The sequence below is a fragment of the Lentzea sp. NPDC006480 genome, assembly GCF_040611995.1.
In the GTDB taxonomy this organism is placed as follows: Bacteria; Actinomycetota; Actinomycetes; order Mycobacteriales; family Pseudonocardiaceae; genus Lentzea.
Window position 1 is genome coordinate 1 of record NZ_JBEXPJ010000020.1, and the last position, 80,957, is coordinate 80,957.

Here is an 80,957-nt window from a genome sequence, read left to right on the forward strand (position 1 = left end):
GTCGCGTTCCTGGAGGTCAACCCGCGGCTGCAGGTCGAGCACACCGTCACCGAGATGGTGTCCGGTGTGGACCTCGTGCGCGGACCCTGGGGGCGTTCGTCTTAGGGGTGCTGATTACTCAGCAGCACCAGCCTTCTTGCGGCGCACGACGAACAGGGCGCCGATACCGGCACCGACGAGCGCCAGACCACCGACGAGCGGCCACAGGATCGACGCACCGGTCGACGCGAGGTCGTCAGTGCTGCCACCCGGAGCCGGGGCGGCCGGCGTCGTCGTGGTGGTGGTCGGAGTCGTGGTCTCCGGCGTGGAGGACGGCGTCGACGGAGTCGTCGTCTGCTCGGCCTTGGTCCAGTCGGCCTTGGCGTTCTTGTCGAGCTTGATCTTCGTGTTCTGCGCGATGACCAGCGACTGGGTCCGGTAGCTGGAGTCCTGGGCGACGAACAGGCGGCCCTTCTCCAGGGTGACCTCAGCGGCGACCTTCAGCTTCGCCTCGCCCTTGTCGGCGTTCTCCGGAACCTTGACGTAGAACTCGGAGATCTTGTCGTCCTGGTCCGTGGCCTTCTGCTCGTCGCCCGACTTCTCGGTCGTGAGCGGGGTGCCGTTCTTGTCGGTGATCGTGACACCGTCGGGCAGCTGCGCGGTCAGCTCGAGCTTGGTCGCGGTCGTGGTGACCTTGAACGGGCCGATCTTCTCGCCCGCCTTGCCGGACTTCGAGGCCGGGTCGATCTCCAGCTTCGGCGTCTCGTTCGGAGTCTGCTTGAGGTCCTTGGCCTGCTCGATCAGCGCCTTGTAGAGCTTGACGACGTCAGCGTCGGCTTCCTTCTTGCCGGAGGTCGCGCCCGTGAGGTCGACACCGTCGCTGAAGTGCCAGATCGCGGCCTGCGTGGCGGCGATCGCTTCTTCCTCGTCGTAGTCGCCCTTGTACAGGTCGTCGAGGTCGTTCGTGGTCTTCGTCGGGAAGGAGTTGTTCAGGATCCAGAAGACCTTGCCGGCGTTCTCGTCCTTGAACTTGGTGTTCGGGTTGGGGTGCTTGTTCCAGTCGACTTCCTTCAGACCCTTGTTCTTGTCCAGGTCAGTCGGCAGCTCGACGCAGTACGCGAAGACCACGTCCGCCTTGCCGTTCTCGGTCAGCGTGAGCGGGATGAGCTTGGTGCCCCACTCGGGCTCGGCTTCCGTGCCCGTCGGCAGGTGCTCGAGAGTGACCGAGTAGCCGTACTTCTTGTACGTGTCGGGGTGAACGGGCTTGACGATGACGTCAGCGGACGCCGCCAGCGTCGACATGGACAGAAGGGCGGTGGCGCCCAGCAGCGCCGCGCCGATCCTCAACCGGGAAGCCATGGGTCTCCTTGTTCGCTGAAGTTCGCCCGATCGCGTGGGAAGTCATTCGCCCGCCGGGACGGTCGGCACGTCGAGATCGACACTGAACCGACAGGAAGCGTCGGCGACACTAGCCGATCGAGTTACACCCGATGGAGTGAGGTATGAGGGACACTACAAACCGCCTGTGACCAGCAGAAAGCTACCCAGGGTGTCCACAGTGGATAGGTCTGCGATGCATTAATTTTGTCAGGTGACGTTAGATTCGTTGCCGAACAGTTATCAATTGAGACGTTTCGCTACGGATGACCTGCACCGACGGTTCAGGCTTCACGCCACCAATTCGGTAACTTCCACCGGGCGAATGTCGCCGGGACGCAGCGAAGTGCCGCGCAGGCACATCTCGCGAGGCTCCGGTCGGCGCCCGGTCAGAATCCAGCGGGTGAGGCCCGCCAACTGGTAGGCGATGAGCGGCGGAACGGCGTCGCCGACGTGCCGGTACGCGTTCCCGAGAATCGACACGTCGAACCGGAACTGACGGGGAAAGCCCTGCAAGAGGGCCATCTCGCGGACCGTGCAGAGCCGGTGCTGCTCGGGGTGGGCATAACGGCCGTTGCCGACGTGTCCGCATTCCCGCTTGATCGTTCGGGCCGGTTCGTCCCACCACATCCGGCCGTAGACGTCCGGGTGCGAACCCCAGTTCTGCTCTTCGACGATCCTGCGTTGTGCAGGATTCAACAACTCCGCGGTCTCCGGTGACCTGAGCAGATCCGCCCACGAGCCGCCGTTCGCGGGAATTGCACGCATTCTTTCCAGACTGCGGTCCTGAGAAAACGTCGGCGACACGTGAATGGGGTCTTCCGCATCCGCGAGCCCCGCCTCGATCCGCGGCAGCTTGCCGATCGCCCGCCGGACCGTGATGGCGGACGGGCGGATCACCCGGCCCGCCCACAGGTCGTCCAAGGTCAGCAGCGGCAGACCGGCGTCGACAGCCACCATCAACGTCCGCTCGCGCAGTTGTGGCAGGCCGAACTTGGACAGCATGTGCGTGCCGCCCGCGACCGAGTAGCCGATCTTCGTCAGCTCCTCCGCGAGGCTGTCGAAGTGGTGGCGCTGCTTGCCTTTGACGAGCTCGCGGGCGTTCTCGACGAGCACGACCTTCGGGCGCAGCTCCTCCGCGTAGACGGCGATGCGGCCCACGAGGGAGTTGCGCGGGTCGTCGCGCAGGTGGTTCTGGGCGGTGATCCGGGAGAAGCCCGAGCACGGCGGGCACGCCAGCAGCACGTCGAGCTGGCCGCGGCGCAGGCCCCAGACCTCGCGCAACGCCGACGGCGACACCTTCGAGAGGTCGACCTCCAGCGGGTCGACGCCGATGTTCGCGCGGTACGTGTCGTTGCAGCGCAACGAACCCAAGCGGGACGACGGCTTGCCGATCTGCGCGTCAGCGGCACCGACGACCCGGAAGTCGCGGTGGGCGTGGAAGCCGAAGCTCATGCCGCCCGCACCCGAGAAGATGTCGGCCACCGAGAAGGACACCACGAGATCGTACGGGCGAGGCTCCGAGGACCCTTCCCTGACATCCCGTACCTTTCCGCCCTATGGAGCTGCCGCGTGCGTGGCAACGGCCGGACCCGTTGCGTGGCCTCGACCTGGCTCCGCCTAACGGGCCGCGAAATCACCTACGGCCGCCACGCCCAACGCCCCGAGGCCGCGACATGACCCCCAAACAGAACTTGGAGCCCCTCCAAGCCCTCCACCAGGAAACCGCCGACCCAGGCCCGCTGTCCCACCCGCCAACCGCTCCTCCCATCACGGACGTGTCGGCCGCCGCGTCGGCTCCGCTTCCAGTTGCCCAGCCACCACCGACGTCGTGGTGTGCGGCGCCGGCCCAGGTCCGGGTCGCCTGCACCGATGGCTTGCGCCCCACCGCTCCTGGCACGCCGCGTGTTGCTCCCAGCCCTGGAGGCTGTGACATGACTGCCGCCGTCATCTCGCATGTGGAGAACTTGGAGCCGCTCCAACTTTCTTGGTCAGAGGCGGGTGGCTCGGATCCGCTGGACCTGTTGTTCGCCGCCGGAGGCACTGCCGTGGCCGCGGTGCCAGCTCATTTCTGGGCCGGCCGCACCAATGGTGTGCGCTCCACGGTTCCTGGCGAAGGCGCGCGTATCGCTCCCAGTCCCCGGAGGCTGTGACATGACTGCCGCCGTCATCTCGCACGTTGAGAACTTGGAGGCGCTCCAAGTTCTCTGCCAGAAGCTGCGTGGTTCGGATCCGCTGGACCTGTTGTTCGCCGCCCGTGGCTCTGCCGACGCCGTGGCGACGGTGCCAGCTCACGTCCGAGTCGACGGCACCAATGACCTGCGCCTCACCGCGATCACCTCTCCAGGCGTGGGCACCTGCTGCTCTGAACCCCCCGGAGGCCGTCACATGACCGCCGCTGTTGCCTTTCCGACGACAACCTGGGAGGCGCTCCAAGGTCTCGGCCAAGAGCTCGGCAGTCCGGGCCCGGCGGACCTGTTGTTCGCCGATTCCACCAACGTCCCGATCGCCGCGCCGACCCAACGTCCTCCTCTGCCGCACCAAGAGTCTGCGTCGCATCAGCTTCTCCGACGAGGGCACCCGTCCCGAGGTGACGACATGACTGCCGGCGTCGTCTCCTACGAGGAGATGTTGGAGTCGCTCCAAGGTCTCTGGCATGAGGGGTGCGGCCCAGACCCGGCGGATCTGCTGTTCGCCGGACCCGACGCCACCGATGTCATGGTCGCCGCGCCTGCCTGCGCACGCCTCCACGGCATCACGACCCTGCCCCGCACCACCTTCCCCGACGAGGGCACCCGCAGCCCCGAGTCCCCGGAGGCGACGACATGACCGCCGCGCTGATCGACCGCGTCCGCCATCGACTGGCCGGCGCGGACATGGAGATGACCGCCGCGGTCGTCGCCCACGCGGTCCGTTCCGAAGCGGGCGGTGTGCTGGCCGACTCGGATGTCTTGGAGGCCCTCCAAGTTCTCCGCCAGGAGTTCAGCGGCACCGGTCCGCTCGACCCGCTGCTCGCCGACCCCGGCACCACCGACGTCCTCGTCACCGCACCGGACCAGGTGTGGGTCGACGGCACCAATGGCCTGCGCCGCAGCAACATCGCCTTCCCCGACGAGGAGTCGGTCCGCCGGCTCGCCCAACGCCTGGCGGTTGCGGCGGGCCGACGGCTCGACGACGCCTCGCCGTGCGTCGACGGGTGGTTGCCGGGCAGCGGAGTCCGGCTGCACGCGGTGCTCCCACCGATCGCGGACAGCACCTGCCTCTCACTCCGCGTGCTGAGGCCCGCGACGCACGATCTGAAGGCGCTCCAGGAGCTGGGCACGTTCGACGCCGAGATCGCCGAAGCGCTCAGGACGATCGTCCGCACGCGCAAGGCGTTCCTGGTGATCGGTGGCACCGGGTCCGGCAAGACGTCGCTGCTGTCGGCACTTCTGGGGTGCGTCCCGGAAGCCGAACGCGTCGTGTGCGTGGAGGACGCGGGCGAGCTCCGCCCGGACCACCCGCAGTTCGTGCGGCTGGTGGCGCGGCCGCCGAACGTCGAAGGCGCCGGCGAGATCACCGTGCGGTCGCTGGTGCGGGAGGCGTTGCGCATGCGGCCCGACCGGATCGTCGTCGGTGAGGTCAGAGGCGCCGAGGTCAGGGAACTCCTCAGTTCGCTCAACACCGGCCACGAAGGCGGCGCCGGCACGCTGCACGCCAACTCGCCGGCCGAGGTCCCGGCGAGGCTCGAGGCACTCGGCGCGCTTGCGGGGCTGGATCAACAAGCCCTGCACAGCCAGGTGGTCGCAGCGGTCCAGCTCGTCCTGCACATGCGCCGAGCGGACAACGGCGCGCGGCACCTCAACGAGATCGGGCGGTTCACGCGCACCGAAAGCGGGCTTGAGGTCCGTCCAATCTGGACCAGAGAGCAAGGCTGGCACGACAAGGGGGCGCTGTGCTGAGCCTTCTGCTCCTGGCGGCAGCTCTGCTGGTGTGGCCGCAGCTCAAACCGATCCGCAGGCTCAGACCAAAGGGAAAGCGAGAAATCGTTGTCCCGCAATGGCTGTGGCCAGCAGCTGCAGCAGCGATCACCTACCTCGTGGCCGGCGTCGGCGGACTCGTTGCCGGAGCGGTCCTCGCCGCGGTGATCTACCGGATCATCAAGCAGGGCAGGCGAAGCCAGGCACTCAGAGCGGCGACGGAAGCGCTCAGCAACGGACTCGGCGGTGTGGTCGACGAGCTGCGAGCGGGCGCGCACCCCGCCAGCGCGGCAGAAGGTGCCGCGCAGGACACCCCGGCCCCGGCCGATGAAGTGCTCAGAGCCGCTGCAGCCACCGCACGACTGGGCGGCGACGTCGAGCGAACTCTGAGAGACCTGAGACAGCCGCTCCTCACCACCGCGACAGATCAGCTCGCCAAGGCGTGGCACGTGTCGGCGAAACACGGCGTGGCGCTGGCGGATGTCCTGGACGCGACCAGGCGCGATCTCGACCAGCGGGCCGCGTTCGCCAGACAGGTGCACGCGCGCATGGCCGGGCCGAGGGCGAGTGCGGCGGTGCTCGCGGCGCTGCCGGTGTTCGGAGTGCTGCTCGGCGAACTGAGCGGCGCACGACCGCTCCACACGTTGATCGAAACCACAGCAGGACAGCTCTTGCTCGTACTGGGCGCGCTGTTCCTCGCCGCAGGACTGTGGTGGACAAGAAGGATCACCGAGGTCGAGCCGTGATCCTCGTGCTGATAGCGCTGGCGATCCTCGTCGCACCAACACCAAGACGGGCGATCGACCGGTTGAGACCGCAAACGCACGATCCGCCGCCAACGAAGCACGCGAAAGAGGGTCCGTTCGAAAGAGCCGCGGCGCTGGACCTCCTCGCCGCCTGCCTGAGGGCCGGGCTGCCGGTACCAACCGCCATCAAGGCTGCCGGCATCGCGGAACTGGGCCAGGTCGCCGAACTGCTCGCACTCGGTGCGGACCCGGACACCGCCTGGGCCCAAGCCCTGGCCAACCCGACGACAGCCGCGCTCGCGAGAGCCGCCAGGAGGACCGCGCGGTCAGGAGCTGCGTTCGCCGGCCAAGCCGCCGACCTCGCCGAACGCACCAGAGCCGAGGCGAAGGACCGCGCCGAGGCCGAGGCACAACGAGCGGCAGTGGCCGTCGCGGCACCGCTGGCCTTGTGTTTCCTGCCGGCGTTCCTGTGCCTCGGCGTCGTGCCGGTGGTGCTGGGCCTGGCCGATCAATTCCTCAACTGAGACCGCAAAGGAGAACGAAGTGGAACTGCTGAAGGACGACAGCGGCATGAGCACGGTCGAATACGCGATCGGGACGCTCGCGGTGGCCGCGCTCGCCGGGGTGCTGTACGCGATCGCCACCAGCGACTGGATGCAGAACATGTTGCAGGGGCTGATACAGCGTGCGCTGTCGGCGGTCTGATGACAGCGGCATGGCCACGGTCGAGGCGGCGATTGCCGTTTGCGCGCTCCTGACGGTCATGGGAGTGGCAGCCGCGGGACTCACCGCCGTCGTCGAGCAGATGCGATGCACCGACGCCGCGAGAGAGGCGGCGCGGTTGGCGGCGCGCGGTGAACGGCAGCGCGGTGAGGAAGCGGTCGGCCAGATCGCACCCGGAGCCAACACCGCGTTCCAGACCAACGGAGACGCCATAACAGTCGTCGTCACTAAACGCGGACCGCTGGGCGTGCCGCTCAGCGCGTCGGCGTTCGCCGCAGTGGAGCCGCGATGAACGGTGAAGTGCCAGGTGATGAGAGCGGCTCGGCTGCGGTGAGCGGTGTCGTGGCGATGTTGTTGCTGATCATCGTGACGCTCACCGGCGCGCAGATCGGGGCGGCGGTCGTCGTGCGGCACCGGGTGACCGGTGCGGCTGATCTGGCGGCGCTCGCCGGTGCGGTGGGTTTGCCCTACGGCGAAGAAATTGCTTGTGAGCAGGCAAAACTCGTGGCGGAACGCAACGGGGCGCGGCTCGAGAGCTGTGAGGTGAGCGGTTGGGAGGTGGTTGTGCGGGCGTCGGCCGCTACGCCGTTCGGCCCGGCGAGCGCGCGGTCGAGAGCAGGTCCGGCCGAAGATCGAAGCGTTTGGAGCGCGACGAGCGGTCGTCTCCCGGCGGTGAGCGGACTCACACCGGCGCCGGGACATGCTGAACGGTGATCGAACTAAACGCGCGGAGTTCAGTGGCTCGTTCTCGCAAGGGGCGTTCGCCGTCTCGTAGCTACCAGTTGTCGCGGCGGGGGTTACCAAGCCCAGGGCCGGTGTCGTTAGTTGTAGTAGCGGCACCGACGCGGTGTCCCGAGAACACCGGCACCACGGCGATGTCGAGACAGACCTTAGGAAGAAGGCGACGGAAGATGGATTGGTCGGATAGCTGGCGCGGGGCCTTCCGCATCGAACTGCGTGCCGAGGCCGTCAGCCTCGCGTACCGCGGTTGGCCCGTACTGCCCGGCACCTATCCGGCCGGTACCGAGAACGGCGTGACGCAGTGGGCGGGCCGCAGCGGGCTCGAACTCCACGGCCCCATCCCGGTGCACCGCGACTGGGTGGACCGCATCGGCACCCGTCCCGACCAGGTCGCCACGTGGTGGACCGGTCGTTCCTACAGCCTGCTCGTCGCGACCGGCCACGTGGTGGACGCGATCGAGGTCGGCACCGACCTCGGCCGCCGCGCGGCCGTCGCACTGCGCTCGATCGGTGTTCCCGTGCCGATCGCCGCGACCCCGTCCGGCCGGTGGATGTTCCTGGTGAAGTCCGGCTCGAAGCTCAACGCCGAGCTGGCCAACAACGCGGACGTCCACCTGTACGGCAAGGGCGAGTACATCCCGCTGCCGCCCACCCCGATGGCGCACGGCGTCGTGCACTGGAGGGTCAAGCCGTCGATCTGCGGCTGGAACCTCCCTGAAGCGCACGTCGTGCAGGACGCACTGGTCGAGGCGCTGCACGCCCCGGCCGGCTTCCAGCTCGAAGCCGTCTGACACAACTAAAAGAAGAGCCCGGCCGTGCTGGGTGTCGTCGTGGACTCTCCCCGACAACCCCGAAGACGATGCCCTGCACGGCCGTTCCACCCCAGCCCGATCCGAAGATCGGCCTCTCTACCCCGCACTTGAGGGGCCGCGGAGGAACGGGCGAAAAGCCGAACACGCACCCCGAAGGACAGCCTCCCGCACTAGTGACCGGACCGAGGAACGTTAGTGGCAGGGCAACCCGCTCTGCCGCGGTCGGTGAAGCCGGCTCCTCCCCGGAGTTCGTCCCGATGACAGTCGACACCGTCGCCTCCCGCGTGTCCTGTCAGAGACGAACAACCAGATTCCACCGATGTTCCAAGGGATCCGGTCGCGAAGCGGTAGCAGGCGGGAAAACAGTGTTCGGCACGTGGAGAGCGCGGCGGGGGTACCCGTGAGCCCCCGCCGCGCCCACGAAACAACTAGAGAAGCTCGCAGTAGGCCGCGAAAGCCCGCGTCTGCTCCATGCTTCCCGGACGCGGGGCAGCGTCGGCGTCCCAGCCGAGGTCCCGGTCCCTGATGACCTGCTCGATCAGCGGGTGCCACCGCTGATCGAGCATTTTCAACCCCCACTCCAGAGCTCCGCGCTTGGAAGTCACCTCAGCGGTGTGCAGCGTGTAGAGCGTCCGGCAGTACTGCGCGACGAGGTAGCGCTGAGTCCACGCGACGTCCATCGGTGCCCACGACTTGATGCCCTCCCACAGGATCGGCAAGTCCGCTCGCATGGTTGAGCGCAGAACAGCTGGCGGCACCTCGTCGACCAGCGAGGTGATCGGCGGGCCGTCCAGCACGATGCCGTGGTTGCGCAGGATCCATCGGGCGTGCGGCGAGTTGCAGTGGGTGTCCCAGATCAACGTGCGGTGGCCGTGGTCGTTGAACAGCCAAGGAACCCCGAGACCGTCCACCGAGCGCAGCGACTCGACATCGGCGTAGGAGCCTTCGATCTCCGTCGACCAGTGGCCCGGCCGCAACGGAATCTCGTCGTGCAACGCCCGAAGCCCAGCCTCGGCAGAGCCGGACGGCAGCTCCGTGCACGCGACGATGAAGTCGCAGTCGCTGTGGATGTCACCTGCGCCGAGGGCGAACGAGCCCTGGACGTACGTGCCCACGTAGGTGGGGCCGAGGATCTCGCGAACCGACGAGACCAGGTCGGCGAGCAGTGCGTTCAGATCAGCGAAGGGCGTGAACAAGGCAAACTCCCAAGAACCCGTGGCCAGAAGGCAGGACGGGCGCGGCGGAGCGTCGGACTCAGCCGCGCCTAGGCGCGACGGGTCCGGTCAGTTGCGTTGCAGCTGCATGCGGTCACCCAGCCACCGTAGCCGGGCGAACCCGGACAGGTCAGGCGATTTTGCCCAGCACGACGTCGAGCACCAGCACGGCACCGGCCTTGTCCAGCGGCTCGTTGCCGTTGCCGCACTTCGGCGACTGCACGCACGACGGGCACCCCATCGGGCACGAGCACGAGCTGATCGCCGAACGGGTCGCCGACAGCCACGCCCGCAGCGCCGAGTGCCCTCGATCCGCGAAGCCCGCGCCGCCCGGATGGCCGTCGTGCACGAAGACCGTCGGCATTCCCGTGTCCGGGTGCACCGCGGTCGACACGCCGCCGATGTCCCACCTGTCGCACGTCGCGAACAACGGCAGCAGGCCGATCGCCGCGTGTTCGGCGGCGTGCAGCGCGCCGGGGATCCGTTTGCCCTCAACACCTGCGGCGGCCAGCAGCGACTCGTCGACCGTGTACCAGACGGCACGGGTCTGCAGCGTCTGCTCGGGGAGATCCAGCGGAATCTGGTCGAGCACCACACCGGACGGCAGCCGCCGCAGGTAGCCGACGACCTGCGTGGTCACCTCCACCTCGCCCAGCGACACAGTCACGCCGTCGAACGAAGCGCGTTCGACCTCGCGCACCACCGTGATGTCGACGCAGTCACGCGGCTGCGTCGTCCACTCCGGGTCTTCGCGGTGCACCATCGCGAGGCCGCTCTCCAGGTCGAGCTCGTCGACCACATAAGCGCGGCCCTGATGCAGGTAGAGGGCACCGGGATGCACCTGCCAGCAGGCGGATCCCGGGTCGACCGTGCCGAGCATCCGACCAGAGTCCGACTCCACGACCGCGACCTGGTCACCGCCGGAGCCGCGGATGTCCACCCCGGCGTGCGGCCTGTCGTGCGACGCCCAGTACCAGCCCGCGGGCCTGCGGCGCAGCAGCTTCTCCGCCACCAGCTCTGCCAGCACGGACTCGGCCAGCGGACCGCCGAAGTCGTCCAGGCAGGCCGGGGTCAACGGCAGCTCGGACGCGGCGCACGCCAGCTGAGGCCCTAATACATAGGGGTTCAACGGATCCAGCACCGTCGCCTCGACCGGCCGGTCCAGCACGGCGGCCGGGTTGTGCACCAGGTAGGTGTCCAACGGGTCGTCGCGCGCCACGAACACCACCAGAGCACTGTCGCCGGACCGCCCGGCGCGACCCGCCTGCTGCCAGAACGACGCCAGCGTCCCCGGGAAACCGGCCACCACCACGGCGTCGAGCCCGGCGATGTCGACGCCCAGCTCCAGCGCGTTCGTCGTGGCCACGCCCAGCAGATCGCCGGTGGACAGGGACTTCTCCAGCGCCCGCCGCTCCTCGGGCAGGAACCCGCCCCGGTACGCGGCCACGCGGGCAGGCAGCTCACTGTCCACTTCGGACAGAATTCGCTGGGTGCCGAGAGCCGTCAGCTCCGCACCACGACGCGATCGCACGAAGGCGAGCGACCGCGCGCCCTCGACGACGAGATCGGCGAGGATCCGCGACGTCTCCGCGCCCGCTGACCGCCGGATCGGAGCGCCGTTCTCACCCTCCAGAGAGGTCAGCGGCGGCTCCCACAGCGCGACCGTTCGCGACGCACGTGGCGAGAAGTCGTCCACGACAGCGGAAACCGGCACCCCGAGCAGACGCTGCGCCGAAGCAGCAGGATCAGCCACGGTGGCCGATGCCAGCACGAAGATCGGATCCGCGCCGTATTTCCGCGCGACGCGACGAAGTCTTCGCATCAACAACGCCACGTGCGACCCGAAAACGCCGCGGTAGGAATGGCACTCGTCGATCACCACGTACTTCAGCCGGCGGAAGAACCGCAGCCATTTCGGGTGCTGCGGCAGGATTCCGCGGTGCAGCATGTCCGGGTTGGTGAAGACCCAGTTGGCGTGCGCCTTGACCCAGTCGCGCTCGGCCATCGGGGTGTCGCCGTCGTAGGCCGCCGCGCGCACGCCCTTGATGCCGAGCTCGTCGAGCGAGCGGAGCTGGTCCGCCCCAAGGGCTTTGGTCGGTGACAGGTACAGAGCGGTGGCCTTCGTGTCCGCCAAAAGAGTGGAAAGCACGGGCAATTGGTAGGCAAGCGACTTGCCGGACGCGGTGCCCGTCGCGAGCACTACATGTGATCCGCGCCACGCAAGGGAAGCCGCCTCGACCTGATGCCGCCACGGCTCCCGCACACCGGTCTCGGTGAAGGCGGCCACCACCGCCGGCGCGGCCCACGAGGGCCATTCGACGTGATCAGCCTGCCGCAACGGCAAATCGCGTGCGTGTGTGAGAGGCGACTCGCCGGCGGGTACTCCCGCCAACACGCGGTCGAGCAACCGCCGTCCCTGATCCACCACGAGGCGAGCTTTGCATACACCACCGACAGTCCTGACTGGGCCGTACTCGACTTCCTGCGCAGATAACGGTGTGTGCACGGATCGGGACACTTCGTTGCCCCGTTGCAAGTACCCCCTAGACTCCCCGCTCATCGCATCCAATGAGGGATGCGTCACGTCGCGCTGGGCGGCTGGTCTGCCTTGGCGCTGCACATGGCAACTCACCAGGAGGACGGATGTCCCGGCAATTCCTCGCGGAGAGCCTCGAGCTCTCCGGGGGTGATCGCGGCGTCGTAGCCGTGGTCGCCGTGGTCGCCCTGGCTGCTCTCGCCGTCGGGTACGTGCTGCTCAGGGAGGTGCTGGCCGCGGGCCAGGGCACCCCGAAGATGCAGGACATCGCCAAGGCGGTTCAGGAGGGCGCAGCGGCCTACCTCAACCGGCAGTTCCGCACGCTCGGCATTTTTGTCGTGATCGTGTTCGTACTGCTGTTCGCGCTACCGGCCGACGATCTCGCCGAACGAATCGGCAGGTCGTTGTTCTTCATCGTCGGTGCCGCGTTCTCGGCGACGATCGGCTACCTGGGCATGTGGTTGTCCACGCGCGCCAACGTGCGTGTTGCCGCCGCCGCGAACGAAGGCGAAGGCGGTCGCGAAAAGGCGATGCGCATCGCTTTCCGCACCGGTGGTGTGGTCGGTATGACGACGGTCGGCCTCGGTCTCTTCGGCGCCGCGCTCGTCGTGCTCGTGTACGCCGGTCAGGCCCCGAAGGTCCTGGAGGGCTTCGGTTTCGGTGCCGCACTGCTCGCGATGTTCATGCGTGTCGGTGGCGGCATCTTCACCAAGGCCGCCGACGTCGGCGCCGACCTGGTCGGCAAGGTCGAGCAGGGCATCCCGGAGGACGACCCCCGCAACGCCGCCACCATCGCGGACAACGTGGGCGACAACGTCGGTGACTGTGCCGGTATGGCCGCGGACCTCTTCGAGTCCTACGCCGTCACGCTGGTCGCGTCGCTGATCCTCGGCACCGCCGCGTTCGGTGCGCAGGGCCTGCTGTTCCCGCTGATCGTTCCCGCGATCGGCGTGCTGACCGCGGTCATCGGCGTCTACACGACCAGCGCGAAGACGGGCGAGAGCGGCCTCACGGCCATCAACCGCTCCTTCTACATCTCCGCGGTCATCTCCGCGGTGCTGTGCACGATCGCGGCGTTCGCGTTCCTGCCGAGCTCCTTCGCGGACCTCAACGGCATCAGCGACGCGGTGAAGTCCACCAGCGGCAACCCGGCGCTGATCGCGTCCGTCGCGGTGATCATCGGCATCGTGCTGGCCGGCGTCATCCTCTGGCTGACCGGCTACTACACCGGCACCGAGCACAAGCCGGTGCAGGAGGTCGGCAAGACCTCGCTGACCGGTGCGGCCACGGTGATCCTGTCCGGTATCTCGGTCGGTTTCGAATCGGCCGTGTACACCGCGCTCGTCATCGGTGCGGCCGTCTACGGCGCGTTCCTGCTCTCCGGTTCGGTCGTCGTCGCGCTGTTCGCGATCGCGCTCGCCGGTTGTGGTCTGCTCACGACCGTCGGCGTCATCGTCGCGATGGACACCTTCGGCCCGGTCTCCGACAACGCGCAGGGCATCGCCGAGATGTCCGGTGACGTGCACGGCGAGGGCGCGCAGATCCTCACCGAGCTCGACGCGGTCGGCAACACCACCAAGGCCATCACCAAGGGCATCGCGATCGCGACCGCCGTGCTCGCCGCGACGGCGCTGTTCGGCTCCTACAAGGACGCGATCGACCAGGCCATCATCAAGGTCGGCAACATCCCCGGCGATCTGCCGATCTCGTTCACCAACGTGGTGTTCAGCCCGAACGTCCTCGTCGGTGTCGCGATCGGTGCGGCCGTCGTGTTCATGTTCTCGGGCCTCGCGGTCAACGCCGTGACGCGCGCCGCCGGTGCCATCGTGTTCGAGGTGCGCCGTCAGTTCCGCGAGAACCCCGGCATCATGGACTACTCGGTGAAGCCGGAGTACGGCAAGGTCGTCGACATCTGCACCAAGGACTCGCTGCGTGAGCTGGCGACTCCCGGTCTGATGGCCGTGCTCGCCCCGATCGCCGTCGGCTTCGGTCTCGGCGTCGGCCCGCTGGCCGGTTACCTGGCCGGTGCGATCGCGACCGGCACGCTCATGGCGGTCTTCCTGGCCAACTCCGGTGGTGCCTGGGACAACGCCAAGAAGCTGGTCGAGGACGGCAACCACGGTGGCAAGGGCTCCGACGCCCACGCCGCGACGGTCATCGGCGACACGGTCGGCGACCCGTTCAAGGACACGGCCGGCCCGGCCATCAACCCGCTGATCAAGGTCATGAACCTGGTCTCGGTGCTGATCGCCCCGGCCATCGTCACCTTCTCCATCGGTGACAGCGCGTCCGACCCGATCCGCATCGCGATCGCCGTGGTCGCGGCACTGATCATCGTCGGTGCGGTGGTCGTGTCGAAGCGTCGCGGTACCGCGATCGCGGACGCTCCCGCGGAGACCGTGAGCAACGGCGCCGCGTAGTTCTGCCCTGGGTCGGGGTACGTTCGGGTCTCCCCCGACGTACCCCGACCTAGGAGTTACGACATGAGGCTCCGCCTCGTCGCCACTGCTGCCGTCGCCGCCTGTGCGCTGGCCGGGTGCACCATTGGTGGCAACTCCAGCACTTCTTCCACGCCTTCCAGCGGTGCGGCCAGCCCCCAGGCCGTCGCCTACATGGACAAGGTGTGCGGCGCCGCGTCCGAGTTCGCCAAGATCGACAAGACGACCCCGAAGCTCGACGCCGGCGACCCCGCCAAGCTCAAGGCCGAGATGGCCGCGTACATGGGCCAGCTCGCCACCGCCTTCACCAAGTCGGCTGAGGGCCTCAAGAACGTCGGCCCGTCGCCCGTCGCGGGTGGCGAGGAGGCCGTCACCAAGATGGCCGAGACGTTCACCTCTTTGGGCACGGTCTTCACCGAGGCCAAGACCAAGATCGAGCAGGCCGACGCGAACGACGCCACCGGAGGCCTCCAGGCCGCCGGAGAGGCCATCGGCAAGCTCTCCGAGCTCGCCGACCCGCTGCGGGACCTCAAGGCCGTTCCCGAGCTGCAGAAGGCCACCCAGACCGCGCCGAAGTGCCAGGAGATGCAGCGCCTCAACGTCACACCGACGAGCTGAGCGAGGCCGTTCGGAGTAGCTTCCGGCCCATGCGCCTGCGTCACACCGCCCTCGCCCTGCTGACGAGCCTGCTCGCGCTCACCGCGTGCAGCAGCGGAGGTTCGTCCACGTCCCCGACGACAGCCACCCCGAACGAGGCCGACGTCGTGGCGTGGATGGACAAGGTCTGCGGTGCCGTCGACGGCACCGTGAAGGCCATGTCGGACGAGCCGAGCATCGACATGAACGACCCGTCCAAGCTCAAGACGGGCCTGTCGGACTGGCTCGGCACCAAGGTCGCCGCGGTCGACAAGTCGATCGCGGACCTCAAGGCGCTGGAGAACGGCCCGCACCCGAAGTCGAAGGAGCTGGTCACGACGGCCGAGGACGGCATGGGTCAGATCAAGACCCTGCTCGCCGACACCAAGTCGAAGCTCGACTCCTCGACCGACGCCACCCAGGTCGTCACCGCGTTCACCGAGATGATCGGCAAGGCGGCCACGCTGGAGAAGACGGGTGCCGACGTGCAGAAGAAGTTCGACGAGACGGGTCTCGGCTCGGCTGCGGAGAAGGCGCCGAACTGCAAGGGCCTGCAGATCGCACCTTCCGCCACGCCGACGTCCTGACAGGTCGAGGCAACGAACCAGATCGCCAGGCCGGGTACCGCGCTCGCCGAGCACATGCTCGGAAAGCTGATCGGGCGGGACCTGGAAGATGGTGTGGTGAACACACGCCTGATCGTCGCTGTGCTGGTCGGCACCGCCGTGCTGACCAGCGCCTGCGGTTCCGCCGACGACACGCCGCTCACCGACGCCCAGGGCCAGTGGGTCGACGCCTTCTGCAACGGGGTCCTTCCGGGCATGGAGGCGGGCTTTGAGCTGCGCAAACAGGACGCGGCGAACCCGGCTGCGGTGAAGACGGCGTACCTGAAGCTCGTGACGGCCAACGCGACCGCGTTCGGTGCGGCGGAGAAGAAGCTGACCGAGCTCGGCGCGCCCGAGGACGGCCTCAAATCCGTCCACGAACGGCTGGTCAAGTTCGTCCAGCAGTCGGCCAAGTCGTACCAGGACGCCCAAGCCCCGGTCGAGAAGCTCGAACCGAACGGCCAGTTCTGGGACGAGGCCGAGAAGATCCTGGCCGAGAAGAACCAGGTGAGCAGTCCGGAAGATCTCCGCGCGACCTTCCAGGACCTGCAGAAACGCCCGAAGTACGCCGACGCGCTGAACAAGTCGGCACCGTGCGTGGAGATCAAGTCGAAGGGCCAGGACCTGCTCACGAATCAGTAGCTCGACCGGCGCATTCACACCCGCCCCACTGGTCACAGTCGAACGCCTGTTCTACTCTGTGGGCCGTGGTTGGGCAGCTGTCCTTCTTCTCGGCCGAGGCGCGCACGCCGGCCAAGGCGGACCTCGCCGGCTTCCTCTGCGGGCCGGGACAGGCCGTCAGCTTCGCGCGCGGCACGGCGGCCCGCGTGTACGTCGAGCTCAAGGACGAGTGGCGGCACAGGCCCCTCAAGCAGGCCTGCGCCGAGCGCGACGTCACCACTGAGCTGTGCGTCAACGAGGAGGGCACGCGGTTCGTCCGCACGCCGTTCCGCACCGATCTCACCCCTCTGGCCGCCCGCTGGCTGGACGGATCCACGAAGAAGGTGCCCGAGGACTTCGAGCTGAACGGAGCAGTGCTGCGGGTCTGGGCGCTGGCCGCGGGCAGCTGGATGGAGTCGGCGTACCTGCTCGGTTTGGACCCCAACGCACCGCAGACACACCTGCCGTTGCAAAATGCCCTGCTCGCATCCGGACTTCCGTGCACCCTGGTAGGGGCTCCGGCGTTGCGGGTAACCGGCCGACGAAGGCTGGCACGGCTCGCTGAGCTGGTCGGAAGCCCTCCGCACGGGGTGGCGTGCAGCACCTGGCCGGCGGCCTGAGCGGGCGGTCCGGCAAGGTTGTGTCACTCTGTCTCGTCGTACAGGCGTCGCAGAGACACGGCGGATGGTGTGCTTTTCGGCCGACGCTGGGCAACACTGGCGGGCCTGGGAACCGGGTTTGGAAGAGAGCGGGACGGCGAGTGGCTGGATCGACACGGACGAGAAAGAGCAGCGGAGGAGCGGGCAACACCCGACGACTTGTGATCGTCGAGTCGCCCACGAAGGCGCGCAAGATCGCCTCCTACCTCGGCGCCAACTTCGTCGTGGAGTCCTCCAGGGGACACATCCGGGACCTGCCGCGCGGTGCCGCCGACGTTCCCGCGAAGTTCAAGGGCCAGGCGTGGGCGAGGCTCGGCGTGGACGTCGACCACGACTTCGAGCCCCTCTACGTGATCTCCGCGGACAAGAAGTCGCTGGTCACCGAGCTCAAGGAAGCGTTGAAGGACGTCGACGAGCTCTACCTCGCGACAGACGGTGACCGCGAGGGTGAAGCCATCGCGTGGCACCTGCTGGAGACGCTCAAGCCGAAGGTCCCGGTTCGCCGGATGGTGTTCCACGAGATCACCGAGTCCGCGATCCAGGCGGCCGCGGCCAACCCGCGTGACCTCGACCAGGACCTGGTCGACGCGCAGGAGACCCGGCGCATCCTCGACCGCCTCTACGGCTACGAGGTCAGCCCGGTCCTGTGGAAGAAGGTCATGCCGAAGCTCTCGGCCGGCCGCGTGCAGTCCGTGGCGACGCGTCTGGTCGTGGAGCGCGAACGCGAACGCATGAAGTTCGTGAGCGCGAGCTACTGGGACATCTCGGCGCAGATGGACGCCGGTGCCGAGGCCACGCCGCGTCAGTTCGGCGCGCGTCTCGTGGCCGTCGACGGCACTCGTCTCGCCACCGGTCGTGACTTCGGCTCGGACGGCAAGCTCACCGGCAAGGCCGACGTGGTCGTGCTGGACGAGCAGCAGGCCCGCGCGATTTCTGCCGGGCTGCAGAACGCGCCGGTCAAGGTCTCGTCCGTCGAGGAGAAGCCGTACAGCCGCAAGCCGTACGCGCCGTTCATGACCTCGACGCTGCAGCAGGAGGCGGGCCGCAAGCTGCGGTTCTCCGCCGACCGCACGATGCGCACGGCGCAGAAGCTGTACGAGAACGGCTACATCACCTACATGCGTACCGACAGCACGACTCTGTCGGAGACCGCGATCAACGCGGCGCGCACGCAGGCCACGGACCTCTACGGCGCGCAGTACGTCGCCAAGGAGCCGCGCCAGTACACGCGCAAGGTCAAGAACGCGCAGGAGGCCCACGAGGCGATCAGGCCGGCGGGAGAGGTCTTCCGCACGCCTGGCCAGGTGGCCGCCGAGCTGGACGCCGACGAGTTCAAGCTCTACGAGATGGTCTGGCAGCGCACGATCGCCTCCCAGATGGCCGACGCGCGGGGCAACACGACCAGCATCCGCATCCAGGGGCGTGCCGCGACGGGCCAGGAGGTCACGTTCGCCGCGTCCGGCCGCACGATCACGTTCGCCGGCTTCCTCAAGGCCTACGTCGAGACCGTCGACGCCGAGGCCGGTGGCGAGTCGGACGACGCGGAGTCGCGCCTGCCGCAGCTGGTCAAGGACCAGGACCTGACGATCGCGGAGCTGTCCGCGGACGGCCACACCACCTCGCCACCCTCGCGCTTCACCGAGCCGTCGCTGATCAAGACGATGGAGGAGCTCGGCATCGGCCGTCCCTCCACCTACTCGTCGATCATCAGCACCATCCAGGACCGCGGCTACGTCTGGAAGAAGGGCGCCGCGCTGGTCCCGTCGTGGGTGGCGTTCGCCGTGGTCGGCCTGCTGGAGGGCCACTTCGGCCGCCTGGTCGACTACGACTTCACGGCGGCGCTGGAAGACGAGCTGGACGGCATCGCCGCTGGTCGTCAGCAGCGCACGACGTGGCTGTCCGGCTTCTACTTCGGTGGCAGCATCGGCCCGGACGGCTCGATCGGCCGCTCCGGTGGCCTGAAGAAGCTGGTCGGCACGGGTGTCGAGGACATCGACCCGCGCGAGGTCAACTCGATCCCGCTGTTCAGCGACTCCGAGGGCCGCACGGTCGTCGTGCGCGTCGGCCGGTTCGGCCCGTACCTGGAGCGTGAGGTCGACGGAGCCGCGCAGCGCGCGAACCTGCCGGACGACCTGGCGCCGGACGAGCTGACCAACGAGATCGCCGAGAAGCTGTTCTCGACGCCGCAGGAAGGCCGATCGCTCGGCACCGACCCGGTCTCGGGCAACGAGATCGTGGCCAAGGAGGGCCGCTTCGGTCCGTACGTGACCGAGGTCCTGCCGGAGCCCGCCGAGAACGGCACGGCTCCCAAGAAGGCCCCGAAGCCGCGCACCGGCTCGTTGTTCAAGTCGATGTCGCTGGACACGGTGACGCTGGACGACGCGCTGAAGCTGCTCTCGCTGCCGCGCGTGGTGGGCAAGGACCCGGAGACGGGCGCCGAGATCACCGCGCAGAACGGCCGCTACGGCCCGTACCTGAAGAAGGGCACGGACTCGCGGTCGCTGGTGGACGAGGCCCAGATCTTCACGGTCACGCTGGAAGAGGCGCAGAAGATCTACGCGGAGCCGAAGAAGCGCGGGCGTGCCGCCGCCGCGCCGCCGTTGCGCGAGCTGGGCAACGACCCGGTGTCCGGCAAGCCGATGGTGATCAAGGAAGGCCGCTTCGGGCCGTACGTCACCGACGGTGAGGCGAACGCGTCGCTGCGCAAGACGGACAGCGTCGAGTCGATCACCGACGAGCGCGCGGCGGAGCTGCTGGCCGAGAAGCGCGCCAAGGGGCCGGTCAAGAAGAAGGCTCCGGCGAAGAAGCCCGCGGCCGCGAAGAAGCCGGCCGCGGCCAAGAAGGCTCCGGCCAAGTCCAAGAGCTAGCTGCCAGGAGGTGGCGGTGCCGATCAACGAGTTCGGTCCGGACGGGACTCAGGCCCCGCCGCCTCCCCGGCTTTTCCCCGATCCGCTGGCCGGGCTGGTGACGGCTGACCAGTGGATCGCTCCTCAGTGGACCACCGCGTACTCCACGTCACGTGTGTCGGTGCCTACACCGCCAGTGCCGACGGAGGAGATGCGGCAGGCCATCTGGCAGGCGATGGAGCAGGAGCACCGGCGTCCACGTGGCCGTCAGCGTCCGCCAGGGAACGTGCCTCAGCAGGTGGGCTTGCAGGCATTCGCGCCCGCGCCGCAAATGCCTGGGGTGCAACAACAACAGCCCACCAAGCAGTCCAACGGGGTGGCCGCGTTCATCGGCTGCCTGATCGTGATCGGCTTCTTCGTGCTGGTCGTCGTCAACATTCTTGGGGCGATCTTCAGCGGCTGAGGCCGAGAGTCGGGCGTTGGCGCGTGCTTGCTCCGGTTACCCTGATCTCACGTGTTGGGCCGATTAGGGGTGACTCAGATTCAGGACGCGGACACAGGAGTGACCGAGGCAGGCCTCGTGGGGCCGGCCCAGTCCAGCGTGTCCACGGTCCACCGGCTGCGTTCGGTGCTCGCGATCCGGCCGTTCCGGAGGCTGTGGCTCGTCACCTACCTGTGCAGCGTCGGTGACTGGCTGTCGCTGCTCGCCCTGACCGGCCTGGTCTCCGAGATGATGCACAGCTACCAGTGGCAGTCGTTCGCGTTGTCGCTGGTCGTGCTCACGCAGCTGCTGCCGGGCATCCTGTTCGCGCCGATCGGTGGCGTGCTCGCGGACAAGTTCGACCGCCGCAAGGTGATGGTGGTCTGCGACGTCCTGCGCGGCTCGCTGTTCATCTCGATCGCGCTGATCGGCTCACCGATCTGGCTCTTCGTCGCGAACTTCCTGGTCGGCTGCTGCGCGATGCTGTGGATCCCGGCCAAGGAGTCGGCGGTCCCGAACCTGCTGCGCCGCCCCGACCAGGTGGAGTCGGCGAACCAGCTCGGCCTGGTGATGACCTACGGCATCTCCACGATCAGCGGTTTCGGTCTGTACTCGCTGATCGCGGGCATCCCGGGCTACCTGAACCTGCAGGGCGGGAACCTCGAGTTCCGCATCGCGACCATCGCCGTGATCATCAACGGCCTGCTGTACTTCACCTCCGCGATCCTGATCGCGACCCGCCTGCCCGAGCTCTCCGGACGCGCCTCAACCAGGAAGAAGGAGGTCGAGGCCGACAAGCCGGGCTTCGTCGCGATGTTCCGCGACGGCATCCGCTTCGCCGCCGCGACGCCGCTGGTCCGCGGCCTCGTGATCGGCATGATCGGCGCGTTCGCCGCGGCCGGTGTCGTCATCGCGACCGCGAAGCTCTACGCCGAGTCGCTGCTGGGCGGCGCCTCGACGTTCGGCCTGCTGTTCGTGGCCGTGTTCGTCGGTCTCGCGCTGGGCATGGCCACCGCGCCCCGGCTGGCCCGCCGCCTCGCCTACAACCGCCTGTTCGGCGTGACGATCGTGGGCGCGGGCATCACGCTGGTGCTGGTCGCGCTGGCCCCGCACCTGTGGATCGCGCTGCTGATGGTGGCGCTGGTCGGTGCGTGTGCGGGCGTGGCGTTCCTGACCGGTCTGACGATCGTCGGCTCGCAGGTCGAGGACGAGATGCGCGGCCGCACGGTCGCGTTGATCCAGTCCTTGCTCAAGATCGTGCTGTTCGGCGCCTCCGCCGGTGCCCCGCTCGTGGTGGCATTGCTGCAGAAGCGCCAGGTCAGCGTCTTCGGCCACGCGATGGAGGTCGACGCGACCCGTCCGGTGATGCTCGCCGGCGCGGCGATCGCGATCGTGCTCGGGCTCGTCGCGTACCGGCAGATGGACGACCGGCGCGAGGAGCCGGTGCTGTCGTCGCTGTTCGCGGCCATTCGCGGGCGCCGGCAGACCAAGGGCCTGCTGATCGCGGTCGAGGGCGACACCCGTGAGGACACCTCGGTGCAGGCCCGCCGGTTGGCTGCGGCGTTGCGTGCCGAGGGGCTCGAGGTGTTGCTGGCCGCCGATCCTGAGCACGACGAACGCCGTCTGCGCACCATGTTGTCGTCCGCGGAGCTGGCCGGTGTGCGGGCTCAGGCTCTGGTGGCCGCTGCCGTGCGTGCCGATGTCGTCGAACGGCAGGTGCGCCCCGCTCTGGACGAGGGTTCCGTCGTCGTGATGGAGCGCTACGTCGACTCGCCGCTCGCCCACTTCAGCGCGACTTCGACGCTGGAGCACCAGGAGCTCGAAGGTCTGGTCGACTGGGCCACCGGTCGGCTGCGGCCTGATCTGACGATCCTGCTGGACCGGCCGGTCGCTGACGGCAAGTCGATCGCGCTGGAGCACCACTGGCGCGTGCAGCGGCTGCTGAGCGAGATGGCTGCCGCTGATCCGGACCGGTACGTGGTGGTCGAGGCCGACGGAGATGTCGACGCGGTGGCCGAGCGGGTTCGGACCGCCGTCGTCCCGCTGCTCGCCACCCGCAAGCGGGCGGTCCCCGAAGCCGCGGTCTGATCCCGCGCTGGAAGACTGGTCGTCATGAGCGTGTGGGACGAGGTGGTCGGCCAGCCGGACGCGGTGGCGACCCTGTCTGCGGCTGCTGAGGCGGCTGCCGCGATCGTTGCCGGAGGAACGCCTGCTCCTGGCGCCATGACGCACGCCTGGCTCTTCACCGGCCCGCCCGGCTCCGGCCGTTCGTCCACCGCCCGTGCCTTCGCCGGCGCCCTGCAGTGCGTGGTGACCGATGACCGGCCTGGTTGCGGTGAGTGCGCCGGGTGCCGGACCACCTTGCACGGCACTCACGCGGACGTGCGGGTCGTGGCTCCCGAGGGACTTTCGATCTCGGTCGCCGAGATGCGCGCCCTCGTGCAGATCTCCGCTCGCCGGCCGACCTCGGGGCGGTGGCAGGTGGTGATCATCGAGGACGCCGATCGCCTGACCGAGGGCGCGGCCAACGCGTTGCTGAAGGCCGTCGAGGAACCGCCGGAGCGGACGGTGTTCCTGCTGTGCGCGCCTTCTGACCACCCGGACGACGTGTCGGTGACCATTCGGTCGCGGTGCAGGCTGGTGTCACTGGGCTCGCCGCGTCCGGCGGCCATCGCGTCGGCGTTGGAGGCCGCGGACGGGGTTCCCGCCGAGATGGCTTCGTGGGCCGCTTCCGTTTGCGGAGGCCATGTCGGGCGGGCTCGGCGGTTGGCCGTGGATCCGGACGTGCGGGCTCGGCGGGAGGCCGTGTTGCGGATTCCTCTTGCCCTGCGCAAGCCTGCCGATGTGTTCACCTGTGCCGATGAGCTGATCAAGGCTGCCGAGGACGACGCTTCTACCGCGAACGAGTCTCGTAACGAGGCTGAGCGGGAGGCGTTGGAGACGGCCATGGGAGCCGGCGGCACTGGCAAGGGGACTGCTGCTGCCACCCGTGGGGCCAAGGGCGCGTTGAAGGATCTGGAGAAGAGGCAGAAGTCTCGGGCCACTCGGACTCAGCGCGACTCGTTGGACACGGCTCTGGTGGACCTGGCCGGGTTCTACCGGGACGCGCTGGTCACGCACACCGGGTCGGAAGCCGCGCTGATGCATCCGGACCGTGCCGGTGACTCCCGGACCGCTGCTGCTCAGTGGTCGCGGGAGTCGATCCTGCGGCGGTTGGAGGCCGTGCTGGCCTGCCGGGAGGCGATCGAGGTCAACGTGAAGCCGCGCATCGCGATCGAGGCGATGGTGACCACGCTGCACCGCGGCTAGGCCCAGCCGAGCGCGCCCGACACCTCACCCGCCGCCTGCACCACGCGTGGCCCGAGTGCGATCAGCTCCTGCAGCGAGTGCTCCATCGCCAGCGAGGATGCCGAGAGCCCGCCGATCACCACGCCCGCGTGGTCCCGGATCGCCGCGCCCACGCACCGGACGCCGAGCTCGTTCTCCTCGTCGTCCAGTGCGAACCCGGACCGCCGCACCCTCGACAGCTGCGATTTCAGCCGCGACGCCGAGGTGATGGTGTGCGGGGTGCGGCCCGGCAGGCCCGTGCGGGCCATGTAGGCCTCCAGCTCCGAGGTCGACTGCGAGGCCAGGACGGCTTTGCCGATGGCGGTCCCGTGGGCCGGGAGAGACATGCCCAGACGGGACGCCATGCGGTACGGCTTGTTGGCCTCGATCTTGTCGACGTAGACCAGCTCGTCGCCGAAGAGGACGGCCAGGTGCACTGTGCACCCCGTGGATTCCTGCAGGGTGCGCAGGAATGGCCGTGCTCGCTCCACCGTGTCCAAGGGGCGGAGGACCTTGCCTGCCAGGGCGAGGATTCGCGGGCCGGTCAGGTAGCCGTCCGAGCCCAGGGTTGCGAAGCCTCGGTCCACCATCGTTTGGAGGAGGCGGTGGACGGTGGACTTCGGCAGGCCCGTCACGCGCGCGATGTCGGTGATGCGCGAGTGGTCGGCCAGGGCCTCCAGCACGGCGAGCGTCTTTTCGACGGCGGTATCGGTCATCTCGCCAGCCAGCCTCCGTCGACCACTAGAACATGTCCGGTCACATAATCGGACGCGGCGGACGAAAGGAACACCGTTGGGCCCACCAGATCTTCTGGTTTGCCCCATCGGCCAGCTGGGATTCGGGCCCGGATCGACGGTTCGCGGTCCGGGTCGGCTCGTAGCGGTGCGGTGTTGTTGGTTTCGATGTAGCCCGGGGCGATGGCGTTGACCTGCACGTTCGACGACGCCCACTCGTTGGCGAGCAGCTTGGTCATGCCTACCAGCGCGTGCTTGGAGGCTGTGTAGGCCGAGACCAGGATGCCGCCCTGGAAGGAGAGCAGTGAGGCGATGTTGATGACCTTGCCGCTGCCCTGGGCGATCATGTGACGGCCGCAGAGCTTCGAGATCTCGAAGGCCGAGTCCAGGTTCACGGCCATGATCCGTTGCCAGTCGGCGAGCGAGACGTCGACGGCGGCGCCGCGGTGGATCGTGCCGGCGTTGTTGACCAGGATGTCCACGCCGTGTTCGGCGAGGACCGGGGTCAGCGCGGGCTCGATCGAGGCCGGATCCGAGAGGTCGATCGACACGGTGGCGATGGCCGGGGCCACGTCCGAGAGGTCACCTCGGCCCACGAGGATCAGCTTGGCGCCCGCTTCGTGGAGGCCCTGGGCGATGGCCTTGCCGATGCCGGTGCGGGCGCCCGTTACGAGGGCCGTTTTGCCGTTGAGCGAGAAGTTCACCGAAGCTCCGTGACGGCGACCGGGTCCATGTCGTCGTAGGCCTGGTTTTCGCCGCCCATGGCCCAGACGAACGTGTACGAGTGCGTTCCTGCTCCACTGTGGACGGACCAGGACGGGGAGATCACGGCCTCTTCGTTGCGCACCACGATGTTGCGGGTGTTCTGGGGCTCGCCGCACAGGTGGATGACGCGGTGGTCCTCGGGGAGGTCGAAGTAGAGGTAGCACTCGGTCCGGCGGTCGTGGGTGTGCGGCGGCATGGTGTTCCAGACGCTGCCCGGCGCCAGGGAGGTCACGCCGAGCACCAGCTGTGAGGAGCGGATGCCGTCTGCGTGCACGAACTTGCGGATCTCGCGGACGTTCGCGGTTTCCTGCGAGCCCAGGGAAAGGACGTCCACCTCGTCGAAGCGGGCCACCGAGGTCGGGAACGAGGCGTGCGACGGGGTGGAGAAGAGGTAGAAGCGGGTGTCCTCGTCGGAAGCGGAGAACTCGACGTCCACGGCGCCTTGGCCGACGTAGAGGCAGTCGCGCGTACCGAGTTTGTGCTCGGTTCCGTCCACGGTAACCGTTCCGGTACCGCGGATCGCGAGGACGGCGAGCTCGCGGCGTTCGCAGAAATACGAGGAACGGAGCGGGGGAGCGCTCTCAAGCTTCAGCGGTGTGCCGACGTTCGGCGTAGCGCCGCCCAGGACGATGCGGTCCTCGTGCGTGTAGACGGTCCGGATCTCACCCGGTACGAAGAGGTCGTCCACCAGGTAGTGCTGCCGCAGCCCGTCCGTGTCGAAGCCCGGCAACTGCGCCGGATGGGTCGAGTGCCTGATTTGCATCTGAGGATGCCTTCCGATCGGGGCGGCGGAATGACACGATGTGCGCCGACCAACATGGAACTACGTTCCGTGCAATGGAACAAGCCTGAGACCTCCACGCCGCCGGAGTTCAGGCTTATGAAAGGCGGCCTTGGTGTACCAGCAGAACCCGAATCCGACAGGATCGTTGTTCCTGTCGGCTCTGCTCGCGTTGATACCGCTCGTTGCCGTGCTCGTGCTGCTCGGCGGTCTCAAGTGGAAGGCTCACTGGGCGGGGTTGACCGCCCTCGTGCTCGCGATCGGCGTCGCGATGTTCGGCTACTCGATGCCGCTCGGGCAGGCGCTCAACTCGGCGGCGTTCGGTGCGGCTACCAGCGTGCTCGTGGTCCTGTGGATCACGTTCAACGCCATCTGGATCTACAACCTGACGGTCCACAGCGGACATTTCGCCGTGCTGCGCAGGTCGTTCAGCTCCATCTCGGACGACCAGCGGGTGCAGGCGATCGTCATCGCGTTCTCGTTCGGCGCGCTGCTCGAAGCGCTGGCCGGTGGCGGTGGGCCCGTCGCGATCTGCTCGGTCATGCTGATCGCGCTGGGCGTCGACCCGATGAAGGCGGTGGCGCTGGCGCTGATCGCCGACACCGCGCCGGTGGCGTTCGGCGGCATGGGCAACCCGATCACGGTCCTGAACACGGTCACCGGGCTGCCGGCTGACACGTTCGGTGCGATGACCGGTCGTCAGGTGCCGATCCTGGCGTTGCTGGTGCCGTTCGTGCTGATCTTCGTGGTGGACGGCAAGCGCGGTCTCAAGCAGGCGTGGCCGGCCGCGCTCGTCGCGGGCGGCTCGTTCGCGATCACGCAGTACCTGGTGTCGAACTTCTGGTCCTACAAGCTTTGCGACATCATCGCGGCCGTCGTGTCGGTGCTCGCGGTGATCGTCTTCATGCGCGTGTGGCAGCCGGAACGCTCGATTCCGCCGGTCATCGCCGGCGGTTCGACGACGGACTCGCGGCGCGACGTGATCACGGCCTTCACCCCGTACGCGATCATCGTGGTGATCTTCTCGGTGGCGCAGATCGTGCCGGTGAAGAAGTTCCTCGACTCGCTGACCTACAAGTTCCTGTGGCCCGGCATGCACCTGACGAACGCGGCGGGCAAGCCGATCAAGGTCGAGTACGCGCTGAACTGGGCGTCCGCGACGGGCTCGTTGCTGTTCCTGTCCGGCCTGATCACGTTGGTGGTGCTGGGGATCAGCGCGCGCAAGGGCGTGGAGATCTACGGCCAGACGATCAAGCAGTTCAGCTGGGCGATCCTGGCGATCTTCGCGGTGTTCTCGCTGTCGTACGTCATGAACTACTCCGGCCAGATCACGACTCTGGGCCTCTGGCTCGCGGGGACCGGCGCGTTCTTCGCGTTTCTGTCGCCGGTCGTGGGCTGGTTCGGTGTCGCGATCACCGGTACGGACGCGGGCTCCAACGCGTTGTTCGGCGGCCTGCAGGTCACCGCGGCGCAGCAGCTCGGCACGTCACCGTTCCTGTTCGGCGCCTCGAACAGCTCGGGCGGCGTGATGGCGAAGATGATCTCGCCGCAGAACCTGGCGATCGGTACCGCGGCGGCAGGTCTGGTGGGACGTGAGGGCGACCTGTTCCGCAAGGTGTTCGGCTGGAGCCTGTTGCTGCTGCTGGTGACCTGTGTGGTCGCGTACCTGCAGTCGACACCGGTGCTGGGATGGATGGTGCCATGACGTTCAGTCGCAGAACTCTGCTCGGTGCGGCTGCGGCGGCGCCGATCGTCGCCGGGGCTGCCGGGGAGGCGTCGGCCGCGTCCTCGCGGTTGTTCCGGGAGTCGTTCGACTTCGCGTTGAAGCGGCTGCGGCAGGTCGCGCCGAACGTCACCTCGTTCCCCGAGGAGACGAAGTTCGAGAAGTGGACCTACGTCAACTCCGGTGGCTGGGTCGGCGGGTTCTGGCCGGGCATGCACTGGCTCGCGTTCCTGGACAGCGGCGACGAGCAGTTCAAGAAGTGGGCCGTGGAGTCGGCGTTGAGACTGTCGCCTCGGCGCACCGACACGTCGATCCACGACCTCGGTTTCCTCTTCTACCCGTCGTGGGTGACCGGGTACCGGATCACGGGCGATGTGTCGTGGCGTGACGGCGCAGTGCAGGCCGCGTCGTCGTTGATCCAGCGCTACAACGACAAGGGGCGCTTCATCAGAGCGTGGGGAGCGCTCGGCACGCCCACCAACGCCGGCCGCGCGATCATGGACACGATGATGAACCTCGACCTGCTGACGTTCGCGTCGGAGCAGACGGGGGAGTCGCGGTTCCTGGACGTCGCGGTGGCGCACGCCGAGACCACACGGGTGAAGTTCATCCGGCCGGACGGGTCGACGCCGCACGTCTTCGACTTCAACCCGGACACCGGCGAGGACATCGGGCCCAACACGAACCAGGGTTACAGCCCCACGTCGTGCTGGTCGCGTGGTCAGGCGTGGGGAATCTACGGCTTCACCACGATGTACCGGCGTTCTCGCAAGCGCGAGTTCCTCGATGCCGCGCGGAAACTCGCGGACTTCGCGCTGGACGCCCTTACTCCGGACCACATTCCGGTGTGGGACTACCGCTCACCATTGGCGCCCAACGACGTCAAGGACTCGTCGGCGGGCGCCATCATGGCGTGCGGTCTGCTCGACCTGGCCGCGGCTTCTGGCCGGTTGTCGTACCGGGTTGCGGGGTTGCGGATCCTGGATGCGTTGTGCCGCACGTGTTTGACGACCCGGGCCGAGAAGCACGAGGCGATCCTGGCGCGCGGCACCCGCAACCGTCGCATCGAGACCGGCATCGAGGTTTCGCTGCCCTACGGCGACTACTACCTCATGGAGGCGTTGCTCAGGGTCCTGAAACCCCGGGAGCTCGGCCGCGCGATCGGCCTGTCCTGACCGGCAGCGCGGCCACCAGGACCACGCCCGCGAGCAGCAGTCCCGTGCCGACCCAGAACAGCGGGATCGACTGGTACGCGGCGTTGGTGTAGGCGAGCGGCGGCGTCTTCTGCTTGGGAGGCGCCGCTCCGCCACCTGGTTCCTGCGTCGCGGGCGGCTGTGCGGTTCCGCAGACCACGCCACCCTGCGGCGCCGCGGCCCGCACGATCTGCTCGCCGAGCGAGATCTGCGCGAGCGCCGTGGGCAGGTTCGGCAGCTTCAGCTTGTCCGTCGGCAGCAGCTGCACGTCGAGCATCCGCGCCGTGGCTCCGAGCTGGAAGCCGCTGAACCCGTTGCCGCTGAAGCTCGCCTTCTTCTCGTTGAGCCCGGCGATCTGCAGCTTGACGACCACCAGGTCGAGCAGCAACGGGATGTCCAGCGCCGGGTGCGCGGCGTCCAGCGTGCCGAGCTCCTTGCCGTTCTGGCTGACCTTGAGCACCGGTGCGGTGTACGTGATCTTGGACGTCGCCTCGTCACCGGTGGCGGTCGCCGTGAGCGTCGGCGGTGTCGCGACGTCGATCTTGATGCCACCCGCGATCTCCACGCTGACCGCACGCATGGTCGACGTCGACTCGACCGCCTTGTTCTTGCTGCCCGGCAGGTCGACCAGCCGCACGTTGGAGTTGGCCTCGAACGTGTCCGGGATGCTGAGCAGGCTCTTGGACGGCAACGGCACCTCGGCCGGCAGCGCGCTGAGCACCTCAAGGCCTGCGAAAGAAGTCTTCGCCGTGGCCAACGGGCTGACGCACGGCCCGAGCTTCTCGTCCCACCGCGCCTGCACGCTGCCGTTGAGGAGCCTGAGCTTCCCGAGCGGAGTCTCGGGAATCGGCAGCCCGCCGGTGGTCGGCTGCGGGTTGTCCGGAATCGCCGTCTGCACGAGCGTCCCCGGCGTCTGCGGCGACCGCCCGGCCACCGCGAACCCGAACGGGTTGGCCTGCGTGACCACCCGCTCGGTGCTCAGGAACGCCTCGGTGTTGACCTGCGCGCTCGCCAGCCCCAGTCCGAACTCGGTGACGGACTGCTTGGGCAGCTGGTCGCTCAGCCCGGGCAGGATCGTGTTCGTCGGCACCCCTTGCGGCCCGAGCCGCACCACCGTCAGCCCGGTCCCGGCATCCCCGACCGCGTGCGCCAGCGACTGCGGCCCGTTCGGCGCCGACGCGGGCGGCTGGTTCGGGTCGCGCGGCCCCGGCACCGGTGTGGTCGGGGGCTGGGCGAGCGCGGGCGCCGCGACGAGCGCGAGCAACAACCCGGCCAGCGGCACGGACAACGATCGGCGCATGAACCACTCCTCGGCGGCTAGGAGGTGGTGACATCGGTCACGGTCCGTACAACGAAGCCGACCCCCGTGAGTAACGCGGTTGCGGGTCGGTTATAGTTGTCGCGTCTCGCCGCCTTAGCTCAGTCGGCCAGAGCGGCTCACTCGTAATGAGCAGGTCATCGGTTCGATTCCGATAGGCGGCTCGGTGAGATGACCGGCGGGTCCTCCTCGGAGGACCCGCCGGTTCTTGTTTGGCCTCGTAACGCTGTGGCGAGTGTCACGACGTCCTAGTTGTGCTGTGGATGCGGGGTCTCACCTCTGCGGAGCGCAAGCTCGTGCTGGCAGCCCAGCGTGGGCAGCGGCTCAGGTGCGAAGGTGCGCAGGTCATTCGAGCAGATGTGATCCGTGATCTGCTGCTCGGGCGGCATGGCGCTGTCGACCCGAGAGGTGTCCAGTTGACGGGCGCGTTGGTCGCGGGTGCGCTGGACCTGGAGGGTGTACGTACCTCATCGGGGTTGAATCTGACAGATTGCAGACTTCTGCACCCAATGATCGCCAGAGATGCCGATCTCCCGTGGCTTGAGCTCATAGGCTGTGACGTACGTGCGCTGTCGGCGGACAAGATCCGGGTGACCGGAAGTGTGTTCCTGAGGCAATGTGTCATCTCCGCTGAAACGGGGCGGCGAGCTGTCAGGTTCGCTGGTGCCCGCATTGGCGGAAATCTCGAGTGTGACGGTTCGTCGATCACCAGTGTGAGTGGGCCGGCATTTCATGCTGAGGATGCTCGGATCGAAGGAAATCTCTTTCTTCGTGACGGATTTTCCGGGACGGCGGACACATCGCTGGGTACAGTGACGTTGAACGGCGCATTTGTTGGAGGAAGCCTCAACCTCTTCAACGTGACGTTGGCGAACTCGTCGGGGCCTGTGTTAAGTGCGAACCGATTGAGGGTCGAAGGTGAACTGTGGCTTGGCGGCGATTCATCGATTCAAGGGAAAAGCTGGCGTGCTGTCATCGACCTTGCCGGTGCAAGCCTGGGTGGTGTTCGTTGGAGTCGGTTCGAGATCAAGAACTTCGAGGCCGGAGGTGCGCTGGTCTGTCTTGATCATGTAACAACCGACTATCTGAGTATTTCCAGCAATGTGCTTTGTGAGGCCGATGTCGATTATGACTGTGCATCTGGAGATTTGTTGATCTACGGGCTGATGTATGGGACTCTCGCGACGGAGGGCGCGGATTGGTTGAGCTGGTTGCACTGGATCCAGTCGCACACGCGCGTGTATACGGCTCAGTCCTACTCGCAGTTGGCTGGTGTTGAACATGCCTCTGGCAATGACGTGGCCGTGCGCCGTATTCTGATCGCTCAGCAAGACGACCGTCGGTTTCGTGGAGAGTTCGACAGCAGGTGGTCGCGGCTCAGGCATAGGACATGGGGATTATTAGCGGGCTACGGATACCGCGTCAGTCGCACAGTAGTCGCAACGCTGACCGTTCTCATATTGGCAGGTCTGCTCGGCCTGTGGGCTGGACACACGTCGATCCGGGATGGTCGGTACGTGGCCGGACACACCAGTCGGGCCGAGTATCCGTTCACGCCGTGTTCGACGTTCGAACAGATTGGGCTGGGAATCGATCGAGGCCTTCCGCTTGCGGCGACCGGTGTTCGTGAAAGATGCGACCTCGACACGATCAGTCGTCGCGGACAGGCGTTCGCGATGGCGATCTGGCTGCTGCAGGTAGCCGTGTGGATCCTGGCGACGTTGGTCATCGTCGGATACTCCGGTCTGATTCGCCGAACTGATTGATCAGGTCGTAGGAAGCGTGCGACAAGTGGTGAGGGCCTGCTCCAGTGCCGAACGTTCCGCGGGCGCCACGGTCAGCCCGTACGCCACCTTCACCGTGACGTAGATCCGCGAGTACGAGCACGCATACGAGGCGTTGGGCGGCATCCACTCGTCAGGCGTCTTGTCGCCCTTCGACTGGTTGACCTTGCCCGAGACCGCCACGAGGTTCCGCAGGTCGTTCGCCGCCGCTACCCGTTGCTCAGGTGCCCACCCGGCCGCCCCGCTGCGCCACATCTCGGCCAGCGGCACCACGTGGTCGATCTGGATCTTCGAGACGCTGGTGACGCGCGTGCCGGTGTACGGGTCGTCCAGGGTGCCGGACTGCACGGAGCACCGGCCCGGTTTGCGCGAGACACCGGTCAGGTCGCGGGCCAGGACCTGGCTGCGTTGGTCGCAGCCGTCGCCGTCGGTGTCGAACCACGGCTGGCCGAACACACACGCCTGACCATCAGCGCAGTCGCGTACGTACCCGTCCAGACGGCCCGGCGTGGCAACGACAAGCGCCGCGAGAGAGGTGCGGGCCGAGGCGGCGTCGAGGGTGCCGGTGGGCACGCGGTCCACTTGGGGACCGGGTGGAGTGGAGGACAGGGGTAGAGCGGAACAGCCGGTAAGCAGGATGATCAGCAACAGCCACCGCATAAGAGGGAAGTACCCGCCGGCAAAGCACGCGATGGCCGCTCAACGGCGTAACTCTGGGGGACAGATGTCCGAAGTCAACGCGCTCGCCGACCGCCTCTTCGACACCATTCTCGACCGCTACCCGCTCGACGCCAGCCTGATGGGCTTCGACCTCGACAACGCCTCGCTCGTCGACCACAGCGAGGAGGCCGAACGGCAGTACGCCACCAGGCTGCAAGCCATCGCGCAAGTGGCGCAACGGATTCAGCCCGCGGATCTGTCCGAGCGCCTCACGCTCGGGATCGTGCTGCACGAGGTGCGCACGCAGTCCAGCCAGATCGACGCGCGGCAGATCGAGTTCGGCATCAGCGGCAACCTCCGCGGGGCGATCCCCGGCACGCTCGCCTTCCTGCCGCGCGTGCCGGTCGCCACCGAGGAGCAGAAAGCCGGGTACCTGCAACGGTTGCGCGGGCTCGACGGGTTCTTCGGCACGATGATCGAGCGGCATCGCACGGGGTTCGCTAGCGGCCTCACGCCGGTGAAACACCTGGTGGAGCAGGCAATTGAGCTGATGGACGGCCATCTTGAGAACCTCGACGCGTTCGACGTTGTGGACGGCGCGCGCGAAGTGATCGATGCACACCTCAAGCCCGCCATCGAGAACTACCGCGCTTTCCTGCAGAACGAAGCGTTGCCACTCGGACGCGACACCGAGCACTGCGGCCTGTGCTGGCTGCCCGGCGGCGACGAGATCTACCGGACGGCGGTTCGCGAGCACACGACCGAGGACCTCGACCCGGAAGAGTTGCACGCCACCGGACTCAGGCTCATCGAGGACCTCAAGCGCGAGTTCGCCCAGTACGGCGACGACGTGTTCGACCGCATCCGCAACGACGTCGAGTTCCGGCACAGCAGCGGCGACGAGATGCTCAAAGCCGCGCGAACCGCCGTCGCGAAGGCCGAAGCCGTTGCGCCTCAGTGGTTCCGCACGATGCCGCACCAGAAGTGCGCGATCGAGGAAGCCCCGCCGTCGGTGCCCGCGCACGTGCCGCCGCACTACTTCGGAGCCTCGGAGGACGGCAGCCGGCCCGGCACGTACTTCGTCAACACCAAGGAACCCCAGCACCGCCTCAAGATCGAGGACGAGGCCACGGCGTACCACGAGGCCGTGCCGGGGCATCACTTCGAGTACTCCAAGGCGGCGCTGCTCAAGGACCTGCCTGTGGTCCGTCGCAAGGCCCCGATCAGCGTCTTCGGTGAGGGCTGGGCGCTCTACTGCGAACGGCTCGCGGACGAGATGGGCCTGTACAGCAACGACGAGTCCAGGCTGGGCATGCTCACGATGGACGCCATGCGCGCGGGACGGCTCGTCGTCGACACCGGCCTGCACGCCAAGGGCTGGAGCCGACAGCAGGCCATCGACTTCCTCGTGGAGAACACCCCGATGGCGCTCATGCAGATCGAGTCCGAAGTGGACAGATACCTCGGCGAACCGGGTCAGGCGCTCGCGTACATGGTGGGACGCCTCAAGTTCCAGGAGCTGCGCAAGAAGGCCGAAGCGCAGGGCCGGGACGTCCGGGACTTCCACGAGGTCGTGCTCAGCCAGGGCAGGCTCACGCTCAAGCTGCTCGACGAGGTCGTCGACGAGTGGCTCGCCGTGCCCGGAAAGGACGGCTAACCCTCGCGCTGCTCGACCAGGTCGTCACGGACCGGCTCGCCGAGGGCTGACCTCATCGCCTCCACATCGAGCATCCCCTCCCAGCGCGACACGACGAACGTGGCCACGCAGTTGCCGAGAAGGTTGGTGAAGACGCGCATCGAGTCCATGATCCGGTCCGCACCGAGCAGCAGAGCGACCGCCGCGGCCGGGATCGAGCCGACCGCGGCGACCGTGGCCGACAGCGCCAGGAATGCCGAGCCGGGCACGCCGGCCATGCCCTTCGAGGTCAGCACGAGCACCAGCACGACGACCAGTTGGTCACCGAGATCCAACGGCACGTTCAACGCCTGGGCCAGGAACACCACGGCCAGCGACAGGTAGATCGAGGCACCGTCCAGGTTGAACGAGTACCCGGTCGGCAGCACCAGGCCGACCGACGCGGGCGCGCACCCAGCGCGCTGCAGCTTCACCATCATCCGCGGCAGCACGGCCTCCGACGACGCGGTGCCCAGAGCAAGCAGGAACTCCTCGCGCGCATAACGCACGAACCGCAGCAGGTTCACCCGCGCGAACGTCCAGGCGATCACCCCGAGCAACGCGCAGAACAACAGCGCCGCGCCGTACGCCGACAGGATCAGCCACAGATACGTCCGCAACGAGCCCAGGCCGTACTGGCCGACGAGGAAGGCCATCGCGCCGAACGCTCCGAGCGGCGCCAGCTTCATCACGTAACCGAGCACGGTGAAGAACGCCAGGTTGACGCGTTCCAAGAGGTCCACGACGGGCGTCGCGCGCTCGCCGAGCTGGGCCAGCGCGCAACCGAACAGCACCGCGAACAGCAGGACCTGAAGCAATGCGTTGCGCGCCAACGCGTCCACGACGCTGGAAGGGATGAGGTCCAGCAGGAACTGGACCACGCCCGGGAGGTGACCACCCTGCGTCTTCGTCTCGACCGCGGAGGCGTCCAGAGTGGACGGGTCGACGTTCATCCCGGCACCCGGTCGCACGACGTTGCCGACCAGCAGCCCGAACGCGAGCGCGGCCGTCGACACCACCTCGAAGTAGATCAGCGCCTTCGCCCCGATGCGGCCGACCGCGCGCAGGTCACCGACCTTCGCGATGCCCGTGGCCACCACGCAGAAGATCAGTGGCGCGATCACCATCTTGATCAGCTTGATGAAGCCGTCGCCGATCGGTTTCAGGTCGGCGCCGAGAGCCCGGAAGAAGTGGCCCACCAGCACTCCGGCGACGACCGCGACGAGAAGCTGAACGAAGAGCGACCGAGTTTTCACATCCCGGAAGCTAAATCTCATTTGTGAGCGATGGAGTGCCCTGAGTGTTACGCCCGCGCGGCAGGTGGAACCGGAACTACTTCGGGTCGGCTGACAGCGCCTGGGCCAGGAACGCGGTCCACTTCTCGCTCTGCCCGGTCGCGTCGCCGAACAGGTGGTGCCCGACGGCGCGGGTGCCGTGGAACCGGTACAGGCCATCGGTTCCGCGCACGCTGAGGAACACCCCCGGCAGGTCGTAGGCGAAGTCGACGACCCCGGTGATGCCGAAGGGCTCCAGCGTGACCTCGTCGCCGATCTCGGGGTCGGCAGGCACGCCGAGCGCCGCGAGCAGCCGTGCCCACGCGTCGTCGGGCTGCTCCTGGGGCGCCTGGGCGAACACGTACGTGCCGTGACGGCCGCTGAAGTGCTTGACGTACTGGCCCAGTGTGGAGAGGTACATGTCCCAGCCGTACGAGGTCTGGTCGAGGTACTCGTCGCCCCAGCCGTCGCCGAGGATGCCGCTGTGCACGAACCGGAGCACGGTCGAGCCGCCGTCACGCGCCTCGATCAGGTACTCCATCGCGTGGACCGTGCCGTCCTCGCCCTTGTCGCTCTCATACGCGAGGTGCTTGCCCGGCTCCCAGACGGTGATCGTCGACGCTTCCTGGAAGAAGCCCAGGTCGAGCGTCATGCGGCCGCCGAGCCGTCCGTCGACCGTGTGCGGGCCCATGAACCACGAGTCGATGCCCGGCCCGGTCGCGATCGCGTCCCAGACCTGCTCCGGGGTCCCCTCGACCTCGACTTCCTTCTTGATCTCGAACTCGCGGCTCACGACTCGTCCTCCTTGGCAGCAACGACACTGGGGTGCAGGGCGACGACGACTCGGTGCGCACGCCCTCCTTCGGCCTGTTCGTCGTGGTACTTCGAGACGAGCTGCGTCACGCACGAGGCGAGCTCCTCGGCGAACGCCGCGCGGTCTGCGGCGGAAGCGAACCTGATCTCGCCGTCCAGTGCGAACGTCGCGAGCCGCTTGTTCGCTCTGGTCGCGCCCGTGATCAACGTGCCCACGTCGCGCACCAGCCTCGCCGAGACCGCCAGCAGCCATCGCGCGGACAACCGGTCGGGCGACCGCGCGGGATCCGGCTGCACGGCCGCGAGCGCCGTCGGTGAGATCACGTAGGACGCCGCCGTCGCCTGCATCAGGCGCTCGTTGACGTTGCCCTTGCGCCGTTCCTCGACGAGCTCCACCAGACCGTGCTGCTCCAGCGTGCGGAGGTGGTAGTTCACCTTCTGCCTGGGCAGGCCGACCTTCGCGGCGAGCATCGTCGCCGATCCCGGCTCTGCCAGCTCCGCGAGCAACCGCGCCCGCACCGGATCCAGCGACACCTCGGCCGCAGCCGGGTCCTCGATCACCGCCACTTCGAACATGGCTCCACCGTCGCACCGAAAACAAAATTAGTCAAGAACTGGGTTGCTGTCGGTGACTTTGCTCCACCTGGGTGGCTTTGGACCCGCTACCGTAAGCGGTGTCTCGATTGGTCGTTGCTTGTTCGCAACCCCTGAGGAGACAAGATGATCACGATGCTGATCCTGACCGTGCTGGCGCTGCCGTTCGCCCTGACCGCCGCCAACGTGGGCAGACGCAGGTGGATCCGCAAGAGGGGCGTCGCCAGAGTGCGCGCCGAGCTCGACGCTTTCCACGCCGAGCTGGCACGGCAGGGCCTCAGTCACTTCTCCGGGCGCTGAAGAACGTTCGCCGAGGGCGAGATCCTCGTGACGACGTCGCCGTACCGATCGAGCAACGCGGCCGTGAGGGTGTCGGCAGGCCCGACCACCGCGAACTCGCGCAGCACGTCGTCGCTGATCAGCTCGCTCATCTCCGCCCACTGCTGCCGCCGGGACATCCGGTGCAGCTCCTCGTGCAGCTCGCCCCAGCCGTGCAGGTCCAGCACCGGCTTGTACGCGGGCGTCGATCCGTAGAACGCGATCTGCCGCTTGACGTCGGCGATCTCCTCGTCCGTGGAAGCCGCGAACACGGGCCCGCTGATTTCGAAGCCCTCCAACGTCTTGCCCGCCTTGGCCCGGCCGCGTTCGAGCGCCGGCAGCGTCACCTCGCGCAGGTACCGCTCGGTCGTGAAGTTGTGGCACAGGAAGCCGTCCGCGACCTCGCCCGCCACCTCGGTCATCAACTCGCCGACGCCAGCGAGGTAGATCGGCGCGGTGCCGTGCGGGTTCGGGCCGGGATCGAAGAACGGCGTCATCAGCGTGTGCTTGTAGAACTCGCCGCGGAACGCCAGCCGCTCGCCGGTCTCCCGCGCGTGCCAGATCGCCTTGATCGCCAGCACGAACTCGCGCATGCGGGCCGCGGGCTTGCTCCACGGCATGGAGAACCGCTTGGTGATGTGGGCTTCGATCTGCGAGCCGAGGCCGAGGTTGAACCGGCCCTGAGACAGCAGCTGCAGGTCGTTCGCCGTGGTCGCGATCGTCATCGGGTTGCGCGCGAACGCCACCGCGATCGCCGTGCCGAGCTCGATCCGCTCGGTCGCCGCGGCGGCTCCGCTCAGCGCCAGGAACGGGTCGTGCTTGGTCTCGGCGAGCCAGAACCCGTCGTAGCCCCGGTCCTCGGCCTGCTTCGCGATGGCCCCGACGTTGCCGGGCGTGTAGTCGACGGCACTCCTGTCCAGCTTCATGCCGTTGAGGTTAGAAAACTCTCCAGCAGCGCGTTGAACTCAGGAGCTTCCGGCACCAGGTGGTCGCGTCCGCGGCACACCGCTCGTTGCCCACCGGTCTCGCGCGCGATGGTGTCGCAGATGATCTCGTTCGCCTCGCTGTGGCCACCGGAGACGACGAGGATCGGGAACCCGGCCTCGCGCAACGCTGCCAGTGGCGGCTCGGCTTCGTCCGGAGGCCGTGCGTCCAGGAGTTGGCGCATGCCCTTGACCAGCGTCTCGTGCGGCTGGTCGGGGACCTCGATCGGCACGCCCGCGATGGGGAAGAAGCGCCGCAGCGCTTCCACGGGGTCCAGCTCGGCCTCGATCAACCCGCGCGTGGCGGCCCCGAACGCGTCCACGACCGGGACTCCGCGCGCCACACCGGCGGACGGAGGTTCGAGGATCGTCAACGACCGCACGTTCTCCGGTCGCAGCGCGGCGGCGTACATCGACACGATCGCGCCGTACGACAACCCGACGAGGTGGCTCGGCTCGTCGAGCAACTGGTCGGCGATGAGCGCCGCTTCCGGCTCGAAGTCCTGCCGCGCGGGTGGCGACTGCCCGTGGCCAGGCCGATCAGGGGCGACCAGCGTCCACCGCTCGGTCAGAGGCCGTTGGGCGCGCCAGGTTTCGCGGCCGCCGAGCACACCGCCGTGCACCAGCACCACACGCGGACCCGTGCCCCACTGGTGAACGTGCAGTCGCATGATCCGAGGCTAGCGATAACCGGTGCTGTACCTGGACTCGCAGGCGATTCCGTTCCGGTTGTCGTCGAGTTCGACGCGGTAGCCCGGCTGACCCCAGTAGAGCGGTGCCGCACCGGCACGCCGGGCGTCGTCGCAGGTGGCGAAGAAGACCGGCTTGGGCTTCGGGGGTGTGGTCGGCTTCGCCGTGGTCGGCTTGGGCACGGGTGCGGGTGGCGGCGGCGGGGGAGGCGGCGTCTCGGTGGTGTCCTTGCCGCCGCACGGCGTGCCCCACAGGCCCATCGGCACTCCCTGCGCGGCGCCTTCTGCTTCGCGCTGTGCCGCCGTCGGGGTTCCGGTGGTCCGGCCCGCGCCGTTGCCCAGCGCGAGCAACGTGTAGTCGGTGCCGTCCGCGAGGCTCAGCGCACCCGTGGTCCGGTCGTAGCGCACCTGCTGGTTCAGCAGCATGGCCTTGGCGAAGCTGGTCGCGGCCTCCGCCCAGCACGGTCCCGGCTGAGCCAGGCCGGCGACCTCGGCTTTCGAGCCATCGGACAGCATCACCGCACGACCGTCCACGATCGACGCCACCGTGATGCCCAGCTGGGCAGGTGGCACCGACGCGGACGTCGTCACGGGCACGTCCTCGACCGGTTTCTCGACCGCGACGGGCGTCGACTGCTGTGTCTGTGCGCTGCACCCAGCGGTGAGCACGACCAGCAGGACGCCGCCGCCCAGAGTTCTCCACCCCGACATGAATCCGAATGGTGCTACGCATTCGGGGAGCGGCCAAGGTTACGTATTTGGCGCGGATCGGTTCACCGGTAGTCCGAACTGAAATACGGAGATGCCCAGTTCAGCGGGCGGGCTTCAAAGTCCAGACGACGGTCATCTCGCAGGTGGTCACGCCGTCGGCGTCGGTGATCATGATATTCACCGGGAATTCGGGGCGCGTACCGGCCTCCAGTTCGGCGAGAACCTCGTCGGCGGGACGGCCGAGAACGGCCTCGGCGCGCACCACACCCATTGCGATCTTCTTGTAGGAGATCTCCGCGCGGACCGCGAGCGGCGTCGCCTTGCCCAGGTGTGCGGCGAACGCGGCCATGACGACAGCTCCGGACGCGGACTCGCCGAGACCGAACATCATCGCGGCGTGCGGCCCGCCGATGTGGTTGTGCAACGACGGGTTGTCCGGCAGCGAGGCGACGATGCGGGAGGGCGAGACCTCCTCGAACTCGATGCCGGTGGTCTTCACGTACGGCACGGCCTGCTTCATGGCGTCGGCGAGGAACGACACATCTTGGCTCATGGGACCGGATGCTACCGGCGAGTAACCCGCGCTGCTACCCGTCGGTAACCACCACTCTGCGCTGCTGTGCCGCTCCACTGTGGAGTGAGACCTGAAACTCACTTGCAATCTGGTCGACCGGGATGGATGCTTGTAGCGAGCAACTAGTTGGGTGATACAAGCAACGAGGTGTCAGATGGTCGATCCGGGCAGGTGCATGGCCGTCGATCCCGAGCACGAGCTCGCGGATCGAGTGGGCATGGCCATGGTGCGACTGAACAAGATGCACGCCCAGGTCGCTCATCAGATGGCCAAGCAGGGCATGGACAAGTCCGCCTTCGTGCTGCTCGCGACGCTCTCCGGACTCGGTGAGTGCCGTTCGAGCGGTTTGGCGGAGGCTGTTCTGTCCGACCCGTCCACGGTCAGCAGGCAGGTGGCCGGGCTGGTGAAGGACGGACTTGTGGAGCGGCGCGCCGATCCGGCGGACGGCCGGGCCAGCGTGCTGGCGGTCACCGAAGCGGGGCGCCAGTTGCTCATCGAGCGACGCCGGCAGCGCAACAACGCGATCGAGCAGGTGTTCGCGGACTGGCCCGACGAGGACTTCAAGGGCTTCGCGGACCTGTTCGAACGCTTTGTCCAGGACTACGAGCGCACGATTCCGGCGCTTATGACCGAACGCGGGACGGGGACCCGCGCAGGAGGGGAAAAGTAGAGATGTCATCAACAACCGAGGCGACACCCACACCGGGCGTCTCCCTGACTCACCGCCAGATCATGACGGTGCTGTCCGGCCTGCTGCTGGGCATGTTCCTCGCCGCGCTGGACCAGATGATCGTCGCCAGCGCGATGAAGACCATCGCCGACCAGCTGCACGGCCAGACGCTCCAGGCGTGGGCGACCACCGCCTACCTGATCACGGCGACCATCACGACGCCGTTGTACGGCAAGCTGTCGGACATCTACGGGCGCAAGCCGATGTACCTCGCCGCGATCTCGCTGTTCCTCGCGGGTTCGCTGCTCTCGGGCATCGCGACGTCGATGTACGAGCTGGCCGCGTTCCGCGCGGTGCAGGGTCTCGGCGCCGGCGGTCTGATGTCGCTGGCGTTCGCGATCATGGCGGACATCATCTCGCCGCGTGAGCGCAGCAAGTACTCGGCTTACTTCATGGCCGTGTTCGGTTCGGCGAGCGTGCTCGGGCCGGTCATCGGCGGTGTGTTCGCGGGTCTGACCTCGTTCGCCGGCATCACCGGGTGGCGCTGGGTGTTCCTGGTCAACGTGCCGATCGCGCTGCTCGCGCTGTTCGTCGTCGGCCGCGTGCTGAACATCCCGCACCAGCGGGTCGACCACCGCATCGACTACCTGGGCGCGCTCACGCTGACCGTCGGCCTGGTGCCGCTGCTGATCGTGGCCGAACAGGGCCGCGAGTGGGGTTGGGCGTCCGGTACGTCGATCGCGATGTACGTGACCGGTGTGATCGGTCTGCTGGCGTTCGTGTGGGCCGAGATCCGCATGGGCGACGAGGCGATGCTGCCGATGCGGATGTTCCGCAACCACACGTTCGCGCTGGGCAACACGATCAACTTCGTGCTCGGCATCGGCATGTTCGGCGGCATGGTCTCCATCCCGCTGTACCTGCAGATCGTGAAGGGCGTGACCCCGACGGTCTCCGGCCTGATGCTGCTGCCGATGACGTTCGGCATCATGTCCGCCACGGCGATCGCGGGCCGCGTCACGTCGAAGACCGGGCGCTACAAGATCTTCCCGATCATCGGCGCCGGTCTGATGTCGGTCGCGCTGATCCTGCTCAGCACCATCGGCACGACCACGCCGAACTGGCAGGTCATGATCTACATGTTCGTCATGGGCGCCGGCCTCGGCCAGTGCATGCAGACGCTGCTGCTGGCGATCCAGAACGACGCCGAGCCGCGGGACATGGGCGTGGCGACCGCTTCGGCGACGTTCTTCCGCCAGATCGGTGGCACCGTCGGTACCGCGGTGTTCCTGTCGATCCTGTTCAGCACGGTCGGTGACAAGATCGCGGAGGGCCTCAAGGCCGCGATGCAGACCGAGGCGTTCAAGGTCGCGCTGGGCCACAACCCGGAGTTCGCCAAGGCGCTGCAGAGCGGTGGCGGGGCCGGTGTGGACATCAACAACACCGAGTTCCTCAACCACCTCGACCCGGTGCTGGCCAAGCCGTTCCTCGACGGGTTCTCCAGCGCGATCGACACGGTCTTCATGACCGGCGGGATCGTGATGATCGCGGCGTTCGTCCTCGTGTGGTTCCTGCGCGAGAAGCCGCTGTCGACCAGGTCGGGTCTGGAGCGGGTCGCGGACGCCGAGGCCGTCGCGATCCACTAACGGGCAAACGAAAAGGGCCGTCCTCCTCGCGGGGGACGGCCCTTTCGCGTGCGCTCAGTGGAAGGTCTCGCCGCGTGCCTCGGCGTCCTTCAAGCGCTGGTAGGAGCGCTCGATCTCGGCCTCGGCCTCGGTGCGGCCCACCCAGGACGCGCCCTCGACGCTCTTGCCGGGCTCCAGGTCCTTGTAGACCTCGAAGAAGTGCTGGATCTCCAGGCGGTCGAACTCCGCCAGGTGGTGGATGTCCCGCAGGTGCTCGTGCCGCGGGTCGTGGGCGGGGACGCAGAGAACCTTGTCGTCGCCACCCTTCTCGTCGGTCATGCGGAACATGCCGATGGCGCGGGCCGCGATCAGGCAGCCGGGGAACGTCGGTTCCTGGACGAGGACGAGGGCGTCCAGCGGGTCGCCGTCCTCACCCAGGGTGTTCTCGATGAACCCGTAGTCGGCCGGGTACTGCGTCGACGTGAACAACGTGCGGTCGAGGCGGATGCGGCCACTCTTGTGGTCCACCTCGTACTTGTTGCGCACGCCCTTGGGGATCTCGATCAGGACGTCGAACTCCACTGGTCCTCGCTCATGTAGCCCATTCGTGACGCCACTAGTGTGGACCACGACGCCCTGTCAACCCTCATCGGAGCGGCGGCTGGAGGGTGTGAGATTGCCCGTACCGAGCTGACGGAGGCCCTCTTGCCGGACGAGCCCCAGTGGCCGACCGACGATGACGACGCGGACCTGGACGAGCCGCTCGCCGAGCCAACGGTGCAGGTCAAGCGCCCGTCAGTGGACCAGCCGACCATGCGGTTCCCCGTCGCGGCGGTGCTGACGCCACCGTCCACACCGGAGCCCCCGCGCTCGTCCCCAGTTCGTTCCGCCCCGAACGATGCTGGTGCCGCGGCTGGTGGCACGGGTGTGCCTTTGGCCGGTTCCGGCGGTGCTCCCGGTTCTGCCGGTGGATCTTCGGGTGGGAAGTCTCACGGGCAGGTTGGGCCGGACGGTGGCCAACCCGCCGAACCTCCGCGTGCGGCGCCGATGCGGATCGCGCCTGGGGAGCAGGGCAAGGCCGCGCCGGTGGTCGAGCCGAAGAGCGACCAGACCCGCGTGGTGGCCAAACCAGCGGCCAAGCCCGAAGTTGTCCACAGGCCGGACCAGAAGACGACAGAACTGTCGGTGCCGCCTGGCAAAATTGAAAACGGGGGACCCCAGGGAGGGGACCCCCGCGCGAGCATGGCCCCGAACGCCAAGACGGCTCGGGTCGACCAGCTGCCGATGGACAAGTCGTGGTTCGACCAGCCGGTCAAACTCGATGGATCTGCTCGCCAGGACTCGCAGCGCACCGAGCCCCAGCGCACGGAACCGCAGCGCCCCGAGTCGCAGCGCCCCGAGTCGCAGCGTGCGGACTCGCAGCGCACGGACTCGCAGCGCTCCGATTCGCAACGCTCCGAGTCACAGCGCTCCGAGTCACAGCGCACGGATTCGCAGCGCTCTCAGTCTCAGCGCACCGAGATGTTGCGCGTTGACCAGCTGCAACGCCCGGAACCCCTGCGCCAGGAGCCGTCGCGCCTCGGATCGTCGCGCCAAGAACCTCAGCGTGCCGAGTCTCTGCGCACGGATTCGCAGCGCACCGGGTCGGAGCGCACTGAGATGTTGCGCGTTGACCAGCTGCAGCGCCCGGAACCCCCGCGCCAGGAGCCCTCGCGCCCCGAACCGTCGCGCCAAGAACCCCAGCGCGCCGAGTCTCTGCGCCAGGACCCGTCGCGCCAGGACCCGTCGCGCCAGGAACCCTCGCGCCAGGAACCCTCGCGCCAAGATCCCTCGCGCCAAGATCCCTCGCGCCAAGATCCCTCGCGCTTCGACCAGCCCCAGCGGCCGGTTTCCGTCCCCGAGCAGACCCAGCGCCAGGAAAAGCCTCTCCGCGAGACCCTCCCCGTCTCCGGCTACGAGGAAGAGCCGGAAGACCGGCTGAGCACCTCCGACGAGCCCAAGAAGGGCCGCAAGCCCCTCGCGGTCGTGCTCGGCCTGCTGGTCGTCGCCGCGCTCGCCGGCGCCACCATCTACGCGGTCAACGAGTTCGGCGGCCCCACGGCGATCGAGACCAAGCCGCCGGCGCCACCCGCCCAGGTGCAGCCGCTGGTCAAAGCGGCCACGGCAGGCGCACCGACCCCGTCCCCGCAAGGCGTGAAGGCCGCGCTCACCGGCCCCGCGGGCAACGCGGCGCTCGGCACCCTGACCGGCAGCGTCATCGACCCGGCCAGCGGCACCGCGTTGTGGCAGCAGGGCGACACCACGGCCGCGACCCCGGCGTCGAGCCTCAAGATCCTCACGGCCGCGGCGGCGTTGCTCAGCCTGGACAAGACGGAGCAGCTGTCCACGAAGGTCGTCCAGGGCGCGGAACCCGGCACCGTGGTGATCGTCGGCGGTGGCGACCCGACGATCTCCGGCACGCCCGGCAGCTCCGTCTACCCCGGCGCCGCGACGCTCGACGACCTGGTCAACCAGGTCAAGCAGAAGGGCGCGGTCACCAAGGTCCAGTTCGACCTCAGTCGCTACACGGGCGAGGCGCTCGGCCCGCAGTGGGAGAGCGCGGACATCGCGGGCGGTTCGGTCGCGCCGATCGTGCCGTTCATGCTCGACGGCGGCCGGCTCGACCCGAAGAAGGACGTGGCGGCCCGCACCGGCAGTCCCGCCCAGTCGGCCGCGGACGCGTTCGCGCAGCGCATCGGGGCTCCCGGCGCCACCGCGGGCACGGCTCCCCAGGGCGCGCAGGTGCTCGGCGAGATCAAGTCGGCGCCGATCGAGCAGCTCGTCGACAACATGATGCAGATCTCGGACAACGTCCTCACCGAGGCGGTCGCGCGCGAGATCGCGATCAAGTCCGGCAACGAGCCGTCGTTCGCGGGCGGGGTCAAGGCCGTGCGGGACGTCCTCACCAAGAACGGGTTCGACCTCACCGGCGCGAACTTCGTCGACGGCAGCGGTCTGAGTGCCACGAACAAGATCCCGGCCAAGCTGCTCACCGACGTGCTGGCCACCGCGGCCAAGCCGACGCTGGACGACCCGCGCACGGCCAAGCTGCGGCCGTTGCTGACGGCACTGCCGGTGGCGGGTGGCAGCGGCACCCTGGCCGAGCGCTACAACGGCAACGCTGCCGCCGGCAGGGGCTGGGTGCGGGCCAAGACCGGCACGCTCACCGGCGTCAACGCGCTCGCGGGCGTGGTCGTCGACGTGGACGGGCGAGTGCTGGTGTTCGCGTTCATGTCGGCGAGCAACGGCGACCCGCTGACCGCGGTCCGGCCCGCGCTGGACGTGATGGCCGCTGCGTTGCGGGGTTGTGGCTGTTCGTAGCGGGCCGGGCGCAGGTAGCGTCGGAAGCGTGAACGGCGCGACGGAGGCAGAGCTCGGCCCGGTGGACTGGGAGCTGGCGGTTTCGACCGCGGTGCGGCTCGTGAGACCAGGTCCGGTGATCGGGAAGGACGAGGCCGACCACGTCGTCGGCAGACTTCGCGACCTCGCGCCCCAGGCCGAGGTGCACGTCCGCGAGCTGACCGGGCTCGGCCAGGGCCTGCCGCTGCTGCCGGGTGAGGTCGTCGACCGTCCCGCGTGGGTGCGGGCGGCCGCGCAGGGGCTGGCGGCGTTGACCGGACCCGCGATGCCGCGTCAGGCCGGTGCGATGGCGAGCATCCTCGCGGGCACCGCCGGCGTGCAGGCGGGCGTTGTGATGGCGTTCCTGTCCTCGCGCGTGCTCGGCCAGTACGACCCGTTCAGCCCCAACGACCAGCTGGCCGGACGCCTGCTGCTCGTCGCGCCGAACATCGTTGGCGCGCAACAGGCCCTGGACGTGCCGGCGGACGACTTCAGCATGTGGGTGTGCCTGCACGAGTGCACGCACCGCCTGCAGTTCACCGGCGTGCCGTGGCTGCGCAAGTACTTCTCCGACCAGGTCACCACGCTTCTCTCCACAATGGACGACGACAGGGCGCCGCTGCCCGAGGTCATCCGCGACTTCCGGCACAAGCTGCGCGCCGGCGACGGCCCGATCGGCCTGATCGAGCTCATCCAGTCGCCGCAGCAGAAAGCCGTGCTGGACCGGCTGATCGCACTGTCCACTTTGCTCGAAGGCCACGCGGACCACGTGATGGACGCGGTCGGACCCACGGTCGTGCCGTCCGTGTCGACGATCCGCACCCGCTTCAGCGCTCGCCGCAAGGGTGGCGGCCTGCTCGACCGGATCCTGCGCACCGCGCTCGGCGTGGACGCGAAGGTGCGCCAGTACGAGGAAGGCGCCGCGTTCACCGAGTACGTCGTCGAACGCGTCGGCATGGACGGGTTCAACGCGATCTGGACCTCCGCCGAGACGCTGCCGACCCGCGCCGAGATCACCGAGCCGATGACCTGGCTGCGTCGCGTGGCCCCGTGAACGGTCCGGTCGCCGAGGTTCGCGGCGCGGTTCGCCGGTTCCTGGACGAGGTGCGTCCGGAAGCCGTGACGGTCGCGGTCTCCGGCGGCGCCGACTCCTTGGCGCTGGCGTACTGCGCCGGCCAGCTCGTGCCCGGTGCTTCGGCCGTTGTCGTCGATCACCAGCTGCAGCCGGGCTCGGCCGAGGTGGCGTTGCGCGCGGCCGGGCAGTGCGCCTCGTTCGGTCTCGTGGCGCGCGTGGAGACCGTTGAGGTGACTGGGCCGGGCGGTCCCGAGGCGGCGGCTCGCAAGGCCCGCTATGCCGCGCTGAGGCCTGCTTCCGGTGTCGTGCTGCTCGGCCACACGCTCGACGACCAGGCCGAGACGGTGCTCCTGGGGCTGGGCCGCGGGTCCGGTCCGCGGTCGATCGCGGGGATGCGTGCCCACGACCCGCCGTGGGGACGGCCGCTGCTCGGCGTTTCCCGGGCCGCTACGAGGGCTTTCTGCGCGGAGCAGGGCATCGAGGTGTGGGACGACCCGCACAACCTCGACCCGTCGTTCACGCGCGTGCGGCTGCGTGCCGAGGTGCTGCCGTTGCTGGAGGACGTGCTGCAGGGCGGCGTCGCGTCGTCGTTGGCACGCACGGCGGCCCAGCTTCGGGAGGACTGTGACGCACTCGACTCGCTGGCTTCGGCGTTCAGCGGCGACTGCTGTGCGGTGGACGACATCGCCGAGTTGCCCGTCGCACTTCGACGCAGAGTGCTCAGGACGTGGCTCATCGACTCCGGAGTGCCGGAACTGTCCGATTCACACCTGCGCCGCGTTGACGCACTGGTGAGTGAATGGCGCGGTCAGGGCGGTGTCTGGCTACCAGGTGGCTTTGTCGTGCGGCGCGCGCATGGCAGGCTCGCTGTTGAACCAGAGTCTTAAGCAGAGGGGACCTGTCCGTGTACGACGGCGACATCGCATCCGTGCTCATCACCGAGCAGGAGATCAGCGACAAGGTCACCGAACTCGCCAAGCAGGTCGCGGATGATCACCCAGAAGGTGACTCCGACCTCGTGCTCATCACCGTCCTCAAGGGCGCCGTGATGTTCATGGCCGATCTCGCACGTGCGCTGCCCGTTCCGGTGCAGCTGGAGTTCATGGCCGTTTCGTCCTATGGATCTTCCACGTCCTCCTCGGGCGTGGTGCGGATCCTGAAGGACCTGGACCGCGACATTGCCGACCGCAACGTCGTGATCGTCGAGGACATCATCGACTCCGGACTGACGCTCTCGTGGCTGCTGAAGAACCTGCAGTCGCGCAAGCCCAGGTCGCTCGAGGTGTGCACGCTGCTGCGCAAGCCCGACGCGGTGAAGGTCGAGGTGCCGGTGAAGTACGTCGGCTTCGACATCCCGAACGAGTTCGTGGTCGGGTACGGCCTCGACTACGCCGAGCGCTACCGCGACCTGCCCTACATCGGCACGCTGGACCCGAAGGTCTACTCCAGCTGAAAATGATGAACGGCGCTTTTGTCCACCTCAGGTGAACAAAAGCGCCGTTCATCATTTGGTCAGCAGGTCGGACGGCACCGGCGCTGGGACACGGCGTCCAGCAGCACGCCGCGGATGTCCTCCGGGTTGCGAGCCTGGTACGCCTTACCGCCACTGGCAGCGGAGATCGAGCGCAGAGCGTCCATGTCGACCTCGTCCCCGAGCCCGACCATGATGATCGGCACCGGCCGGGCGGGGTCCGCCTCCCGCTTCAACGTCTCGATCAACGCGGCGGTGTCGATCGAGGAGACGTCGTCGTTGCGGCCGTCCGTCATCAACACGACCGAGTTGACCTTCGACGGGTCGTACCCGGACAGCACGTGCCGATACGCGGCCAGCGTCGTGTCGTTCAACGCCGTACCGCCGCCGACGAGCCCGGGCAGCTGTGAAGCACCGGCCTCCAGGCGCTTGCGGCGCGTGACACCGGCCAGCGGCTCACCCAGCGGACCGATCGGGACGAGCTCGATCCAGTCGTTCGGCGGCTTCTTGTCCGTCGAGAACGCCCACAGACCGATCTGCGTGGTGTCCGGCAGCATCCCGAGAGCCGTCATGGACGCCTCGGTGGCGGCCTCGACGCGGGTCTTGCCGTTGCCGCTCTTCTCGATCATCGAGCCGGAGACGTCGATGACGGTCAGCATGCGCATGTCCAGGCTGATCGCGCCCCACGTGCGCAGCAGCTCGGAGACCTGGTCGGCGTTCGGGGTCTCGATCAGCTTGACGTCGCCTGCCTGCACGCCCTCGACGTCGGTCGACCACTTGGCCGGCGCGGCGCCCTGCACGGTGCGGAAGCCGGCCTCGCCGAAGCGCTTCACCGTTTCCGCCGAGCGCAGGGTCTTCTCGAACTGGGACGCGGCCTCGCCGATGCCCTCCGGCTCGTTCGGGCGGGAGACCCGGACCAGCGGGTAGTCGAAGGAGAGCGTGCCCTCCTTGGGCGGGGCGCCCAGCACCGCGTTGTCCTTGACGGAGCGGTTGTTGGCGACCACGGACTGTTCGGTGGCGGCGAAGAGCGGGGCCTTCTCGGCGTCCGTCGTGACCTTGCCGAACGAGTCGCGCACCGACGGCACGGCGCTGCGGCCAACGCGCAGCAGGGTGCCGACCAGCTCCGGCTTGGGGGTGCCGTCCGCGTTGCCGAGCAGGGTGCGGATCACGAACAGCGCGGCGAGACCCTCCGAGGTCATCGTCGGGTCGCTCATGGAGATCTGCACGCGCGGGTCGACGACCTTGGACCAGGAGACGGGGGAGACCGGGAAGCCGATCTTGCCCATCGCCTGTTGCGAGCCGGCCATCACCAGCGGGCTCGTGGCCAGGGACGGCTTGATGTCGAGCTTCGGGGCCTCCGGGCCGGTCTCCGCAGCCTGGCGCTGCGCTTCGGCGGCCCACATCGAGGAGTCGGGGATCCAGAGGGAGTGGGGGTTGATCTGCGCGGTCGGGAGCTCGTTGGCCACGTCGGCCGCGTTGCGCGACTCGACCTGGACCTGGACGCACCGGCCGTTCACCACCGGCTGCGACCGCTGGTAGTCCTGCGCTGCCGCGTTCACGACATCTAACGCGGCGGGTGTGACGGCGACCTTCAACGGCAGTGCGCCGGAGCAGTCGGCGCCGCTGGTGACACGCAGTGCCACGACCGTGACGCCCGCCGCCGCGACCACTCCGAGCAGGGCGCCCACGGGGAGGGCCACCCGCCGGAACAGACCGGGGGACGTGTGACGTGCTGACATACAGTTACTGACCTTCGGTCATGTGTTCACTCTTTCGAGTGGCGGGGGAACACTCGGGGGATGCATGAGGATGACATGTGACCCCCAAACGTAGTGAGACGGCGTGACCTGCGTCACTCATCCGGACGGCCGTATTTGTTCCGGATGAACCGAACAGCGTGAACATGCGTGGTGGGAGTCACCCGCGGGAACCACAGGGCAGGCCCGACCGTTGGGTGCTCAGTACCTGACCAGCGAGCGGTAGGCTGGTCGGACGCGGTATGTGGGTCTTCCACTGCCCGACGCGCAAGTCAGGGAGGGTCGAGGCCGCCCGCCGGCCGTAAGTGCATGGACCGCAAGCGCCTGCTTCGCAACCCGCTGCTGTGGATCGCTGCGGTGTTGCTGCTCTACTTCGTCTTCACCGTGCTCTTCGACGACTCACGGGGCTACCACCCGGTCAAGACGTCCCAAGCCCTGCAACAGGTGAGGGACGGCAAGGTCAAGGAAGCCACGATCGAGGACAAGGAGCAGCGGCTCCGGCTCACCCTCACCGACGGCACCACCTTCGAGGGCAGCAACCGTCTCATCACGCAGTTCCCGGCCAGCTCGACGGACGAGATCTTCAACGTCCTCGACCAGGCCGGCAACAAGCCGATCGTGGAGACCAAGGTCAGCCAGGAGTCCATCCTGATGCAGATCTTGATCTACCTCGTGCCGCTCGGCCTGCTGTTGCTGCTGCTGATGTGGATGATGAACAACGCTCAGGGCGGCGGTAACCGCGTTCTGAACTTCGGCAAGTCCAAGGCCAAACAGCTGTCCAAGGACATGCCCAAGACGACGTTCTCCGACGTCGCCGGTGCCGAGGAGGCCGTCGAGGAGCTCGAGGAGATCAAGGACTTCCTCCAGAACCCCGGCCGCTACCAGGCTCTCGGCGCGAAGATCCCGAAGGGCGTGCTGCTGTACGGCCCGCCGGGAACCGGTAAGACGCTGCTCGCCAGGGCCGTCGCCGGTGAGGCGGGCGTGCCGTTCTACTCGATCTCCGGTTCGGACTTCGTCGAGATGTTCGTCGGTGTCGGTGCCTCGCGTGTGCGCGACCTGTTCGAACAGGCCAAGCAGAACGCGCCGTGCATCATCTTCGTCGACGAGATCGACGCGGTCGGTCGTCACCGCGGCGCCGGTCTCGGCGGTGGTCACGACGAGCGCGAGCAGACGCTGAACCAGCTGCTCGTCGAGATGGACGGCTTCGACTCGCGCGGCGGGATCATCCTGATCGCGGCGACGAACCGTCCCGACATCCTCGACCCCGCACTGCTGCGTCCCGGCCGCTTCGACCGCCAGATCCCGGTGTCCGCACCGGACCTGAAGGGCCGCAAGCAGATCCTCCGGGTGCACTCGAAGGGCAAGCCGCTCGCCGCGGACGCCGACCTCGACGGACTCGCGAAGCGGACGGTCGGGTTCTCCGGCGCCGACCTCGCGAACGTCATCAACGAGGCCGCGCTGCTCACCGCGCGCAAGAACGGCCACGTCATCGACGGCTCCGCGCTCGAGGAGTCGGTGGACCGCGTGATCGGCGGTCCGGCCCGCAAGAGCCGGATCATCTCCGAGAAGGAGAAGAAGATCACCGCGTACCACGAGGCGGGGCACGCCCTGGCCGCGTGGGCGATGCCGGACATCGACCCGGTCTACAAGGTCACGATCCTCGCCCGCGGCCGCACGGGTGGTCACACCCTCTCGGTGCCGGAAGAGGACAAGGACCTGATGACCAGGTCCGAGATGATCGCGCGACTGGTGTTCGCACTGGGTGGCCGCTCGGCCGAGGAGCTCGTCTTCCACGAGCCCACGACCGGCGCGTCCAACGACATCGAGCAGGCGACCAAGATCGCCCGCGCGATGGTCACCGAGTACGGCATGAGCGCGAAGCTCGGTGCGGTGAAGTACGGGCAGGAGCAGGGCGAGCCGTTCCTCGGTCGCTCGGCCGGTCGCCAGGCGGACTACTCGCTGGAGGTCGCGCACGAGATCGACGAGGAGGTGCGCAAGCTCATCGAGGCGGCGCACACGGAGGCGTACGAGGTGCTGGTCACCTACCGCGACGTCCTCGACGACCTCACGCTCGAGCTCATCGAGAAGGAGACGCTGCACCAGAAGGAACTGGAGCGGATCTTCGCCCGCGTCGAGAAGCGGCCGCGCATCACCCAGTTCAACGACTTCGGTGACCGCACGCCGTCCGACATCCCGCCGATCAAGACGCCCGGCGAGCTGGCGAAGGAACGCGGCGAGCCGTGGCCGCCGGTCGTGGAGGACGCCCTCGACGACGAGCCGGAGGCGGTCGAGCCCGCAGCGGCACCGACCGAGGAGCTGCCGTCGTCGAACGGCACCAACGGCGCGCACCAGCCTTCCGGGGCGCCGAACCAGTCGGGTCCGCCGAACTACGGCGCCCCGCCCGGATGGACCCCGGCGACCGTGCCCGGCGGTAAGCCGCACAACGTCTGGGAGCCGAAGAAGCCGCAGTCCGACCAGGACGAGCGGCAGTGACAGAGCAACATCAGCTCGGCGCAGACGCCGGTCTCACCCGCAACGGGGAGGCCGGCGTCTCCGCGCGGCGGGTCTTCGACCAGGCACGGGCGGAAGCTGCGGTGCGCGAGTTGTTGATCGCGTGCGGTGAGGATCCGGAGCGCGAGGGCCTGAAAGAGACGCCCGCTCGGGTGGCGAGGGCTTACCGGGAGTTGTTCGCGGGTCTCTACACCGACCCGGACAGCGTGCTGGCCAAGACGTTCGACGAGAGCCACGAGGAACTCGTCCTCGTCACGGACATCCCGATGTTCAGCTTCTGCGAGCACCACCTGCTGCCGTTCCACGGCGTCGCGCACGTCGGGTACATCCCGAACGAGGCCGGCCGGGTGACCGGGTTGTCGAAGCTCGCGCGGCTCGTCGATCTTTATTCGAAGCGGCCGCAGGTGCAGGAACGGCTCACGTCCCAGGTCGCGGACGCGCTGGTGCGGCGGTTGGAGCCGCGCGGCGTGATCGTCGTGATGGAGGCCGAGCACCTGTGCATGGGCATGCGCGGTGTGCGCAAGCCCGGTTCGCGCACCACGACCTCGGCGGTGCGCGGGTTGCTGCGCACGTCCGCCTCGTCGCGGGCGGAGGCGATCGAGCTGATCAGGGGCCGGCTGCGGTGAAAGGTCTGCCTCGCCCCGGCCGTTGCGTCGTGATGGGCGTTCTCAACGTCACGCCGGACTCGTTCTCCGACGGCGGCCGCTACCTGGACCGGGACGACGCGGTCGCGCACGGCGTCGAGATGCACAAGCGCGGCGCCGACCTGGTCGACGTCGGTGGCGAGTCCACCAGGCCCGGTGCGGAACGTGTCGAGGCCGCGGAGGAGATCTCCCGCGTCGTGCCGGTGATCCGGTCGCTGGTCGCCGAGGGTGTGCCGGTCAGCGTGGACACGATGCACGCCGCAGTGGCGTCGGCCGCGCTGGAGGCGGGCGCGTCGATCGTGAACGACGTGTCCGGTGGGCTGGCGGATCCCGAGATGATCCGCGTGGTCGCCGCGGCCGGTGTGCCGTACGTGGTGATGCACTGGCGTGGGCACAGCACGGAGATGGATTCGTTGGCGCAGTACGACGACGTCGTTTCGGATGTGCGGGACGAGTTGCTGCAGCGCGTCGAGGCTGCGGTCGCGGCAGGTGTCGCGGAGTCGTCCATCGTGCTCGACCCCGGACTGGGTTTCGCGAAGCTCGGCGACCACAACTGGGAGTTGTTGCAGCGCTTGGACGAGCTGGTCGAGCTGGGCTACCCGGTGCTGGTGGGGGCATCGCGCAAACGCTTCCTCGGCACGTTGCTCGGCAACCGTCCACCGGACGGCAGGGAGGACGCGACCGCGGCGGTGTCTGCTCTCGCTGCGTTCAACGGAGCGTGGGGTGTGCGGGTGCACGACGTCGACCGGACCTTGGACGCGGTCGCCGTCGCCGGTGCGTGGAGGCGGGGACATGGCTGACCGGATCGCGTTGACGGGCCTGCGGGTTCGGGGCAACCACGGGGTTTTCGAGCACGAGAAGCGCGACGGCCAGGAGTTCGTCGTCGACATCACGCTGTGGCTGGACCTCTCGTCGGCTGCTCGCAGCGACGATTTGAAGGAGACCTACCACTACGGCGAGCTCGCCGAGATGGCCGCGGCGATCGTCGGTGGCGAGCCGTGCGACCTCATCGAGACGGTGGCCGGGCGGATCGCCGACGCGGCGATGACCGACACCCGGCTGCACGCGGTCGAGGTGACGCTGCACAAGCCGTCCGCGCCGATCCCGCTGACGTTCGACGACGTGTCGGTGACGATCCGCCGGTCGCGCCGGTTGGCGGCGCCGCTGAAGGAACCCCGGTGAGCCGCGCCGTTCTCTCGATCGGGTCGAACCTGGGTGACCGCTTCGCGTTCCTGCAGTCGGTGGTGGACGGGCTCTCCCCTTACGTGGTCGCGGTGTCGCCCGTCTACGAAACTGCCGCGTGGGGCGTGGAGGACCAGCCGGACTTCCTCAACGCCGTGGTGATCGTGTCGGGCCCGGACGTCGACGAGTGGGGCTGGCTGCGGCGCGGTCAGGAGCTGGAGAACGCCGCCGGGCGCGTCCGGGAGAAGCGCTGGGGGCCGCGCACGTTGGACGTGGACGTGGTTTCGGTGGACGGGGTGACCTCGGACCACCCGGAGCTGCTGCTGCCGCATCCTGGGGCCCATGAGAGGGCCACCGTGCTGATCCCGTGGCTCGACGTCGAGCCGGACGCGGTGTTGCCGGGCCACGGCCCTGTTTCTTCTTTGCCCGTGTCGTCGGAAGGTGTGCGGCGGCGTGACGATCTCGTGCTTTCCGGTTGGATGGACTCGTGAGGTTCACCCGTCCTCGTGACCTGGCGACGATCGCGATCATCGCCGGGCTGCTGACCCACCTGGTGCTCCGGCTCGCGTACGACTCGCTGCCGCCGTTGCCGCGTGCGTCCGGTTCGACGTTGCTCGCCCTCGGGGCGGTGGAGCTCTGGCTCGCGTTCTCCTTGCGGGCTCGGATCCAGCGGCGGCCGGGTGCCCGGCCGGTGCAGCCGCTCACCGCGGCCCGTGCGGTCGCGCTGGCGAAGGCTTCCTCGGTTTTGGGCGCGTTGATGTTCGGCGCCTGGGCCGGTCTGCTGATCTACACCATCCCGGTGCGCGACGAGTTCGCCGCGGCGGGGAACGACCTGTTCGCGGCCGTTGTCGGGATGGTTTCGGCGGTTGGCTTGACGGCTGCCGCGCTCTGGTTGGAACACTGTTGCAAGACGCCGACGGAGACTCCCGGGAAGGATTAGATACCCGGCCGTAGGTCTCAGTCGCATAACTACGCGGTACCCTCGTGCCCATGACCGGGCGAGGCGCGTCGGCCGACGACGAGCAGGAAGATCACGGTCGTGGCACCGGGCGTTTGCTGTTAGTAGCGGCATTGGCGCTCGCCCTGGTGGCCGCGGCGGTGCTCGTTGCGAGCGACAGCGCCCGCATGCTGCGCCTGGCCGTGGTGGCCGCGCTGTGGGCCGCTCTCGTAGGAGCCTTCCTCGCCGCCAAGTACCGCAAACAGGTCACCGAGCGTGACGAGGAGGTGGCCGACCTCCAGTCCGTCTACGAGCTGGAGCTGGAGCGCGAGGTAGCCGCCCGCCGCGAGTACGAGCTGGAGATCGAGTCCGAGACCCGCAAGCGGATCGAGGAGGAGTCGCGCGCGGACATCGAGGCCCTGCGCGCCGACCTGCACGCGTTGCGCGACAACCTCCAGGCGTTGCTGGGCGGCGACGTGCTGGTCGAACGCGTGGCTCTGCGCGCCGAGTCCACCCGCCTGCGCTCCCTGGCCTCCGACGCCGCGCGCTTGGCCTCGCTGCCCGAGAACCGCATCATCAACGCCAAGCCCGCGATCACCGCCTCGGTCACGACCTCCTCTTCGGTGGAAAAGCCTTCCGAACGCACCGAGCTCATCGAGCGCGTCGCCCACGAGGCCAAGATGCAACCGCCGCGCCGCGAGCCGTTGCGCCCGGAGCCCGCGCGCCCGGAGCCGGCCCGCACCTCGCCCCGCCCGCAGCCGGCCGTCGTGCGCCGCGAGCCCGTGAAAGCCGCGAAGCAGGAACCGCCCCGCCCCCAGCAGCGCCCCTCCGGCGGCGTCGCAGCCCGGCTGGGCGGCGTGGCACCCCAGGTCGCCCAGCCGCAGCCGGTGAAGCCCCCCGCCCCGCCTCAGCAGCAGGTGCAGGCTCAGGTCAACCGCACCGAACGCGTGCCGCGCCCGCAGCCCCAGAACCGCACCGAGGCCTTGTCCCGCCCGGCCGAGCCCCCGAAGGCCCCGGCCGCCGTCGCCAAGGCGGTCGAGACCCGCAAGCCCGAACCGCGCTCCCGCGTGGCCGAGCGCACCGAGATGATCGACCCGTCCGCCCTGGCCGAGTCCCGCGCCACGGCCACCGGCGGCGGCCGTCGCCGTGCCGACGACCGCCCGGCTCCCGAGCAGGACAGCGGCTCGTGGGAAACCCTGAAGCCTTCCTCCGGCGGCTCGCCGTCGAGTGGCCGCCGCCGCGCGGACGACGCCCCGGCTCGCGAGGAAGCCCCCCGAGCCCGCCGCGCCTCCGAGGACTCGCTGGTCTCGCTCCCCCCAGTAGGCCGCCGCGCCGCCGAGCAGTCCTCAGCCCGCCTGCCAGTGGTGCCGACGGGCCGCCGATCCGCAGCCGACGAGCCCCCGGTTTCCGGCCGCCGAGTGGCCGAGGACTCCTCCACCCGCCTGCCCGCGGTCTCCACCGGCCGCCGTGCCGCGCCCGAGGACCCGTCGGGTGCGCACGCGGACGGCAAGTCGGTGAGCGAACTCCTGGCGTCTCTCGGCGGTGGCGATGCGCCTCGTCGTCGGCGCCGGCGGGACGAGTAGCGGCTCGTCGGTGGTGCGCCCGTGACGGGAAGTCGGTGACCAGGCTGGTTGGCGACGGCTCGTGCACGCGCCCTGGGACCCGTCGGCTGCGGTCGGCAAGTCCGCGTCGGCGGGACGACCGAGCTGGCGACGACTCGCGTGCTGCTACTTGTCGATGTCGCCGACGATCACGGCGAACGAGCTGAGCACCGCAGGCAGGTCGTCCACCTTGGTGCCGGGCAACAAAGCTGACAGCGCCTGGACGTTGTTGAAGGACGGCGTGCGCAGCTTGAGGCGCCACGGCGTCTTCTCACCGCGCGACGACAGGTGCACGCCCGACGTGCCGAGCGGTGCCTCGACGCGGGTGTAGACCGAACCCTCGGGTGCCTTGATGGCCTTGGGCAGGCGGAGGTTCACCGGGCCCGATGGCAGCTGGTCCAGGCACTGCGAGGCCAACGTGACGGACAGCTGCACCTCGGACAGAAGGCACCGCACGCGCGCAGCGGCGTCGCCCTCTGTCCGAACAACGGGCGTGAAGGACAACGACTTGTAGGCGGGCAACGGATCGTCGCGCCGCAGGTCGAAGTCGACGCCGCTGGCTCGCCCGATCGGGCCGGTCACGCCGTACGCCAAAGCATCGGCGTGCGGCAGCACGCCGAGGCCTGACAAAGCAGCGAAATCAATGGCGAGAGAGGATGCGTCCACAGTGGACAGGAATGAGGCGACTCGGGAGGTCCAGCCCGCCGGGACGTCCTCGCGCAGGCCGCCGATCCGGTTGAACATGAAGTGGATGCGGCCGCCCGAGGCCTCTTCCATCAGGGACTGCACGCCCTCGCGGTAGATGGCGGCCTCAGCGCACAACGGAGTCAGGAACACCATGTGCGCCATCAGGCGGTTGAGCTCGCACAGCAGGGCGCGCAGCCATTGGGCGCGGGCCGGGACGTCCATGCCCGTCATGCGTTCCACGGCCAGGGCGACGGCCAGTTCGTTGCAGAAGGCGGAGAGCCAGTCGTGGCGGTTGGCGAGCGTCAGGACCTGGCGGTAGTCGCGGACCTCGAACAGCTTCTCGGCGCCGCGGTGCAGGTGGCCCACCAGGGGCTCGGCGGCGGTGATCACCAGGTCTGGCGTGACGGTCAGGCGCAGGCGGTAGGCGCCGTGGGCCGACGGGTGCAGTGGGCCCAGGTCGATCACGCGGTCTACGCCCAGGTACTGGGCACCCGCGCCCACGCCGACGGTGATCTGCTCGCTCACCCGAGCATGGTGTCACGCCCTCGTGACCGCGAAGAGGAAGCACCCGTGCGAGAGACTGCGGACCTGCAGCGACTCGATCGACGGATCCGTGAACAGCCCCTCGACGGCCTGCCCGAACGAGCCGGGCGAGACGACCGAGCCGTCGTTGATCTGGCCTGCCGCGTTGTAGGAGCGCAGGATCCGGGATTCGTCCAGCAGCTCGTCGGGCAGGCGGTCCAACGAGGGCGTGTCGGGGCATTCCACGTGCGTGAAGATCGGGCCGACCTCCTCGTACGGGCCCTTGCCGGACGTGGGCGAGTAGCGGAACAGCCAGACCGGCTCGTCCGGCAGCGACCTCCGCAGGCAGCAGCGCAGCGGCACGCCGGGTTCGGAGGCGCGGTACTCCCGGCCGGGGTCGGAGAACGAGGCGGACGGCGAGACGTTGTGGATTCGCATGACAAGAACGATCGTCGTCAGGCCGAGGAAAAGCTGGCGGGAATCGGACGCCAGGACGGCAACGCGGGCAGCAGGTCCGAGACGTCCACACCGCGACCGTGCAACAGCCAGCCGAACCCACCGAGCCCACGCGGGTCACGCAGCTCAGCGATCCGACCGGCGCGAGCAGCCGACTCCAGCCACTCCCACCCGGAACCGGAAACAGAACCGGTCAAACCCAAGGCGCCCAACGCATCCCGCTGCGACACCAGAACGAAATCCCCACCGGCAGCAGCAGCGCACGCGTCCAAAGCCACGTGCGCGGTGATGTCGCAGGAACCGTCGAACACCGGCGGAACCTGCCGCCCGTCCCGATACCCGGTCAGCGTGAAGCGCCGCGACGACACCAGATGCCCGTAGTCGATCGCCAGCGCCGCCCCGCGAACCGACGAGACCGCCGCCGCCCAAGCCGCATCCCGGGGCGCCCCCACCTCGGCCTGCTCTCCCGGAGCAAGGGATGGCCACCATCGAGTGATCCACGGATCGGCGGAAGGCCCGGTCACCACGGGGCACGGGATCGAGTCGAGCCACTCGTGCCCGACCAGCAGCCCGACACACGAAGGAATGGAAGTGGTCCACCGAACTCCGGGCAGCGACACCGGAGGCCCGAGCTCGACGGCCGTCACCCGCAACCGGGCAGCGAGCGACCCGGAGGCCTGAGACCTCACTGCGAACGCCAGCTCACCGCCACCGGCACCGACGTCGACGAAGTCCAGGACCTGCGGAAACCCCAACGCGGCGTCGACCCGCGCCAGCAACGACAACAACGCGGAAGCAAGCTCCGGACCCACCAGCGGCGAGGTCCGGAAGTGCGCAGCAGGCTTCTCCCCGCGGGCGAAGAAACCGGAAGGCCCGTACAAAGCGGCGTGCCAAGCGGCTTCCCAGTCGAACATCCGTCAAGTGTGCATCTAAGGTCATTTCCCGTGAACGACGCCGACCTCACGCCGACGCCGACCCGCAAGCGCATCGAGCAGCGCCGCTGGACCGTCCTGTTCCCCGTGGTGGGGCTGATCGCCCTGGCCGCGGCGGGTCTCGTGCTGTTCGCGCTGGGCACGTCGGCCATCGGCATCGAGCCGTTGCTGGTCGGTGCCGCCGCGGCGCTCATCCCGGTCGCGTTCGTGGTGAGCGCGTTCCTGTGGATCGACCGCTGGGAGCCGGAACCGGCGAAGATGCTGCTCTTCGCGTTCCTGTGGGGCGCGTGCGGAGCAACGATCAGCTCGCTCGCGTTCAACCAGACCAGCCGCGTGCTCGGCGATCTGCTCACCAACGACGGCACGACGTTCACCGCGGTGGTCGGCGCGCCGATCGTCGAGGAGGCGACCAAGGCCGCGTTCCTGGTGGCCGTGTACCTGCGCCGCCGGCACGAGTTCGACGGCGTCGTCGACGGCATGGTCTACGCGGGCATCACGGCCGCGGGCTTCGCGTTCACCGAGAACATCTGGTACTTCGGCCGGGTCTTCCTGGAGAACGGGCTCGGCGGCATGGGCGGCGGGGTGATCGCGCTGTTCGTGCTGCGCGGGGTGCTCTCGCCGTTCGCGCACCCGCTGTTCACGTCGATGACCGGCATCGGGGTCGGCATCGCCGCCAGCTCCAGCAACACCAGGACCAAGATCCTCGCGCCGATCGGCGGCTATCTCACGGCGGTCGGCCTGCACTCGCTGTGGAACTTCTCCACGACGGTCGGCACCGGCGCGGAGTTCATCAACCTCTACTTCCTGATCATGGTGCCGGTGTTCGCGGGAGCCGTCGCGATCGTGGTCTGGCAGCGCCGCCGGGAGCAGCGGATCGTGGCAGGACAGCTCGCGGCGATGGCGCAGAACCGGTGGATCGCGACCAGCGAGGTGGCGTTGCTGGCGAGCCTCGAAGGGCGCAGGAACTGGCTGCGGGCGGTCCGGCGAAAGTCCGGTGACTCGTCGGCCAAGGCCGTGAAGACCTACCAGGAAGCGGTCACCGAGCTCGCGTTCCTGCGGCACCGAATCGAGCAGGGAACAGCGGGTCAGAGCGCCGAACAGCGGCACGGGGTGCTGCTCGACACGCTGAACGCGGCCAGGCTCGCCGCTCGCCGGTGAGTCCTGTCACCGACCGGCCTCAAGCCAGGATCGGCGGGATTACCCTCGGCGGCGTCGTCTGGTACCCGAACCGGGACTGGAACGTCAGAAGGAGTTAGTCGCATGGACGCGACCCCACGTCCGGCCAGGCTCGCCGTAGGTGTCATCTCGGCAGGCCGCGTCGGTTCGGTGCTGGGCGCCGCGCTGGCCAGGACCGGTCACGTGGTGGTCGGCACGTCCGCCGTCTCCCAGGCCTCCCGCAACCGCGCGGAGGACCTGCTGCCCGGTGTCCCCGTCGAGGACCCGACCGAAGTCGCCCGGCGCGCCGACCTCGTGCTGCTCGCGGTGCCGGACGACGAGCTGGAAGGCCTCGTGAAGGGCCTCGTCGCCACCGAGTCGTTGCGCGCGGGCCAGATCATCGTCCACACGTCCGGCGCTCAGGGCGTGAAAGTCCTCGAACCCGCAGCTCAGCTGGGTGCGTTGACGCTCGCCCTGCACCCCGTCATGACCTTCACCGGCCGCGAGGAAGACCTGCAGCGGATGCGTGCCGCGTGTGTCGGCGTCACGGCCGCGGACGGCGACGAGGTGGCGTGGAGCGTCGGCGAAGCGCTGGTCGTGGAGATGGAGGCGGAGCCGATCCGGGTGCCGGAGGCCGTCCGCCCGCTCTACCACGCGGCACTGGCCCACGGCGCGAACCACCTGATCACGCTGGTCCGCGACGCCGCCGACCTGCTGACCGGCGCGGGCATCCCCAACGCCGAACGCCTGCTCGGCCCGTTGCTGTCCGCGGCGCTCGACAACGCGCTGCGCCACGGTGACCGCGCCCTCACCGGTCCGGTCGCCCGAGGCGACACGGGTACCTTGCGCAAGCACCTCGGCGTGCTCGCCGGCCAGGCACCCGAGATCCTGCCCAGCTACCGCGTGCTCGCCCGCCGCACCGCCGACCGGGCCGAGCACTCCGGGCTGCTCAAGCCCGACGCGGCCAACGACGTTCGCACCACTCTTGAGGACTGACGTGACCAAGCCACTGACCAAGGACGACTACCGCCCGAACGACGTCACGGTGCACCGCGACCCCGCCCGGCTGAACCGGGTGATCAGGGCGCTGCGCAACGCCGGTCGCAACGTCGCGCTGGTGCCCACGATGGGCGCACTGCACGCGGGCCACCGGCAGCTGATCCGCGAGGCGCAGGTCATGCAGAACACGGTGGTCGTGGTGTCGATCTTCGTGAACCCGTTGCAGTTCGGGCCGAACGAGGACCTCGCGAAGTACCCCCGCCAGTTCGAGTCCGATGTGGACATCTGCCGCGAGGAGCGCGTCGGCATCGTCTTCGCGCCGTCGGTCGAGGACATGTACCCGGCGGGCGCGCAGGTCACCGTGCACCCCGGTCCGCTGGGCGACGAGCTGGAGGGCATCGTCCGTCCCGGCCACTTCGCGGGCGTGCTCACGGTCGTGTCGAAGCTGTTCAACATCGTGCAGCCCACGTACGCGGTGTTCGGGCAGAAGGACTACCAACAGCTGCAGCTGATCCACAAGATGGCGCGGGACCTCAACTTCCCGCTGGACGTCGTCGGCGTGCCGACCGTCCGCGAGCCCGACGGCCTCGCGCTGTCGTCGCGCAACGCCTACCTGAGCCCGGAGCAGCGCCAGCAGGCCATCACGCTGTCGGCCGCGCTGACCGCCGGTGCGCACGTGTCCTCGCAGGGCGCCGACGCGGTGCTCAAGGCCGCGCACGACGTGCTCGCGCAGACGCCCGAGATCGAGCTCGACTACCTGGAGCTGCGCGGGGTCGACCTCGGTCCCGCGCCGGAGAACGGCGACGCGCGGCTGCTCGTGGCGGCCCGCGTCGGTTCCACCCGCCTGATCGACAACATCGCGGTGTTGCTCGGCGAAGGCGACGAGTAGGGGGAAATGGCCATGTTCCGCACGATGCTGAAGTCCAAGATCCACCGGGCCACCGTGACGCAGGCCGACCTGCACTACGTCGGCTCGGTGACGGTGGACGAGGACCTGATGGAGGCCGCCGACCTGCTGGCGGGCGAACAGGTCGCCATCGTCGACGTCTCCAACGGCGCGCGCCTGGAGACCTACGTCATCCCCGGCGAGCGCGGCACCGGCGTGCTGGGCATCAACGGCGCGGCGGCGCACCTCGTGCACCCCGGCGACATCGTGATCCTGATCGCCTACGGGCAGATGGACGACGCCGAGTCGCGCACCTACCAGCCGCGCGTCGTCTTCGTGGACGCCGACAACAAGGTCGTCGATCTCGGTTCCGACCCCGCGCACGCCCCGGAGGGGTCCGGACTGGTGAACGGCTCCACCAGCGCGCCTTCTTCTGAGACCGTTGAGGCGACCGCGCTCGACGCGTTGATCCAGGCCGAGAACTGAGGAATCACAAGTGCTGCTCGCCATCGACGTCGGCAACACCAACATCGTGCTCGGTCTGTACGACGGGGTCGGCGACACGGCCCCGCTCGTGCGCGACTGGCGGATGCGCACCGACGCCAGGATGACCGCCGACGAGCTCGCGCTGACCATGCGCGGCCTGCTCGGCGAGTACGCCGACAAGATCACCGGCATCTCCGCGCTGTCCACCGTGCCCGCGGTGCTGCGCGAGCTGCGGGTGATGCTCGGGCGCTACTACGACGCGGTGCCGAAGATCCTGGTCGAGCCGGGCGTGAAGACGGGCGTGCCGCTGCTCGTGGACAACCCGAAGGAGGTGGGCTCGGACCGCGTGATCAACACGCTGGCCGCGCACCACCTGTACTCGACCTCGTGCATCGTCGTCGACTTCGGCACGTCCACGAACCTCGACGTGATCTCGTCGCGCGGCGAGTTCCTCGGTGGTGCGCTGGCACCGGGCATCGAGATCTCGGTCGACGCCCTGGCCGCCCGTGCGGCCCAGCTGCGCAAGGTCGAGCTGGTCAGGCCGCGCAACGTGATCGGCAAGAACACCGTCGAGTGCCTGCAGTCCGGCATCGTCTGGGGTTTCGTCGGCCAGGTGGACGGGCTGGTGCGCAAGATCACCGAGGAGCTCCAGCAGACCGACCCGGGCCCGGTCACGGTGATCGCGACCGGTGGCCTGGCGCCGTTGGTGGTCTCGGAGTCCTCGACGATCGCGCACCACGTGCCCGACCTGACCCTGCTGGGGTTGCGGCTCGTGTTCGAGCGCAACATGCCTACTCGCTGACGCGCACCACCCGGAAAGCCTCCACGCGCAGGGAGACGTCGAACGGCCCGTTCGACGTCTCCGGACGTGAACGGAGGAACGCGAGCATCTTGTCGTTGATCGCAGCCCGTTCCTCGTCGTCGATGACGAGCAGGCGCGAATGGGTGTTCACGGTGGCGATGAGCGCCTCCGGTGAGTCCCGGCGATGCACGTGCGGGAACGTCTTCTCCTCGACCGGCCCGAACGACGGGTGCGCCATGACGCCTGTCGGGTCGTTGCGCTGAGGCTCGACGCTGGACGCCGACACCCGCTCGAACTCCGTGTACCACTCGACGTCCGGGTCGGGCGAGAGCCACAACGCCGCCAGCACGCCGCCGGGCCGCAGCACGCGGGCGATCTCCGGCAGCGCCTTCTCCTGGTCGAACCAGTGGTAGGCGGTGCCGACGAACACCGCGTCGACCGACTCGTCGCGCACCGGGATGTGCTCCGCGTGGCCGGGCAGCGCGCGCACGTCGTGAACGCGGCGCACGAGCTCGGACAGCATCTGCTCGTTGGGCTCCACGGCTGTCACACGGTGGCCCTCTGCGACAAGCCCCGCGGCCAGCTTGCCGGTGCCGGCGGCGAGGTCGAGCACGTCTAAGCGCTCGGACGTGCCCAGAGGCTCCAGCGCCCACCGGATCGCCGCCACGGGATAGTCAGGCCGGTGTTCGGCGTAGGCCTCGGCCTGCGCGCCGAACGAGTCCGCTCGCCTCGCGTGTAGATCCATCACCCCAACCTAGTTCGTGGCGCCTCGGCCGGAATGTCCCGGTAGGTTTGTTCAGGTCCGAACGACCCGGTGCGCGCGGTCGCGCACCCCCGAGGTGAAGATCCTCCTCGATTGCACCTCAGCGGAAGCAGGGCTTGCGCCGGGCTGGATCGTGGATCTCGGAATCGATCGTCACCTCGTGAAACGGGTATCCGGTTCGCTTTGACACAACCGCCTTCCGTACCCTTCTCCGCGTGAGTGAGCAGCCGAAGCAAAACCTCGTGACCAGCGAAGAAGACCTGCCAGAGCAGATGCGCGTGCGCCGGGAGAAGCGTGCGCGGCTGCTCGCTTCCGGTAAGGAGCCGTATCCCGTCGAAGTCGCGCGCACGCACACGTTGCGCGAGATTCGCGACGCGCATCCCGAACTCGAACCGGACACGCAGACCGGCGAGATCGTCGGCGTGACCGGGCGCGTGATGTTCATGCGCAACACCGGAAAGCTGTGCTTCGCGACGTTGCGGGAAGGCGACGGCACCGAACTGCAGGCGATGCTGAGCCTCGCCGGCGTTGGTGAGGAAGCACTTTCCGAGTGGAAGACCGACGTCGACCTCGGCGACCACGTTTTCATCCACGGCGAGGTCATCAGCTCCCGCCGCGGCGAGCTTTCCGTGATGGCGGACGGGTGGCAGCTGACGTCGAAGTCGTTGCGCCCGCTGCCGGTCGCGCACAAGGAACTCGGCGAGGAAACCCGTATTCGTCAGCGATACGTCGACCTGATCCTGCGGCCGTTGGCGCGCGACACCGTTCGGACCCGCGCGAACGTCGTTCGTTCTCTGCGCGACTCGTTCCACCGGCGCGGATTCCTCGAAGTCGAGACGCCGATGTTGCAGTCGTTGCAGGGTGGGGCGTCGGCGCGTCCGTTCATCACGCACTCGAACGCCCTCGACATCGACCTGTTCCTGCGCATCGCGCCGGAGCTGTACTTGAAGCGCTGCGTCGTCGGTGGCATCGAGAAGGTCTTCGAGATCAACCGGAACTTCCGCAACGAGGGCGTGGACTCGTCGCATTCGCCCGAGTTTTCGATGCTCGAGTACTACGAGGCCTACGCCACGTACGACACGAACGCGAAGCTGACTCGCGAGCTCATCCAGGAAGCCGCGGAAGCGGTGACGGGTTCTCAGATCGTCACGCTGGCGGACGGCTCCGAGTACGACCTCTCGGGTGAATGGACGACGATCAGCATCTACGAGTCGTTGTCCGGGGCCGTTGGTGAGGAAATCACCCCCGAGACGCCTGCCGAGGTGCTTCGGAAGCTTTGTGACCGGCACGAACTGGAGGTCAACCCGAAGTTCGGGCACGGCAAGCTGGTCGAGGAGCTGTGGGAGCACCTGGTGTGCGACTCGCTCTACCTGCCCACCTTCGTGCGCGACTACCCGGTCGAGACGTCCCCGCTGACCAGGCAGCACCGCAGCAAGCCGGGTGTCGCCGAAAAGTGGGATCTGTACGTCCGCGGATTCGAACTCGGAACCGGTTACTCCGAACTGGTGGACCCGGTGATCGAGCGGGAACGCCTGGAAGCGCAGGCCCGTCTTGCCGCGGCCGGTGACAACGAGGCGATGCCGGTCGATGAAGACTTTCTGCGATCACTGGAGTACGGAATGCCACCGAGTGGTGGCGTCGGAATGGGTATCGATCGGCTGCTGATGGCCCTCACCGGTCTGGGTATCCGGGAGACCATCTTGTTCCCGCTCGTTCGCCCTGAATGAGTAACTTTCCGGATGTCGATAGGTGCAATGCGGCACCTGTGCGCTAACCTGCGTCGCAGAAGGCTTTAGTTGGCGACGCGGGTGCACCGCGCATTCGGGGTCCAGGAGGATACGCATGGCGCAGAAGGTCACCGTGACCCTCGTCGACGACCTGGACGGCTCCACTGCGGAGGAGACCGTCGAGTTCGGGCTGGACGGTGTCAGCTACACGATCGACCTTTCCTCGGGCAATGCGGGCAAACTGCGGGACGCTCTTGCCGACTTCGTCGGTGGTGCACGTCGCGCGGGTGGTCGTAAGCGTGTTGGTCCAGGTCGTCCGGCGGGTGTGAAGGCACGCCCGGCATCGGCGGATCGTGAGCAGAACCAGGCCATTCGAGAGTGGGCCCGCAAGCAGGGCATGAAGGTGTCGGATCGCGGCCGCATCCCGGCCGAGGTGCTCGACGCGTACCACCAGCAGGGCTGAAATTCGGTAAAACACGAAGGGGTTCCGGGGATGATTCCTCGGAACCCCTTCGTGCTATTTGAGTGACTGATCAACTACTCGTGGCGGGATGAACGTCTACCCAAACGAGATTGGTTGACCTCACAACTGGTTAGTTCGCATATTCCGTTCCGATCTTCTTCGGGCCCGTTCTTCCGTCTCCGTTGTGACCAGAACCGCGTACGTGCGCGTCGGTGCGCGCAGGTACTTCGGTTAGGCTTGCCTGTCTTCAGCTGCTGGTAGGAGGGTGGGCCGTGGGTCGTAGGTCGTTCGGCCTGCTCTTCCTGCTGATCGTCTTGGTCGCCGTGTCGCTGGCGAGCATCGCGATCGGCTCGAAGGAGATCCCGCTGTCCGGGGTGTGGCACGGGCTCTTCACGCCGACCGGGATCGAGGACGACGTGGTGGTCCGCGAGCTGCGGATCCCGCGGACGTTGCTCGGCATCGTGGTCGGCATCGCGCTGGGCGTCGGCGGCGCTCTCATGCAGGGCCACACGCGCAACCCGCTGGCCGACCCCGGCATCCTCGGCGTGACGCACGGTGCCGCGCTGGCGGTCGTGCTCTCGATCTTCCTGCTCGGGGTGAACTCGCTGGTCGGCTACATCTGGTTCGCCTTCGCCGGCGCGATGGTCGCGAGCGTGGTGGTGTTCCTGCTCGGCTCGGCCGGCCGGGGTGGTCCGTCGCCGGTGACGCTCGCGCTGGCAGGAGCGGCGGTGTCGGCGCTGATGAACGGCCTGGTGTCGGCGATCGTGCTGCTCGACCAGCAGTCGCTCGACGCGTTCCGGTTCTGGCAGGTCGGTGCGATCGCCGGGCGGGACCTGGCCGTGCTGAACCAGGTGCTGCCGTTCCTCGTCGTCGGACTGGTCCTGGCCGGGTTGAACGCGGCGGGCCTCAACGCGTTGTCGCTCGGCGAGGACGTGGCCAAGTCGCTGGGCGTGAACGTCAGCAGGACGCGGTCGCTCGGCATTTTGGCCATCACGCTGCTGGTGGGCGGGGCCGTGGCGGCGTGCGGGCCCATCGGGTTCCTGGGGCTCGTGGTGCCGCACGTGGCGCGGGCGTTCACCGGGCCGGACTACCGCTGGATCCTGCCGTACTCGGCGCTGCTCGGGGCGGCCCTCATCCTGATCGCCGACATCGCCGGCCGGGTGATCGCTCGTCCGTCCGAAGTGGAGGTCGGCGTGATGCTGGCGCTGATCGGCGCGCCGTTCTTCATCTACCTGGTGCGGCGCAAGAGGCTGGTGAAGATTTGACGACGCTCAAGCCCGCACCGGCGCTGAGGCTGGGTGTCACCTCGTTCAAGCTGCGGCGGCGGCCGTTGCTGGTGGTGGCGGTGTCGCTGGCGGTGCTGGCGGCCCTGCTGGTCGTCGCCATCATGATCGGCGACTTCCCGCTGACCGCCTCGCAGGTGATCGACACGCTGTTCGGCGGCGGGACCAGGCGCGACCAGTTCGTGGTGACCGAGCTGCGGCTGCCGCGGGCGTTGACCGGGCTGCTGGTCGGCGGCGCGCTGGGCTTGTCCGGGGCGATCTTCCAGGCGATCGTGCGTAACCCGCTGGCCTCGCCGGACATCCTCGGCGTGACCTGGGGAGCAGGCGCCGGGGCGGTCTCGGTAATCACGTTCGCCGGGTCGCTGGGCGTGGTGACCGGCAGCGCGGCCTCGGTCGGGGTGCCGATCGCCGGCCTGGCAGGCGGGCTGGCCGCCGGGCTGCTGGTCTACGCGCTGGCGTGGCGGCAGGGCATCGAGGGCTTCCGGATGGTGCTCGTCGGCATCGGCATCACCGCGGTGGCCGGCAACTTCACGCACTACCTGCTGACCGTGGGGGACGTGCAGGACGCCGGGCGGGCGATGGTGTGGATCACCGGCTCGCTGAACGCGCGCGGGTGGGAGCACGTGGTGCCCGTCGCGCTGGCTTTGGTGGTGCTGGTGCCCGTGGCACTGGTCGGCGGCCATGTGCTCGGGGCGTTGCAGTTCGACGACCAGACCTCGCGCGGCCTCGGGATTCGGGTCGACCTGGCGCGGTCGGCGCTGATCATCGTGGCGATCGTGCTGGCATCGGTGGCCACGGCCGCTGCCGGACCCATCGCGTTCGTCGCGCTGGCCACGCCGCAGATCGCGTTGCGGCTGGCCGGGACTGCTCAGCCGCCGCTGTTCGGGTCCGTGGTGATCGGTGGCGTGCTGGTGCTGGCGTCCGATCTGGTCGCCCGGACCGTTTATCGCACCGAGCTGCCGGTCGGGGTGGTCACGGCCGTGCTCGGGGCGCCCTATCTGATGTTCCTGCTGGTTCGGAGTCGCCGGGAGGCGCGGGTATGACGGTGCGTCTTGAGGCTTCCTCGCTGTGCGTGGGGTACGGCGAGCGGCTGGTGGTCGACACCCTGGACCTGTCGATCATGGATGGCACCGTCACCGCGGTGATCGGCCCCAACGGGTGCGGGAAGTCGACGCTGTTGAAGGCTCTCGGGCGGTTGTTGCCTGCTCGGTCCGGCGCGGTGTTGCTGGACGGCAAGCAGATCGATCGGCTGGCCACCAAGGACGTTGCCCGGGTTCTGGGGATGTTGCCTCAGGCTCCGTCTGCTCCTGAGGGGCTCACCGTTGCTGATCTTGTGGCGCGCGGGCGGCACCCGCATCAGTCCTGGTATCGGCAGTGGTCAGCTGAGGATGCTGACGCCGTTGACGCCGCGTTGGCGATGACCGGGATTTCGGATCTGGCCGAGCGGACCGTGGACGAACTGTCCGGAGGGCAGCGGCAGCGGGCGTGGATCTCGATGGCGCTCGCCCAGGGCACTGATCTGTTGCTGCTGGACGAGCCGACCACCTACCTGGATCTTGCGCATCAGATCGATGTCCTGGATCTGGTGCAGGAGCTGCACACGTCCATGGGGCGGACGATCGTCATGGTGCTGCACGACTTGAACCTGGCTGCTCGGTACGCGGACAACATCGTTGCCATGCGGGACGGGCGGATCGTGACGCAGGGGACGCCTGCCGACGTGCTGACCGAGGCGATGTTGCTGGATGTGTTCGGGCTGGACGCTCGGGTGGTCGAGGATCCGGTTTCCGGGACGCCGCTGGTGGTTCCCGTCGGATCGCGGCATCGACTGCCGTAGGGCTCGGCTGCTAGTTGCAGGTGCGGGGGCAGGCCGTGCAGGGCTCTGCCGCCGGGAGGACGTAGTGGAAGCAGCAGCTGTTGCGCTTGCGCTTCCAGCCCTCGTCCGAGAGGTGCAGCGTCGAGGCGGAGACGAACGGGTCGAGCTTCTCCGGGAGGATCAGCGCCGCGTCGGTCACGCCGCCGGGCTCGTCGCCGGAGACTCGGCCCGCTGCCCAGGCGCCGTACTCCAGCATGTCGGTCGCGGCGGCCCAGAGGGTGCGGCGGCCGAAGCGGACGACTTGGCCGAAGGAGGCCACGAACTGGGCGGCGTGGGCGGCGTAGCGGGCGCGGAGCAGAGCGGCCAGGGCTGCTTCGTTGGCCACGACGGTGGCTGCTGGGTGGTTCGAGGCCGGGTCGTCCGGGAGGCACGCGAACTCGTCGCACAGAACCGAGATGCCGTCCGGGTGGGGGCGGCCCGCGGTGTTCAGGCGGAAGGCGATGTCGGTCGGCTTCAGGGAAGGGACGCGGCGGGCGGTGTGGAAGAGGAGGCCCGCGATGGTGCCCGGGATGTGCAGGTACCAGCCCATGATGTAGCCGGCCGTGGCGCGGTCGTCGGACTCGCCGTACTGCTCGACCATCCACTCGGCCAGGTCTTTGCGCCAGAGGTCGAAGCGGGGCGGTTCGGCCAGGAGCTCGGAGCAGATCGTCCAGTCCGGGGTCGGAGTGCCGAAGCGGACTTCCGAAGAAGAGGACAAACGAGAGATGGATTGGGCCAGAGGCGTGAGCGCACGCGGGTTCTGCTGTGAGACCCTCGCAGGTACGGTCAACGCGCAAGTCCTTATCTCATCGCACTGAATGAGGCTTGCCTAACCTTACCCAAGATTGCGCCGCCGGCGCTCGTCGAGGTGGGCCCGGTCACAGGAGTATCGCTCAACGGTCGGTTGTTCGCGCTGAGCGGACATCGCCCGATCTGTGGAATCCGTTGCTCCCGACCTGCGTTGATGCTGGTGTCAGGGTTGCCCGGATTGCGCTGTGCGCTGATGGGAGCCACAGGCCTCGGGGACGCCCACTACAGTGGTGCCACGGTGCCGCGCTCACCAGGGTAGATCGGTGGAGCCGAGGACCGCCGACGCAGCAGTCAGGGAGTGCGAATGTTCGAAAGGTTCACCGACCGCGCGAGGCGGGTGGTTGTCCTTGCCCAAGAAGAGGCACGGATGCTCAACCACAACTACATCGGCACCGAGCACATCCTCCTGGGTCTGATCCACGAGGGTGAAGGTGTCGCCGCCAAGGCGCTCGAGTCGTTGGGGATTGCGCTGGAGGGCGTCCGCCAGCAGGTCGAAGAGATCATCGGCCAGGGCCAGCAGGCTCCGAGTGGACACATCCCCTTCACCCCCCGTGCGAAGAAGGTCCTGGAGCTCTCGCTGCGCGAGGCGCTTCAGCTCGGCCACAACTACATCGGCACCGAGCACATCCTGCTCGGCCTCATTCGCGAGGGCGAGGGCGTTGCCGCGCAGGTCCTCGTGAAGCTGGGTGCCGACCTCAACAGGGTGCGGCAGCAGGTGCTGCAGCTGCTGTCCGGTTACTCGACGGAGAAGGGCGCGTCGGAGTCGACCGGACGTGGCGAGGGCACCCCTTCGTCTTCCCTGGTCCTCGACCAGTTCGGGCGCAACCTCACTGCCTCGGCGCGTGAGGGCAAGCTCGACCCGGTGATCGGGCGCGCCAAGGAGATCGAGCGGGTCATGCAGGTGCTGTCCCGCCGCACCAAGAACAACCCGGTCCTCATCGGCGAGCCCGGCGTCGGCAAGACCGCCGTCGTCGAGGGCCTGGCGCAGATGGTCGTCAAGGGCGAGGTGCCCGAGACGCTCAAGGACAAGCAGCTCTACACGCTCGACCTCGGCTCGCTGGTCGCGGGCTCGCGCTACCGCGGTGACTTCGAAGAGCGCCTGAAGAAGGTCCTCAAGGAGATCCGCACGCGCGGCGACATCATTCTGTTCATCGACGAGATCCACACGCTCGTCGGTGCGGGTGCCGCCGAGGGCGCGATCGACGCGGCTTCGATCCTGAAGCCGATGCTCGCGCGCGGTGAGCTGCAGACGATCGGCGCCACCACGCTCGACGAGTACCGCAAGCACGTCGAGAAGGACCCCGCGCTGGAGCGCCGCTTCCAGCCGATCCAGGTGGGCGAGCCGTCGCTCGAGCACACCATCGAGATCCTCAAGGGTCTGCGCGACCGGTACGAGGCGCACCACCGCGTCTCGATCACCGACTCCGCGCTCGTCGCCGCCGCCACGCTGGCGGACCGGTACATCAACGACCGGTTCCTGCCGGACAAGGCGATCGACCTCATCGACGAGGCGGGCGCCCGCATGCGCATCCGCCGGATGACCGCGCCGCCGGACCTGCGCGAGTTCGACGAGAAGATCGCGGACGTGCGTCGCGACAAGGAGTCCGCGATCGACGCGCAGGACTTCGAGCGCGCCGCCAAGCTGCGGGACGCGGAGAAGCAGCTCCTGGGCCAGAAGGCCGAGCGGGAGAAGCAGTGGAAGGACGGTGACCTGGACGTCGTCGCAGAGGTCGACGACGAGCAGATCGCCGAGGTCCTCGCCAACTGGACCGGCATCCCGGTGTTCAAGCTCACCGAGGAGGAGACCTCGCGTCTGCTCCGCATGGAGGACGAGCTGCACAAGCGGATCATCGGCCAGGTCGACGCGGTCAAGGCCGTGTCGCAGGCGATCCGCCGCACCCGCGCCGGCCTGAAGGACCCGAAGCGCCCCTCCGGCTCGTTCATCTTCGCCGGCCCGTCCGGTGTCGGTAAGACCGAGCTCTCGAAGGCGCTGGCGAACTTCCTGTTCGGCGAGGACGACGCGCTCATCCAGATCGACATGGGCGAGTTCCACGACCGGTACACCGCGTCGCGGCTCTTCGGTGCCCCTCCCGGTTACGTCGGCTACGAAGAGGGCGGCCAGCTCACCGAGAAGGTGCGCCGCAAGCCGTTCTCCGTCGTGCTGTTCGACGAGATCGAGAAGGCCCACCAGGAGGTCTACAACACGCTGCTCCAGGTGCTGGAGGACGGCCGCCTGACCGACGGTCAGGGCCGGACGGTGGACTTCAAGAACACCGTCATCATCTTCACGTCGAACCTGGGCACGTCGGACATCAGCAAGGCCGTCGGCCTCGGCTTCACCTCGGGTCAGGACACCGCGTCCAACTACGAGCGGATGAAGAACAAGGTCAACGACGAGCTGAAGAAGCACTTCCGCCCCGAGTTCCTCAACCGCATCGACGACATCATCGTCTTCCACCAGCTGACTCAGGACGAGATCATCAAGATGGTGGACCTGATGATCGCCCGCGTCGAGGCCCAGTTGAAGAACAAGGACATGGCCATCGAGCTGACCGACAGGGCCAAGTCCCTGCTGGCCAAGCGCGGCTTCGACCCGGTGCTGGGCGCCCGCCCGCTGCGCCGGACGATCCAGCGCGAGATCGAGGACACCCTGTCGGAGAAGATCCTGTTCGGCGAGATCCAGCCGGGCCAGATCATCATCACCGACGTCGAGGGCTGGGACGGCGTGTCCGACGACCACGACAAGGCGAAGTTCGTCTTCCGCGGCGAGGCCAAGCCGAACCGCGTGCCGGACGCCCCGCCCGTCGACCTGGCAGCCCCGGCCGCCAGCGACGTGCAGGACGCCCCGGTGAACGAGACCGAGTGAGCTAGCAGCACGTGAGGACGGCCCCCAGGCTTTCGGCCTGGGGGCCGTTCTCGTCTCTGCTCAACAATCCCCGCCTCCAGCGACTCTGGTACGTGAGACGCGTCCGCTGGAGGGCATGTGGATTTCCTGGGGTTCCTGCTGCAGCGACTCGTCGTGATCTTCATCGGCATCGTGGTTCTCTTCGCCGTGCAGAACCCGCACCGCCGCGCCCGCGCCCGCTCTCAAGCGGTCGCCGAGCAGACTCCGGTCATGACCGAGCTGGCCGCGAAGCTGGGCGGTTCCCTGTCCGGCCCAAGCGAAGCAGCCGCGTGGACTCCGCGCCTGCGGCGGCGTTCGAAGAAGTACGAGCCAGAACTCACGCTGACCTTCCAGCGCGGCCCGTGGCACGTCCGCGTGACCGAGGCCTGCAACCCGAAGCCGATGGCGTCCGACGCCCTCCTGCGGTACGAGCACTGGATCGAGGTCGCGACGGATCCGTTGCCGCAGCGTGCACTCCGGTTCGACTTCTTCGAACTGTCCTTTGAGGACGGATTCGTCCACACCGTGTGCCAGGGGCAGATCCGGGCCGACGAGATCGAGTTCCTGGTCGACATGATCCTGGAGACGCTCGACCTCATGCCCGGAGTCGAGCCCGGAAATCCTCCTGGCCCTCAGCGCGGGGTGACGGCGTAGCCCGCCAGCACGATGTTCGAGAGGTCCGGGTCGTCGTCCAGGTAGACGCCCTCGTAGTTGAAGCCGAACAACGACCGCAGTGCCGCCTCGGCGAGGTCGAGCGGGTGGAAGCGGAACGGGTACTCGTCGTCCTCGTCGAGCGATTCGAGGAACTCCGGGTCGCCCGCCAGGTACTTCTCCTCGAACGGCAGCGGCGTGCCGACGTCCTCGATCACGCCGCTGTCGGGGGAGAGGCTGAACGCGCGGCGGACCGAGCCGTCGGGCGACCAGATCGCGTAGGCGAAGAAGTCGACGACGCTGTGCATGGCGTGCAGGTACAGGGTGCGGCCGGCGGCTTCGCGGATGAAGCGCGGGTCGAGTTCGGTCGGGGCGTCGCCGGCGGCGTCCCAGGTGCAGACGATCGAGAGGCCCGGGAGGACGGCGGCGTAGACCTCGCCCTCCGGCGGGTTGGCGTAGTCCAGCGAACCGTCCGCGATCGGGCGGATGTCGTGCGCCGGGTAGAGCCGCGCCACCAGGGCCGCGGTGGCCTCGCGGTCGATCTCCGGAGCTGACCGCAGAACCTTGCTGACGTCGTCGGATGCGTACATCAGCATCCAGTCCTTGGCACCCATGAGGTCAGCATGGCGGAAGGGTCTGACAATTTCCGGCACGCAACGAGAAGTGCGCCCGGGCCGTCCTAGAGGTGTGCGGACCACACCGGAGACTGACGAGCGCTCGGCGACACTGCACGACGTGGTCACCACCGAGGTGAAGCCGCGCAGAAGTGGTTTCGCCACGTTCTTGCTGTTCGTGTGCGCGCTGGCGTTCGTCGCGGCGGCCATGGTCAGGCTGCTCGGCATCGACGGCACGCGCTACATGATCGCCGCGACCTCGCTCATTCCGTACATCACGGTCGCGGGGTTGCTCATCGGGCTGTTCGCGCTCGCACGCAAGAGGTGGGTCATCGGGCTGACGATGACCTTGGTGGGGATTGTGCTGGTGGCGAACGTGGCGCCGCGGGCGTTTCCCGACTCGCGGCCGAACGGGGTGGGGCAGCAGGTCCGGGTGATGAGCGCGAACCTGCTCGTCGGCATGGCGGACGCCAAGGCGATCGTGCGCGAGGTCAAGGCCCGCGGCGTCGACATCCTGTCGATGCAGGAGCTGACGCCGGAGATGGTGCGCGACCTCGAACGGGCCGGGCTCGACCAGGTCCTGCCCAGCCGGGTCTTCCTCGCCGAGCCGGGTGGGTCGGGCAGCGGTATCGCGTCGAAGTACCCGCTCACGCGCAGGGAGCTCACGCCGCCGGGCACGTTGCAGCAGGCCGGGGCGTTGGTCGACCTGCCGGGCAAGGACATCGAGGTCGTCTCGGTGCACCCGTTGCCGCCGGTCGTGGCCGAGGGGCCGGAAGCGTGGCAACGGGAGCTCGCCGGACTGCCCAGTCCGGACTCCACCGGCGCGATCAGGGTGCTCGCCGGTGACTTCAACGCCACGCTCGACCACGTGGGCATGACGCGGCTGCTCAACAAGGGCTACGTGGACGCCGCCGACCAGGTCGGCAAGGGGCTGATCCACACCTGGCCGGGCAACAGCGGCATCTGGCCGCCGCCGGTCACCATCGACCACGTGCTGGTGGACCCGCGCTGCCCGGTCGACACGCTGGACGTGTTCGACGTGCCCGGTAGCGACCACCGGGCCGTCGTCACGCAGTTCGTCGTGCCAAGGTTCTGAGCGCTTCCAGAGCCCCGACCGGCAACGACACCCCGCGGCCGTGCCGGACCTCCGGCTCGCGGACGTTGATCCGGATCAGCGAACCGGTGGAAGCCGATGCGAGCTCGGCCTGACGCCGCACGGTCGGCACCGCCGTGCCGGCACCGATCTCGATCACCACCAGGTCCTGCACCGAACGCCGCCACGAGGTCAGCTCGTCGAGCTGCGCCTGGCTGCGGTGCGGCACCCAGCCCCAGTCGCCGAACATCAGGATGTTGGGCCTGGCCAGACCGCCGCACGACGGACACGACGGCAGCGGGCCCACCGCGCGCATCGAAACAGGATCAACGGAGACGTCGAACGAGCACTCCCAGATCTCGTCGGTGCACGGTTCCACGCACTGGACGTGGTGGATCGACCCGTGGACCTCGGCGACGTCGGTGAACCCAGCCTTCTGGAACTGACCGTCCACATTGGACGTGAACACGCGCGCACCCCACGAGCGCAGGATCGAGAACCCCTCGTGCGGCACGGTCTCGCGGTACAGCTGCAACCGGTGGCCGTAGAAACCCCAGGCCAGCTCGGGATCGTCGGCGAAGTGCACCGGATCGGCGATCTCCTCGAACTTCAGCCCGAGGCGCTCGTACGGCGGATAGGCCCGCCAGAAGCCCTCGGTGCCGCGGAAGTCCGGCAGCCCCGAGTCGACCCCGATGCCGGCACCGGCGCAGACGAGCAACGCGTCCGCGCCGGCGATCAGCTCGGCGGCTCTGTCGTAAGCCTCGTCGATCACTGCTTGGGCTTGCTCCCCAGCACGACCTCGAACTCCAGCAGGTCGGCACCGGTCGACACCGGCTTCGCGCGCTCACCGGAGTGCGCGGCCTGACCCGCCTGACCGTCGCGCCACGCGACGAACGCCTCGTCCGTCTCCCAGTGCGTCACGACGAAGTAGCGGTCCTCACCGGCGACCGGGCGCAGGAGCTCGAAGCCGAGGAAGCCCGGCTGGTCGTCGACCGCGCCGAGGCGGGCGGCGAAGCGCTTCTCCAGCTCGGGGCCGGCGCCCTCGGGGACCTTGATCGCATTGATCTTCACGACTGCCATGTGAGCCAGCCTAGCGACGAACACCGACAGGCAGCAGGTACTGATCGTCCGGAATGCCGGAAGATCGGAACCAGGCGTTGAAGAACCCGTCCAGGTTCTGACCGGACGCCTGCTTGAAGTGGTTCTCGAACTCCGGCCAGGACGCGTTCCCGTTCCGGTGACCAGCCGTCCACGACTGCAGCGCCTTGAAGAACACGTCGTCCCCGACCTGCTTGCGCAGCGCGTGCATCGCCATGATGCCCTTGTCGTAGACGCCCCGGAACTCGTTGCCCTTGCCCATGTCGTAGAGCTTCGGCGCCCAGAACGACGTGCGGCCCCGCAGCTCCTCGACCCGGCCGCGGTAGCGCTCGTCGAGGTTCGTGCCCTCCTTCTCCAGCCACAGCCACTGCGAGTAGGACGCGAGGCACTCGTTCAGGCAGATGTCCGCCCAGCTGGAGATCGTCACCGAGTCGCCGAACCACTGGTGCGCGTTCTCGTGCACCACGGTCTCCAGGTCCGCCCACGACGCGTAGGTCGGCCGCGTCTGGGTCTCCAGCGAGAAGCCGATCTTGTCCGCCACCCAGATGCTGCCGGCCGCGCGCTGCGGGTACGGGCCGAACTTCGTCTCCAGATACCCCAGGATCTCGGGCAGCCGCGCCTGGAGCGGCTTCTTCTCCGCCGACGTGCCGGGTGCGTAGGCGTCCAGCACGGGCGCGCCGCTCGGGAGCTTCGAACGCACGATCTCGAACTTGTCGATCGCCACGGTGGCCAGGTAGGTCGCGAGCGGCGTCTCCTCCGACCAGTTGAACGTCGTCCAGCCGCCGTCGCGCGTCACCGGGCCCTCCAGGCCGTTCGACACCGCTGTCCAGCCGTCCGGCACGCGGGCCGCGAGCTTGAACGCCGCCTTGTCGCGCGGGTGGTCGTTGGCCGGGAACCACGACGTCGCGGAGTGCGGCTCACCTGCGGCGAACGCGCCACCGGTCGAGGAGATCTGCCAGCCGCTGCGGCCCAGCGAGGCGTCCTCGACGGTCTTGGGCTCGCCGCCGTAGGTGACGACCGCGGTGAACGGCTTGCCCTTCGCCAGCGGGGCAGCGGGCGTGATCACCAGCTCGTGGTCGCCCTCCTGCGCGAACTTCGCGGGCTGCCCGCCGACCTTCACGTCGCTGACCTTCAGACCCTCCAGGTCGAGGTTGAACCTGCTGAGGTCGTCCGTGGCGTTCGCGTTGACCCTCGCCACGCCCTGCAGCTGCTTCGACGTCGGGTCGTACGTGATCGCCAGGTCGTAGAGCGTCACGTCGTAGCCGCTGTTGCCGTCCGTCGGGTAGTACGCGTCGCCCATGCCCGCGCCGGCCTCCACGGCTGCCTGCGGTGACGTCTCCTGACGCTCCTGCTGCGCGGGGTCGTTGCTCGGCGTGCGGAACACGACGAGCAGCCCGGCGACGAGCACGATCAACACCAGGGCGATCAGGTACGGGCGGGCCTTCATGCGTTAATCATCCCTGTGTCGGTGGTGGAGTTCGGCGGAACGGGTCAAGGCGTGCTGCTCCTGCACGGCCTGATGAGCAGGGCCACCGCGTGGTGGCCCGTCGCGCAGTGGCTCAAGCCGTTCGGCCGAGTCGTCGGCATCGACCAACGCGGGCACGGCCGCAACCCGCAGCGGGGACCGTTCCGCACCGAGGACTTCGTCGCCGATGCCGCTGCCGCCATCGAGGACCTCGGCCTCGGGCCCGCCGTGGTGATCGGGCACTCCATGGGCGGGCTGCACGCGTGGTGTCTCGCGGCGACCCGTCCTGACCTGGTGCGCGCGATTGTCGTCGAGGACTTCGCCCCGGACAACCGGGGCAGGACGGTCGACGAGTGGAAGTGGCTCTTCGACGCCTGGCCGGTGCCGTTCCAGTCGCTCGCGCACGTCACGTCGTACTTCGGCGATCCCGTGTTCGCCGAGTACTTCGAGGAACGCGAGGACGGCTGGCACCTGATCGCGGAGATGGAGGACCTGTACGAGATCGCGGGCCAGTGGGGCACGCGGGCGTACTGGGACGAGATCGACCGGGTGCGGTGCCCGTCGCTGGTCATCGAGGCAGGTCAGGGCGGCCAGCTGCCCAACCAGATGGCAGAGGCCGCGCGCAGGTCTGCTGGCCGGTACCTCTACGTCCCGGAGGCGGGCCACGTCGTGCACGCGACCGCGCCGTGGGTCTACCGCGGAGCCGTCGAGGCCTTCTTGAGCACGTCGATCTCGCCGGTCTGAGTGTCGACGATCGACACCTCGCGGACCTTCGCGCGAATCGGTTCGACCGGGAACACGGCCGCGAACGCCGACTTCATCGCGTCGTCGTCGATGTCGTGCGCCAGCGTGCAGTGCGGCACCCAGTTGCCCGGCAGGTAGTAGGCGCTCGGATTCTTCACGTTGCTCGCCAGCACGTCGTGAATGGCGGAGTGCACGGCCAGCAGCTCGTTGTCCACCACAGCGGCGAGCATCAGCACGTTGTCGACCGTGGAGAACGTGCCGAGCGTGTGCAGCCACAGGTCCGGCATCCAGAGCCGTTCCAGGTCCTCCCGCAGCTCCTTGCGGACCTTGGGACCGATGGTGCTCGCGACGGCGTACGTGAGGTGCGGCGGGTGCTCGTGCTTGATACCGATCCGCCGCCACAGGTCGCGGACCTTCTTGTCCGCCTCGTCGTCGAAGAACGCCACGAGCGCGTGCATCAGTGCTCCCCGGGCAGTGCGAACAGGCCGTCCCGCGTCTGCTCGACCAAACCGTCGTCGAGCAGGGAGACCAGGCACTTCTCTCGTTGCGTGATGTCGTTCCAGACGATGTCGAGCTGTGCCTTGGGCACCGGGCCGGGCGCGCCCCGCAGGACGTCCAGCAGCCTGCCCCGCACCTGACGATCGGTGCCGGCGAACTTCTGCACCTTCTTCTCCGGCCCCGCGTAGGCAGGACGACCGGCGAGCTGCCACGCGCACACGTCGAACAACGGGCAGTCAGCGCACTTCTGGTTCTTGGCCGTGCAGATCAACGCACCGAGCTCCATCAACGCCGCCGAGAACACCGCGGCGTCTTCCTGCGACGAAGGCAGGATCGCCTCCACGTCACGGAGATCGCGCTTCGTCGACGGTGGACCGGCGTCCCCGGCACCGTGCACAGCGCGCGCAACGACCCGCCGGACGTTCGTGTCGACGACAGCGCACTTCTGCCCGTACGCGAACGTGGCCACCGCACGAGCCGTGTAGCTGCCGATGCCCGGCAACGACTCCAGCGTCTCCACGTCCGACGGCACCACGTCGCCGTGATCGCGGGCAATGGCCGTGGCAGCTTCGTGCAACCGCAGCGCGCGCCGCGGATAGCCGAGCTTGCCCCACATCCGCAGCACTTCACCCTGTGACGCGGCAGCCATCGCCGACGGCACGGGCCAGCGCGCCAGCCACTCGTGCCAGATCGGTTCGACGCGGGAAACCGGCGTCTGCTGCAGCATGATCTCGCTGACCAGCACGCCCCAGGCGGTGCATTCGGGACGCCGCCACGGCAGGTCGCGCGCGGCGGTGTCCCACCAGCCAAGCAACAACTCGTGATTCATCGCGAGCATTCTCGCATCGCGAAAGTCACGCGGGGGCCCCGCGTTACCCCGGGGAGCACGCGGGGCCCCCGCGTGC

General features: G+C 68.3%; 79 protein-coding genes and 1 tRNA gene. 51 read left to right on the forward strand and 29 right to left on the reverse strand.

Annotated features, from left to right (window positions below; all coding sequences use genetic code 11):
• Window positions 1–9 precede the first annotated feature (9 nt).
• A complete protein-coding gene (locus ABZX92_RS10915; protein WP_355556675.1) occupies window positions 10–105 on the forward strand; it encodes a hypothetical protein in 96 nt (31 codons plus the stop codon).
• 9 nt (window positions 106–114) lie between these two features.
• On the opposite strand, the gene ABZX92_RS10920 is transcribed toward ABZX92_RS10915, so the two are convergent.
• Both ABZX92_RS10920 and ABZX92_RS10925 read right to left on the reverse strand, forming a co-directional pair.
• Complete coding sequence (locus ABZX92_RS10920) at window positions 115–1,338, reverse strand: thioester domain-containing protein (RefSeq protein ID WP_355556479.1); 1,224 nt, start codon at window positions 1,336–1,338, stop codon at window positions 115–117.
• Window positions 1,339–1,647: 309 nt separating this feature from the next.
• Window positions 1,648–2,853 (reverse strand): DNA cytosine methyltransferase, encoded by a 1,206-nt coding sequence (locus ABZX92_RS10925; protein WP_355556482.1) that lies wholly within the window; start codon window positions 2,851–2,853, stop codon window positions 1,648–1,650.
• 657 nt (window positions 2,854–3,510) lie between these two features.
• Between ABZX92_RS10925 and ABZX92_RS10930 the strand changes: the two genes are divergently transcribed.
• The 8 genes from ABZX92_RS10930 to ABZX92_RS10965 all read left to right on the forward strand — a co-directional run bounded on the left by ABZX92_RS10930 (window position 3,511) and on the right by ABZX92_RS10965 (window position 8,316).
• Window positions 3,511–4,185 carry a hypothetical protein gene (locus ABZX92_RS10930; protein WP_355556485.1) on the forward strand — a complete coding sequence of 225 codons (675 nt, stop codon included), beginning with the start codon at window positions 3,511–3,513 and terminating at the stop codon, window positions 4,183–4,185.
• Window positions 4,182–5,297, forward strand: coding sequence for a TadA family conjugal transfer-associated ATPase (locus ABZX92_RS10935; RefSeq protein WP_355556488.1), 1,116 nt, complete (start codon window positions 4,182–4,184; stop codon window positions 5,295–5,297). The genes ABZX92_RS10930 and ABZX92_RS10935 overlap by 4 nt, the downstream gene beginning before the upstream one ends.
• A complete protein-coding gene (locus ABZX92_RS10940) occupies window positions 5,291–6,061 on the forward strand; it encodes a type II secretion system F family protein (protein WP_355556491.1) in 771 nt (256 codons plus the stop codon). Before ABZX92_RS10935 ends, ABZX92_RS10940 begins: the two co-directional genes overlap by 7 nt.
• On the forward strand, window positions 6,058–6,585 hold the full coding sequence (locus ABZX92_RS10945; RefSeq protein WP_355556494.1) for a type II secretion system F family protein: 528 nt from the start codon (window positions 6,058–6,060) through the stop codon (window positions 6,583–6,585). Before ABZX92_RS10940 ends, ABZX92_RS10945 begins: the two co-directional genes overlap by 4 nt.
• Before the next feature lie 19 nt (window positions 6,586–6,604).
• On the forward strand, window positions 6,605–6,766 hold the full coding sequence (locus ABZX92_RS10950) for a DUF4244 domain-containing protein (RefSeq protein WP_355556496.1): 162 nt from the start codon (window positions 6,605–6,607) through the stop codon (window positions 6,764–6,766).
• A gap of 10 nt (window positions 6,767–6,776) precedes the next feature.
• Window positions 6,777–7,076, forward strand: a complete 300-nt coding sequence (locus ABZX92_RS10955; protein WP_355556499.1) for a TadE family type IV pilus minor pilin — start codon at window positions 6,777–6,779, stop codon at window positions 7,074–7,076.
• On the forward strand, window positions 7,073–7,498 hold the full coding sequence (locus ABZX92_RS10960) for an Rv3654c family TadE-like protein (RefSeq protein ID WP_355556502.1): 426 nt from the start codon (window positions 7,073–7,075) through the stop codon (window positions 7,496–7,498). The genes ABZX92_RS10955 and ABZX92_RS10960 overlap by 4 nt, the downstream gene beginning before the upstream one ends.
• 197 nt (window positions 7,499–7,695) lie before the next feature.
• Window positions 7,696–8,316, forward strand: coding sequence for a bifunctional DNA primase/polymerase (locus ABZX92_RS10965; protein WP_355556505.1), 621 nt, complete (start codon window positions 7,696–7,698; stop codon window positions 8,314–8,316).
• Window positions 8,317–8,765: 449 nt separating this feature from the next.
• Here the strand turns inward: ABZX92_RS10965 and ABZX92_RS10970 are convergent, their stop codons facing one another.
• On the reverse strand, window positions 8,766–9,533 hold the full coding sequence (locus ABZX92_RS10970) for an aminoglycoside adenylyltransferase domain-containing protein (RefSeq protein ID WP_355556508.1): 768 nt from the start codon (window positions 9,531–9,533) through the stop codon (window positions 8,766–8,768).
• A 148-nt stretch (window positions 9,534–9,681) separates the two neighbouring features.
• Window positions 9,682–11,979, reverse strand: a complete 2,298-nt coding sequence (locus ABZX92_RS10975; RefSeq protein ID WP_355556511.1) for a DEAD/DEAH box helicase — start codon at window positions 11,977–11,979, stop codon at window positions 9,682–9,684.
• Between the two features lie 215 nt (window positions 11,980–12,194).
• Here ABZX92_RS10975 and ABZX92_RS10980 point away from each other — a divergent pair, with 215 nt between their 5' ends.
• The 9 genes from ABZX92_RS10980 (at window position 12,195) to ABZX92_RS11020 (ending at window position 23,721) form a co-directional block, all read left to right on the forward strand.
• On the forward strand, window positions 12,195–14,507 hold the full coding sequence (locus ABZX92_RS10980; RefSeq protein ID WP_355556513.1) for a sodium-translocating pyrophosphatase: 2,313 nt from the start codon (window positions 12,195–12,197) through the stop codon (window positions 14,505–14,507).
• Between the two features lie 63 nt (window positions 14,508–14,570).
• Window positions 14,571–15,143: a hypothetical protein gene (locus ABZX92_RS10985; protein ID WP_355556516.1), complete on the forward strand. Its 573-nt coding sequence runs from the start codon at window positions 14,571–14,573 to the stop codon at window positions 15,141–15,143.
• A 29-nt stretch (window positions 15,144–15,172) separates the two neighbouring features.
• Window positions 15,173–15,748 (forward strand): hypothetical protein, encoded by a 576-nt coding sequence (locus tag ABZX92_RS10990; protein WP_355556519.1) that lies wholly within the window; start codon window positions 15,173–15,175, stop codon window positions 15,746–15,748.
• 96 nt (window positions 15,749–15,844) lie between these two features.
• Complete coding sequence (locus ABZX92_RS10995; protein ID WP_355556522.1) at window positions 15,845–16,408, forward strand: hypothetical protein; 564 nt, start codon at window positions 15,845–15,847, stop codon at window positions 16,406–16,408.
• 65 nt (window positions 16,409–16,473) lie between these two features.
• Window positions 16,474–17,046, forward strand: a complete 573-nt coding sequence (locus ABZX92_RS11000; RefSeq protein WP_355556524.1) for a hypothetical protein — start codon at window positions 16,474–16,476, stop codon at window positions 17,044–17,046.
• 140 nt (window positions 17,047–17,186) lie between these two features.
• Window positions 17,187–19,952 carry a type I DNA topoisomerase gene (gene topA / locus ABZX92_RS11005; RefSeq protein ID WP_355556526.1) on the forward strand — a complete coding sequence of 922 codons (2,766 nt, stop codon included), beginning with the start codon at window positions 17,187–17,189 and terminating at the stop codon, window positions 19,950–19,952.
• A gap of 16 nt (window positions 19,953–19,968) precedes the next feature.
• Complete coding sequence (locus ABZX92_RS11010; RefSeq protein ID WP_355556528.1) at window positions 19,969–20,394, forward strand: hypothetical protein; 426 nt, start codon at window positions 19,969–19,971, stop codon at window positions 20,392–20,394.
• Window positions 20,395–20,493: 99 nt separating this feature from the next.
• Complete coding sequence (locus ABZX92_RS11015) at window positions 20,494–22,500, forward strand: MFS transporter (protein ID WP_355556531.1); 2,007 nt, start codon at window positions 20,494–20,496, stop codon at window positions 22,498–22,500.
• Between the two features lie 24 nt (window positions 22,501–22,524).
• Window positions 22,525–23,721: a DNA polymerase III subunit delta' gene (locus ABZX92_RS11020; protein ID WP_355556534.1), complete on the forward strand. Its 1,197-nt coding sequence runs from the start codon at window positions 22,525–22,527 to the stop codon at window positions 23,719–23,721.
• On the opposite strand, the gene ABZX92_RS11025 is transcribed toward ABZX92_RS11020, so the two are convergent.
• The 3 genes from ABZX92_RS11025 to kduI are packed head-to-tail and all read right to left on the reverse strand — an operon-like array spanning window position 23,718 to window position 26,001.
• The gene (locus tag ABZX92_RS11025; RefSeq protein WP_355556537.1) at window positions 23,718–24,455 is read right to left on the reverse strand and encodes an IclR family transcriptional regulator; all 738 of its coding nucleotides are present in this window, start codon (window positions 24,453–24,455) and stop codon (window positions 23,718–23,720) included. The genes ABZX92_RS11020 and ABZX92_RS11025 overlap by 4 nt on opposite strands.
• The gene (locus tag ABZX92_RS11030; protein WP_355556540.1) at window positions 24,452–25,177 is read right to left on the reverse strand and encodes an SDR family oxidoreductase; all 726 of its coding nucleotides are present in this window, start codon (window positions 25,175–25,177) and stop codon (window positions 24,452–24,454) included. The genes ABZX92_RS11025 and ABZX92_RS11030 overlap by 4 nt, the downstream gene beginning before the upstream one ends.
• Window positions 25,174–26,001 (reverse strand): 5-dehydro-4-deoxy-D-glucuronate isomerase, encoded by an 828-nt coding sequence (gene kduI / locus ABZX92_RS11035; RefSeq protein ID WP_355556543.1) that lies wholly within the window; start codon window positions 25,999–26,001, stop codon window positions 25,174–25,176. The genes ABZX92_RS11030 and kduI overlap by 4 nt, the downstream gene beginning before the upstream one ends.
• 133 nt (window positions 26,002–26,134) lie before the next feature.
• Here kduI and ABZX92_RS11040 point away from each other — a divergent pair, with 133 nt between their 5' ends.
• Entirely contained in the window at window positions 26,135–27,724 is a 1,590-nt protein-coding gene (locus tag ABZX92_RS11040) for an L-lactate permease (RefSeq protein WP_355556545.1), read from the forward strand.
• Entirely contained in the window at window positions 27,721–28,917 is a 1,197-nt protein-coding gene (locus ABZX92_RS11045; protein ID WP_355556548.1) for a glucuronyl hydrolase, read from the forward strand. Before ABZX92_RS11040 ends, ABZX92_RS11045 begins: the two co-directional genes overlap by 4 nt.
• On the opposite strand, the gene ABZX92_RS11050 is transcribed toward ABZX92_RS11045, so the two are convergent.
• Window positions 28,868–30,235, reverse strand: coding sequence for a hypothetical protein (locus ABZX92_RS11050; protein WP_355556551.1), 1,368 nt, complete (start codon window positions 30,233–30,235; stop codon window positions 28,868–28,870). The genes ABZX92_RS11045 and ABZX92_RS11050 overlap by 50 nt on opposite strands.
• A gap of 108 nt (window positions 30,236–30,343) precedes the next feature.
• Here ABZX92_RS11050 and ABZX92_RS11055 point away from each other — a divergent pair.
• Both ABZX92_RS11055 and ABZX92_RS11060 read left to right on the forward strand, forming a co-directional pair.
• Window positions 30,344–30,417, forward strand: a tRNA-Thr gene (locus ABZX92_RS11055).
• Between the two features lie 90 nt (window positions 30,418–30,507).
• The gene (locus ABZX92_RS11060; protein WP_355556553.1) at window positions 30,508–32,019 is read left to right on the forward strand and encodes a hypothetical protein; all 1,512 of its coding nucleotides are present in this window, start codon (window positions 30,508–30,510) and stop codon (window positions 32,017–32,019) included.
• Here ABZX92_RS11060 and ABZX92_RS11065 read toward each other — a convergent pair whose 3' ends face one another.
• Complete coding sequence (locus tag ABZX92_RS11065; RefSeq protein ID WP_355556556.1) at window positions 32,020–32,610, reverse strand: HNH endonuclease family protein; 591 nt, start codon at window positions 32,608–32,610, stop codon at window positions 32,020–32,022. It abuts the gene before it with no gap.
• Window positions 32,611–32,761: 151 nt separating this feature from the next.
• Between ABZX92_RS11065 and ABZX92_RS11070 the strand changes: the two genes are divergently transcribed.
• Window positions 32,762–34,354, forward strand: coding sequence for a DUF885 domain-containing protein (locus ABZX92_RS11070; RefSeq protein ID WP_355556559.1), 1,593 nt, complete (start codon window positions 32,762–32,764; stop codon window positions 34,352–34,354).
• On the opposite strand, the gene dctA is transcribed toward ABZX92_RS11070, so the two are convergent.
• The 3 genes from dctA to ABZX92_RS11085 all read right to left on the reverse strand — a co-directional run bounded on the left by dctA (window position 34,351) and on the right by ABZX92_RS11085 (window position 37,035).
• Window positions 34,351–35,628 carry a C4-dicarboxylate transporter DctA gene (dctA, locus tag ABZX92_RS11075; protein ID WP_355556562.1) on the reverse strand — a complete coding sequence of 426 codons (1,278 nt, stop codon included), beginning with the start codon at window positions 35,626–35,628 and terminating at the stop codon, window positions 34,351–34,353. The two genes, ABZX92_RS11070 and dctA, sit on opposite strands and share 4 nt — an antisense overlap.
• A gap of 76 nt (window positions 35,629–35,704) precedes the next feature.
• Window positions 35,705–36,439, reverse strand: a complete 735-nt coding sequence (locus ABZX92_RS11080) for an SRPBCC domain-containing protein (RefSeq protein WP_355556565.1) — start codon at window positions 36,437–36,439, stop codon at window positions 35,705–35,707.
• Window positions 36,436–37,035: a helix-turn-helix domain-containing protein gene (locus tag ABZX92_RS11085; RefSeq protein WP_355556568.1), complete on the reverse strand. Its 600-nt coding sequence runs from the start codon at window positions 37,033–37,035 to the stop codon at window positions 36,436–36,438. The genes ABZX92_RS11080 and ABZX92_RS11085 overlap by 4 nt, the downstream gene beginning before the upstream one ends.
• Before the next feature lie 144 nt (window positions 37,036–37,179).
• Here ABZX92_RS11085 and ABZX92_RS11090 point away from each other — a divergent pair, with 144 nt between their 5' ends.
• Window positions 37,180–37,353, forward strand: a complete 174-nt coding sequence (locus ABZX92_RS11090) for a hypothetical protein (protein WP_355556571.1) — start codon at window positions 37,180–37,182, stop codon at window positions 37,351–37,353.
• Here ABZX92_RS11090 and ABZX92_RS11095 read toward each other — a convergent pair.
• From ABZX92_RS11095 to ABZX92_RS11110, 4 genes are all read right to left on the reverse strand, one after another.
• Complete coding sequence (locus tag ABZX92_RS11095; RefSeq protein WP_355556574.1) at window positions 37,335–38,297, reverse strand: TIGR03617 family F420-dependent LLM class oxidoreductase; 963 nt, start codon at window positions 38,295–38,297, stop codon at window positions 37,335–37,337. The genes ABZX92_RS11090 and ABZX92_RS11095 overlap by 19 nt on opposite strands.
• Window positions 38,294–39,025, reverse strand: coding sequence for an alpha/beta fold hydrolase (locus ABZX92_RS11100; RefSeq protein ID WP_355556577.1), 732 nt, complete (start codon window positions 39,023–39,025; stop codon window positions 38,294–38,296). Before ABZX92_RS11100 ends, ABZX92_RS11095 begins: the two co-directional genes overlap by 4 nt.
• 9 nt (window positions 39,026–39,034) lie before the next feature.
• Window positions 39,035–39,754, reverse strand: coding sequence for an excalibur calcium-binding domain-containing protein (locus tag ABZX92_RS11105; protein ID WP_355556579.1), 720 nt, complete (start codon window positions 39,752–39,754; stop codon window positions 39,035–39,037).
• Between the two features lie 100 nt (window positions 39,755–39,854).
• Window positions 39,855–40,307 (reverse strand): DUF4442 domain-containing protein, encoded by a 453-nt coding sequence (locus tag ABZX92_RS11110; protein WP_355556582.1) that lies wholly within the window; start codon window positions 40,305–40,307, stop codon window positions 39,855–39,857.
• A 175-nt stretch (window positions 40,308–40,482) separates the two neighbouring features.
• Between ABZX92_RS11110 and ABZX92_RS11115 the strand changes: the two genes are divergently transcribed.
• Together ABZX92_RS11115 and ABZX92_RS11120 are read left to right on the forward strand one after the other, a co-directional pair.
• Window positions 40,483–40,998 carry a MarR family transcriptional regulator gene (locus tag ABZX92_RS11115; protein WP_355556585.1) on the forward strand — a complete coding sequence of 172 codons (516 nt, stop codon included), beginning with the start codon at window positions 40,483–40,485 and terminating at the stop codon, window positions 40,996–40,998.
• A 62-nt stretch (window positions 40,999–41,060) separates the two neighbouring features.
• On the forward strand, window positions 41,061–42,644 hold the full coding sequence (locus ABZX92_RS11120) for an MDR family MFS transporter (RefSeq protein ID WP_355556588.1): 1,584 nt from the start codon (window positions 41,061–41,063) through the stop codon (window positions 42,642–42,644).
• 54 nt (window positions 42,645–42,698) lie between these two features.
• On the opposite strand, the gene ABZX92_RS11125 is transcribed toward ABZX92_RS11120, so the two are convergent.
• The gene (locus ABZX92_RS11125; RefSeq protein WP_355556591.1) at window positions 42,699–43,205 is read right to left on the reverse strand and encodes an inorganic diphosphatase; all 507 of its coding nucleotides are present in this window, start codon (window positions 43,203–43,205) and stop codon (window positions 42,699–42,701) included.
• A gap of 123 nt (window positions 43,206–43,328) precedes the next feature.
• Here ABZX92_RS11125 and dacB point away from each other — a divergent pair, with 123 nt between their 5' ends.
• The 4 genes from dacB to hpt are packed head-to-tail and all read left to right on the forward strand — an operon-like array spanning window position 43,329 to window position 48,529.
• Window positions 43,329–45,983 (forward strand): D-alanyl-D-alanine carboxypeptidase/D-alanyl-D-alanine-endopeptidase, encoded by a 2,655-nt coding sequence (dacB, locus tag ABZX92_RS11130; protein ID WP_355556594.1) that lies wholly within the window; start codon window positions 43,329–43,331, stop codon window positions 45,981–45,983.
• Window positions 45,984–46,011: 28 nt separating this feature from the next.
• Complete coding sequence (locus ABZX92_RS11135; RefSeq protein ID WP_355556597.1) at window positions 46,012–47,055, forward strand: zinc-dependent metalloprotease; 1,044 nt, start codon at window positions 46,012–46,014, stop codon at window positions 47,053–47,055.
• Window positions 47,052–47,963, forward strand: coding sequence for a tRNA lysidine(34) synthetase TilS (gene tilS, locus ABZX92_RS11140; protein ID WP_355556600.1), 912 nt, complete (start codon window positions 47,052–47,054; stop codon window positions 47,961–47,963). The genes ABZX92_RS11135 and tilS overlap by 4 nt, the downstream gene beginning before the upstream one ends.
• Window positions 47,964–47,980: 17 nt before the next feature.
• Complete coding sequence (gene hpt / locus ABZX92_RS11145) at window positions 47,981–48,529, forward strand: hypoxanthine phosphoribosyltransferase (RefSeq protein ID WP_045317223.1); 549 nt, start codon at window positions 47,981–47,983, stop codon at window positions 48,527–48,529.
• 59 nt (window positions 48,530–48,588) lie between these two features.
• Here hpt and ABZX92_RS11150 read toward each other — a convergent pair whose 3' ends face one another.
• Window positions 48,589–50,286: a substrate-binding domain-containing protein gene (locus ABZX92_RS11150; RefSeq protein WP_355556603.1), complete on the reverse strand. Its 1,698-nt coding sequence runs from the start codon at window positions 50,284–50,286 to the stop codon at window positions 48,589–48,591.
• A gap of 327 nt (window positions 50,287–50,613) precedes the next feature.
• Here ABZX92_RS11150 and ftsH point away from each other — a divergent pair, with 327 nt between their 5' ends.
• From ftsH to ABZX92_RS11185, 7 genes are read left to right on the forward strand one after another with little or no spacing between them, the layout of a single operon-like run.
• A complete protein-coding gene (ftsH, locus tag ABZX92_RS11155; protein WP_355556606.1) occupies window positions 50,614–52,797 on the forward strand; it encodes an ATP-dependent zinc metalloprotease FtsH in 2,184 nt (727 codons plus the stop codon).
• Entirely contained in the window at window positions 52,794–53,441 is a 648-nt protein-coding gene (gene folE / locus ABZX92_RS11160) for a GTP cyclohydrolase I FolE (RefSeq protein ID WP_355556608.1), read from the forward strand. Before ftsH ends, folE begins: the two co-directional genes overlap by 4 nt.
• A 32-nt stretch (window positions 53,442–53,473) precedes the next feature.
• Window positions 53,474–54,259 carry a dihydropteroate synthase gene (gene folP, locus ABZX92_RS11165; RefSeq protein ID WP_355556677.1) on the forward strand — a complete coding sequence of 262 codons (786 nt, stop codon included), beginning with the start codon at window positions 53,474–53,476 and terminating at the stop codon, window positions 54,257–54,259.
• Window positions 54,252–54,641: a dihydroneopterin aldolase gene (gene folB, locus ABZX92_RS11170; RefSeq protein ID WP_355556611.1), complete on the forward strand. Its 390-nt coding sequence runs from the start codon at window positions 54,252–54,254 to the stop codon at window positions 54,639–54,641. The genes folP and folB overlap by 8 nt, the downstream gene beginning before the upstream one ends.
• Window positions 54,638–55,132 carry a 2-amino-4-hydroxy-6-hydroxymethyldihydropteridine diphosphokinase gene (gene folK / locus ABZX92_RS11175; protein WP_355556614.1) on the forward strand — a complete coding sequence of 165 codons (495 nt, stop codon included), beginning with the start codon at window positions 54,638–54,640 and terminating at the stop codon, window positions 55,130–55,132. Before folB ends, folK begins: the two co-directional genes overlap by 4 nt.
• Complete coding sequence (locus tag ABZX92_RS11180) at window positions 55,129–55,581, forward strand: DUF3180 domain-containing protein (protein WP_355556617.1); 453 nt, start codon at window positions 55,129–55,131, stop codon at window positions 55,579–55,581. Before folK ends, ABZX92_RS11180 begins: the two co-directional genes overlap by 4 nt.
• A gap of 50 nt (window positions 55,582–55,631) precedes the next feature.
• The gene (locus tag ABZX92_RS11185; protein WP_355556620.1) at window positions 55,632–57,161 is read left to right on the forward strand and encodes a DUF6779 domain-containing protein; all 1,530 of its coding nucleotides are present in this window, start codon (window positions 55,632–55,634) and stop codon (window positions 57,159–57,161) included.
• Window positions 57,162–57,305: 144 nt separating this feature from the next.
• Here the strand turns inward: ABZX92_RS11185 and ABZX92_RS11190 are convergent, their stop codons facing one another.
• Genes ABZX92_RS11190 through ABZX92_RS11200 form a run of 3 tightly spaced genes read right to left on the reverse strand, consistent with a single transcriptional unit; the run spans window position 57,306 to window position 59,758 of the window.
• Window positions 57,306–58,391: an NADH-quinone oxidoreductase subunit D gene (locus ABZX92_RS11190; RefSeq protein ID WP_355556623.1), complete on the reverse strand. Its 1,086-nt coding sequence runs from the start codon at window positions 58,389–58,391 to the stop codon at window positions 57,306–57,308.
• Between the two features lie 12 nt (window positions 58,392–58,403).
• The gene (locus ABZX92_RS11195) at window positions 58,404–58,826 is read right to left on the reverse strand and encodes a DUF1203 domain-containing protein (protein WP_355556626.1); all 423 of its coding nucleotides are present in this window, start codon (window positions 58,824–58,826) and stop codon (window positions 58,404–58,406) included.
• A gap of 17 nt (window positions 58,827–58,843) precedes the next feature.
• Window positions 58,844–59,758 carry an SAM-dependent methyltransferase gene (locus ABZX92_RS11200; protein WP_355556629.1) on the reverse strand — a complete coding sequence of 305 codons (915 nt, stop codon included), beginning with the start codon at window positions 59,756–59,758 and terminating at the stop codon, window positions 58,844–58,846.
• A 30-nt stretch (window positions 59,759–59,788) separates the two neighbouring features.
• Here ABZX92_RS11200 and ABZX92_RS11205 point away from each other — a divergent pair, with 30 nt between their 5' ends.
• The 5 genes from ABZX92_RS11205 to ABZX92_RS11225 all read left to right on the forward strand — a co-directional run bounded on the left by ABZX92_RS11205 (window position 59,789) and on the right by ABZX92_RS11225 (window position 64,104).
• Complete coding sequence (locus tag ABZX92_RS11205) at window positions 59,789–60,934, forward strand: PrsW family intramembrane metalloprotease (RefSeq protein ID WP_355556632.1); 1,146 nt, start codon at window positions 59,789–59,791, stop codon at window positions 60,932–60,934.
• 102 nt (window positions 60,935–61,036) lie between these two features.
• Window positions 61,037–61,927, forward strand: a complete 891-nt coding sequence (locus ABZX92_RS11210) for a DUF2520 domain-containing protein (protein WP_355556634.1) — start codon at window positions 61,037–61,039, stop codon at window positions 61,925–61,927.
• A gap of 1 nt (window position 61,928) precedes the next feature.
• On the forward strand, window positions 61,929–62,819 hold the full coding sequence (panC, locus tag ABZX92_RS11215) for a pantoate--beta-alanine ligase (protein WP_355556636.1): 891 nt from the start codon (window positions 61,929–61,931) through the stop codon (window positions 62,817–62,819).
• Window positions 62,820–62,831: 12 nt separating this feature from the next.
• Entirely contained in the window at window positions 62,832–63,302 is a 471-nt protein-coding gene (gene panD / locus ABZX92_RS11220) for an aspartate 1-decarboxylase (protein ID WP_355556679.1), read from the forward strand.
• Window positions 63,303–63,312: 10 nt separating this feature from the next.
• Window positions 63,313–64,104 (forward strand): type III pantothenate kinase, encoded by a 792-nt coding sequence (locus ABZX92_RS11225; RefSeq protein WP_355556639.1) that lies wholly within the window; start codon window positions 63,313–63,315, stop codon window positions 64,102–64,104.
• On the opposite strand, the gene ABZX92_RS11230 is transcribed toward ABZX92_RS11225, so the two are convergent.
• Window positions 64,094–64,849 carry a methyltransferase domain-containing protein gene (locus tag ABZX92_RS11230; RefSeq protein ID WP_355556641.1) on the reverse strand — a complete coding sequence of 252 codons (756 nt, stop codon included), beginning with the start codon at window positions 64,847–64,849 and terminating at the stop codon, window positions 64,094–64,096. The genes ABZX92_RS11225 and ABZX92_RS11230 overlap by 11 nt on opposite strands.
• A gap of 290 nt (window positions 64,850–65,139) precedes the next feature.
• Between ABZX92_RS11230 and lysS the strand changes: the two genes are divergently transcribed.
• The 5 genes from lysS (at window position 65,140) to ABZX92_RS11255 (ending at window position 70,177) form a co-directional block, all read left to right on the forward strand.
• Window positions 65,140–66,594, forward strand: a complete 1,455-nt coding sequence (lysS, locus tag ABZX92_RS11235; protein WP_355556680.1) for a lysine--tRNA ligase — start codon at window positions 65,140–65,142, stop codon at window positions 66,592–66,594.
• A 115-nt stretch (window positions 66,595–66,709) separates the two neighbouring features.
• Complete coding sequence (locus tag ABZX92_RS11240) at window positions 66,710–67,057, forward strand: Lsr2 family protein (protein ID WP_045317204.1); 348 nt, start codon at window positions 66,710–66,712, stop codon at window positions 67,055–67,057.
• Window positions 67,058–67,329: 272 nt separating this feature from the next.
• Entirely contained in the window at window positions 67,330–68,322 is a 993-nt protein-coding gene (locus ABZX92_RS11245; RefSeq protein WP_355556644.1) for an iron chelate uptake ABC transporter family permease subunit, read from the forward strand.
• The gene (locus tag ABZX92_RS11250) at window positions 68,319–69,383 is read left to right on the forward strand and encodes an iron chelate uptake ABC transporter family permease subunit (RefSeq protein WP_355556646.1); all 1,065 of its coding nucleotides are present in this window, start codon (window positions 68,319–68,321) and stop codon (window positions 69,381–69,383) included. The genes ABZX92_RS11245 and ABZX92_RS11250 overlap by 4 nt, the downstream gene beginning before the upstream one ends.
• Window positions 69,380–70,177 carry an ABC transporter ATP-binding protein gene (locus tag ABZX92_RS11255; RefSeq protein ID WP_355556649.1) on the forward strand — a complete coding sequence of 266 codons (798 nt, stop codon included), beginning with the start codon at window positions 69,380–69,382 and terminating at the stop codon, window positions 70,175–70,177. Before ABZX92_RS11250 ends, ABZX92_RS11255 begins: the two co-directional genes overlap by 4 nt.
• A gap of 10 nt (window positions 70,178–70,187) precedes the next feature.
• On the opposite strand, the gene ABZX92_RS11260 is transcribed toward ABZX92_RS11255, so the two are convergent.
• The gene (locus tag ABZX92_RS11260; RefSeq protein WP_355556652.1) at window positions 70,188–70,985 is read right to left on the reverse strand and encodes a (2Fe-2S)-binding protein; all 798 of its coding nucleotides are present in this window, start codon (window positions 70,983–70,985) and stop codon (window positions 70,188–70,190) included.
• A 324-nt stretch (window positions 70,986–71,309) separates the two neighbouring features.
• On the opposite strand from ABZX92_RS11260, the gene ABZX92_RS11265 reads away from it, so the two are divergent.
• Together ABZX92_RS11265 and ABZX92_RS11270 are read left to right on the forward strand one after the other, a co-directional pair.
• Window positions 71,310–73,871, forward strand: coding sequence for an ATP-dependent Clp protease ATP-binding subunit (locus tag ABZX92_RS11265; RefSeq protein WP_355556655.1), 2,562 nt, complete (start codon window positions 71,310–71,312; stop codon window positions 73,869–73,871).
• 117 nt (window positions 73,872–73,988) lie between these two features.
• Window positions 73,989–74,543, forward strand: coding sequence for a hypothetical protein (locus tag ABZX92_RS11270; protein ID WP_355556658.1), 555 nt, complete (start codon window positions 73,989–73,991; stop codon window positions 74,541–74,543).
• On the opposite strand, the gene ABZX92_RS11275 is transcribed toward ABZX92_RS11270, so the two are convergent.
• Entirely contained in the window at window positions 74,522–75,154 is a 633-nt protein-coding gene (locus ABZX92_RS11275; protein WP_355556661.1) for a hypothetical protein, read from the reverse strand. The genes ABZX92_RS11270 and ABZX92_RS11275 overlap by 22 nt on opposite strands.
• Before the next feature lie 121 nt (window positions 75,155–75,275).
• On the opposite strand from ABZX92_RS11275, the gene ABZX92_RS11280 reads away from it, so the two are divergent.
• The gene (locus tag ABZX92_RS11280; RefSeq protein WP_355556663.1) at window positions 75,276–76,250 is read left to right on the forward strand and encodes an endonuclease/exonuclease/phosphatase family protein; all 975 of its coding nucleotides are present in this window, start codon (window positions 75,276–75,278) and stop codon (window positions 76,248–76,250) included.
• On the opposite strand, the gene ABZX92_RS11285 is transcribed toward ABZX92_RS11280, so the two are convergent.
• From ABZX92_RS11285 to ABZX92_RS11295, 3 genes are read right to left on the reverse strand one after another with little or no spacing between them, the layout of a single operon-like run.
• On the reverse strand, window positions 76,222–77,016 hold the full coding sequence (locus ABZX92_RS11285; protein ID WP_355556682.1) for a Sir2 family NAD-dependent protein deacetylase: 795 nt from the start codon (window positions 77,014–77,016) through the stop codon (window positions 76,222–76,224). The genes ABZX92_RS11280 and ABZX92_RS11285 overlap by 29 nt on opposite strands.
• Window positions 77,016–77,327 carry an antibiotic biosynthesis monooxygenase gene (locus tag ABZX92_RS11290; RefSeq protein ID WP_204761620.1) on the reverse strand — a complete coding sequence of 104 codons (312 nt, stop codon included), beginning with the start codon at window positions 77,325–77,327 and terminating at the stop codon, window positions 77,016–77,018. The genes ABZX92_RS11285 and ABZX92_RS11290 overlap by 1 nt, the downstream gene beginning before the upstream one ends.
• A 10-nt stretch (window positions 77,328–77,337) precedes the next feature.
• Entirely contained in the window at window positions 77,338–78,792 is a 1,455-nt protein-coding gene (locus tag ABZX92_RS11295; RefSeq protein ID WP_355556666.1) for a M1 family metallopeptidase, read from the reverse strand.
• Between the two features lie 51 nt (window positions 78,793–78,843).
• Between ABZX92_RS11295 and ABZX92_RS11300 the strand changes: the two genes are divergently transcribed.
• On the forward strand, window positions 78,844–79,554 hold the full coding sequence (locus ABZX92_RS11300) for an alpha/beta hydrolase (RefSeq protein WP_355556669.1): 711 nt from the start codon (window positions 78,844–78,846) through the stop codon (window positions 79,552–79,554).
• Here the strand turns inward: ABZX92_RS11300 and ABZX92_RS11305 are convergent.
• Window positions 79,503–80,012 (reverse strand): 2'-5' RNA ligase family protein, encoded by a 510-nt coding sequence (locus ABZX92_RS11305; protein ID WP_355556671.1) that lies wholly within the window; start codon window positions 80,010–80,012, stop codon window positions 79,503–79,505. The genes ABZX92_RS11300 and ABZX92_RS11305 overlap by 52 nt on opposite strands.
• Entirely contained in the window at window positions 80,012–80,881 is an 870-nt protein-coding gene (locus ABZX92_RS11310; protein WP_355556673.1) for an A/G-specific adenine glycosylase, read from the reverse strand. The genes ABZX92_RS11305 and ABZX92_RS11310 overlap by 1 nt, the downstream gene beginning before the upstream one ends.
• Window positions 80,882–80,957: the final 76 nt, after the last annotated feature.

Bases quoted from the DNA above. Each gene is read 5' to 3' on its own strand.
- ABZX92_RS11025 (WP_355556537.1), bottom strand. From the start codon at position 24,455: ATGACCGATACCGCCGTCGAAAAGACGCTCGCCGTGCTGGAGGCCCTG.
- ABZX92_RS11265 (WP_355556655.1), top strand. From the start codon at position 71,310: ATGTTCGAAAGGTTCACCGACCGCGCGAGGCGGGTGGTTGTCCTTGCC.
- ABZX92_RS11310 (WP_355556673.1), bottom strand. From the start codon at position 80,881: ATGAATCACGAGTTGTTGCTTGGCTGGTGGGACACCGCCGCGCGCGAC.
- ABZX92_RS10965 (WP_355556505.1), top strand. From the start codon at position 7,696: ATGGATTGGTCGGATAGCTGGCGCGGGGCCTTCCGCATCGAACTGCGT.
- ABZX92_RS11045 (WP_355556548.1), top strand. From the start codon at position 27,721: ATGACGTTCAGTCGCAGAACTCTGCTCGGTGCGGCTGCGGCGGCGCCG.
- ABZX92_RS11230 (WP_355556641.1), bottom strand. From the start codon at position 64,849: ATGGATCTACACGCGAGGCGAGCGGACTCGTTCGGCGCGCAGGCCGAG.
- ABZX92_RS10935 (WP_355556488.1), top strand. From the start codon at position 4,182: ATGACCGCCGCGCTGATCGACCGCGTCCGCCATCGACTGGCCGGCGCG.
- ABZX92_RS11200 (WP_355556629.1), bottom strand. From the start codon at position 59,758: ATGTTCGACTGGGAAGCCGCTTGGCACGCCGCTTTGTACGGGCCTTCC.
- ABZX92_RS10920 (WP_355556479.1), bottom strand. From the start codon at position 1,338: ATGGCTTCCCGGTTGAGGATCGGCGCGGCGCTGCTGGGCGCCACCGCC.
- ABZX92_RS11110 (WP_355556582.1), bottom strand. From the start codon at position 40,307: ATGAGCCAAGATGTGTCGTTCCTCGCCGACGCCATGAAGCAGGCCGTG.
- ABZX92_RS11085 (WP_355556568.1), bottom strand. From the start codon at position 37,035: ATGTTCGAAGTGGCGGTGATCGAGGACCCGGCTGCGGCCGAGGTGTCG.
- ftsH (WP_355556606.1), top strand. From the start codon at position 50,614: ATGGACCGCAAGCGCCTGCTTCGCAACCCGCTGCTGTGGATCGCTGCG.
- ABZX92_RS11305 (WP_355556671.1), bottom strand. From the start codon at position 80,012: ATGCACGCGCTCGTGGCGTTCTTCGACGACGAGGCGGACAAGAAGGTC.
- ABZX92_RS10985 (WP_355556516.1), top strand. From the start codon at position 14,571: ATGAGGCTCCGCCTCGTCGCCACTGCTGCCGTCGCCGCCTGTGCGCTG.
- ABZX92_RS11195 (WP_355556626.1), bottom strand. From the start codon at position 58,826: ATGCGAATCCACAACGTCTCGCCGTCCGCCTCGTTCTCCGACCCCGGC.
- ABZX92_RS11185 (WP_355556620.1), top strand. From the start codon at position 55,632: ATGACCGGGCGAGGCGCGTCGGCCGACGACGAGCAGGAAGATCACGGT.
- kduI (WP_355556543.1), bottom strand. From the start codon at position 26,001: ATGCAAATCAGGCACTCGACCCATCCGGCGCAGTTGCCGGGCTTCGAC.
- ABZX92_RS11050 (WP_355556551.1), bottom strand. From the start codon at position 30,235: ATGCGCCGATCGTTGTCCGTGCCGCTGGCCGGGTTGTTGCTCGCGCTC.
- ABZX92_RS10990 (WP_355556519.1), top strand. From the start codon at position 15,173: ATGCGCCTGCGTCACACCGCCCTCGCCCTGCTGACGAGCCTGCTCGCG.
- lysS (WP_355556680.1), top strand. From the start codon at position 65,140: ATGCGCGTGCGCCGGGAGAAGCGTGCGCGGCTGCTCGCTTCCGGTAAG.
- ABZX92_RS10955 (WP_355556499.1), top strand. From the start codon at position 6,777: ATGGCCACGGTCGAGGCGGCGATTGCCGTTTGCGCGCTCCTGACGGTC.
- ABZX92_RS11105 (WP_355556579.1), bottom strand. From the start codon at position 39,754: ATGTCGGGGTGGAGAACTCTGGGCGGCGGCGTCCTGCTGGTCGTGCTC.
- ABZX92_RS11240 (WP_045317204.1), top strand. From the start codon at position 66,710: ATGGCGCAGAAGGTCACCGTGACCCTCGTCGACGACCTGGACGGCTCC.
- ABZX92_RS11020 (WP_355556534.1), top strand. From the start codon at position 22,525: ATGAGCGTGTGGGACGAGGTGGTCGGCCAGCCGGACGCGGTGGCGACC.
- ABZX92_RS11070 (WP_355556559.1), top strand. From the start codon at position 32,762: ATGTCCGAAGTCAACGCGCTCGCCGACCGCCTCTTCGACACCATTCTC.
- ABZX92_RS11255 (WP_355556649.1), top strand. From the start codon at position 69,380: ATGACGGTGCGTCTTGAGGCTTCCTCGCTGTGCGTGGGGTACGGCGAG.
- folB (WP_355556611.1), top strand. From the start codon at position 54,252: ATGGCTGACCGGATCGCGTTGACGGGCCTGCGGGTTCGGGGCAACCAC.
- ABZX92_RS11150 (WP_355556603.1), bottom strand. From the start codon at position 50,286: ATGTCAGCACGTCACACGTCCCCCGGTCTGTTCCGGCGGGTGGCCCTC.
- ABZX92_RS11275 (WP_355556661.1), bottom strand. From the start codon at position 75,154: ATGGGTGCCAAGGACTGGATGCTGATGTACGCATCCGACGACGTCAGC.
- ABZX92_RS11295 (WP_355556666.1), bottom strand. From the start codon at position 78,792: ATGAAGGCCCGCCCGTACCTGATCGCCCTGGTGTTGATCGTGCTCGTC.
- ABZX92_RS11115 (WP_355556585.1), top strand. From the start codon at position 40,483: ATGGTCGATCCGGGCAGGTGCATGGCCGTCGATCCCGAGCACGAGCTC.
- panD (WP_355556679.1), top strand. From the start codon at position 62,832: ATGTTCCGCACGATGCTGAAGTCCAAGATCCACCGGGCCACCGTGACG.
- ABZX92_RS11290 (WP_204761620.1), bottom strand. From the start codon at position 77,327: ATGGCAGTCGTGAAGATCAATGCGATCAAGGTCCCCGAGGGCGCCGGC.
- ABZX92_RS10960 (WP_355556502.1), top strand. From the start codon at position 7,073: ATGAACGGTGAAGTGCCAGGTGATGAGAGCGGCTCGGCTGCGGTGAGC.
- ABZX92_RS11120 (WP_355556588.1), top strand. From the start codon at position 41,061: ATGACGGTGCTGTCCGGCCTGCTGCTGGGCATGTTCCTCGCCGCGCTG.
- ABZX92_RS11210 (WP_355556634.1), top strand. From the start codon at position 61,037: ATGGACGCGACCCCACGTCCGGCCAGGCTCGCCGTAGGTGTCATCTCG.
- ABZX92_RS10930 (WP_355556485.1), top strand. From the start codon at position 3,511: ATGACTGCCGCCGTCATCTCGCACGTTGAGAACTTGGAGGCGCTCCAA.
- ABZX92_RS11090 (WP_355556571.1), top strand. From the start codon at position 37,180: ATGATCACGATGCTGATCCTGACCGTGCTGGCGCTGCCGTTCGCCCTG.
- ABZX92_RS11100 (WP_355556577.1), bottom strand. From the start codon at position 39,025: ATGCGACTGCACGTTCACCAGTGGGGCACGGGTCCGCGTGTGGTGCTG.
- folP (WP_355556677.1), top strand. From the start codon at position 53,474: ATGGGCGTTCTCAACGTCACGCCGGACTCGTTCTCCGACGGCGGCCGC.
- ABZX92_RS10980 (WP_355556513.1), top strand. From the start codon at position 12,195: ATGTCCCGGCAATTCCTCGCGGAGAGCCTCGAGCTCTCCGGGGGTGAT.
- ABZX92_RS11095 (WP_355556574.1), bottom strand. From the start codon at position 38,297: ATGAAGCTGGACAGGAGTGCCGTCGACTACACGCCCGGCAACGTCGGG.